The 109,607-nt window shown below is 68.5% G+C and carries 120 protein-coding genes, 4 tRNA genes and 4 pseudogenes; 101 read left to right on the forward strand and 27 right to left on the reverse strand.

The window, feature by feature from the left end; all coding sequences use genetic code 11:
- The 4 genes and pseudogenes from ACH492_RS30260 to ACH492_RS30275 form a co-directional block, all read right to left on the reverse strand.
- Positions 1 to 398 (reverse strand): annotated as a pseudogene (locus ACH492_RS30260) (2-oxoglutarate ferredoxin oxidoreductase subunit alpha); the annotation flags it as partial.
- Positions 399 to 647: 249 nt separating this feature from the next.
- Positions 648 to 1,307 carry a LuxR C-terminal-related transcriptional regulator gene (locus ACH492_RS30265; protein ID WP_398991367.1) on the reverse strand — a complete coding sequence of 220 codons (660 nt, stop codon included), beginning with the start codon at positions 1,305 to 1,307 and terminating at the stop codon, positions 648 to 650.
- 260 nt (positions 1,308 to 1,567) lie between these two features.
- A complete protein-coding gene (locus ACH492_RS30270) occupies positions 1,568 to 2,959 on the reverse strand; it encodes a sensor histidine kinase (RefSeq protein WP_398991369.1) in 1,392 nt (463 codons plus the stop codon).
- 335 nt (positions 2,960 to 3,294) lie between these two features.
- Positions 3,295 to 4,491: a sensor histidine kinase gene (locus ACH492_RS30275; RefSeq protein ID WP_398991103.1), complete on the reverse strand. Its 1,197-nt coding sequence runs from the start codon at positions 4,489 to 4,491 to the stop codon at positions 3,295 to 3,297.
- A 261-nt stretch (positions 4,492 to 4,752) separates the two neighbouring features.
- On the opposite strand from ACH492_RS30275, the gene ACH492_RS30280 reads away from it, so the two are divergent.
- The 12 genes from ACH492_RS30280 (at position 4,753) to ACH492_RS30335 (ending at position 16,154) form a co-directional block, all read left to right on the forward strand.
- Positions 4,753 to 5,151, forward strand: a complete 399-nt coding sequence (locus tag ACH492_RS30280; protein WP_398991371.1) for an NADH-quinone oxidoreductase subunit A — start codon at positions 4,753 to 4,755, stop codon at positions 5,149 to 5,151.
- A complete protein-coding gene (locus ACH492_RS30285; protein WP_398991105.1) occupies positions 5,142 to 5,768 on the forward strand; it encodes an NADH-quinone oxidoreductase subunit B in 627 nt (208 codons plus the stop codon). The genes ACH492_RS30280 and ACH492_RS30285 overlap by 10 nt, the downstream gene beginning before the upstream one ends.
- The gene (locus ACH492_RS30290; RefSeq protein ID WP_398991107.1) at positions 5,765 to 7,012 is read left to right on the forward strand and encodes an NADH-quinone oxidoreductase subunit C; all 1,248 of its coding nucleotides are present in this window, start codon (positions 5,765 to 5,767) and stop codon (positions 7,010 to 7,012) included. The genes ACH492_RS30285 and ACH492_RS30290 overlap by 4 nt, the downstream gene beginning before the upstream one ends.
- Entirely contained in the window at positions 7,009 to 7,977 is a 969-nt protein-coding gene (locus tag ACH492_RS30295; RefSeq protein ID WP_307661721.1) for a complex I subunit 1 family protein, read from the forward strand. Before ACH492_RS30290 ends, ACH492_RS30295 begins: the two co-directional genes overlap by 4 nt.
- The gene (locus tag ACH492_RS30300) at positions 7,977 to 8,666 is read left to right on the forward strand and encodes a NuoI/complex I 23 kDa subunit family protein (protein WP_398991109.1); all 690 of its coding nucleotides are present in this window, start codon (positions 7,977 to 7,979) and stop codon (positions 8,664 to 8,666) included. Before ACH492_RS30295 ends, ACH492_RS30300 begins: the two co-directional genes overlap by 1 nt.
- Positions 8,663 to 9,265, forward strand: coding sequence for an NADH-quinone oxidoreductase subunit J (locus ACH492_RS30305; RefSeq protein ID WP_398991111.1), 603 nt, complete (start codon positions 8,663 to 8,665; stop codon positions 9,263 to 9,265). The genes ACH492_RS30300 and ACH492_RS30305 overlap by 4 nt, the downstream gene beginning before the upstream one ends.
- The gene (gene nuoK / locus ACH492_RS30310; protein ID WP_307661718.1) at positions 9,265 to 9,636 is read left to right on the forward strand and encodes an NADH-quinone oxidoreductase subunit NuoK; all 372 of its coding nucleotides are present in this window, start codon (positions 9,265 to 9,267) and stop codon (positions 9,634 to 9,636) included. The genes ACH492_RS30305 and nuoK overlap by 1 nt, the downstream gene beginning before the upstream one ends.
- Positions 9,633 to 11,639 (forward strand): NADH-quinone oxidoreductase subunit L, encoded by a 2,007-nt coding sequence (locus ACH492_RS30315; RefSeq protein WP_398991114.1) that lies wholly within the window; start codon positions 9,633 to 9,635, stop codon positions 11,637 to 11,639. The genes nuoK and ACH492_RS30315 overlap by 4 nt, the downstream gene beginning before the upstream one ends.
- Positions 11,640 to 11,666: 27 nt before the next feature.
- Complete coding sequence (locus ACH492_RS30320; RefSeq protein ID WP_398991372.1) at positions 11,667 to 13,229, forward strand: NADH-quinone oxidoreductase subunit M; 1,563 nt, start codon at positions 11,667 to 11,669, stop codon at positions 13,227 to 13,229.
- Positions 13,226 to 14,755 carry an NADH-quinone oxidoreductase subunit N gene (locus tag ACH492_RS30325; protein ID WP_398991116.1) on the forward strand — a complete coding sequence of 510 codons (1,530 nt, stop codon included), beginning with the start codon at positions 13,226 to 13,228 and terminating at the stop codon, positions 14,753 to 14,755. Before ACH492_RS30320 ends, ACH492_RS30325 begins: the two co-directional genes overlap by 4 nt.
- A gap of 146 nt (positions 14,756 to 14,901) precedes the next feature.
- Positions 14,902 to 15,765, forward strand: a complete 864-nt coding sequence (gene htpX / locus ACH492_RS30330) for a zinc metalloprotease HtpX (protein WP_398991118.1) — start codon at positions 14,902 to 14,904, stop codon at positions 15,763 to 15,765.
- Positions 15,762 to 16,154 carry a YccF domain-containing protein gene (locus tag ACH492_RS30335; RefSeq protein WP_398991120.1) on the forward strand — a complete coding sequence of 131 codons (393 nt, stop codon included), beginning with the start codon at positions 15,762 to 15,764 and terminating at the stop codon, positions 16,152 to 16,154. Before htpX ends, ACH492_RS30335 begins: the two co-directional genes overlap by 4 nt.
- 146 nt (positions 16,155 to 16,300) lie before the next feature.
- Here ACH492_RS30335 and ACH492_RS30340 read toward each other — a convergent pair whose 3' ends face one another.
- Entirely contained in the window at positions 16,301 to 17,569 is a 1,269-nt protein-coding gene (locus tag ACH492_RS30340) for an APC family permease (RefSeq protein WP_398991122.1), read from the reverse strand.
- An 86-nt stretch (positions 17,570 to 17,655) separates the two neighbouring features.
- Here ACH492_RS30340 and ACH492_RS30345 point away from each other — a divergent pair, with 86 nt between their 5' ends.
- On the forward strand, positions 17,656 to 17,925 hold the full coding sequence (locus tag ACH492_RS30345) for a GlsB/YeaQ/YmgE family stress response membrane protein (RefSeq protein ID WP_398991124.1): 270 nt from the start codon (positions 17,656 to 17,658) through the stop codon (positions 17,923 to 17,925).
- Here the strand turns inward: ACH492_RS30345 and ACH492_RS30350 are convergent.
- The 3 genes and pseudogenes from ACH492_RS30350 to ACH492_RS30360 form a co-directional block, all read right to left on the reverse strand.
- Positions 17,922 to 18,630: pseudogene (locus ACH492_RS30350) on the reverse strand (alpha-ketoglutarate-dependent dioxygenase AlkB family protein). The gene ACH492_RS30345 and the pseudogene ACH492_RS30350 overlap by 4 nt on opposite strands.
- A complete protein-coding gene (locus tag ACH492_RS30355) occupies positions 18,627 to 19,130 on the reverse strand; it encodes a methylated-DNA--[protein]-cysteine S-methyltransferase (protein ID WP_398991126.1) in 504 nt (167 codons plus the stop codon). Before ACH492_RS30355 ends, ACH492_RS30350 begins: the two are co-directional and overlap by 4 nt.
- 215 nt (positions 19,131 to 19,345) lie before the next feature.
- Entirely contained in the window at positions 19,346 to 19,834 is a 489-nt protein-coding gene (locus tag ACH492_RS30360; protein WP_398991128.1) for a YajQ family cyclic di-GMP-binding protein, read from the reverse strand.
- A gap of 195 nt (positions 19,835 to 20,029) precedes the next feature.
- Here ACH492_RS30360 and ACH492_RS30365 point away from each other — a divergent pair.
- The 3 genes from ACH492_RS30365 to ACH492_RS30375 all read left to right on the forward strand — a co-directional run bounded on the left by ACH492_RS30365 (position 20,030) and on the right by ACH492_RS30375 (position 21,692).
- Positions 20,030 to 20,111, forward strand: a tRNA-Tyr gene (locus tag ACH492_RS30365).
- A 650-nt stretch (positions 20,112 to 20,761) separates the two neighbouring features.
- A complete protein-coding gene (locus tag ACH492_RS30370; RefSeq protein ID WP_398991130.1) occupies positions 20,762 to 21,262 on the forward strand; it encodes a hypothetical protein in 501 nt (166 codons plus the stop codon).
- A 13-nt stretch (positions 21,263 to 21,275) separates the two neighbouring features.
- Positions 21,276 to 21,692: a hypothetical protein gene (locus tag ACH492_RS30375; RefSeq protein ID WP_398991132.1), complete on the forward strand. Its 417-nt coding sequence runs from the start codon at positions 21,276 to 21,278 to the stop codon at positions 21,690 to 21,692.
- A 167-nt stretch (positions 21,693 to 21,859) separates the two neighbouring features.
- Here the strand turns inward: ACH492_RS30375 and ACH492_RS30380 are convergent.
- Positions 21,860 to 22,066 (reverse strand): annotated as a pseudogene (locus ACH492_RS30380) (integrase core domain-containing protein); the annotation flags it as partial.
- Between ACH492_RS30380 and ACH492_RS30385 the strand changes: the two are divergent.
- Positions 22,054 to 22,314 (forward strand): annotated as a pseudogene (locus tag ACH492_RS30385) (4a-hydroxytetrahydrobiopterin dehydratase); the annotation flags it as partial. The pseudogenes ACH492_RS30380 and ACH492_RS30385 overlap by 13 nt on opposite strands.
- A gap of 399 nt (positions 22,315 to 22,713) precedes the next feature.
- Here the strand turns inward: ACH492_RS30385 and ACH492_RS30390 are convergent.
- The 3 genes from ACH492_RS30390 to ACH492_RS30400 form a co-directional block, all read right to left on the reverse strand.
- Positions 22,714 to 23,211, reverse strand: a complete 498-nt coding sequence (locus tag ACH492_RS30390; protein ID WP_398991134.1) for a GyrI-like domain-containing protein — start codon at positions 23,209 to 23,211, stop codon at positions 22,714 to 22,716.
- A 72-nt stretch (positions 23,212 to 23,283) separates the two neighbouring features.
- A complete protein-coding gene (locus tag ACH492_RS30395; RefSeq protein WP_398991136.1) occupies positions 23,284 to 23,940 on the reverse strand; it encodes an SDR family oxidoreductase in 657 nt (218 codons plus the stop codon).
- Positions 23,941 to 24,086: 146 nt separating this feature from the next.
- Positions 24,087 to 25,319, reverse strand: a complete 1,233-nt coding sequence (locus tag ACH492_RS30400; RefSeq protein WP_398991138.1) for an amidohydrolase family protein — start codon at positions 25,317 to 25,319, stop codon at positions 24,087 to 24,089.
- Positions 25,320 to 25,544: 225 nt separating this feature from the next.
- Between ACH492_RS30400 and ACH492_RS30405 the strand changes: the two genes are divergently transcribed.
- The 10 genes from ACH492_RS30405 (at position 25,545) to ACH492_RS30450 (ending at position 31,932) form a co-directional block, all read left to right on the forward strand.
- A tRNA-Thr gene (locus tag ACH492_RS30405) sits at positions 25,545 to 25,617 on the forward strand.
- 46 nt (positions 25,618 to 25,663) lie between these two features.
- Positions 25,664 to 25,736 (forward strand) — tRNA-Met (locus tag ACH492_RS30410).
- 85 nt (positions 25,737 to 25,821) lie between these two features.
- Positions 25,822 to 25,986 carry a 50S ribosomal protein L33 gene (gene rpmG, locus ACH492_RS30415; RefSeq protein ID WP_003956487.1) on the forward strand — a complete coding sequence of 55 codons (165 nt, stop codon included), beginning with the start codon at positions 25,822 to 25,824 and terminating at the stop codon, positions 25,984 to 25,986.
- Positions 25,987 to 26,089: 103 nt separating this feature from the next.
- Entirely contained in the window at positions 26,090 to 26,545 is a 456-nt protein-coding gene (locus tag ACH492_RS30420; protein WP_398991140.1) for a MaoC family dehydratase N-terminal domain-containing protein, read from the forward strand.
- On the forward strand, positions 26,542 to 26,970 hold the full coding sequence (locus ACH492_RS30425; RefSeq protein ID WP_398991142.1) for a MaoC family dehydratase: 429 nt from the start codon (positions 26,542 to 26,544) through the stop codon (positions 26,968 to 26,970). The genes ACH492_RS30420 and ACH492_RS30425 overlap by 4 nt, the downstream gene beginning before the upstream one ends.
- A gap of 104 nt (positions 26,971 to 27,074) precedes the next feature.
- A complete protein-coding gene (locus ACH492_RS30430) occupies positions 27,075 to 27,686 on the forward strand; it encodes a TetR/AcrR family transcriptional regulator (protein ID WP_398991144.1) in 612 nt (203 codons plus the stop codon).
- A gap of 78 nt (positions 27,687 to 27,764) precedes the next feature.
- On the forward strand, positions 27,765 to 29,207 hold the full coding sequence (locus tag ACH492_RS30435; protein WP_398991146.1) for a DHA2 family efflux MFS transporter permease subunit: 1,443 nt from the start codon (positions 27,765 to 27,767) through the stop codon (positions 29,205 to 29,207).
- A gap of 127 nt (positions 29,208 to 29,334) precedes the next feature.
- Positions 29,335 to 30,390, forward strand: coding sequence for a UDP-N-acetylmuramate dehydrogenase (locus ACH492_RS30440; protein WP_398991148.1), 1,056 nt, complete (start codon positions 29,335 to 29,337; stop codon positions 30,388 to 30,390).
- An 85-nt stretch (positions 30,391 to 30,475) separates the two neighbouring features.
- Entirely contained in the window at positions 30,476 to 31,000 is a 525-nt protein-coding gene (locus ACH492_RS30445) for a SigE family RNA polymerase sigma factor (protein WP_398991150.1), read from the forward strand.
- Positions 30,997 to 31,932: a hypothetical protein gene (locus ACH492_RS30450; protein ID WP_398991152.1), complete on the forward strand. Its 936-nt coding sequence runs from the start codon at positions 30,997 to 30,999 to the stop codon at positions 31,930 to 31,932. Before ACH492_RS30445 ends, ACH492_RS30450 begins: the two co-directional genes overlap by 4 nt.
- On the opposite strand, the gene ACH492_RS30455 is transcribed toward ACH492_RS30450, so the two are convergent.
- Entirely contained in the window at positions 31,929 to 32,564 is a 636-nt protein-coding gene (locus ACH492_RS30455; protein ID WP_398991154.1) for an NAD(P)-dependent oxidoreductase, read from the reverse strand. The two genes, ACH492_RS30450 and ACH492_RS30455, sit on opposite strands and share 4 nt — an antisense overlap.
- A gap of 109 nt (positions 32,565 to 32,673) precedes the next feature.
- On the opposite strand from ACH492_RS30455, the gene ACH492_RS30460 reads away from it, so the two are divergent.
- Positions 32,674 to 33,267, forward strand: coding sequence for a TetR/AcrR family transcriptional regulator (locus tag ACH492_RS30460; protein ID WP_398991156.1), 594 nt, complete (start codon positions 32,674 to 32,676; stop codon positions 33,265 to 33,267).
- A 6-nt stretch (positions 33,268 to 33,273) separates the two neighbouring features.
- On the opposite strand, the gene ACH492_RS30465 is transcribed toward ACH492_RS30460, so the two are convergent.
- Both ACH492_RS30465 and ACH492_RS30470 read right to left on the reverse strand, forming a co-directional pair.
- On the reverse strand, positions 33,274 to 34,293 hold the full coding sequence (locus ACH492_RS30465; protein ID WP_398991158.1) for an adenosine deaminase: 1,020 nt from the start codon (positions 34,291 to 34,293) through the stop codon (positions 33,274 to 33,276).
- A gap of 187 nt (positions 34,294 to 34,480) precedes the next feature.
- Positions 34,481 to 35,707 (reverse strand): pyridoxal phosphate-dependent aminotransferase, encoded by a 1,227-nt coding sequence (locus tag ACH492_RS30470; protein WP_398991159.1) that lies wholly within the window; start codon positions 35,705 to 35,707, stop codon positions 34,481 to 34,483.
- Positions 35,708 to 35,877: 170 nt separating this feature from the next.
- Between ACH492_RS30470 and ACH492_RS30475 the strand changes: the two genes are divergently transcribed.
- The 14 genes from ACH492_RS30475 (at position 35,878) to tuf (ending at position 53,833) form a co-directional block, all read left to right on the forward strand.
- Positions 35,878 to 35,950 (forward strand) — tRNA-Trp (locus ACH492_RS30475).
- 111 nt (positions 35,951 to 36,061) lie between these two features.
- Entirely contained in the window at positions 36,062 to 36,349 is a 288-nt protein-coding gene (gene secE, locus ACH492_RS30480) for a preprotein translocase subunit SecE (protein WP_307661695.1), read from the forward strand.
- Between the two features lie 74 nt (positions 36,350 to 36,423).
- Positions 36,424 to 37,347, forward strand: a complete 924-nt coding sequence (nusG, locus tag ACH492_RS30485) for a transcription termination/antitermination protein NusG (protein WP_398991162.1) — start codon at positions 36,424 to 36,426, stop codon at positions 37,345 to 37,347.
- A gap of 167 nt (positions 37,348 to 37,514) precedes the next feature.
- Positions 37,515 to 37,949, forward strand: coding sequence for a 50S ribosomal protein L11 (rplK, locus tag ACH492_RS30490; protein WP_307661693.1), 435 nt, complete (start codon positions 37,515 to 37,517; stop codon positions 37,947 to 37,949).
- Positions 37,950 to 38,031: 82 nt separating this feature from the next.
- Positions 38,032 to 38,754, forward strand: a complete 723-nt coding sequence (rplA, locus tag ACH492_RS30495; RefSeq protein ID WP_307661692.1) for a 50S ribosomal protein L1 — start codon at positions 38,032 to 38,034, stop codon at positions 38,752 to 38,754.
- 138 nt (positions 38,755 to 38,892) lie between these two features.
- Entirely contained in the window at positions 38,893 to 39,828 is a 936-nt protein-coding gene (locus ACH492_RS30500; RefSeq protein ID WP_398991165.1) for a hypothetical protein, read from the forward strand.
- A 257-nt stretch (positions 39,829 to 40,085) separates the two neighbouring features.
- Entirely contained in the window at positions 40,086 to 40,616 is a 531-nt protein-coding gene (rplJ, locus tag ACH492_RS30505) for a 50S ribosomal protein L10 (RefSeq protein ID WP_307661690.1), read from the forward strand.
- 112 nt (positions 40,617 to 40,728) lie between these two features.
- Positions 40,729 to 41,112 (forward strand): 50S ribosomal protein L7/L12, encoded by a 384-nt coding sequence (rplL, locus tag ACH492_RS30510; protein WP_142214215.1) that lies wholly within the window; start codon positions 40,729 to 40,731, stop codon positions 41,110 to 41,112.
- A gap of 540 nt (positions 41,113 to 41,652) precedes the next feature.
- Positions 41,653 to 45,138 carry a DNA-directed RNA polymerase subunit beta gene (rpoB, locus tag ACH492_RS30515; protein ID WP_356224962.1) on the forward strand — a complete coding sequence of 1,162 codons (3,486 nt, stop codon included), beginning with the start codon at positions 41,653 to 41,655 and terminating at the stop codon, positions 45,136 to 45,138.
- A 98-nt stretch (positions 45,139 to 45,236) separates the two neighbouring features.
- Positions 45,237 to 49,157, forward strand: coding sequence for a DNA-directed RNA polymerase subunit beta' (locus tag ACH492_RS30520; protein WP_398991168.1), 3,921 nt, complete (start codon positions 45,237 to 45,239; stop codon positions 49,155 to 49,157).
- Between the two features lie 319 nt (positions 49,158 to 49,476).
- Positions 49,477 to 49,848: a 30S ribosomal protein S12 gene (gene rpsL / locus ACH492_RS30525; RefSeq protein ID WP_003948652.1), complete on the forward strand. Its 372-nt coding sequence runs from the start codon at positions 49,477 to 49,479 to the stop codon at positions 49,846 to 49,848.
- Positions 49,849 to 49,850: 2 nt separating this feature from the next.
- Positions 49,851 to 50,321, forward strand: coding sequence for a 30S ribosomal protein S7 (rpsG, locus tag ACH492_RS30530; protein ID WP_262006819.1), 471 nt, complete (start codon positions 49,851 to 49,853; stop codon positions 50,319 to 50,321).
- A gap of 38 nt (positions 50,322 to 50,359) precedes the next feature.
- Positions 50,360 to 52,486, forward strand: a complete 2,127-nt coding sequence (fusA, locus tag ACH492_RS30535; RefSeq protein ID WP_307661686.1) for an elongation factor G — start codon at positions 50,360 to 50,362, stop codon at positions 52,484 to 52,486.
- 153 nt (positions 52,487 to 52,639) lie between these two features.
- Entirely contained in the window at positions 52,640 to 53,833 is a 1,194-nt protein-coding gene (gene tuf / locus ACH492_RS30540) for an elongation factor Tu (protein WP_307661685.1), read from the forward strand.
- Positions 53,834 to 53,941: 108 nt separating this feature from the next.
- Here the strand turns inward: tuf and ACH492_RS30545 are convergent, their stop codons facing one another.
- A complete protein-coding gene (locus ACH492_RS30545; protein WP_398991171.1) occupies positions 53,942 to 56,038 on the reverse strand; it encodes a PIG-L family deacetylase in 2,097 nt (698 codons plus the stop codon).
- A gap of 564 nt (positions 56,039 to 56,602) precedes the next feature.
- On the opposite strand from ACH492_RS30545, the gene rpsJ reads away from it, so the two are divergent.
- The 31 genes from rpsJ to truA all read left to right on the forward strand — a co-directional run bounded on the left by rpsJ (position 56,603) and on the right by truA (position 73,769).
- Complete coding sequence (rpsJ, locus tag ACH492_RS30550) at positions 56,603 to 56,911, forward strand: 30S ribosomal protein S10 (protein ID WP_003948644.1); 309 nt, start codon at positions 56,603 to 56,605, stop codon at positions 56,909 to 56,911.
- Between the two features lie 14 nt (positions 56,912 to 56,925).
- The gene (gene rplC, locus ACH492_RS30555) at positions 56,926 to 57,570 is read left to right on the forward strand and encodes a 50S ribosomal protein L3 (protein WP_307661683.1); all 645 of its coding nucleotides are present in this window, start codon (positions 56,926 to 56,928) and stop codon (positions 57,568 to 57,570) included.
- 5 nt (positions 57,571 to 57,575) lie between these two features.
- Positions 57,576 to 58,226 (forward strand): 50S ribosomal protein L4, encoded by a 651-nt coding sequence (gene rplD, locus ACH492_RS30560; protein WP_398991174.1) that lies wholly within the window; start codon positions 57,576 to 57,578, stop codon positions 58,224 to 58,226.
- On the forward strand, positions 58,226 to 58,549 hold the full coding sequence (gene rplW / locus ACH492_RS30565) for a 50S ribosomal protein L23 (RefSeq protein WP_398991176.1): 324 nt from the start codon (positions 58,226 to 58,228) through the stop codon (positions 58,547 to 58,549). Before rplD ends, rplW begins: the two co-directional genes overlap by 1 nt.
- Before the next feature lie 39 nt (positions 58,550 to 58,588).
- Positions 58,589 to 59,425: a 50S ribosomal protein L2 gene (gene rplB, locus ACH492_RS30570; RefSeq protein ID WP_398991178.1), complete on the forward strand. Its 837-nt coding sequence runs from the start codon at positions 58,589 to 58,591 to the stop codon at positions 59,423 to 59,425.
- Positions 59,426 to 59,437: 12 nt separating this feature from the next.
- Positions 59,438 to 59,719: a 30S ribosomal protein S19 gene (gene rpsS / locus ACH492_RS30575; RefSeq protein WP_127356386.1), complete on the forward strand. Its 282-nt coding sequence runs from the start codon at positions 59,438 to 59,440 to the stop codon at positions 59,717 to 59,719.
- Between the two features lie 40 nt (positions 59,720 to 59,759).
- The gene (gene rplV, locus ACH492_RS30580) at positions 59,760 to 60,107 is read left to right on the forward strand and encodes a 50S ribosomal protein L22 (protein ID WP_004571827.1); all 348 of its coding nucleotides are present in this window, start codon (positions 59,760 to 59,762) and stop codon (positions 60,105 to 60,107) included.
- Positions 60,107 to 60,958 carry a 30S ribosomal protein S3 gene (rpsC, locus tag ACH492_RS30585; protein WP_398991180.1) on the forward strand — a complete coding sequence of 284 codons (852 nt, stop codon included), beginning with the start codon at positions 60,107 to 60,109 and terminating at the stop codon, positions 60,956 to 60,958. Before rplV ends, rpsC begins: the two co-directional genes overlap by 1 nt.
- A gap of 5 nt (positions 60,959 to 60,963) precedes the next feature.
- Entirely contained in the window at positions 60,964 to 61,383 is a 420-nt protein-coding gene (gene rplP / locus ACH492_RS30590; RefSeq protein ID WP_014047785.1) for a 50S ribosomal protein L16, read from the forward strand.
- Positions 61,383 to 61,607 carry a 50S ribosomal protein L29 gene (gene rpmC, locus ACH492_RS30595; RefSeq protein WP_017949657.1) on the forward strand — a complete coding sequence of 75 codons (225 nt, stop codon included), beginning with the start codon at positions 61,383 to 61,385 and terminating at the stop codon, positions 61,605 to 61,607. The genes rplP and rpmC overlap by 1 nt, the downstream gene beginning before the upstream one ends.
- Positions 61,607 to 61,891: a 30S ribosomal protein S17 gene (rpsQ, locus tag ACH492_RS30600; protein ID WP_307661677.1), complete on the forward strand. Its 285-nt coding sequence runs from the start codon at positions 61,607 to 61,609 to the stop codon at positions 61,889 to 61,891. Before rpmC ends, rpsQ begins: the two co-directional genes overlap by 1 nt.
- Positions 61,892 to 61,985: 94 nt before the next feature.
- Positions 61,986 to 62,354, forward strand: coding sequence for a 50S ribosomal protein L14 (gene rplN / locus ACH492_RS30605; RefSeq protein WP_008739701.1), 369 nt, complete (start codon positions 61,986 to 61,988; stop codon positions 62,352 to 62,354).
- Positions 62,355 to 62,356: 2 nt separating this feature from the next.
- Positions 62,357 to 62,680, forward strand: coding sequence for a 50S ribosomal protein L24 (gene rplX, locus ACH492_RS30610; protein ID WP_142214201.1), 324 nt, complete (start codon positions 62,357 to 62,359; stop codon positions 62,678 to 62,680).
- A complete protein-coding gene (rplE, locus tag ACH492_RS30615) occupies positions 62,680 to 63,237 on the forward strand; it encodes a 50S ribosomal protein L5 (protein ID WP_307661676.1) in 558 nt (185 codons plus the stop codon). Before rplX ends, rplE begins: the two co-directional genes overlap by 1 nt.
- Before the next feature lie 5 nt (positions 63,238 to 63,242).
- Positions 63,243 to 63,428: a type Z 30S ribosomal protein S14 gene (locus tag ACH492_RS30620; protein WP_099500629.1), complete on the forward strand. Its 186-nt coding sequence runs from the start codon at positions 63,243 to 63,245 to the stop codon at positions 63,426 to 63,428.
- Between the two features lie 210 nt (positions 63,429 to 63,638).
- Complete coding sequence (gene rpsH / locus ACH492_RS30625) at positions 63,639 to 64,037, forward strand: 30S ribosomal protein S8 (protein WP_307661675.1); 399 nt, start codon at positions 63,639 to 63,641, stop codon at positions 64,035 to 64,037.
- A gap of 21 nt (positions 64,038 to 64,058) precedes the next feature.
- Complete coding sequence (rplF, locus tag ACH492_RS30630; RefSeq protein WP_307661674.1) at positions 64,059 to 64,598, forward strand: 50S ribosomal protein L6; 540 nt, start codon at positions 64,059 to 64,061, stop codon at positions 64,596 to 64,598.
- A gap of 3 nt (positions 64,599 to 64,601) precedes the next feature.
- Complete coding sequence (rplR, locus tag ACH492_RS30635; protein WP_093799540.1) at positions 64,602 to 64,985, forward strand: 50S ribosomal protein L18; 384 nt, start codon at positions 64,602 to 64,604, stop codon at positions 64,983 to 64,985.
- Positions 64,986 to 65,031: 46 nt separating this feature from the next.
- Complete coding sequence (gene rpsE, locus ACH492_RS30640; RefSeq protein WP_160506669.1) at positions 65,032 to 65,634, forward strand: 30S ribosomal protein S5; 603 nt, start codon at positions 65,032 to 65,034, stop codon at positions 65,632 to 65,634.
- Complete coding sequence (rpmD, locus tag ACH492_RS30645) at positions 65,634 to 65,816, forward strand: 50S ribosomal protein L30 (RefSeq protein WP_307661673.1); 183 nt, start codon at positions 65,634 to 65,636, stop codon at positions 65,814 to 65,816. The genes rpsE and rpmD overlap by 1 nt, the downstream gene beginning before the upstream one ends.
- A 1-nt stretch (position 65,817) precedes the next feature.
- Positions 65,818 to 66,273, forward strand: coding sequence for a 50S ribosomal protein L15 (gene rplO, locus ACH492_RS30650; protein ID WP_142214197.1), 456 nt, complete (start codon positions 65,818 to 65,820; stop codon positions 66,271 to 66,273).
- A gap of 249 nt (positions 66,274 to 66,522) precedes the next feature.
- Positions 66,523 to 67,842: a preprotein translocase subunit SecY gene (gene secY / locus ACH492_RS30655; RefSeq protein ID WP_307661672.1), complete on the forward strand. Its 1,320-nt coding sequence runs from the start codon at positions 66,523 to 66,525 to the stop codon at positions 67,840 to 67,842.
- A complete protein-coding gene (locus ACH492_RS30660) occupies positions 67,842 to 68,501 on the forward strand; it encodes an adenylate kinase (protein WP_398991186.1) in 660 nt (219 codons plus the stop codon). The genes secY and ACH492_RS30660 overlap by 1 nt, the downstream gene beginning before the upstream one ends.
- A 109-nt stretch (positions 68,502 to 68,610) precedes the next feature.
- The gene (gene map, locus ACH492_RS30665) at positions 68,611 to 69,447 is read left to right on the forward strand and encodes a type I methionyl aminopeptidase (RefSeq protein ID WP_398991188.1); all 837 of its coding nucleotides are present in this window, start codon (positions 68,611 to 68,613) and stop codon (positions 69,445 to 69,447) included.
- 159 nt (positions 69,448 to 69,606) lie between these two features.
- On the forward strand, positions 69,607 to 69,828 hold the full coding sequence (infA, locus tag ACH492_RS30670; protein WP_003956442.1) for a translation initiation factor IF-1: 222 nt from the start codon (positions 69,607 to 69,609) through the stop codon (positions 69,826 to 69,828).
- A gap of 59 nt (positions 69,829 to 69,887) precedes the next feature.
- Positions 69,888 to 70,001 (forward strand): 50S ribosomal protein L36, encoded by a 114-nt coding sequence (rpmJ, locus tag ACH492_RS30675; RefSeq protein WP_003956441.1) that lies wholly within the window; start codon positions 69,888 to 69,890, stop codon positions 69,999 to 70,001.
- A gap of 196 nt (positions 70,002 to 70,197) precedes the next feature.
- Positions 70,198 to 70,578, forward strand: a complete 381-nt coding sequence (gene rpsM, locus ACH492_RS30680) for a 30S ribosomal protein S13 (protein ID WP_307661669.1) — start codon at positions 70,198 to 70,200, stop codon at positions 70,576 to 70,578.
- Between the two features lie 65 nt (positions 70,579 to 70,643).
- The gene (gene rpsK, locus ACH492_RS30685; RefSeq protein ID WP_003956432.1) at positions 70,644 to 71,048 is read left to right on the forward strand and encodes a 30S ribosomal protein S11; all 405 of its coding nucleotides are present in this window, start codon (positions 70,644 to 70,646) and stop codon (positions 71,046 to 71,048) included.
- A gap of 117 nt (positions 71,049 to 71,165) precedes the next feature.
- Entirely contained in the window at positions 71,166 to 72,188 is a 1,023-nt protein-coding gene (locus tag ACH492_RS30690) for a DNA-directed RNA polymerase subunit alpha (RefSeq protein WP_398991190.1), read from the forward strand.
- Between the two features lie 132 nt (positions 72,189 to 72,320).
- Positions 72,321 to 72,821 (forward strand): 50S ribosomal protein L17, encoded by a 501-nt coding sequence (gene rplQ, locus ACH492_RS30695; RefSeq protein ID WP_307661668.1) that lies wholly within the window; start codon positions 72,321 to 72,323, stop codon positions 72,819 to 72,821.
- A 75-nt stretch (positions 72,822 to 72,896) separates the two neighbouring features.
- Entirely contained in the window at positions 72,897 to 73,769 is an 873-nt protein-coding gene (gene truA, locus ACH492_RS30700; RefSeq protein WP_398991193.1) for a tRNA pseudouridine(38-40) synthase TruA, read from the forward strand.
- Here truA and ACH492_RS30705 read toward each other — a convergent pair.
- Entirely contained in the window at positions 73,737 to 74,681 is a 945-nt protein-coding gene (locus ACH492_RS30705) for a hypothetical protein (RefSeq protein ID WP_398991195.1), read from the reverse strand. The genes truA and ACH492_RS30705 overlap by 33 nt on opposite strands.
- Before the next feature lie 55 nt (positions 74,682 to 74,736).
- Between ACH492_RS30705 and ACH492_RS30710 the strand changes: the two genes are divergently transcribed.
- The 5 genes from ACH492_RS30710 (at position 74,737) to glmM (ending at position 79,685) form a co-directional block, all read left to right on the forward strand.
- On the forward strand, positions 74,737 to 76,356 hold the full coding sequence (locus tag ACH492_RS30710; protein ID WP_398991197.1) for an ABC-F family ATP-binding cassette domain-containing protein: 1,620 nt from the start codon (positions 74,737 to 74,739) through the stop codon (positions 76,354 to 76,356).
- Positions 76,323 to 76,730 (forward strand): hypothetical protein, encoded by a 408-nt coding sequence (locus ACH492_RS30715; protein ID WP_398991199.1) that lies wholly within the window; start codon positions 76,323 to 76,325, stop codon positions 76,728 to 76,730. The genes ACH492_RS30710 and ACH492_RS30715 overlap by 34 nt, the downstream gene beginning before the upstream one ends.
- A gap of 439 nt (positions 76,731 to 77,169) precedes the next feature.
- Complete coding sequence (rplM, locus tag ACH492_RS30720) at positions 77,170 to 77,613, forward strand: 50S ribosomal protein L13 (protein ID WP_307661663.1); 444 nt, start codon at positions 77,170 to 77,172, stop codon at positions 77,611 to 77,613.
- Positions 77,614 to 77,657: 44 nt separating this feature from the next.
- Positions 77,658 to 78,185: a 30S ribosomal protein S9 gene (gene rpsI, locus ACH492_RS30725; protein WP_327325497.1), complete on the forward strand. Its 528-nt coding sequence runs from the start codon at positions 77,658 to 77,660 to the stop codon at positions 78,183 to 78,185.
- Positions 78,186 to 78,326: 141 nt separating this feature from the next.
- Entirely contained in the window at positions 78,327 to 79,685 is a 1,359-nt protein-coding gene (glmM, locus tag ACH492_RS30730; RefSeq protein WP_398991201.1) for a phosphoglucosamine mutase, read from the forward strand.
- Between the two features lie 80 nt (positions 79,686 to 79,765).
- On the opposite strand, the gene ACH492_RS30735 is transcribed toward glmM, so the two are convergent.
- Both ACH492_RS30735 and coaA read right to left on the reverse strand, forming a co-directional pair.
- Positions 79,766 to 80,713: a DUF389 domain-containing protein gene (locus ACH492_RS30735; protein ID WP_398991203.1), complete on the reverse strand. Its 948-nt coding sequence runs from the start codon at positions 80,711 to 80,713 to the stop codon at positions 79,766 to 79,768.
- A gap of 47 nt (positions 80,714 to 80,760) precedes the next feature.
- Positions 80,761 to 81,756 (reverse strand): type I pantothenate kinase, encoded by a 996-nt coding sequence (coaA, locus tag ACH492_RS30740; RefSeq protein WP_398991205.1) that lies wholly within the window; start codon positions 81,754 to 81,756, stop codon positions 80,761 to 80,763.
- A 161-nt stretch (positions 81,757 to 81,917) separates the two neighbouring features.
- On the opposite strand from coaA, the gene ACH492_RS30745 reads away from it, so the two are divergent.
- From ACH492_RS30745 to ACH492_RS30785, 9 genes are all read left to right on the forward strand, one after another.
- Positions 81,918 to 82,922, forward strand: coding sequence for an ATP-binding cassette domain-containing protein (locus ACH492_RS30745; protein ID WP_398991374.1), 1,005 nt, complete (start codon positions 81,918 to 81,920; stop codon positions 82,920 to 82,922).
- Positions 82,919 to 83,728 carry an ABC transporter permease gene (locus tag ACH492_RS30750; RefSeq protein ID WP_398991207.1) on the forward strand — a complete coding sequence of 270 codons (810 nt, stop codon included), beginning with the start codon at positions 82,919 to 82,921 and terminating at the stop codon, positions 83,726 to 83,728. The genes ACH492_RS30745 and ACH492_RS30750 overlap by 4 nt, the downstream gene beginning before the upstream one ends.
- A gap of 21 nt (positions 83,729 to 83,749) precedes the next feature.
- Positions 83,750 to 85,597 (forward strand): glutamine--fructose-6-phosphate transaminase (isomerizing), encoded by a 1,848-nt coding sequence (gene glmS / locus ACH492_RS30755; protein ID WP_398991209.1) that lies wholly within the window; start codon positions 83,750 to 83,752, stop codon positions 85,595 to 85,597.
- Positions 85,594 to 85,962, forward strand: coding sequence for a holo-ACP synthase (locus ACH492_RS30760; RefSeq protein ID WP_307661658.1), 369 nt, complete (start codon positions 85,594 to 85,596; stop codon positions 85,960 to 85,962). Before glmS ends, ACH492_RS30760 begins: the two co-directional genes overlap by 4 nt.
- Positions 85,963 to 85,966: 4 nt before the next feature.
- Positions 85,967 to 87,409, forward strand: a complete 1,443-nt coding sequence (locus ACH492_RS30765; protein WP_398991211.1) for an NAD(P)H-hydrate dehydratase — start codon at positions 85,967 to 85,969, stop codon at positions 87,407 to 87,409.
- Between the two features lie 149 nt (positions 87,410 to 87,558).
- On the forward strand, positions 87,559 to 88,710 hold the full coding sequence (alr, locus tag ACH492_RS30770; RefSeq protein ID WP_398991213.1) for an alanine racemase: 1,152 nt from the start codon (positions 87,559 to 87,561) through the stop codon (positions 88,708 to 88,710).
- Between the two features lie 10 nt (positions 88,711 to 88,720).
- Positions 88,721 to 89,947, forward strand: a complete 1,227-nt coding sequence (locus tag ACH492_RS30775) for an alpha/beta fold hydrolase (RefSeq protein WP_398991215.1) — start codon at positions 88,721 to 88,723, stop codon at positions 89,945 to 89,947.
- The gene (tsaE, locus tag ACH492_RS30780) at positions 89,919 to 90,467 is read left to right on the forward strand and encodes a tRNA (adenosine(37)-N6)-threonylcarbamoyltransferase complex ATPase subunit type 1 TsaE (protein WP_398991217.1); all 549 of its coding nucleotides are present in this window, start codon (positions 89,919 to 89,921) and stop codon (positions 90,465 to 90,467) included. The genes ACH492_RS30775 and tsaE overlap by 29 nt, the downstream gene beginning before the upstream one ends.
- Before the next feature lie 184 nt (positions 90,468 to 90,651).
- A complete protein-coding gene (locus ACH492_RS30785) occupies positions 90,652 to 90,834 on the forward strand; it encodes a hypothetical protein (protein WP_398991219.1) in 183 nt (60 codons plus the stop codon).
- 45 nt (positions 90,835 to 90,879) lie between these two features.
- Here ACH492_RS30785 and ACH492_RS30790 read toward each other — a convergent pair whose 3' ends face one another.
- On the reverse strand, positions 90,880 to 91,434 hold the full coding sequence (locus ACH492_RS30790; protein ID WP_398991221.1) for a L,D-transpeptidase: 555 nt from the start codon (positions 91,432 to 91,434) through the stop codon (positions 90,880 to 90,882).
- A 101-nt stretch (positions 91,435 to 91,535) separates the two neighbouring features.
- Between ACH492_RS30790 and tsaB the strand changes: the two genes are divergently transcribed.
- The 7 genes from tsaB (at position 91,536) to ACH492_RS30825 (ending at position 96,592) form a co-directional block, all read left to right on the forward strand.
- Complete coding sequence (gene tsaB / locus ACH492_RS30795) at positions 91,536 to 92,189, forward strand: tRNA (adenosine(37)-N6)-threonylcarbamoyltransferase complex dimerization subunit type 1 TsaB (protein WP_398991223.1); 654 nt, start codon at positions 91,536 to 91,538, stop codon at positions 92,187 to 92,189.
- A 41-nt stretch (positions 92,190 to 92,230) separates the two neighbouring features.
- A complete protein-coding gene (rimI, locus tag ACH492_RS30800) occupies positions 92,231 to 92,683 on the forward strand; it encodes a ribosomal protein S18-alanine N-acetyltransferase (RefSeq protein ID WP_398991376.1) in 453 nt (150 codons plus the stop codon).
- A gap of 3 nt (positions 92,684 to 92,686) precedes the next feature.
- Complete coding sequence (tsaD, locus tag ACH492_RS30805; protein ID WP_398991225.1) at positions 92,687 to 93,784, forward strand: tRNA (adenosine(37)-N6)-threonylcarbamoyltransferase complex transferase subunit TsaD; 1,098 nt, start codon at positions 92,687 to 92,689, stop codon at positions 93,782 to 93,784.
- The gene (locus tag ACH492_RS30810) at positions 93,781 to 94,047 is read left to right on the forward strand and encodes a hypothetical protein (protein ID WP_398991227.1); all 267 of its coding nucleotides are present in this window, start codon (positions 93,781 to 93,783) and stop codon (positions 94,045 to 94,047) included. Before tsaD ends, ACH492_RS30810 begins: the two co-directional genes overlap by 4 nt.
- A gap of 150 nt (positions 94,048 to 94,197) precedes the next feature.
- Positions 94,198 to 94,554, forward strand: coding sequence for a YciI family protein (locus tag ACH492_RS30815; protein ID WP_398991229.1), 357 nt, complete (start codon positions 94,198 to 94,200; stop codon positions 94,552 to 94,554).
- 66 nt (positions 94,555 to 94,620) lie between these two features.
- Complete coding sequence (locus ACH492_RS30820; RefSeq protein ID WP_398991378.1) at positions 94,621 to 95,850, forward strand: RNA polymerase sigma factor; 1,230 nt, start codon at positions 94,621 to 94,623, stop codon at positions 95,848 to 95,850.
- A 67-nt stretch (positions 95,851 to 95,917) separates the two neighbouring features.
- Positions 95,918 to 96,592 (forward strand): hypothetical protein, encoded by a 675-nt coding sequence (locus ACH492_RS30825; RefSeq protein WP_398991231.1) that lies wholly within the window; start codon positions 95,918 to 95,920, stop codon positions 96,590 to 96,592.
- Between the two features lie 199 nt (positions 96,593 to 96,791).
- On the opposite strand, the gene ACH492_RS30830 is transcribed toward ACH492_RS30825, so the two are convergent.
- Positions 96,792 to 97,979 (reverse strand): methyltransferase domain-containing protein, encoded by a 1,188-nt coding sequence (locus ACH492_RS30830; RefSeq protein ID WP_398991380.1) that lies wholly within the window; start codon positions 97,977 to 97,979, stop codon positions 96,792 to 96,794.
- 82 nt (positions 97,980 to 98,061) lie between these two features.
- Between ACH492_RS30830 and ACH492_RS30835 the strand changes: the two genes are divergently transcribed.
- From ACH492_RS30835 to groL, 4 genes are all read left to right on the forward strand, one after another.
- Positions 98,062 to 98,982, forward strand: a complete 921-nt coding sequence (locus tag ACH492_RS30835; RefSeq protein ID WP_398991233.1) for a polysaccharide deacetylase family protein — start codon at positions 98,062 to 98,064, stop codon at positions 98,980 to 98,982.
- Complete coding sequence (locus tag ACH492_RS30840; RefSeq protein ID WP_398991235.1) at positions 98,979 to 99,620, forward strand: polysaccharide deacetylase family protein; 642 nt, start codon at positions 98,979 to 98,981, stop codon at positions 99,618 to 99,620. The genes ACH492_RS30835 and ACH492_RS30840 overlap by 4 nt, the downstream gene beginning before the upstream one ends.
- Positions 99,621 to 99,883: 263 nt before the next feature.
- Positions 99,884 to 100,192 carry a co-chaperone GroES gene (gene groES, locus ACH492_RS30845; protein WP_003948573.1) on the forward strand — a complete coding sequence of 103 codons (309 nt, stop codon included), beginning with the start codon at positions 99,884 to 99,886 and terminating at the stop codon, positions 100,190 to 100,192.
- Between the two features lie 130 nt (positions 100,193 to 100,322).
- Complete coding sequence (gene groL / locus ACH492_RS30850; protein WP_398991237.1) at positions 100,323 to 101,945, forward strand: chaperonin GroEL; 1,623 nt, start codon at positions 100,323 to 100,325, stop codon at positions 101,943 to 101,945.
- Between the two features lie 78 nt (positions 101,946 to 102,023).
- Here groL and ACH492_RS30855 read toward each other — a convergent pair whose 3' ends face one another.
- The 5 genes from ACH492_RS30855 to ACH492_RS30875 form a co-directional block, all read right to left on the reverse strand.
- Complete coding sequence (locus ACH492_RS30855; protein WP_398991239.1) at positions 102,024 to 102,716, reverse strand: ester cyclase; 693 nt, start codon at positions 102,714 to 102,716, stop codon at positions 102,024 to 102,026.
- Between the two features lie 75 nt (positions 102,717 to 102,791).
- Positions 102,792 to 103,886, reverse strand: coding sequence for a hydroxyacid dehydrogenase (locus ACH492_RS30860; protein ID WP_398991241.1), 1,095 nt, complete (start codon positions 103,884 to 103,886; stop codon positions 102,792 to 102,794).
- Between the two features lie 46 nt (positions 103,887 to 103,932).
- A complete protein-coding gene (locus ACH492_RS30865) occupies positions 103,933 to 104,706 on the reverse strand; it encodes an SDR family NAD(P)-dependent oxidoreductase (protein WP_398991243.1) in 774 nt (257 codons plus the stop codon).
- A 10-nt stretch (positions 104,707 to 104,716) separates the two neighbouring features.
- Positions 104,717 to 105,325: a multicopper oxidase domain-containing protein gene (locus ACH492_RS30870; protein WP_398991245.1), complete on the reverse strand. Its 609-nt coding sequence runs from the start codon at positions 105,323 to 105,325 to the stop codon at positions 104,717 to 104,719.
- Between the two features lie 232 nt (positions 105,326 to 105,557).
- Positions 105,558 to 106,229 carry an MOSC domain-containing protein gene (locus tag ACH492_RS30875; protein WP_398991247.1) on the reverse strand — a complete coding sequence of 224 codons (672 nt, stop codon included), beginning with the start codon at positions 106,227 to 106,229 and terminating at the stop codon, positions 105,558 to 105,560.
- 82 nt (positions 106,230 to 106,311) lie between these two features.
- Here ACH492_RS30875 and ACH492_RS30880 point away from each other — a divergent pair, with 82 nt between their 5' ends.
- Positions 106,312 to 107,202 carry a LysR family transcriptional regulator gene (locus ACH492_RS30880; protein ID WP_398991249.1) on the forward strand — a complete coding sequence of 297 codons (891 nt, stop codon included), beginning with the start codon at positions 106,312 to 106,314 and terminating at the stop codon, positions 107,200 to 107,202.
- Positions 107,203 to 107,278: 76 nt separating this feature from the next.
- On the opposite strand, the gene ACH492_RS30885 is transcribed toward ACH492_RS30880, so the two are convergent.
- A complete protein-coding gene (locus tag ACH492_RS30885) occupies positions 107,279 to 107,602 on the reverse strand; it encodes a WhiB family transcriptional regulator (protein WP_307661638.1) in 324 nt (107 codons plus the stop codon).
- A 431-nt stretch (positions 107,603 to 108,033) separates the two neighbouring features.
- Between ACH492_RS30885 and ACH492_RS30890 the strand changes: the two genes are divergently transcribed.
- On the forward strand, positions 108,034 to 108,645 hold the full coding sequence (locus tag ACH492_RS30890; protein ID WP_003948568.1) for a response regulator transcription factor: 612 nt from the start codon (positions 108,034 to 108,036) through the stop codon (positions 108,643 to 108,645).
- A gap of 254 nt (positions 108,646 to 108,899) precedes the next feature.
- Positions 108,900 to 109,487: a sigma-70 family RNA polymerase sigma factor gene (locus ACH492_RS30895; RefSeq protein WP_307661637.1), complete on the forward strand. Its 588-nt coding sequence runs from the start codon at positions 108,900 to 108,902 to the stop codon at positions 109,485 to 109,487.
- The last annotated feature ends 120 nt before the right edge of the window (positions 109,488 to 109,607 follow it).

Below are 109,607 nucleotides of genomic sequence, written 5' to 3' on the forward strand. Positions count from 1 at the left end.
ATGATCTCGCCGCCCCGCGGCACATCGGCAATGTTCGCCCTCAGAGCGGCGGGATTCATCGCCACCAGCACGTTCGGCGCATCACCCGGAGTGAGGATGTCGTGATCGGCGAAGTGCAGCTGGAAGCTGGAAACGCCCGGAAGGGTACCGGCAGGCGCCCGGATCTCGGCAGGAAAGTTCGGCAGAGTGGAGAGGTCATTTCCGAACGACGCAGTCTCAGAAGTGAACCTGTCACCCGTGAGCTGCATACCGTCACCCGAGTCACCCGCAAAACGGATAATCACCCGGTCCAGACGGCGGATCTCTTTCTCTCCGGCGGGTCTGCGCTGTCCGCCGACGACGGCCTCGTTATTGGCCTCGTCGGCCTGCTCGGCTGGGCTACTGACCTGGCTGGTCACTGGACTGGACCTCCCTCGAGGCGGCTGCTCGGGCCCGGCCGGCCCACCGGCCGTCCCATTAGCCACCCTACGTCGGTAAGGGTGGCCTTCCCTGGACCGCTCATATTTCGGACATCCTTTTGGGACACCCTCACGCCCTGGTTTGCCATGCTTTGCTCGCCCCCTGGGTCCTTCTGGTAAGACGCTCCCCGCTCATTCTTCGGTTCTCGGGCCGCCGGTCGACTGGACATCTGACAGAGTGTCAGTCAATTACGAGTTGAGGTAGGTCAACACTGCCAGGACACGCCGGTGATCCCCGTCACTGGGGGACAGTCCGAGCTTGAGAAAGATGTTGCTGACATGCTTTTCCACCGCGCCGTCGCTCACCACCAGCTGTTTGGCGATCGCTGAATTCGTCCGCCCTTCGGCCATCAGACCCAGGACCTCCCGTTCGCGCGGGGTGAGACCGGCCAGCACATCCTGCTTACGGCTGCGACCGAGCAGCTGCGCGACGACCTCGGGGTCCAGCGCGGTGCCGCCCTGGGCAACGCGTACCACGGCGTCCACGAACTCGCGCACTTCGGCTACCCGGTCCTTCAGCAGATATCCCACGCCGCGGCTGCTGCCCGCGAGCAGCTCGGTGGCGTACTGCTCCTCCACGTACTGCGAAAGGACCAGCACACCGATCCCGGGGTGCTCCCGGCGCAGCCGCACCGCCGCCCGTACGCCCTCGTCCGTATGAGTGGGCGGCATCCGCACGTCGGCGACCACGACATCGGGCAGCGCCTCCTGGGCGGCCAGATCACCGACCGTCTTGATCAGCGCTTCCGCGTCTCCCACGCCGGCTACGACATCGTGCCCGCGGTCGGTCAGCAGCCGGGTCAGGCCCTCCCGAAGCAGCACTGAGTCCTCGGCGATGACCACCCGCACCCTGTCCTTCACAACCCTGCAGCCCCCATGTCGATCTGCTTCCCACCCCTGCGTCTTCCAGCATCCCAGTATTCGGACCGGACCGCGCCCAGGCTTAGGGAATCGCCGGGATTGGGGGTCTGGGGGGTTGACGGGATGGAGGTCTGGGGGGATTCAGGGGTCCGGCGGGTGGTGACCGGTGTGGTGACGGGCGCGGTGATCGGTGCGGTGAAGGGTGTGGTGAGGGGTGTGGTGATGGGTGTGGTGATCAAGAGATGGGGTCAGCCGCGCCAGGGGAGCTCGGCGGTCACCGTCGTAGGGCCGCCGGGCGGCGAGTCCACGGCCAGGATCCCGTCCACGGCGTCCAGCCGCTCGGCCAGGCCCGCGAGACCACTGCCCGCCGAGTCCGCGGCGGAGCCGCTGACGGGCAACGCCGCGCCGCCCCGGCCGTCGTCGGTGACCTGCAGCATCAGCCGGTCCTGGGAGCGCCAGACGTCCACCGATGCGCGGCCTGCCCGGGCGTGCTTGCTGACGTTCTGCAGCAGCTCGGAGACGGTGAAGTAGGCGATGCCCTCGATGGCGGGCGCGGGCCTGGAAGGCAGGTCCACCTCAACCGTCACCGGGACCGTGCAGCGGGAGGCGACGGAGGAGAGGGCCGCGTCCAGGCCACGGTCGGTCAGTACGGCGGGGTGGATGCCGCGGGCCAGATCGCGCAGCTCCTGCAGCGCCACCTTCACCTCGCCGTGCGCCTCGCCCACCATCCGGGCGGCCGCGTCCGGGTCCTCGAGCAGCTTCTCCTTGGCGAGACCCAGGTCCATGGCGAGGGCGACCAGGCGGGCCTGAGCGCCGTCGTGCAGATCGCGCTCGATGCGGCGCAGGTCGGCGGCAGCCGTGTCGACGACCACACCGCGGTCCGACTCCAGCTCGACGACCCGGGTGGCGAGCATGGAGGGCCCGAGGAGCCCGGTGACCATGAGCCGGTCGACGGAGGCCAGACCACGGATCAGCCAGGGGGTCGCGAGTACCAGCACCAGGCCGACAGCTGCGGTCGCGCCGATCTCGAAGGGGGTGTCGAGGAAGAACTCGTTCCCGCCGGTGTCGCCGTAGAGCGCGATGCCGGGCTCGCCGAGATAACGGGGGAAGGTCCACCGCCACAGCGGGTAGAGCAGCAGGCTCCAGCTGGTGACCCAGAACGTGACCGAGACGGTGAACGCGAAGATCGCCCACGGGAAGTGCAGTATCGCGTAGAGCAGATGCCGCCAGGAGGCGCCGCTCTTGAGGACGGCGCCGACCCAGGGCATCAGCCCGCTCTTGCCGGCGCGTACGGGAGTGGGGTCGCCGACGGACAGCCGCAGCAGCCCCCGGGCGCGGGCCCGCTCCAGCGCGCCGAGGCCACGGCAGCCGGCCAGCCCGGCGGCGAGTACCGGGATGCCGAGGAAGGTGATGAGCAGACCCGAGCCGAGGGAGATGGTCACGACGGCGAAGGTGAAGAACACGATGCTGATCGGCAGGCTCAGCAGCAGATAGCCGAACTCTCGCCAGGTCCGGCCCTCGAGCGGCGCGCGCAGAGCCGGGGGGAGGAGATGGCCCCGGGGCTCCGGCCGCTCGTGGTTCTCCTGGTGCTCCTGCCACTGCGGTCGCGGCGCCTGCTCCGGTCGGTAATCCGTGGCCATCGAAGTCGTCCGTTCTGCGATGCGGGCTGTCATGCCTCAAGACTGCGGCGTCACGGGGGTCCGCACCATGAGGGCGGTTACCGTGTTGGAGCGGGGGTTTTCCCCACCATGGCCGGGCGCCCGGGCTCGTGGATCCCGTCGGGCAGCCGAACGGGACATGCGGACGCCGAAAGGGACGGGCGGGCCCTGAAGGGGAGGGGCGGGCCTTCCCTGAACGGGACAGGCGGGCCTTCCCCGAATAGGGAGAGACGGGCCTTTCCTGAACGGGACAGGCCCCGACGGGAAAGGCCCGCAAGGGAGAGGCGCGAAAGGAAGAGGCGCGCTGCCGCAGGGGGTCAGCGATTGGCGCGCTCACGCCAGGGCAGCTCCGCCGTGACCGTCGTCGGACCGCCCTCCGGCGAGTCCAGGACGAACAGGCCGTCCACCGCGCCCAGCCGCTCCGCGAGGCCGGCCATGCCGGTGCCGCCGTCCAGTCGCGCGCCGCCGCGCCCGTCGTCCTTGACCTGGATCAGCAGCCGGTCGTTCGCCCGCCACACATCCACGGTCACGCTCTTCGCCTGCGCGTGCTTGCTGACGTTCTGCAGCAGCTCGGAGACCGTGAAGTACGCGATGCCCTCGATAGCTTCGGCCGGTCGCTGGGCCAAGTCGACGGTCACCTTCACCGGCGCCGTACAGCGGGAGGCGACCGAGGAGAGGGCCGCGTCCAGGCCGCGGTCGGTCAGTACTGCGGGGTGGATCCCACGGGCGAGGTCGCGCAGTTCCTGCAGCGCGAGCTTCACCTCGCCGTGCGCCTCGTCGACCATCGCCGCGGCCGTGTCGGGATCTTCGAGCAGCTTCTCCTTGGCGAGACCGAGCCCCATGGCGAGCGCCACGAGCCGGGCCTGCGCGCCGTCGTGCAGATCGCGCTCGATGCGGCGCAGGTCGGCGGCAGCCGTGTCGACGACCACGCCCCGGTCCGACTCCAGCTCGGCGATGCGCCGCTCCAGTTCGTCGGAGGGCGAGAGCAGCCCGCGAACCATCGCCCGGTCTGCGTTGGTCAGCCCGCGCGCGATGAAGGGAAGCACGGGCCAGAGCACGAACAGGCTCACCATCATCACGCTGAAGGTCAGCACGCCCCACGGCAGCCGGATGAAGGAGTACAGGACCGACCGCCACGCCACGGGGTCCTTCAGGCTCGTCCACAGCCGGGGGACGAGCCCTTCGCCGCGGTGCGGCCGGAACAGCGGGCTCGGCTCGTCGATCCGTACGCCGAGCAGCGCCCGGGCCCGGGCCCGCTCCGCCCGGCCGAGAAGGCGCGCGCCCGCGAGCCCGAGGGCGAGGAGCGGCAGACCGATCACCGTCACCGACAGCCCCACGCCGGTGAAAATCGCGAACGCCACGTAGACAAAGCCGATCAGCGCGACCGGCAGATTGCCGAGGAGATACGCGATCTCCTTCCAGGCGTGGCGGTCGAAGGCGAAGCGCGCGGGCGGCGGCCGGTCGTCGCGGTCGTTGTCGCGGCCATTGTCGGGGGCGGTGATGCTCTCGGTCATGCGGCACAGCCTGCCGGGCCCGATCGCCGCACGCCATGGGGTCCATGGGTGGGGCGAAGTAGGGATAACCCCACCTGATCCATGACGCGACTGCTTACCGTCCCTTTAGCAGGGCCTAGACTCCGGTTCGTAGAGATAGATCGTCGAACAGGTCGAACATCACGATCACTGCGATCAGGAACGATCACGGTGATCAGGGCGATCAAGGCGATCCATCTGGTCGAACGTATCGACAACGAGGTCAGGGAGCGAGGGGCGGACGTGCCGGAACCGACCGTGGCCGTGCTCGCGGCGGACTATTTCGAGGGTTATTCGGTCGTCGGACTGCTCGCGATGATCGGCGTGCTGTTCGTCGCCGTCGCCTTCGGGGCAGGCCGGCTGCTGCGGCCTGTGGTGCCCACGCCGGAGAAACTGCTGACGTACGAATGCGGAGTGGACCCCGTCGGCGAGGGCTGGGCGCACACCCAGGTCCGCTACTACGTCTACGCGTTCCTGTACGTGATTTTCGCCGTCGACTCGATCTTCCTCTTCCCATGGGCGACGGTCTTCGCCGCCGCGGGATACGGAGCGACGACGCTCGTGGAGATGTTCATCTTCCTCGGCTTCCTGGCCGTGGGACTCCTCTACGCATACAAGAAGGGCGTCCTGACATGGACGTGACCCAGCCCGAGGCCCAGCCCCACGCCCAGTCCGGGGCGCAGCCCGAGCTGCTGCCGGAGCCGAAGCGCCTGGGCGTTCTGTCGCGCCTGGCTCCGGAACCAATGAAGGTGATCCTCAACTGGGGCCGCCGCTACAGCCTCTGGGTCTTCAACTTCGGGCTCGCCTGCTGCGCGATCGAGTTCATCGCGGCGTCGATGGCACGCCACGACTTCATCCGCCTCGGTGTGATCCCCTTCGCGCCCGGCCCGCGCCAGGCGGACCTGATGGTCGTCTCGGGCACGGTGACGGACAAGATGGCCCCGGCGGTGAAGCGCCTGTACGAGCAGATGCCCGAGCCCAAGTACGTCATCTCCTTCGGAGCCTGCTCCAACTGCGGCGGCCCGTACTGGGACTCGTACTCCGTGACCAAGGGCGTCGACCAGATCATCCCCGTCGATGTGTATGTGCCGGGCTGCCCGCCGCGGCCCGAGGCGCTGCTCCAGGGCATTCTGAAGCTCCAGGAGAAGATCGCGCGGGAGTCGCTCGGCGAGCGGTACTCGAACTCCGCACGACCCTCCGCCGCCGCCCTGCAGAGCGGCCTGGTGCTGCCGCCGACCCCGGGGGAGGGTGGCGCATGAACGGGTACGACCGTCTTCCGGACGCCGCGGCCGAGATCTTCGGCGAGGAGGCCACGGCCGAGCGGACGTACGACCTGCTCACGGTCGACGTCCCCGTCGGCTCCTGGATCGCCGCCCTCGAGACCGCCCGCGACAGGCTGGGCTGCACCTACTTCGACTGGCTGAGCGCGGTCGACGAACCGGGCACCGGCTTCCGAGTCTGCGCCCACGTGGTCGCCCTGGAGCAGGGGCGGGTGCGACGGCTGCTCGTGCGTACGACAGTCCCGCACGAGGCTCCCGTACTCCCCTCCGCCGTCGGGATCTACGCGGGCGCGGGCTGGCACGAGCGCGAGACCTACGAGATGTTCGGCGTCACCTTCACCGATCATCCGCACCTCGTCCCACTGCTCCTCCCGGAGGGCTTCGAGGGCCACCCGCTGCGCAAGGACTTCGTGCTGGCGGCCCGGGTCGCCAAGGCCTGGCCGGGCGCGAAGGAGCCGGGGGAATCGGAGCACGGCGGCCCGAAGCGCCGCCAGATGCTCCCGCCGGGCGTCCCCGACCCCAACGAATGGGGCCCGCTCAAGGGCCAGCTCCCCCCGGCTCCCGCCCGCCCGGCAAGGGCGGCCCGCGGCGCGGCCGGCGCGACGGGCGACCGACCGCCGCGCCGTACGCGGAGTGTGTCGGAGGGCTCGGCGTCGCAGGCGACGGAGGCACCGGGTGCGGTAGCGGGGACGGCGACGCCCGAGGCACCCGAGGCACCCGAGGCACCGAAGGCTTCCGAGGCGCGGCCGCGCCGGGCGCGCAGCGCGACCGAGGGTTCGGCGACACAGCGCGAGGAGACCCCCGCCACGCCGGATGCATCGGCCCCGGCCCAGGACGCTTCGGCCCCGGAGGGATCCGGGCCGACCGGGCCGCGGCGCTCCCGCAGCGCGGGCGCGGGCTCGGCGAGCCAACGGCAGGAGGCCGACGCCGCCCCGGCTGAGCCTCACGCGCAGGAGCCCGCGCAGACCGGGGAAGCCCCGGAACCCTCGGAACCCCCGGCTTCGCCGCCGCGAACCCGCAGCGCCGACGCCCCGTGGCACCACGCACGCCCGGCGTTCGACGACACCGACACGACGAGCACCGACACGAGCACCGACACGAGCACCGACGTCGATACACCCACGGGCACGCCCACGGACATACCACCCACCCCTCGGCCGAAGACCGGGTCCGCCGAAGGACCCGACGACGAGCCGACCGAATCCGCCGGAGGAGACGCGTGAACGACGCTCTCGACGTCGCCTTGCGGCTGGTCGTCGTCTTCGCCGTGTTCCTTGTACTTCCGCTCGTCATCGGGCAGACCGAGCACAAGGTGATGGCCCATATGCAGGGCCGCCTCGGCCCGATGTACGCGGGCGGCTTCCACGGTTGGGCCCAGCTCGTCGCGGACGGCGTGAAGTTCGCGCAGAAGGAGGACGTGGTCCCGGCGGGCGCCGACCGCCGTATCTTCCAGCTCGCCCCGGCTGTCGCCCTCCTCCCGTACCTCCTCGTATTGGTCGCGATCCCGATCGGCCCGAGCGAGAGCGCGGTCGGCCAGGTCGTCGACGCGGGCATCTTCTTCGTGCTCGCCGTTATGGGCGTCGGGGTGCTCGGCTCGCTCATGGCGGGCTGGGCTTCGGCCAATAAGTTCTCCCTCCTCGGCGGTCTGCGCACCGCCGCGCAGCTGCTCGCGTACGAGCTGCCGATGCTGCTCGCCGCCGCCTCCGTCGCCATGGCGGCTGGCACGGTTTCGCTGCCCGGCATCCTGAACGCCTTCGAGTGGTGGTGGCTGCCCTGGCAGATCGTGGGCGCCCTGGTCTTCTTCGTGGCTGGCCTCGCCGAACTCCAGCGCCCGCCTTTCGACATGCCGGTCGCCGACTCCGAGATCATCTTCGGCGCGTACACCGAGTACACCGGCCTGCGTTTCGCTCTGTTCCTGCTCGCCGAGTACGCGGGCATCGTCGTCCTGTGCGGTCTGACCACCGTCCTCTTCCTGGGGGGCTGGCACGGCCCGTTCGGAGCCGAGGGCCTCGGCTGGGTCTGGACCCTGCTCAAGACGGCCGTGCTCGCCTTCATCGTCATCTGGCTGCGCGTGACGTATCCGCGGATGCGCGAGGACCAACTGCAGAAGCTCGCCTGGACCACTCTCGTCCCGCTCGCCCTCGCCCAGATCGCGCTCACCGGCATCGTGAAGGTGGTGATCCAGTAATGCCTCCGATCCCCGGCTCCGGGCTCGCGAAGGGCCTCGCCGTCACCCTGCGGACGATGACGAAGAAGACGGTCACTCAGCAGTACCCGGACGCCCAGCCCGAACTCCCGCCCCGCACCCGTGGCGTGATCGGCCTGTTCGAGGAGAACTGCACGGTCTGCATGCTCTGCGCCCGTGAGTGCCCCGACTGGTGCATCTACATCGACTCCCACAAGGAGACGGTCCCGGCCGCGGCCCCCAGCGGCCGCGAGCGCAGCCGCAACGTCCTCGACCGGTTCGCCATCGACTTCGCGCTCTGCATGTACTGCGGTATCTGCATCGAGGTCTGTCCTTTCGACGCGCTGTTCTGGTCGCCGGAGTTCGAGTACGCGGAGACGGACATTCGCGAGCTCACCCATGAGCGCGACAAGCTCCGCGAGTGGATGTGGACGGTGCCCGCACCGCCCGCGCTCGACCCGGGCGCCGAGGAGCCGAAGGAACTCGCCGCTGCCCGCAAAGCGGCCGAAAAGCTCGCGACCGCGCAGGCGGACACAACGACGGAGCCCGCTACGGGCCCGGCAGGCCCGGGTGACACCGCAGCGCCGCCCGCAAGCCCCGCCGGCCCGGGTGACACCGCCGCGCCGCCCGCCGGCCCCGACGGTCCGGATGATGCCGCCGCGCCCCGCTCCGGCGAGGGAGGACCGGCATGACGCTCGCCGCAACCACGCACGGCTTCCTCTCCCCGACCGGTGTCGAGATCGCCTTCCTCCTCGTCGGCATCGCCACCCTCGGCGCGGCCGCCATAACCGTCAAGACCAAGCAGCTGGTGCACGCCGCCCTCTGGCTGGTCGTGGCGCTCGGCGGCCTCGCCGTCGAATATCTCCTGCTGACGGCCGAGTTCATTGCCTGGGTGCAGGTCCTCATCTACGTCGGTTCCGTGGTCGTCCTCCTTCTCTTCGGGCTGATGCTCACCAAGGCCCCCATCGGCCGCTCCCCGGACGCCGACTCGGGCAACCGCTGGGTCGCCCTAGCCGTGGCCGTCGCCGCCGCGGCCGCCCTGGTCTGGGTGGTCGTCGACGCGTTCCGTACGACCTGGATCGACCTCGACGGACCCGCCCAGGGCTCCACACAGGTGTCCGGCGAGATCCTCTTCCGGCACTGGGTGCTGCCTTTCGAGGCGCTGTCCGTACTGCTGCTCGCCGCGCTGGTCGGGGCAATCGTCCTGTCCCGCAAGGACGCCAAGGACGCCAAGGGCGCCAACGCTGCCAAGGGCGCCAACGCTGCCAAGGATCCGGAGGGGAAGAGCTGATGCACCTCGCCTATCCCGCCGTGCTCGCCGTCCTCCTTTTCTGCGTCGGGCTGTACGGAGTGCTCGCGCGCCGCAACGCGATCCTGGTCCTGATGTCCGTCGAGCTGATGCTCAACGCGGTCAACCTCAACCTCGTAGCCTTCGACGTCTGGATGCGCGACACCCTGCATGCCGGCCAGGCGCTCACCCTCTTCACCATCGCCATCGCCGCAGCGGAGATCGGCATCGGCCTGGCGATCGTCCTGATGGTCTACCGCAACCGCGGAACCTCGGACGTCGACAGACTCCGCGACACCGCCGAGGGCCCCGACGGCATCCCCGACGCCCCTGACGCGACCGCCCCGGCGCAGAAGGCTGAGGCCACCGCGTGACCACCACCACCCTCGCCGTCCTCGTCCCCCTCCTTCCGTTTCTGGGCGCCGCGGCCGGACTGCTGCTCGGCCGCACCGCCCCCGGTTTCGTACGGCCCCTGGCCGTCCTGCCGACTCTCGCCGCGGCCGCCATCGCCGTGCTCGTCGCCGTACGCCAGGGCGGCGGGAAGGCGATCGACGCCTCGACCGAGCTGACCCCCACCGGGTCGGTCCCCATCGAACTCGCCCTGCACCTCGACGGCTTCGCGGTCCTCGTCGCCGTCCTGGTCGGCCTGGTCGCGTCCTGCGTGCAGATCTACTCGACCGGCTATCTGCGCGACGACCCGCGCTACCCCTCGTACGCGGCTCTCGTCTCCCTCTTCACCTCCGCGATGCTGCTCGTCGTCTACTCCGGTGACCTGATGGTGCTGCTGGTCGGCTGGGAGATCATGGGCATCTGCTCGTACTTCCTCGTCGGCCACTACTGGGAGACGCCCGAGGCGCGCGCCGCCTCTCTCAAGGCCTTCCTGGTCACCAAGCTCGGCGATGTCCCCTTTCTGATCGGTCTGTTCGCACTCGCCGCCGACGCCGGCACGTTCCGGATCACCGGGATCCTCGGCTCCGTCGCGGCCGGCGGGATCGAGAACCCCACGCTGATCGCACTGCTCCTCCTCGCGGGCGTGGCGGGCAAGTCGGCGCAGTTCCCGCTGCACACCTGGCTGCCCGACGCGATGGCGGGCCCCACCCCCGTCTCCGCGCTGATCCACGCCGCGACGATGGTCGCGGCAGGCATCTACTTCGTGGCCCGGCTCCTTCCCGTCTTCGCCGCCTCCGCGGCAGCGCTCACCGTCCTCGCCGTGATGGCCGCCGTCACCCTGGTCGGCTCGGGGCTCGCCGCCCTCGCCCAGGACGACATCAAGCGCGTCCTCGCCTACTCGACCATCGGCCAACTCGGCTATATGGCGGGCGCCCTGGCCGTCGGGGACCGTGGCGCGGCCGTTTTCCACCTCCTGTCGCACGGTGCGTTCAAGGCGCTGCTCTTCCTCGCTGCCGGCGTGATCATCCACGCCGCCGGCACCAACTCGCTCGCCGCCATGTCCCGGATGAGCGGCCTCGCCAAGCGCGTCCCCGACGCGTACTGGACGATGACGGTCGCCCTGCTCGCGCTCGCCGCCATTCCTCCCTTCGCCGGCTTCTTCTCCAAGGAAGCCGTCCTCGTGGCCGCCGAGCACGCGGCGCTCGGCGAATCCGACATCGCACCGGGCGCCGCGGGCTGGACGGTGCTGGTCTCCGGTCTGATCACCGCCCTGCTCACCGCCGCGTACGCAACCCGTCTGTGGCTGCTCACCTTCCGCGGCCGCGGAGCCGAAGCCCCCGACCACGGCCGCCAGCCGATCGTCATGAATGCCGTGCTCTGGGCGCTTGCCATCCCCTCTCTGGCCTTTGGCCTGACCGTCGGCTACCTCGACGACTGGTTCGACGGCCACAGCCTCACCCCGACCGTCACGACTGCCGTCCTCGGTACCGGTGTCGCACTCGTCGGCGGACTGATCACCTACGGCACCTGGCGCGCGATCCAGTACCGTGCGGACGCCGCCCGCATCCCCCTGGGTGCCGTCGCCGCACATCCGGAAGCCGCGCCGTCAGTAGTCGAGGCCGAGGCCATCGCCGCCCACGTCTCCGCATACGGCGACATCGCGGCAGCCCCCGACCCGGCGGATCCCGGCCGACTGCTGCTCGGCCCGCTCCACCGCCACGCCGCGGCCGGCTTCCACATCGACGCCGTCTACTCCGCCCTGTTCGTACGGCCCGTCCGGGCCGCCGCCCAGCTGGTCAGCTTCCTTGACCGGGAGGTCGTGGAAACGTACGTACGCGGATCGGGCACCGGAACCCGCTGGCTCGGCACGGCCGTCCGCCGCGCCCAGACCGGCAATGTGCAGACCTACCTCAGTGCGCTGCTCGCCGGCTCCGTCGTCCTGGCGATCGCCGCCGTCGTCCTTTCCAACGTCAACGCCGGATCGTGAGCCGTGATCGATATCAGCGAGTCCGTGATGCAGTTCCTTCTCGCGTTCATCGTCGTAGGCCCGCTCGTCGGGGCCGGGGCGGCGCTGCTGCCCGCCCCGCCCGGGCTGCGCGGCAGGAGCCCGGACCAGGCCGTCCTGCGGCACGGCGTGACCGTCACCGGCGCCATCCTCGCCGCGGCGATCGTGCTGGCCCTCGGCTTCGACCACGACCACCCGTCGAAGATGCAGGCCACGACGGACATCAGCTGGATCGCGGCACTCGATGTGCGGATCCACTTCGGCATCGACGGCATTTCCCTCCCCCTCTTGGTCCTTACGGCGCTGCTGACCTTCCTGTGCGCGTTGTACAGCTACTTCAAGATGCCCGCGGGCCCGTCCCCAAAGGCCTTCGTCGCACTGCTGCTTGTCCTCGAATCCGGGACCCTCGCGACCTTCGCCGTCCTCGACCTGCTGCTCTTCTTCCTGGCCTTCGAGATCGTGCTCATCCCGATGTACTTCCTCATCGCCCGCTGGGGCGGTGAGGCGCGGCAGCCCGCCGCCTGGAAGTTCATCCTCTACACGCTGCTCGGCTCGGTCGTCATGCTGCTCGGCCTGCTGCTGATCGGGCTGAAGACCGGCACATTCGACATGGTGGCACTCGCCACTGACAACGGCCGTGGGCTGACCGCATCCACGCAGGTCATCGCCGTTTTGGCGATCGGTCTCGGGCTGGCCGTCAAGACTCCGATGTGGCCGCTGCACAGCTGGCTCCCGGACGCGCACACCGCCGCTCCGACCGTTGGCTCCGTCCTCCTCGCCGGCGTACTGCTGAAGATGGGTACGTACGGATTTGTCCGCATCGTGCTGCCCATCACGCCGGACGGCATGCAGACCTTCGCGCCGTACCTCGCCGCCTTCGCCGTCGTTGGCATCATCTACGGATCCCTCGCCTGCCTCGCCCTCGCCAAGCAGGGCGCGGGCGGCGACCTCAAGCGCCTGATCGCGTACTCCTCCGTCGGCCACATGGGCTTCGTACTCCTCGGCATCGCGACGATGACTCCCACCGGCGTGAACGGCGCGCTCTTCGCCAACATCGCCCACGGCCTCATCACCGGCCTGCTCTTCTTCCTGGTCGGAGCGCTCAAGGACCGTTACGGCACCGCCGACCTCGACACCCTCGCCGGCGCCACCGGAGCGGCCCTCTACGGCCGCGCCCCCCGCCTCGGCGGCCTCCTCGCTTTCGCCGCCGTAGCCTCCCTCGGCCTCCCCGGCCTCGCCGGATTCTGGGGCGAGATGCTCGCGCTGTTCGGCGCGTTCGACCCCGCCGAGGGCCTGAGCCGCCCCGCCTTCCTCACCTTCATGGCGATCGCCGGCTTCGGCACTCTGCTCACCGCCGCGTACCTGCTCATCGTCGTGCGCCGCGTCTGCATGGGGGCGCTGCGGCACGAGGGGGAGCGGGACGCGAAACCGCTCGCCGACGTCCAGACGTACGAATTCGCCGCCTGGACCCCGCTCGTCGCCCTCACCGTCCTCGCCGGACTGTGGCCCGCGGTCCTCCTCGGCCTCACCGACCCGGCCGTGCAGAAGCTCCTCGCAGGAGGCAAGTCGTGACCGTGGCAGCCGACAGCGTCACCAGCCTCGTCCAGTCCGTCGACTGGCTCACCATCGCGCCGCCCACCATTACCGCGGTGGTCGCCCTGATCGTGCTGGTCGCCGATCTGTTCGTACCTGAGCAGCGCAAGCGGCTGCTGGGTGCCGTCGCGATCGCCGGTCTCGTGGCCGCGCTCATCACTCTGGTGCCGCTGCGCAAGGGCAACCGCGCGACGTTCTGCCTCACGACGGACGCCGACGCCTGCAGCTACACCGCCGATCACTTCACCCTGGTGATCCAGCTGCTGGTGCTCGGGGGCGCGCTGCTGACTGCCCTGCTCTCGCTCCACGACACCCGCAACAAGCTCCCGGCAGGGGAATTCTGGTTCCTGCTGCTCTCTTCCGCGGCCGGCGCGGCCCTGCTGCCCGCCTCGCGCGACCTGGCCACCCTCGTCGTCGCCCTCGAAGTCGCATCGCTGCCCGCGTTCGCGCTCGTCGGCCTGAGGCGTGGCGACCGGCTCTCCAGCGAAGCAGCCCTGAAGTTCTTCCTCTCCTCGGTCGCCGCGACCGCCGTGATGCTGCTCGGTGTCAGCTTCGTGTACGCCACGACGGGCACCCTGCACCTCACTCAGATCGCCGCCGACCTCGACAAGGTCCCTGGCCAGCTCGACACCCTCGCCAAGGTGGGCGTGGCGCTGACACTCGTCGGCTTCGCGTTCAAGACTGCCGCGGTCCCCTTCCACTTCTGGGTCCCCGACACCTATGTGGGCGCACCGCTGCCCATCGCCGCGTACCTCTCCGTCGTCGGAAAGGCGGTCGGCTTCTCCGGCCTCATCCTGGTGACCGTCATCGCCTTCCCCGGATACGCGAACGTCTGGGGACCGGCGATCGCCGTTCTCGCCGGTCTCACCATGACCGCGGGCAATGTCGCGGCGCTGCGCCAGTCGGCCACGCGCGCGTGGAGCGCGGTACGCCTCCTTGCATGGTCGTCCGTGGCGCAGGCCGGCTACCTCCTGGTGCCGATCGCGGCCGCCGCATACTCCAGCGACGACCAGATCGGCGCCACCGTCGCGTACGCCCTCATGTACGCGGTCGTGAACCTGGGTGCCTTCGCGGTGGCGGCGCTCGTCGCCCGTACGCACCCGCTCAACCGGATCTCCGACTACCGCGGCCTCTACACCACCCGCCCGCTCACCGCCCTCGCGATGGGCTTCTTCCTGCTCTGCCTCGCCGGTCTGCCGCCCGGCATCATCGGCCTGTTCGCCAAGGTGACCGTCTTCTCGTCGGCCATCGACGCGGGCCTGGGCTGGCTGGCGGTCGTCATGGGCCTCAATGTCGTGATCGCTCTGTACTACTACCTGCAGTGGACAGCGATCCTCTTCCGCGCTCCGGCGGGCGCCGAGGAGACTGCCGATGAGGCCCAGCCGGTCAGAAAGCGCGCCCCCGCTGCGGTCACCGTGGCCATCGTCCTGACCGCCGCCGTCGGCGTCGTACTCTCCGGCTACCCCCAGTTGGTGCTCCGCGTCGCGGCGAGCAGCCTGTTCTGAGTACCACCCGAACGGCCCACTCCAAGGCCGACGGCACAAGGGAACTAGCGACCTTCGCCTGGCGTTGACCAGTACAGAAGGGTCCACTGGAGAGTGGAGACAACCACGCAAAGGGTTCCCCTGCCGCACGACTTGGAGGGCGTACCGTGCACCGCCGGCACAACAGGCTGAAGACCGCCGTACTCCTCGGGGGACTGTCCGCCCTCATCCTTGTCATCGGCAGCTTCTTCGGTCGCACGGGCTTGCTGGTAGCGCTCGTCGTGGCGCTCGGCACCAATGCGTACGCCTACTGGAACAGCGACAAGCTGGCGCTGCGGGCCATGCGCGCCCGCCCTGTCAGCGAATTCGAGGCCCCCGCGCTCTACCGCATCGTCCGTGAGCTCTCCACCGCCGCCCGTCAGCCCATGCCCCGCCTCTACATCTCGCCGACCCAGGCCCCCAATGCCTTCGCGACCGGCCGCAACCCGCGCAACGCCGCAGTGTGCTGTACCGAAGGGATCCTGCAGATCCTCAACGAGCGCGAGCTGCGCGGCGTCCTCGGGCACGAGCTGAGCCATGTCTACAACCGCGACATCCTGATCTCCTCGGTCGCGGGCGCCCTCGCCTCCGTGGTGATGTTTCTGGTGAACTTCGCCTGGCTGATCCCCATAGGCCGCTCCGACGACGATGAGGGCCCGGGTCTCCTCGGCATGCTGCTGATCATGATTCTGGGCCCGCTGGCCGCCTCCGTGATCCAGCTCGCCGTCAGCCGTTCGCGGGAGTACGAGGCCGACGCCTCGGGCGCCCGGCTCACCGGCGACCCGCTGGCCCTCGCCAGCGCCCTGAGCAAGCTCGACGCCGGTACGAAGCAGTTGCCACTGCCTCCCGAGCCGCGCCTGGAGACCGCAAGCCATATGATGATCGCGAACCCTTTCCGGCCAGGCCCGGGCCTCTCCAAGATGTTCTCGACACACCCGCCCATGGCGGAACGCATCGCCCGACTCGAGCAGATGGCAGGTCGCCGCCCATGAAGACAATCCTGAATGTCATATGGCTCATCCTGTGCGGCTTCTGGATGTTCCTCGGCTACATCTTCGCGGGGCTGCTGCTTTGCATCACGATCATCGGCATCCCGTTCGGTCTGGCCGCGTTCCGCATCGGCGTCTACGCCCTCTGGCCCTTCGGCTACACCGTGGTCGACCGCCGCGACGCGGGCGCGCCGTCCTGCGTCGGCAATGTGCTGTGGCTGGTCCTCGCCGGCTGGTGGCTGGCGCTCGGCCACATCTTCACCGGCATCGCCCTCTGCATCACGATCATCGGCATCCCGCTGGGCATCGCCAACTTCAAGCTGATCCCGGTCTCGCTGCTGCCCTTCGGCAAGGAGATCGTCCCCACCGACCAGCCCTTCGCCTCGCGGTAGGCGTTCGCGGATCCGCCGTTGCCGGTCCGCGGAACGGTACGAACTGCTCGGCTGCGCCCCTGAGGGGGACCTGCCGAACGCCGTCTTGCAGGCCAGGTCCGAAGGGCCCGCGCCGCTGGGCTTCCTGGCCTGATTGCGCGGCTGGCCTAGCGCCGCCGCCGTACCGCGTACACCACCACTCCCACGGCCAGCACGGCCGCACCCGCGGCCACCGACAGCGCCGGCAGCGCGAATGCCAGCACCAGACAACCCACCAGCCCGCATCCCGCCGTGACCCGGACCATCATCGCTCGAGACTCCGCCACTCGAACGGGTGTATCCCGATCCGAATCGGAACTCAGCGTCCACGCCGAGGCGTTGGCAATTGCGTAGTACACCAGCACTCCGAACGACGAGAAGCCGATCGCCCCGCGCACATCCGCCGTTGCGGCCACCACTGCGACGACCGCCCCCACAGCCAGCTCCGCGCGGTGCGGCACCTGGAAACGAGGGTGCACGGCGGCGAGTGCACCCGGCAGATGGCCGTCCCGGGCCATCGCCAGCGTCGTCCGGGAGACCCCGAGGATGAGCGCGAGCAACGACCCGAGCGCCGCCACTGCGGCGCCCACCCGCACCACAGGCGCCAGCCACTGCGCGCCCGCCGCCCGTACGGCATCGGCGAGCGGAGCCGTCGCCTTGCCCAACTCCCCTGCTCCCAGCACAGAAAGGACCGAGACCGCGACACAGACATAGACCACCAGCGCGATGCCCAGCGCCAGCGGGACGGCGCGCGGGATCGTACGTGCCGGGTCCCGAACCTCCTCGCCCAGCGTGGCGATCCGCGCGTACCCCGCGAACGCGAAGAACAGCAGTCCCGCCGCCTGAAGAACCCCGTCCACGGTGGCGTCCGCGCCGACATCCAGCCGCCCGAAGTCCGCCGAGTTCGATCCGAGGGAGACCACCACGATCGCAGCGAGGACCGCCAGCACGACTGCCACGATCGCCCGCGTCAGCCACGCCGACTTCTGAACGCCCCCGTAGTTCACGGCAGTCAGCGCCACCACCGCGGCGACCGCCACCGCGTGCGCCTGCTCCGGCCACGCATACGCCCCGACCGTCAGCGCCATCGCCGCGCACGACGCGGTCTTCCCCACGACGAACGCCCAGCCCGCCAGATACCCCCAGAACTCGCCGAGCCGCTCCCGGCCGTACACATAGGTCCCGCCGGACGCCGGATAGCGGGCTGCGAGCCGCGCCGACGACATGGCGTTGCAGTACGCCACGACCGCGGCCAGTGCCAGTCCCAGCAGCAGCCCCGATCCGGCGGCCCGGGCCGCCGGGCCCAGTGCCACAAAGATGCCCGCCCCGACCATCGACCCGAGCCCGATCACGACGGCGTCGAACAGTCCCAGGGACCGCCGCAGTTCCTGTGTCATGCGCCGAACCCTACTGATCTCCGCAACCGCGCCCCGTTCCACCGTCGTCCTTCAGTTCAACACCGTACGAAAGGCAGGTTCACGGCATGGGCATCATCAGCTGGATCATTCTCGGGCTGCTCGCCGGGGCCATAGCCAAGATTCTGCTCCCGGGCCGCGACCCGGGCGGCCTGATCGGCACGACGCTCATAGGCGTCGCCGGCGCGTTCATCGGTGGCTGGATATCGGCACGCTACCTGGACCGGCCGATCACCAACGAGTTCTACGACGGGGCCACCTGGGCAGCGGCCATCGGCGGCTCGCTCGTGCTGCTGATCGTCTACCGGATCCTGTTCGGCCACTCGCGTTCGCGTTAGCCGCCCAGCCCTGTCTCCCGCAGGGTGATGTTCAGTCGCCCGCTGCTCATCCCCGTCGCCGGGTCGGCCGTGCCGGGGTACACCTTCGGCGTGGTAGGCGAAGCGCGAGGGGCCTCCGAAGACGAACAGGTCCCCGGACGCCAGCTCCACATCGGTGTACGGCCGCCCCCGCGTCTCGGTGTTCCCGAACCGGAAGACACAGGTGTCACCGATACTCAGCGACACCACCGGCGCACCGGACCGCTCCTCCTTGTCCTGGTGCATCCCCATCCGCGCGGTGCCGTCGTAGAAGTTGATCAGTGCGGTGTCGGGGGTGTACCCCTGATCGGCCCCGGCCCCGGCCCCGACCGCACCCGCTACGCCCTCCGCCCCGTCCGTGCCGCCCACCTCGTACGCCGCGGCCAGCGCCGCACGCCCCAACTCCACCAGCCAGTCCGGGAATTCGGCGACCCGGGCGCCGTTCACATCGTCCGCGGTGCGGCTGTACCGGTACGGCTGCCAGTGCCAGCCCACGCACACCGTCTGCACGGACATCACGCCACCGCCCGGCAGCACGGTGTGGCGGATCGGCACGGGACCGCGAGCCCAGCCGCGGCAGGCTTCGACCAGTTCCCGCTGACGCTCGACCGGCAGCCACCCGGGCACATGCACCGCTCCCGGGGCGACCACCGCCCGCTCTCTCGGGAACAGTGCCTCGCCGCTCACGACGCCAGCGCTCCCTCGAGTCCGAGGAGCCGCTCCTTGCGCTCCAGGCCGCCCGCGTACCCCCGAAGGGCGCCGTCCGACCCGATCACCCGGTGGCAGGGCCGGACGACGAGCAGCGGATTGCGCCCGATCGCAGTGCCCACGGCCCGTACTCCCACGGCCGAGGTGCCGACCCGCTCGGCAATCTCTCCATACGTCGCCGTCGCCCCGTACGGAATCTCCTCCAACGCCCGCCACACCCGCCGCTGGAACTCGGTGCCGCCGAAGACGTACTCGATCTCGAAGCGCGTCAGCCGGCCGTCGAAGTACGAGGTCAGCTGACCGCCGATCTCCTCAAAGGCCGCCGGGTCGCACCGCCAGCCGTCCCGGACGACGGCCGCGCCCTTCTGGCCCGGCAACGACAGCGAGGCGAGCGCAGTGCCGCCCTTTGCGGTGGCGGACTCCTCGCCGACCAGCAGCAGTTCGCCCAGCGGGCTGTCGATGGTCGTGTAGACCGTCATGGCTCGTTCCCTTCCTCGCGGCGTGTCCCGCGCCGTACTCCCGCCCGGGCACTTCCTGCGCCGTACTTCTTGCGCCGTACGCCTACGAGTCTGCGACCCCCACTCCGGCGAAGCTGGCGGATATCGGACGTCGTATCGATGGCCCGCTGACACGGGGCGGGGGCGGGGCGGCCGAGCCGCTCCCGCCCCCGGTCCGCCCGGAGCGCCCGCCGGAATCAGCGGTAGTTCACGAACTGCAGCGCGAAGTCGAAGTCCTGCCCCTTCAGCAGCGCCTGCACGGCCTGCAGGTCGTCCCGGCTCTTCGAGCTGACCCGCAGCTCGTCGCCCTGGACCTGCGCCTTGACGCCCTTCGGGCCCTCGTCGCGGATGATCTTCGCGACCTTCTTGGCGTTCTCCTGGGAGATGCCCTCCTCGATCGAGGCGAAGATCTTGTACTCCTTGCCGGACAGCTGCGGCTCCCCCGCGTCCAGCGCCTTCAGCGAGATCCCGCGCTTGACCAGCTTGGACTGGAAGACGTCGAGGATGGCGGCGACCCGCTCCTCGGCGTTCGCCTGCATAAGGATCTTCTCGCCGGACCAGGCGATCGAAGCCCCGACGTTCTTGAAGTCGTAGCGCTGAGAGATCTCCTTCGCGGCCTGGTTGAGGGCGTTGTCGACCTCCTGCCGCTCGACCTTCGAGACGATGTCGAAACTGGAGTCGGCCATGTCCTGTGGCTCCTTGTATCGGGTGCGTGGAGACGCGGCCGGAAGTCCCCCGACCGCTCCCGCAAGCCTAGCCACCCACACCCGCCCCGAGGGCTGATCAATCCAGTGGCAGAGCACCCCTGGGCATCAGGTATCGTTTACGTCGTTGCCACGGAGCACCGCCCCACAGCGGTCACTCTCGCGGCGACATCCCATGGCGGTGTGCCCGAGTGGCCAATGGGAACGGACTGTAAATCCGTCGGCTCTGCCTACCCAGGTTCGAATCCTGGCGCCGCCACGTGATGAAGATGGCCCCTGATCTGCGGAAACGCAGATCAGGGGCCATCGTCGTATGCGCGGCAGGACGGGCTCACTGTCCCGCTCTGTCCCGCTCGGGCACGCTCTCTACCAGTAGTTGTGGACGGCATTCCGGCTGGGCGCACGGCCTTCGCCCGCGAGCCAGGGACAGCAGAGGAGCTCCTTGGAGGGGATGCCTATCGCTCGCCACTCGCTGAGAGCCGGCCTGCGTTGTGCATCGGCGTCGCAGGTGTCGCCGGCGTTGCGCTGGGTTCTGGGTCGGTAGACACGGCTCCGTCAGAAGCGACAGGCGATAGCCTCCGAGTGGTACGGAGGTGCCAGAGCTCGATCGCAAGCCGATTGGGCGGGGCGTGACGCGTGAGGGGGAATTTCGTGGAATTGGCGCGTACAGCGATCGGCTTCATTGCAGCAATAACCGTCCCGGCGGGTTTGCATTGGTACAAGAAAAGGCCCTGGGTTGCAGTAGGGTTCGCTTCGGGGTATGCGGCGGCAGTGGTTCTGCCTGTAAGCCGCAGTCTCGGCGCCTGGCTCACGTTACTCGGAGTCGGGCTCCTGGCCATCTGTATGGCAATTCTCAACAGGCCGTGGCCTCCATTTCCCGCGTCCTTCGGCAGGCTCCGGCGACCCACGATGACGTCATCGCGCTATTCCGCAGCTGCTGGCATCGTCGCTGCCGTCATCATTCTTGCATTCGTGGGATGGAAGGCGGTTCTGGAGTATGTGGACAGCCTGGTTGTCGCCAGCGATCGGTTTTTGATCACTCTGTCAGGTCTGCTTGTGGCCGTATTCGGCTGCCAGCTCATTATTGCCCGCGCTGTGCGGCCGCTGTTGAGCGAGATCGAGGCGAGGATCACAGCCGGCGAGCTCCCGGATAGTACGCGAGACTTCATCAAAGTGGGACCGCACGTCGGATGGATCGAGAGGTTCATCCTGTTCGTGTTCCTGGTCGCTGGCAGTCCCCCAGCGGCCGCACTTGTGGTGACGGCCAAGACTCTCGCCCGGGCGCCGGAAGCGAAGGAAGGTGGGAAGCTGGTCGGTGACTACTATCTGATCGGAACGCTAGTCAGTGTGGCGGCAGCTCTCGTGGCAGCCTGTCTCACCAGACTTATCCTTGGGCTACCGCCCCTTTAGGAGACCGGATGCCATGCTGCGCGATCACCGATTCTTCCGAAAACTACTATCCTTGGGTTTTCCACCCGAGGACTATGTGATTGCCGGGAGTGGCCCACTATTGGCGCACGGCATCCGGCGAGATATTGGGGATATTGATGTTGTGGCGCGTGGCGTTGCCTGGGAGCTTGCTGCAAAATGGGGCGCGCCTCAGCAAGCTCCCTTTGGTTGGGCTCAGCATGTGGTTCTTTTTGATGGATCGATCGAAGTTCTAAATGGCTGGTTCGACTATTCCGTTGATTCGCTGATCATGGAGGCTGAAATCTTTGAAGGTATGAGATTCATGCCTTTGGAGAGGGTGGCTGAGTGGAAGGTCAGATTGTTGGATGGCGGGGCGGGTCGTGACAGCGATCTTCGGGATATTGCATTGATCAAGAATTACCTGAAATGACCCCTACCAGCCGCTGGTTGCTGGAATTCTGTATCTCCGTCTTCGTGAGCACATCGACGACCTTCTCGCCCACCTGATCCGGCTGGACTGGCATGCCTTGGTCGAGCCGGCATGCTGTTCGGCTCGACCAAGGGTGGGTTGGATCCGGTCGATTGAGAGCGCTCGGTGTATTGACCTGGAGCGTTGTTCACGCGGGTGATCGGTGGCTGGCCTGCGAGTGCGGTGTGGCAGCGGTGGTGGTTGTAGGTGTGCAGGAAGTCTGCCAGGGCTTCGGTGCGTTCGGCGTTGGTGGTGTAGGGCCGGACGTAGGCCCATTCGTCGAGCAGGGTGCGGTTGAAGCGTTCGACCTTGCCGTTCGTTTGTGGCGGCCTTGTCCCCGTGGAGCTTGGCCGGCTTGCGTCGGCGGGGACCACGGCGCGACCGCATCGCCCGGGGGTACCGCCTCCCCAGCCACTTCGCGGTGACCGCGCTGGTCGTGCACATCGCGCGAATCCAGGACGAACTGAACCACCACTCGGACCTGACGCTGGGCTACAACACCGTCGCTCCGTCGGTGAACACCCACGACGCCGGGGGCGCGGTCACGGAGAAGGACTTCACGCTCGCGACCCGAGTGGAAGGAAAATCGCGGACTGCCACGGCGCGGCGCCGAATGGGGTGGGCGTCTGCTTGGGTGAGCGGCGCCCAGGACCCGTGCAGCCAGTAACCCGCACGGCGTAGCACTCAGCTTGTCCAAGACTTGCACGTTGACCTGGACACTCCAGTTGGACAGCGCCACGAAGGCGTGCAGGATACCTACCTTGCTGGCGCGCGAGGTTACAGGGCCGAAACGCGCCCATTGGGTGGTGTCGCCGGGCCAAGGCCGGGCCTGCGAACAGCCGACCGGTTGATGACCTGCGCACCTCAGTCCGCCGCGTCCAGCTGGAGCACTGCCCGCACGTAGTTCCGGCCGCGCCTGCCCCCGCCGCGACTCCCGCCGCTTCCGAATTCCCCCTCCACCGCGCCCCCCACTCGGCCGGTCTCAGTCAGCCAGCCGGAAAGCCAGCTCGACCTCCCACTTGGACATGTCCGGTTCCACCCGCGGGTCGGTCAGATATGACTCCAGTCGGCACGCCCAGCGCTCAACGCCGTCGACCACCGTCATGTCCCACTCCAGCCCCTTCCGCTCGGCCCACTCCCGAACAGCCGTGATCACCCCGAACAGCTGGTCGGGATGGCCGACATGAGTGACCGTCACATAGCGCCCCGCGGGCAGCACGGCGATCCCGATGTCCCCTTCGGGCTCCGGCATGGACACGACGGGCATGCCCGCCTCGACCTCCGACTCCGCGTCCATGTCGATGCTGTTGAAGCGGAAGAAGGGGGCGCCGGCGAACTCCGCCCCGCGGCCGGTCAGCCAGCCGACCAGTTCCGGCAACCGGTCCGCGATCTGGGCGAAGTCGTCCATCCGAACGGACCCGCGGATGAAGGCGTACAGCTGCTCCCCGCGTTCCACGATCGCGGGCTGAATCTCAGGCATGTGTTCCCTCATGACATCAAGGACCATACGGAGACGGGAAATTCATCGGCGACCAATCCGCGAATAAGCCGGTCAGTTTCCGGCGACGTCCTTCACCGCAACGGTCACCGGCACCGAGCCGCTGATCAGTTCCAGCGTCAGCCCCGCCGTGGCCGGCGTCTCCACCAACTCAGCGAGCACCGCCGCCACATCGTCGCGCGGCACCATCCCGCGACCCGTCGAAGCCTTCAGTTGTACGAGACCTGTGCCCGCGTCGTTCGTCAGCGTGCCCGGCCGCAGAATCGTCCAGTCGAGGCCCGACCTGGACCGTACGTCGTCGTCCGCGGCGCCCTTCGCCCGCAGATAGGCGTCGAACTCCCCGTCGCCAGGGTGCTTCGCGCCGGCGCCCATCGACGACACCACGATGTACCGCCGTACGCCTGCCCGTTCCGCCGCGTCCGCGAAGAGCACTGCGGCGCCGCGGTCCACTGTCTCCTTGCGGGCGCTGCCGCTGCCAGGGCCCGCGCCCGCCGCGAAGACCGCCGCCCCGGCGCCCTGCAGCACCGCGGCGACCTCCTCGACCGAGGCCGACTCCAGGTCGAGTACGACTGGTTCGGCTCCGGCTTCGCGCAGGTCGGCGGCCTGTTCAGGTTTGCGGATGATGCCTACGACCTCGTGCCCGCCCGCCGCGAGCAGCCGCTCCAGACGGAGTGCGATCTGACCGTGTCCTCCAGCGATGACAATGCGCATGACTACGACGTTACGTCCGAAGCGCGGAGCCCGCTCAGGGACTGACGCGTTCCCTGCTCAAGGCCCCCGGCTCAAGGCCCCAGACCGCAGGCTCAAGGCCCGGGCTCACGGCTCAAAGGCCGGGCCTTGAGCTCAAGAAGCAAGGCTCAGGGCCCCGGATCCGGGCGTCCCTGACGCGGCAGTTCCAGCGCCACCGCGACCGCCGAGTCGCAGTACTCGCGTACCGCGCTCGTACGCGCCACTACCCGCCCGCGATGGATCACGATCCTGCTGTAGGCCAGCGACAGCACCCCCGAGATCCGCTCGCCACGCACCGCCAGCAGCTCCGCGGGGAAACCGGCCTCCACCCGCACCTCGGGCAGTCCCATCGCCTCCCGCGCCGCCCCGGCCACCGACCCGTACGCGTCCTTCGCCCGCATCCCGCCCTGCGAGGCCAGCAGATACGCCGCTTCCAGCGGATCGCCGCGCCCCACCGGATTCGATACGTCCCGCAGAGCCCCGCTGCCCGCCGCGACCCGCACCCCGGCCGCGCGCAGCAGACGCACCGGCGCGTTGCCCCGGAGTTCCACGGCCGCGCAGCCGCCCTGTGGCACGCAGACCACCGTCACGCCGGCCGCCGCGAGCTGGTCCGCGGCCCTTGAGGCCACTTCACGCGGCAGTCGGGCGAGCCCCGCGCACGGCCCGATCACCACCCCGGACCGCAGCCCGCCCGCCATCGCCGCCAGCCGTGCGAGCCGCGCCGGGTCGTCACCGTGCGTGTGCAGATCGACCGGGCAGCCGTGCTCCGCCGCGACCTCCAGCACCGCCTCCGCGTACCCGGTCGGATCCGGGTCGGCGTCCGGGCATCCGCCCACCACCCCCGCGCCCATCTTCACCGCGTCCCGCAGCATCGCCAGACCGTCCGCGCCCGCGACGCCCGTCAGCAGCCGGGGCACGGCCACAGCCGTCAGATCGGCGAGCCCGCGCAGCGAGCGCCGCGCCTGCAGGACCGCCTCCAGCGGGCCGAGCCCCTGCACATCCCCGATCCGTACGTGCGAGCGCAGCGCAGTCGCTCCGTGGCCGAGCTGCAGCAGCGCGGCCTCTGTGGTGCGCCGCTGGACGTCCTCAGTGTCGTACGAGACGGGCCCGGGGGAGTCGGCGGTGAGTGCGGTGTCGCCGTGGGCGTGCGGCTCGGCGGGGGCAGGGAGCAGCAGATAGCCGCTCAGATCCACTCGGGTGGAGCGCGGGGTGAGGCTGCCCGCGGTGCCGACAGCCTCGATGCGGCCGCCGCTGAGCCGTACGTCGACGGTGCGGCCGTCCGTGAGCCGGGCACCGCAGAGCAGCAGCGCAGTGGTGTCCGCGGTGGTGCCGTCGGGTGGCTGCGGCTGGCTGTCGGGCATCGCGCTCCTGGGTGGGGCGGTGGGGCTCGGGCGGCGCGACGAGGGGCAAGATCACGCGGCGTGGGTCGAGCCTAGGGGCGCACCGAGCGCGCTTCGAGGAGGAGCGCAATAGTCGTACCGGTGTGGCCACGAGTGGCGTACGGGACGGGCGAGGTGGAGGCCATGAGGGGAGCGGGAAACGGATTTGGGCGATCGGCGACCGACCGTGTAATGTCTTCATCGCTCGCCCCAATAGCTCAGTCGGTAGAGCGTCTCCATGGTAAGGAGAAGGTCTACGGTTCGATTCCGTATTGGGGCTCTGATGTCGGAGATCCTCACCTCCGGGTGAGGGGATCCGGTATCGCAGCGGTGTAGCTCAGTCGGTAGAGCAAGCGGCTCATAATCGCTGTGTCACCGGTTCAAGTCCGGTCACCGCTACACACAGTAGCCGATTGTGGGGTCGGTCCTCCGGTCGGCTACTCTCTTATGCGTTCATCCGTCCATCCGTCCAAGGAGCACTCACGTGGCTGCCACCGACGTCCGCCCGAAGATCACGCTGGCCTGCGTGGAGTGCAAGGAGCGGAACTACATCACCAAGAAGAACCGGCGCAACAACCCGGACCGTCTTGAGATGAAGAAGCACTGCCCGCGCTGCAACTCGCACACGGCGCACCGCGAAACGCGCTGAATCAGGCTCGTATACGAGGCCGTCCCCACTGGGGGCGGCCTCGTGTCGTTTGTAGTGGTCAATCCATCAGCTTGTGGTCAATCCATCAGGAGGGAGCCAGTCCATGGCGCTCGACCAGTCCTTCGTCGGGCGGACCTATCCGCCCACCCCGCCCTATGAGGTCGGCCGGGAGAAGATCCGTGAGTTTGCCGAGGCGGTGGGTGACGCCAATGCCGCGTACACCGACCCGGAAGCCGCCAAGGCTCTCGGCCACTCCGATGTGATCGCTCCGCCGACTTTCGCCTTTGCGATCACTTTCAAGGCAGCGGAACAGGTCATTCAGGATCCACAGTTGGGGCTGGACTACGACCGGGTGGTGCACCGCGACCAGAAGTTCGCGTACACGCGGCCGGTGCGGGCAGGGGACCGGCTGACGGTCACCTCGACCATCGAGACCATCAAGTCCCTTGCGGGCAACGACGTCGTGGACATCCGCGGCGAGGTGCACGACGAGGCCGGCGAGCATGTCGTGACCGCGTGGACCAAGCTGGTGGCGCGCGCCGCCGAGGAGGCGTCATGACGGCGAAGATCTCTTACGCGGACGTCGAGGTCGGCACCGAGCTGCCGGCGCAGAGCTTCCCCGTCAGCCGGGCCGCACTGGTGCAGTACGCGGGCGCCTCGGGCGACTTCAATCCGATTCACTGGAACGAGAAGTTCGCCACGGAGGTCGGACTTCCCGACGTGATCGCACACGGCATGTTCACCATGGCCGAGGCGGTCCGCGTGGTGACCGACTGGGCCGGCGACCCGGGTGCGGTCATCGAGTACGGAGTGCGCTTCACCAAGCCCGTCGTCGTGCCGAACGACGAGAAGGGCGCGCTGATCGAGGTCAGCGGCAAGGTCGCGGTGAAGCTGGACGACAACCTGGTGCGGGTCGACCTGACGGCTACGAGCGCCGGGGAGAAGGTGCTCGGGATGTCCCGGGCCGTCGTGCGGCTCGCCTGAGCGATACTGGCGACGAGGTAAGGGGCACCCCGCAATGGGGGGTGCCCCTTACTCGGTCCCGCCTCTCCTTGACTTCGTTAGTGATTGGACACTAACTTAGCCTCATGGCCAGGATGAGTGCAGAGGAGCGACGCGAGAGCGTCATCCGCGCCGCGATCACCGAATTCGCGCACGGCGGCTACAACGGCACCTCCACCGAGGTGATCGCCAAGCGGGTCGGGGTATCGCAGCCGTATCTCTTCCGCCTCTTCAAGAACAAGCGGGAGCTGTTCCTGGCCGCGGCACTCCGCTGCCTGGAGGAGACCCCCAAGGCATTTGCCGACGCGCTGGAGCGGCGTCCCGACAGTTCGCCGATGGAGGCGATGGCTGCCGCGTACATGCGGCTCATCGATGACAGCGACAAGCTTCTGATGCAGATGCAGACGTATGTCGCGGTGGCCTCCGCCGACGCGGCCGGGGACCACGAGTTCGGTGAACGGATCAGGGCCGGCTGGGCCGAGGTCTGGGACCAGGCTCAGGTCGCCTTCGCCGGGGACTCGAAGCAGACGACCGACTTCCTCGGCTGCGGCATGCTGATCAACGTTCTGGTGGCGCTGGGCTTCCCGGAGGAACACCGGGTGTGGTCCGGACTGGACATGTCGGACATCAAGGTCGCGTCGGACATTAAGGTCGCGTCGGACGTCAAGGCTGCGTCGGACGTCAAGGGTCCGCGTTAGTTGCAGCAGCCGCCCCTTTCTCGGGGTGAGTTGCGCCTGTGAAAGTTAGTCATTAATAACTAACCCTCTGGGGGAGCAATGAACCAGCAAGCAGGCCGCCGCCCCAGCGCCGCCTGGGCCCTCGTCATCACCAGCGTCGCCGGCTTCATGGCGGCCCTCGACAATCTCGTCGTCACCACCGCTCTTCCCTCCATTCGCAAGGACCTTGGGGGCGCGCTGGAGGACCTCGAGTGGACGGTGAGCGCGTACACCCTCACCTTCGCCGTCCTGCTGATGCTCGGCGCCGCCCTCGGTGATCGCTTCGGCCGCCGCAGGCTCTTCATAGCGGGCCTGGCGATCTTCACCGGAGCATCCGCAGCGGCCGCCCTCGCGCCCGGTATCGATGCCCTCATCGCGGCCCGCGCCGTCCAGGGCGTCGGCGCCGCGGTCATGATGCCGCTCACCCTGACCCTGCTCACCGCGGCTGTCCCCGTCGCCCGTCGTGGTGCGGCCCTCGGCATCTTCAGCGCCGTCACCGGCCTCGCCGTCGCCAGTGGACCCCTCATCGGCGGCAGTCTCACCGAGCACATCTCCTGGCAGTGGATCTTCTGGCTGAACGTTCCGATCGGCCTTGTCCTGCTGCCGTTGGCCCTGCTGCGCCTGGACGAGTCGTACGCCCCCAACGCCCGGCTCGACGTCCCCGGCACCCTGCTCGTCAGTGGTGGCCTCTTCGGCATCGTCTACGCCCTGGTCAACGGCCAGGCCGACGGCTGGACCAGCACCCCGATCCTGGCCGGTCTGATCGTGGGCACGGCGCTCATCCTCGCTTTCGTCCGCTACGGGATCACCAGCAAGAACCCCATGCTCCCCATGCGGCTCTTCCGCGACCGCGCCTTCTTCGGGATCAATGTCGCGAGCCTGCTGATGTTCCTTGGGATGTTCGGCTCGATCTTCCTGCTCAGCCAGTTCCTGCAGGGCGTCGCCGGCTATTCGCCCACCGAGGCGGGCCTGCGGATGCTCCCCTGGACGGGCATGCCGCTGATCGTCGCGCCCATCGCCGGCTACCTCTCCGACAAGATCGGCGGCCGTCCGGTCGTCGCCACCGGCCTCGCCCTCCAGGCGGTCGGCCTCGGGCTCTTCGCCATCGTCCTGGAGCCGGGTGTCTCGTACGCGGCTCAGCTCCCCGGCCTGATCCTCGGTGGCGTCGGTATGGCGCTGTACTTCGCCCCCGCGGCCAGCGTGGTCATGTCCAGCGTCCGCCCCGCCGAGCAGGGCATTGCCTCCGGCGCCAACAACGCCCTGCGCGAGGTCGGCGGAGCCCTCGGCATCGCGGTCCTGGGCGCGGTCTTCGCCGCCCAGGGCGGCTACGAGACCCCCGACGCCTTCACCGACGGCACCGTCCCGGCGCTCTGGATCGGCGCGGGAGCAGTGGCACTCGCGGCACTGGTCGCGCTGCTGATCCCGGGCCGCCGCCGCGCCGCCCTGGCGGGGACGGAGGAGGCGGCCGCGACCGCCGATGAGCGCGCGCCCGTCGCTGTGTGACAGCCGCCTCACGGCAGCCGTATCGCAGCCCGATGGCAGCCCTGTAGCAGCTGTACGACAGCGTGTGTACGCATGCGGTCCGTGGCCCCGCCCGAGCGGCGGGGCCACGGACCGTACCCTTGTCCCCGTGCAGGAACTCCACGACGCCCCCCTCGCCCCCCTGACCACCTTCCGGCTCGGCGGCCCCGCGACCCGCCTCGTCACGGCGACCACCGACGACGAGGTGATCGCCGCCGTACGTGAGGCGGACGCCGCCGGCACCCCGCTGCTGATCATCGGCGGCGGCAGCAATCTGGTCATCGGCGACAAGGGTTTCGACGGCACCGCGCTCCGCATCGCCACCCGCGGCTTCGAACTGTTCGGCACGAAGCTCGAGTTGGCGGCCGGCGAGGTGTGGACGGACGCCGTCGCCCGCACCGTCGAGGCGGGCCTCGCGGGCATCGAGTGCCTGGCCGGCATCCCCGGCTCGGCCGGTGCGACCCCGATCCAGAACGTCGGCGCTTACGGCCAGGAAGTCTCCAGCACCATCACCGAAGTCGTCGCCTACGACCGCCGCACCGGCGAGACGGTCACCGTCCCGAACGCCGAGTGCGCCTTCTCGTACCGCCACAGCCGCTTCAAGCAGCACCCGGAGCGCTATGTCGTCCTGCGCGTGCGCTTCGATCTTGAGGACGCGGACGGCCTCTCCGCCCCCCTCAAGTACGCCGAGACGGCGCGCGCCCTCGGCGTCGAGGCGGGCGACCGCGTTCCGGCCGCCGCGGCGCGCGAGAGCGTACTGAAGCTGCGCGCCGGCAAAGGCATGGTGCTGGACCCCGAGGACCACGACACCTGGTCCGCGGGGTCCTTCTTCACCAACCCGATCCTGACGGCCGGGGAGTACGAGTCCTTCCTCACCCGGGTCCGTGACCGGCTCGGCGAGGACGTCGCGCCGCCCGCCTTCCCGGCGGGGGACGGCCTCACCAAGACGTCGGCGGCCTGGCTGATCGACAAGGCGGGCTTCACCAAGGGGTACGGCACGGGCCCGGCCCGTATCTCCACCAAGCACACCCTCGCCCTGACCAATCGTGGCGAAGCCACCACCGAGGACCTGCTGGCCCTGGCCCGCGAGGTCGTGGCGGGCGTGCGCGAGGCGTTCGGCGTCACGCTGGTCAATGAGCCTGTGACGGTCGGCGTCAGCCTCTAGAACCCTGATGGAACCTGCAGGGCTCCCCAGGTTGTCGAGTGGGTGACAGGGTCTTCGGACCACACACTGCTCGGGGGGAGCGCCAGTGCGTCAGGGCGGCTCGGCTCGCGATTCGGAATTCGCGGATTTTGTGACAGCGTCACATGTGTCCCTGCTGCGGACCGCCCGTCTGCTGACAGGTGATCCGCACACGGCCGAGGATCTTGTGCAGGCCGCGCTGATACGGGTCTATACGCACTGGGGCCGCTCGGCAGGCTGGGAATCGCCTCAGGCGTACACACGCAAGGTCGTAGTCAATCTCTACGCGACCTGGCGTCGCCGCCGCTGGCACACGGAGGTGGTCCGCCCGGAAGGGGATATCGCCCCGGACAGCCACGACATGGCGGGGAGCGCGGAGGCCAGGCTCGAACTGGGCCGTGCGCTCGCATGCCTGCCCCGTGCTCAGCGTGCTGCGGTAGTGCTCCGCTTCTACGAGGACCTGTCGGTGGAACAGACGGCCGAGCTGCTCGGCTGTTCGCCCGGGACGGTCAAGAGCCGTACCAACAGGGCATTGGAGAGGCTGCGCGCTGCGGGCGCGCTCGCCGGTTATGCGGGAAGGGGCACGCGGTGAGCGACGACGAAGAGGTGCTGAGGCGGGGCCTGCGGGACCTGGCCGAGCTGGACGGCCCGCCTGGGGGCCTGACCGCGGTGGAGACGTTCCTGGCGAAGGGCCGCCGCGCTCGCCACCGCCGCCGGTCCCTGGCGGTGTGCGGTGCGGTGGTGCTGGTCGCGGGCGGATCGATGCTGGGCGTGCGGTGGGCGGATACGGATACGGGACCTGCTCCCAATCCGCCGCCGCTCGCCTCGAAGGGGCCACACCCGAACCGCGGGACGTACGAGCCACAGCTACCGTCGGAGGCGGGTGGGCCCCTGGACACCGGACCCCTGAAGCCGGAAACGGGGGTGCGCTACCGGTACGACCTGTCGGCCGCCTGCGACCTGAAATACGCCGTCTTCGGCGGCCGCGTGTGGGAACGCCGCGAGGGCGGGACCCAGTTCACGTTCAGCTGGGTGTCGGATCGCCTCCACGGGTACATGCGTTGGTCGGACGGACAGCGGACCCGGGCAGAGGCGGACACGGCCACCTTCGAGACCGACTCGCCCGCGACGCCCGTTCTGACCTACCACCCCGTGACCGGCGAAGCGCCGCCCTGCCTCGCCGAGGAGCCGGAGCGGAGGTTCTCCGATGCTCCGGCGGCCACGCTCGGCCCGAAGGACCCGCACATCGGCACCAAGTACGTGTACGACATGACCACGGAGTGCGACATGCGCTACGCCGAGTTCGACGGCCGGCTCTGGAGGGCCGAAGGCCCGAGCGCGCCGGGCAGCCTCGTCGACTCGAACGGCTTGCCCATCCCTGCCCACATGACCCTGGTGTCCGAGGACACGGCCGTTCTTGAGTTGTCGGGCCCGCCGAAGACAAGGAAGATCACATACCGCCTCGTGGAACGTCGTGCCGACGACTGCCCCAAGCCAGCCGCCGACCCGTACGCCACCAACTAGTACGCCACCCCCACCGCCTGCTTCAGCGTCGCCGCGTCATCCACCATCGCCAGCATCGCGTGCGCCACATCCGCCCGCCCGATCTTCGCCCCGCCTCGCAGGTTCGCCCCCACGGCCGTCCGGTACACCCCGGTCACCGGCACATCCACCAGCTTCGGCGGCCGCACCGACGTCCAGTCGGTCGCACTGTTGCGGAGCTCCGCCTCCATCGTCCGCAGGTCGTCGTAGTGCTTGCGCAGGATCCGCGAGATCAACGGCGTCCCGATATAGCGCAGGAAGAACGTCTCGTTCTCCGGTACGGGCCCGAGCGGCGCGGCGCTCACCACCAGGAAGCGGCGCACCCCCTCCGCGTCCAGCGCCCGAAGGATCATGCGCGTCAGGCCCGACGCGATGCCCACCTGCTTCATCGTGCGCGGACCGAGCCCCGAGAACACCGCGTCCCGGCCCGCCACGGCCGGCCTCAGCGCCTCCGGGTCGTCGAGGCCGGCCGTGACCGTCTCCAGACCCTCGCCCGTCACCGTCAGCCGTGCCGGGTCCCGCACCACCGCCGTCACCTCGTGCCCCGCCGCCAGGGCCTGGCGGACGATCTCCTGGCCGATCCCGCCGGTCGCACCGAAAACTGTGAGCTTCATGGCGCACCCTCCTCAGGTGGGTAAGTATTCACTCACCCCTAGAGTGGGTAAGCACTCACCCACCAGTCAAGCCCCGACAAGGCCTCACGAGCCCCGATGCGAGGATCCCTTGCAGAAACCCGCCCGCGTCCGCATCCTCGACGCCGCACACGAGCTCATGCTCACCATCGGCCTTGCCCGCGCCACCACCAAGGAGATCGCCAAGGCGGCCGGCTGCTCGGAGGCGGCGCTCTACAAGTACTTCGCGAACAAGGAAGAGCTGTTCGTGACCGTGCTCAAGGAGCGGCTGCCTAAGCTCAACCCGCTGCTGGAGCGGCTCGTCGAGCACCCGGGGGAGCGGACCGTCGAAGAGAACCTCACCGAGATCGCCCGCGAGGCTGCGCACTTCTACGCCGAGAGCTTCCCGATCGCCGCCTCGCTCTATGCCGAGCCCAAGCTCAAGCAGCGCCACGACGCGGCCATGCGCGAGCTGGGCCGGGGCCCGCACTTGCCCATCCGGAGGCTCGACGCCTACCTCCGCGCCGAGCAGGCCGCCGGCCGTATCGGGCCCGACGCCGATACCTATGCCGCCGCATCCCTGCTGCTCGGTGCCTGCGCCCAGCGGGCCTTCGCGTACGACATGACCGAGGACGGAAAGCCACCGCAGCCGGTCGACGAGTTCGCCGCAGGCCTCGTCCGCACCCTGCTGCGCGGAATCGGCTAGCGCCCGCTAGCCGGCCAGCCAGTCGTCGATCCCCGCCAGCAGCTTGCTCCGGACATCCTCCGGCGCCGCCGAGCCCCGCACCGACTGCCGCGCCAGCTCCGCCAGTTCCGCGTCCGTGAAGCCGTGGTGCTTCCGCGCCAGTTCGTACTGTGCCGCCAGCCGCGAGCCGAACAGCAGCGGGTCGTCCGCCCCCAGCGCCATCGGCACCCCCGCGTCGTACAGCGTCCGCAGCGGCACGTCCGCCGGTTTCTCATAGACGCCCAGTGCCACATTCGACGACGGGCACACCTCGCACGTCACCCCACGCTCGGCCAGCTTCCGCAGCAGCCGGGGGTCCTCCGCCGCCCGCACCCCGTGCCCGATCCGGGACGCGTCCAGATCGTCCAGACAGTCCCGTACGGACGCCGGTCCCGTCAGCTCGCCGCCGTGCGGCGCCGCCAGCAGTCCGCCGTCCCGGGCGATCGCGAAGGCGCGGTCGAAGTCCCGTGCCATGCCGCGGCGTTCGTCGTTGGAGAGGCCGAAGCCGACGATCCCCCGGTCCCGGTACCGGACCGCGAGCCGCGCCAGTGTGCGGGCGTCCAGCGGGTGCTTCATACGGTTCGCGGCGACCAGCACCCGCAGTCCGAGACCGGTCTCCCGCCCGGCACGCTCCACGGCGTCCAGGATGATCTCCAGCGCTGGGATAAGGCCGCCCAGCATGGGGGCGTACGAGGTCGGGTCGACCTGGATTTCGAGCCAGCCCGAGCCGTCCCGCACATCCTCCTCGGCCGCCTCGCGCACCAGCCGCTGGATGTCCTCGGGGGAGCGCAGACAGGACCGCGCGATGTCGTAGAGCCGCTGGAAACGGAACCAGCCGCGCTCGTCGGTCGCCCGCAGTTTGGGCGGTTCACCGCTGGTCAGCGCATCGGGCAGATGGACGCCGTACTTGTCGGCGAGCTCGAGCAGGGTGGTGGGCCGCATCGATCCGGTGAAGTGCAGATGCAGATGGGCCTTCGGCAGCAGCCTGAGGTCTCGTACGTGCTCCATTGCAGGATCTTGCCGCACGCGCGCGCAGACCGGCAGCCCCTTTCCCCGATCGGGCGCTTGCCCGAACGAAGAAACGGCCCTCAAGCGGGGCTCCCGCCGCCGAGCCTGGCAAAAACGCCGGACGGGCTGGATGTCCAGCCCGTCCGGCGTTCGAGTACAGAAAGGGACGTAAGGGGATGGAGCGGAATCAGTCGCGGGCCTCCGCCAGCAGCTTCTGCATCCGCGACACACCCTCGACCAGGTCCTCGTCGCCCAGCGCGTACGACAGCCGCAGATAGCCCGGCGTACCGAACGCCTCGCCCGGTACGACCGCCACCTCGGCCTCGTCGAGGATCAGCGCCGCCAGCTCCACCGAGGTCTGCGGGCGCTTGCCGCGGATCTCCTTGCCGAGAAGCGCCTTCACCGAGGGGTACGCGTAGAACGCGCCCTCCGGCACCGGGCACAGCACGCCGTCGATCTCGTTGAGCATCCGCACGATCGTCTGGCGGCGGCGGTCGAAGGCGGTACGCATCTCGGCGACCGCGTCCAGCGAACCGGAGACGGCGGCCAGCGCGGCCACCTGCGCCACGTTCGACACATTGGACGTGGCGTGCGACTGAAGGTTGGTCGCGGCCTTCACCACATCCTTCGGGCCGACGATCCATCCCACACGCCAACCGGTCATCGCATAGGTCTTGGCCACACCGTTGACCACGATGCACTTGTCGCGCAGCTCGGGCACGAGCGCCGGCAGCGAGGTGAAGGTGGCGTCGCCGTACACAAGGTGCTCGTAGATCTCATCCGTCAGGACCCACAGACCGTGCTCGAGGGCCCAGCGTCCGATCGCCTCCGCGTCGGCCCGGTTGTAGACCGCGCCGGTCGGGTTTGACGGCGAGACGAAGAGCACGACCTTCGTACGCTCCGTGCGCGCCGCCTCCAGCTGCTCCACGGAGACCTGGTAGCCGGTGGTCTCATCGGCCACGACCTCGACCGGGACACCGCCCGCGAGGCGGATCGACTCGGGGTACGTCGTCCAGTACGGCGCCGGGACGATGACCTCGTCGCCCGGGTCGAGGATCGCCGCGAACGCTTCGTAGATGGCCTGCTTGCCGCCGTTGGTGACCAGGATCTGGGCGGCCTCGACCTCGTAGCCGGAGTCGCGCAGCGTCTTCGCGGCGATGGCGGCCTTGAGCTCGGGGAGCCCGCCGGCCGGGGTGTAGCGGTGGTACTTCGGGTTGCGGCAGGCCTCGATCGCGGCCTCGACGATGTAGTCGGGTGTCGGGAAGTCCGGCTCACCCGCGCCGAAGCCGATCACCGGACGCCCGGCGGCCTTGAGAGCCTTTGCCTTGGCGTCGACGGCGAGGGTTGCGGACTCGGAGATCGCGCCGATGCGGGCGGAGACCCGGCGCTCGGTGGGAGGGGTTGCAGCGCTCATACGGCCATCGTCCCAGACGGCAAACGCACCCGGCACACAGGTTTCGAGTAGCGGACAGGAACCGTCCGGGAGCTATCTGTTCGACGCCGGGCCTGCGACCACGTACACTCACTCGTCGTTGGCCCCTCACCAACCACATCTGCGGATGCGGTAGGTTGGGGAAACCACAAAGGGTCGTAGCTCAATTGGTAGAGCACTGGTCTCCAAAACCAGCGGTTGGGGGTTCAAGTCCCTCCGGCCCTGCTACACACACCTTCGCCAGGATGTGTGCGCATGTATGCACGTAATTCATTGCACAGCCGTGCGGCTCAACCGGGCGCGGCACGGCCACGACCCGGAATCAGGTGAGAGATCGTGACGGACGCCGTGGGCTCCATCGACATGCCTGATGCCGATGACGAGGCGCCGGAGTCGAAGAAGAAGACTCGTAAGGGCGGCAAGCGCGGAAAGAAGGGCCCTCTGGGTCGTCTCGCGCTCTTCTACCGCCAGATCATCGCCGAGCTGCGCAAGGTCGTCTGGCCGACTCGCAGCCAGCTGACGACCTACACGACAGTGGTGATTGTCTTTGTAGTCGTCATGATTGGTCTTGTGACCGTGATTGACTATGGGTTCCAGGAAGCCGTCAAGTACGTCTTCGGCTGATCCCGCGGAGGGCGCCGGCAGCGGCGCCCCTTTCGCATGTTCCACCCATCTGTATCCAGGAAGAAGCAGCCACCGTGTCTGACCCGAACCTGAACGACGCCGTCGAGCCCGTGGAGGGCGAAGAGGCTGCGGCGACGGCCGAGGCGGCCGAGGCTGCGCCGGACACGGTCGACACCGACGCGCTCGACATCATCGAAGGGGCCGACGAGGTCGACCTCGTCGAGGCTGCCGACGCCGCGGCGGGCGAGCCGGCCGAGCAGGCCGCGATGCACGTCGAGGACGAGGCCACCGCCGTCGCCGAGGTGGCAGAGGACGAGACCGTCGCGGCCGACGCCGGCGATGTCGAAGAGGCCGCCGAGCCGACCGAGCCCGAGGCCCCGGCCGACCCGATCGCCGCCCTCCGCGAGGAGCTGCGCGGCCTGCCCGGCGAGTGGTACGTCATCCACACGTACGCCGGATACGAGAAGCGCGTGAAGGCCAACCTTGAGCAGCGCGCCGTCTCGCTGAACGTCGAGGACTTCATCTACCAGGCCGAAGTGCCCGAGGAAGAGATCGTCCAGATCAAGAACGGCGAGCGTAAGAACGTCCGCCAGAACAAGCTTCCCGGGTACGTCCTGGTCCGTATGGACCTGACGAACGAGTCCTGGGGTGTCGTCCGCAACACCCCCGGCGTCACCGGCTTCGTGGGCAACGCCTACGATCCGTACCCGCTGACCCTGGACGAGATCGTCAAGATGCTCGCCCCGGAGGCCGAGGAGAAGGCCGCGCGCGAGGCCGCCGAGGCCGAGGGCAAGCCGGCTCCGTCGCGCAAGGTCGAGGTCCAGGTGCTGGACTTCGAGGTCGGTGACTCCGTCACCGTCACCGACGGCCCGTTCGCGACGCTGCAGGCGACGATCAACGAGATCAACGCCGACTCGAAGAAGGTCAAGGGCCTCGTCGAGATCTTCGGCCGCGAGACCCCGGTCGAGCTGAGCTTCGACCAGATCCAGAAGAACTGAAACCTTCTGGAACATACGCCTCCGAACAGGTCAGACCGGCTCTCGCGGCCGCTCTGACCTGCTCGGTTTTTGGCCGCGCAGCTATACCCGTTATCGTTGTGCGGTATGCCTCCATCCGGATGATCGGGTGGAGCGCTGAAAACTCTCACTAGGACCCGGAGAGAGCAATGCCTCCCAAGAAGAAGAAGGTCACGGGGCTTATCAAGCTCCAGATCCAGGCCGGCGCGGCCAACCCGGCTCCGCCGGTAGGCCCCGCGCTCGGTCAGCACGGCGTCAACATCATGGAGTTCTGCAAGGCCTACAACGCCGCGACCGAGTCGCAGCGTGGCATGGTCGTGCCGGTGGAGATCACGGTCTACGAGGACCGTTCCTTCACCTTCATCACCAAGACTCCGCCGGCCGCCAAGCTGATCCTCAAGGCCGCGGGTGTGGACAAGGGCTCCGGCGAGCCTCACAAGACCAAGGTTGCCAAGCTCACCGGCGCCCAGGTCCGCGAGATCGCCACGGTCAAGATGCCCGACCTGAACGCCAACGACCTGGACGCCGCGTCGAAGATCATCGCCGGCACCGCCCGTTCGATGGGCATCACGGTCGAGGGCTGATCAGCCCCCGCGTGACCTCAGTGGTAGGACCAAGCGCTGGTCCGCACCACGACTCCATACCTGAAACGACACAGGAGCAGAAGTGAAGCGCAGCAAGACTCTCCGCGCTGCGGACGCCAAGATCGACCGGGAGCGCAACTACGCCCCCCTCGAGGCCGTCCGTCTCGCCAAGGACACCGCCGCCACCAAGTTCGACGGCACCGTCGAGGTCGCCATGCGTCTGGGTGTTGACCCGCGCAAGGCCGACCAGATGGTCCGTGGCACCGTGAACCTTCCGCACGGCACCGGCAAGACCGCCCGGGTCCTGGTCTTCGCGACCGGTGACCGTGCCGAGGCCGCGCGTGCCGCGGGCGCCGACATCGTCGGCGCCGACGAGCTCATCGACGAGGTTGCGAAGGGCCGTCTGGACTTCGACGCCGTCGTCGCCACCCCGGACCTCATGGGCAAGGTCGGCCGCCTCGGCCGCGTGCTCGGTCCGCGTGGTCTGATGCCGAACCCGAAGACCGGCACCGTCACCCCCGATGTCACCAAGGCTGTGAACGACATCAAGGGCGGCAAGATCGAGTTCCGCGTCGACAAGCACTCGAACCTGCACTTCATCATCGGCAAGGTCTCCTTCGACGAGACGAAGCTGGTCGAGAACTACGCCGCGGCGCTGGAGGAGATCCTCCGTCTGAAGCCGTCCGCCGCGAAGGGCCGCTACATCAAGAAGGCGACCCTCACGACGACGATGGGCCCCGGCATTCCGCTGGACGCCAACCGCACCCGCAACCTCCTCGTCGAGGAGGACCCGGCCGCCGCCTGAATCTGACGGCAGCCGCGGGTCTCGCGTGCTTGAGCCGGCCCCCGCACCTCTTCGGAGATGCGGGGGCCGGTTTTCGTTGTCCCCGTGTCGTAGGCGTGCGTTACCGTTCAAGCGTTCGCAAACAACAAGGGGTGGGGCATGACCATGTCCGCATGGACGCGCGCGGGCGTCTCTTTGACGGCTGTGGCCGTCGTAGTCGGCGTAGCAGGCTGTCAGGGTGGCGACGGGGAGAAGAAGGCCGCCGAGGCGCCCAGGAAGACCGAGACGCAGTCCCGCGCGGCGGTGACGCAGGTCCTCACGGCGGCGTACAAGAAGACCTCGGCCGCGAAGTCGGCGAAGGTCCGTATGACGATGACGATGCCGGCGGCCATGGGGGGCGGCGGCACCATGGAGATGTCCGGAGTCATGGGGTGGGACCCCACGCTGATGGACATGACCATGAAGGGTTCCATGTTCAAGGCTGACCCGGCCGCCCCGGAGCAGATCCGCATGGTGTGGCTGAACAACGCCATGTACATGGACATGGGCGCCAAGGCCGCCAAGGACATGGACGGCAAGCGCTGGATGAAGCTCGACCTCGGGGCCGCCGCCAAGGCGTCGGGGGACAAGGCGCTGCAGAAGCAGATGACCGGCAGCCTGGAGAGCATGAACCAGGACCCGGCCCAGCAGCTCGCGATGCTGCTCGAGTCGCCGAACCTCAAGCACATCGGCGCGGAGAAGATCGACGGGGTCGAGGCCCAGCACTACAAGGGCACGCTGACGCTCGACGAGATGGTGGCGTCGAACAAGTCGCTCAAGACGCTCAGCGAGCAGGAGCGCAAGGACCTCCTCGCCAATATGAAGAAGTCCGGCATCAAGGGGTACGACACCGAGGTCTGGGTCAACCAGGACAACTACCCGGTGAAGATGGACATCGGCATGGACAGCCCCGAGGGCAAGGTGAAGATCGTCGCCAACTACTCGGACTACGGCGCCAAGGCCACCGTGCAGGCGCCGCCGGCCGGGGACACCTTCGACCTCATGGAGATGCTGAAGAAGGCCGGCGAGGGCATGGAGTCCGCGGGGCAGAGCTGACGCCCGCCCGATTTGCCTGACCGGGATCTCTCCCGTACTCTTCCACAGAAGCCAAAGACCGCTGGTCGTTGCCGTGTTCTCGCAAGAGGGTGCGGCGGCCGAAGGATCCGCTAGCTGCGGACGTCCTGCGCAGGTGACTGTGGAAAGCTCCCGGACTCGTTCCGGTCGAGCTACGCCCCGTGCGCCTGCGCCGGGGCGTTTTGTTTGCCCAGCCCCTTCTGAGCGGTCCTCATCACCCGGAAGGAGGCCGACGCTCTATGGCAAGGCCCGACAAGGCTGCCGCGGTAGCCGAGCTCGCGGACCAGTTCCGCAGCTCGAACGCCGCCGTGCTGACCGAGTACCGGGGTCTCACCGTGGCTCAGCTCAAGGAGCTGCGCCGTTCGCTCGGTGAGAACGCCCAGTACGCCGTGGTGAAGAACACGCTGACCAAGATTGCGGCCAACGAGGCCGGGATCAACGCGCTCGACGACCTGTTCGCGGGTCCGACGGCGGTTGCCTTCGTCACCGGTGACCCGGTGGAGTCGGCGAAGGGTCTTCGTGACTTCGCCAAGGACAACCCCAACCTCATCATCAAGGGCGGTGTCCTTGATGGTAAGGCGCTCACCGCTGATGAGATCAAGAAGCTTGCGGACCTCGAGTCCCGCGAGGTTCTGCTCGCCAAGCTGGCGGGCGCCATGAAGGGCAAGCAGTCTCAGGCTGCCGCGCTCTTCCAGGCGCTTCCCTCGAAGTTCGTCCGCACCGCGGAGGCGCTTCGTGCCAAGAAGGCCGAGCAGGGCGGTGCCGAGTAATTCGGCTCGCGCATTGACCGTAGCCGCGTAGTGCGGCCGGTCGCAGCGGGCCGATGTACGCCCGCCGACACAGACAACCGGCACCAGCCGAATTAGTGGAAGGACCGCCATCATGGCGAAGCTCAGCCAGGACGACCTGCTTGCGCAGTTCGAGGAGATGACCCTCATCGAGCTCTCCGAGTTCGTGAAGGCCTTCGAGGAGAAGTTCGACGTCACCGCCGCCGCCCCGGTCGCCGTTGCCGCTGGTGGCGCCGCTGCCGCCCCGGCCGAGGCCGAGGCCGAGCAGGACGAGTTCGACGTCATCCTCACCGGCGCCGGCGAGAAGAAGATCCAGGTCATCAAGGTCGTGCGCGAGCTGACCTCCCTGGGTCTGAAGGAGGCCAAGGACCTCGTCGACGGCACCCCGAAGCCGGTCCTCGAGAAGGTCGCCAAGGAGGCCGCTGAGAAGGCCGCCGAGTCCCTCAAGGCCGCTGGCGCGTCCGTCGAGGTCAAGTGACTTTCTGAGTCTCTGACTCATGGTTCCGCAAGGGACCGCTGAAGGCACTGCAGAAGGGCGATCACCCATACGGGTGGTCGCCCTTCGGCGTTGCCGTGGCGGCTGCCTTGCTCTTCGGCCCGCGGCGAGTATCGTGATCTTCGTCGTACGCCTCGCTCTGTCCCAGCAGCCCCGTTTGGGCTGGGGGGCCTTGACGAACCGCACGCAGCGCGCAATTCTCAGGACGCGTCGTCACAACGATCCGTATCCGAGGCATGGATCGACGACCGAACGGGCAGTATCGATGTGCGCCACACGGCGCGAGGGTGTCGCGGAGTTGAGAACAACGAGGGTCTCGAAAACCCGCACTGGACATCAGTGTGCCAAGTGGCTACACTGACCCTTTGCGCTGCCTGTTAGCTGCCCCCTGCCCGTCACCAGGGGCATCCCCACGTATGAGCACCGTAGATTGAATCATCCCTGACCTGGGACTTCTATCTCCGTGCCCAGCATGGGACCGGTACGCGCGTAGTGAGTCCGAGCCCTCGGAAGGACCCCCTCTTGGCCGCCTCGCGCAACGCCTCGACCGCGAATACGAACAACGGCGCCAGCACCGCCCCGCTGCGCATCTCCTTTGCAAAAATCAAGGAGCCCCTCGAGGTTCCGAACCTCCTCGCGCTGCAGACCGAGAGCTTTGACTGGCTGCTCGGCAATGCCGCCTGGAAGGCTCGTGTCGAGGCGGCTCTGGACAGCGGACAGGACGTCCCCACCAAGTCCGGCCTGGAGGAGATCTTCGAGGAGATCTCTCCGATCGAGGACTTCTCCGGGTCGATGTCGCTGACCTTCCGCGACCACCGCTTCGAGCCTCCGAAGAACTCCATCGACGAGTGCAAGGAGCGCGACTTCACGTACGCTGCCCCGCTCTTCGTCACGGCCGAGTTCACCAACAACGAGACCGGCGAGATCAAGTCCCAGACGGTCTTCATGGGCGACTTCCCGCTCATGACCAACAAGGGCACCTTCGTCATCAACGGCACCGAGCGTGTCGTTGTGTCGCAGCTGGTCCGCTCGCCGGGTGTCTACTTCGACTCCTCCATCGACAAGACGTCCGACAAGGACATCTTCACGGCCAAGATCATCCCGTCCCGGGGTGCCTGGCTCGAGATGGAGATCGACAAGCGCGACATGGTCGGTGTCCGCATCGACCGCAAGCGCAAGCAGTCCGTCACCGTCCTGCTCAAGGCTCTCGGTTGGACCACCGAGCAGATCCTCGAGGAGTTCGGCGAGTACGAGTCGATGCGCGCCACCCTGGAGAAGGACCACACCCAGGGCCAGGACGACGCGCTGCTCGACATCTACCGCAAGCTGCGCCCGGGCGAGCCCCCGACGCGCGAGGCCGCTCAGACGCTGCTCGAGAACCTCTACTTCAACCCGAAGCGCTACGACCTCGCCAAGGTCGGCCGCTACAAGGTGAACAAGAAGCTCGGCGCGGATGAGCCGCTGGACGCCGGCGTGCTCACCACCGACGACGTCATCGCGACCATCAAGTACCTGGTCAAGCTGCACGCCGGTGAGACCGAGACGGTCGGCGAGAGCGGCACCCAGATCGTCGTCGAGACCGACGACATCGACCACTTCGGCAACCGTCGTCTGCGTAACGTCGGCGAGCTCATCCAGAACCAGGTCCGCACGGGTCTGGCTCGTATGGAGCGCGTCGTGCGTGAGCGCATGACGACCCAGGACGTCGAGGCGATCACGCCGCAGACCCTGATCAACATCCGGCCGGTCGTCGCCTCCATCAAGGAGTTCTTCGGCACCAGCCAGCTGTCGCAGTTCATGGACCAGAACAACCCGCTGTCGGGTCTCACCCACAAGCGCCGTCTGTCGGCGCTTGGCCCGGGTGGTCTCTCCCGTGAGCGGGCCGGCTTCGAGGTCCGTGACGTGCACCCGTCCCACTACGGCCGCATGTGCCCGATCGAGACCCCTGAAGGCCCGAACATCGGTCTGATCGGCTCGCTCGCCTCGTACGGCCGGGTCAACGCGTTCGGCTTCGTCGAGACGCCGTACCGCAAGGTCGTCGATGGCGTCGTCACCGACGAGGTCGACTACCTGACCGCTGACGAGGAAGACCGCTTCGTTATCGCCCAGGCGAACGCGACGCTCTCCGAGGACCTGCGGTTCACCGAGCCGCGCGTCCTGGTGCGCCGCCGTGGCGGCGAGGTCGACTACATCCCGGGCGACGACGTCGACTACATGGATGTCTCGCCGCGCCAGATGGTGTCGGTCGCGACCGCCATGATCCCGTTCCTCGAGCACGACGACGCCAACCGTGCCCTCATGGGCGCGAACATGATGCGCCAGGCAGTTCCGCTGATCACGGCGGAGGCGCCGCTGGTCGGCACCGGCATGGAGTACCGCTGCGCGGTCGACGCCGGTGACGTCATCAAGGCGGAGAAGGAAGGTGTTGTCCAGGAGGTCTCCGCGGACTACATCACCGTCGCCAACGACGACGGCACGTACACCACGTACCGCATCGCCAAGTTCTCCCGGTCGAACCAGGGCACCTCGGTCAACCAGAAGGTTGTCGTGGACGAGGGCTCCCGGGTCGTCGAGGGCCAGGTCCTCGCCGACGGTCCGGCCACCGAGCAGGGCGAGATGGCGCTCGGCAAGAACCTGCTGGTCGCGTTCATGCCGTGGGAGGGTCACAACTACGAGGACGCGATCATCCTGTCGCAGCGCCTCGTGCAGGACGACGTCCTCTCCTCGATCCACATCGAGGAGCACGAGGTCGACGCCCGTGACACCAAGCTCGGCCCGGAGGAGATCACCCGGGACATCCCGAACGTCTCCGAGGAGGTCCTCGCGGACCTCGACGAGCGCGGCATCATCCGTATCGGTGCCGAGGTCGTCGCCGGTGACATCCTGGTCGGCAAGGTCACGCCCAAGGGTGAGACCGAGCTGACCCCGGAGGAGCGGCTGCTCCGCGCGATCTTCGGTGAGAAGGCGCGTGAGGTCCGTGACACCTCGCTGAAGGTGCCGCACGGCGAGACCGGCAAGGTCATCGGCGTACGCGTCTTCGACCGCGAGGAGGGCGACGAGCTGCCGCCGGGCGTGAACCAGCTGGTTCGCGTGTACGTCGCGCAGAAGCGCAAGATCACCGATGGTGACAAGCTCGCCGGCCGTCACGGCAACAAGGGCGTCATCTCGAAGATCCTGCCGATCGAGGACATGCCGTTCCTGGAGGACGGCACCCCGGTCGACATCATCCTCAACCCGCTGGGTGTCCCGTCCCGAATGAACCCGGGACAGGTCCTCGAGATCCACCTCGGCTGGCTCGCCAGCCGAGGCTGGGACGTCTCCGGTCTCGCCGACGACTGGGCGCAGCGCCTGCAGGCCATCGGCGCCGACCAGGTCGCCCCCGGCACCAACGTCGCGACCCCGGTCTTCGACGGTGCGCGCGAGGACGAGATCGCCGGTCTCTTCGAGGCCACGATCCCGAACCGTGACGGTGACCGGCTGGTCCAGGCGTCCGGCAAGGCCAACCTGTTCGACGGCCGCTCCGGTGAGCCGTTCCCGGACCCGATCTCGATCGGGTACATGTACATCCTCAAGCTCCACCACCTGGTCGACGACAAGCTGCACGCTCGTTCGACCGGTCCGTACTCGATGATCACCCAGCAGCCGCTGGGTGGTAAGGCCCAGTTCGGTGGCCAGCGGTTCGGCGAGATGGAGGTGTGGGCCCTCGAGGCCTACGGCGCCGCCTACGCCCTTCAGGAGCTGCTGACCATCAAGTCCGACGACGTCACTGGCCGCGTGAAGGTCTACGAGGCCATCGTCAAGGGCGAGAACATCCCCGAGCCCGGCATTCCCGAGTCCTTCAAGGTGCTCATCAAGGAAATGCAGTCGCTCTGCCTCAACGTGGAGGTGCTGTCCTCGGACGGCATGTCCATCGAGATGCGTGACACGGACGAGGACGTCTTCCGCGCTGCGGAGGAGCTCGGTATCGACCTGTCCCGGCGCGAGCCGAGCAGCGTCGAAGAGGTCTGACGGGTCTGGCCGGGGCTCTCGCAAAGAGCCCCGGCCCTGCCCCGGACCCGTACAGACCATGATTGAGACTCGACCCCGAAAGAGGGATTGACGACAAAGTGCTCGACGTCAACTTCTTCGACGAGCTGCGGATCGGCCTTGCCACCGCGGACGACATCCGACAGTGGTCCCACGGCGAGGTCAAGAAGCCGGAGACCATCAACTACCGCACGCTCAAGCCCGAAAAGGACGGACTCTTCTGCGAGAAGATCTTCGGTCCGACCCGGGACTGGGAGTGCTACTGCGGTAAGTACAAGCGTGTCCGCTTCAAGGGCATCATCTGTGAGCGCTGTGGCGTCGAAGTCACCCGCGCCAAGGTGCGCCGTGAGCGGATGGGCCACATTGAGCTGGCCGCGCCTGTTACGCACATCTGGTACTTCAAGGGCGTCCCGTCGCGCCTTGGCTACCTGCTCGACCTCGCGCCGAAGGACCTCGAGAAGGTCATCTACTTCGCCGCTTACATGATCACGTTCGTGGACGAGGAGCGCCGTACGCGCGACCTGCCCTCGCTGGAGGCGCATGTCTCCGTCGAGCGCCAGCAGGTCGAGAACCGCCGCGACGCCGACCTCGAGGCCCGCGCCAAGAAGCTCGAGACCGACCTGGCCGAGCTCGAGGCCGAGGGCGCCAAGGCCGACGTGCGCCGCAAGGTGCGCGAAGGCGCCGAGCGTGAGATGAAGCAGCTGCGTGACCGTGCGCAGCGCGAGATCGACCGTCTCGACGAGGTGTGGAACCGCTTCAAGAACCTCAAGGTCCAGGACCTGGAGGGCGACGAGCTGCTCTACCGCGAGCTGCGTGACCGCTTCGGCACGTACTTCGACGGCTCGATGGGTGCCGCGGCGCTGCAGAAGCGCCTGGAGTCCTTCGACCTCGAGGAGGAGGCCGAGCGTCTCCGCGAGATCATCCGTACCGGCAAGGGCCAGAAGAAGACCCGTGCGCTCAAGCGCCTCAAGGTCGTCTCCGCGTTCCTGCAGACCAGCAACAGCCCCAAGGGCATGGTGCTCGACTGCGTGCCGGTCATCCCGCCGGACCTGCGTCCGATGGTGCAGCTGGACGGTGGCCGCTTCGCGACCTCCGACCTGAACGACCTGTACCGCCGTGTGATCAACCGCAACAACCGCCTCAAGCGTCTCCTTGACCTCGGTGCCCCCGAGATCATCGTGAACAACGAGAAGCGGATGCTGCAGGAGGCCGTCGACGCGCTGTTCGACAACGGCCGCCGTGGTCGCCCGGTGACCGGTCCCGGTAACCGCCCGCTGAAGTCCCTGAGCGACATGCTCAAGGGCAAGCAGGGTCGTTTCCGTCAGAACCTGCTCGGTAAGCGAGTCGACTACTCGGCCCGTTCCGTCATCGTCGTCGGCCCGCAGCTCAAGCTGCACCAGTGCGGTCTGCCGAAGGCCATGGCGCTGGAGCTCTTCAAGCCGTTCGTGATGAAGCGTCTGGTCGACCTGAACCACGCGCAGAACATCAAGTCGGCCAAGCGCATGGTCGAGCGCGGCCGCACGGTCGTGTACGACGTGCTGGAAGAGGTCATCGCCGAGCACCCGGTTCTGCTGAACCGTGCGCCGACGCTGCACCGCCTCGGCATCCAGGCCTTCGAGCCGCAGCTGGTCGAGGGCAAGGCCATCCAGATCCACCCGCTCGTCTGCACCGCGTTCAACGCGGACTTCGACGGTGACCAGATGGCCGTCCACCTGCCGCTCTCCGCGGAGGCGCAGGCCGAGGCCCGCATCCTGATGCTGTCCTCGAACAACATCCTGAAGCCGGCTGACGGCCGTCCGGTCACCATGCCGACCCAGGACATGGTGCTGGGCCTGTTCTTCCTCACGACCGACGAGGAAGAGCGCAAGGTCATCGGCGAGGGCCGGTCCTTCGGCTCCACGGCCGAGGCGATCATGGCGTTCGACGCCCGCGAGCTCTCGCTCCAGGCGAAGGTCGACATCCGCTTCCCCGTCGGCACCATTCCGCCGCGCGGCTGGGTTCCCCCGGTCGCCGAGCAGGGTGCCGCGGACATCAGCGGCTCCGCGGGTGAGTGGCAGCAGGGTGACAGCTTCCGGCTGCGTACGACTCTGGGCCGCGCGCTCTTCAACGAGCTGCTGCCCGAGGACTACCCCTTCGTCGACTACTCGGTGGGCAAGAAGCAGCTCTCCGAGATCGTCAACGATCTGGCCGAGCGCTACCCCAAGGTCATCGTGGCGGCGACGCTCGACAACCTGAAGGCGGCCGGCTTCTACTGGGCGACCCGTTCCGGTGTCACCGTGGCCATCTCCGACGTCGTGGTCCCCGAGGCCAAGAAGGCGATCGTCGCGGGCTACGAGGCGCAGGACGAGAAGGTCCAGAAGCAGTACGAGCGCGGTCTGATCACCAAGGACGAGCGCACCCAGGAGCTCATCGCGATCTGGACCAAGGCGACCAACGAGGTTGCCGAGGCCATGAACGAGAACTTCCCGAAGACCAACCCCATCTTCATGATGGTCAACTCGGGTGCTCGTGGAAACATGATGCAGATGCGTCAGATCGCCGGTATGCGTGGTCTGGTGTCCAACGCCAAGAACGAGACCATCCCGCGGCCGATCAAGGCGTCGTTCCGTGAGGGTCTGTCCGTGCTGGAGTACTTCATCTCCACGCACGGTGCCCGTAAGGGTCTGGCCGACACCGCCCTGCGTACCGCCGACTCGGGTTACCTGACCCGTCGTCTGGTGGACGTCTCGCAGGACGTCATCATCCGCGAAGAGGACTGTGGCACCGACCGCGGCCTCAAGCTGCGGATCGCCGAGCGCGGCGCCGACGGTGTGCTGCGCAAGGCGGAGGACGTCGAGACGTCCGTGTACGCGCGGATGCTCGCCGAGGACGTCGTCGTCGACGGCAAGGTCATCGCGCCGGCCAATGTCGACCTGGGCGATGTGCTCATCGACGCGGTCGTCGCCGCGGGCGTCGAGGAGGTCAAGACCCGTTCGGTCCTGACCTGCGAGTCCGCGGTCGGCACGTGTGCGTACTGCTACGGCCGTTCGCTCGCCACCGGCAAGCTGGTGGACATCGGTGAGGCGGTCGGCATCATCGCCGCCCAGTCCATCGGTGAGCCCGGTACCCAGCTGACGATGCGTACCTTCCACACCGGTGGTGTGGCCGGTGACGACATCACCCAGGGTCTGCCCCGTGTCGTCGAGCTCTTCGAGGCTCGTACGCCCAAGGGTGTCGCCCCGATCTCGGAGGCGGCAGGCCGCGTCCGTATCGAGGAGACCGAGAAGACCAAGAAGCTCGTTGTCACCCCCGACGACGGCGCCGAGGAGACGGCCTTCCCGATCTCGAAGCGTGCCCGTCTGCTGGTGGGCGACGGCGACCATGTCGAGGTGGGCCAGAAGCTCACCGTGGGTGCCACCAACCCGCACGACGTGCTGCGGATCCTCGGTCAGCGCGCGGTCCAGGTCCACCTGGTCGGCGAGGTCCAGAAGGTCTACAACTCGCAGGGTGTGTCGATCCACGACAAGCACATCGAGATCATCATCCGGCAGATGCTGCGCCGCGTGACGATCATCGAGTCCGGCGACGCGGAGCTGCTGCCGGGCGAGCTTGTCGAGCGCTCGAAGTTCGAGACCGAGAACCGTCGTGTGGTCACCGAGGGCGGTCACCCCGCCTCCGGCCGTCCGCAGCTGATGGGTATCACCAAGGCCTCGCTCGCCACCGAGTCGTGGCTGTCGGCGGCGTCCTTCCAGGAGACGACCAGGGTTCTGACCGACGCGGCGATCAACGCCAAGTCGGACTCCCTGATCGGCCTCAAGGAGAACGTCATCATCGGTAAGCTCATCCCGGCCGGTACGGGCCTGTCCCGCTACCGCAACATCCGGGTGGAGCCCACCGAGGAGGCCAAGGCCGCGATGTACTCGGCCGTCGGCTACGACGACATCGACTACTCGCCGTTCGGCACCGGCTCCGGCCAGGCCGTTCCGCTGGAGGACTACGACTACGGTCCGTACAACCAGTAGGCGATAGCAACGACCACAGGGCGGTCATCCCACGCGGGATGGCCGCCCTGTGCCGTATGTTGCAGCCTGGTGTGTCCTGCGCGTGTGCATTTGTTTTGACCGCAGCCGATGCGGTAGGTACGCTCTGTCCTTGTGCCTGGGGTGTGCCTGGGCTCGTGTGCGTGTCCTCAACCGCATGGCGAGTCTGAAAAATCGGCCACCGTAATCTGCGCTCTCTCTGCCTAGCGGCGGGGGCCTGCAGTATTCGACACACCCGACCGCGTGGGTCGGCGACGTTCCAGGTTAGCTTCACGAACGGCACACAGAAACCGGAGAAGTAGTGCCTACGATCCAGCAGCTGGTCCGGAAGGGCCGGCAGGACAAGGTCGAGAAGAACAAGACGCCCGCGCTCGAGGGTTCCCCTCAGCGTCGTGGTGTCTGCACGCGTGTGTTCACGACCACCCCGAAGAAGCCGAACTCGGCCCTGCGGAAGGTCGCGCGTGTGCGTCTGACCTCCGGCATCGAGGTCACGGCCTACATTCCGGGTGAGGGACACAACCTGCAGGAGCACTCCATCGTGCTCGTGCGTGGTGGCCGTGTGAAGGACCTGCCGGGTGTTCGTTACAAGATCATCCGCGGTTCCCTCGACACCCAGGGTGTCAAGAACCGCAAGCAGGCCCGCAGCCGCTACGGCGCCAAGAAGGAGAAGTAAGAATGCCTCGTAAGGGCCCCGCCCCGAAGCGCCCGGTCATCATCGACCCGGTCTACGGTTCTCCTCTTGTCACGTCGCTGATCAACAAGATCCTGCTCAACGGCAAGCGTTCCACTGCCGAGCGGATCGTCTACGGCGCCATGGAAGGCCTCCGCGAGAAGACCGGCGCTGACCCGGTCATCACGCTGAAGCGCGCTCTCGAGAACGTCAAGCCGTCTCTCGAGGTCAAGTCCCGCCGTGTCGGTGGCGCCACCTACCAGGTGCCGATCGAGGTCAAGCCCGGTCGCGCCTCCACCCTCGCGCTCCGCTGGGTCGTGGGTTACTCCCGCGCCCGTCGCGAGAAGACCATGACCGAACGCCTCATGAACGAGCTGCTCGACGCCTCCAACGGCCTCGGCGCTGCGGTCAAGAAGCGTGAGGACACGCACAAGATGGCCGAGTCCAACAAGGCCTTCGCGCACTACCGCTGGTAGTCGCTACCCACATCGAGACCGAGAGAAGATTGAGCCTTATGGCCACCACTTCGCTTGACCTGGCCAAGGTCCGCAACATTGGGATCATGGCCCACATCGACGCGGGCAAGACGACGACCACCGAGCGCATCCTGTTTTACACCGGTGTGAGCTACAAGATCGGTGAGGTCCACGACGGCGCTGCCACGATGGACTGGATGGAGCAGGAGCAGGAGCGCGGCATCACGATCACGTCCGCCGCGACGACCTGTCACTGGCCGCTCGAGGACGTCGATCACACCATCAACATCATCGACACCCCGGGTCACGTCGACTTCACGGTCGAGGTGGAGCGTTCGCTCCGCGTGCTCGACGGTGCCGTCACGGTGTTCGACGGTGTCGCCGGCGTTGAGCCCCAGTCCGAGACTGTGTGGCGCCAGGCGGACCGCTACGGCGTTCCGCGTATCTGCTTCGTCAACAAGCTCGACCGCACCGGCGCGGAGTTCCACCGCTGCGTCGACATGATCGTGGACCGCCTCGGCGCAACCCCGATCGTGATGCAGCTGCCGATCGGTGCCGAGGCGGACTTCAAGGGCGTCGTCGACCTCGTTCGTATGAAGGCTCTTGTCTGGTCCGCCGAGGCCACCAAGGGCGAGATGTACGACGTCGTCGACATCCCGGCCACGCACACCGAGGCTGCCGAGGAGTGGCGCGGCAAGCTGGTCGAGACCGTGGCGGAGAACGACGAAGAGGTCATGGAGCTGTACCTGGAGGGCGTCGAGCCCACCGAGGAGCAGCTGTACGCCGCGATCCGTCGTATCACCATCGCGTCCGGCAAGGGCGGCGGCACCACCGTCACCCCCGTCTTCTGCGGTACCGCGTTCAAGAACAAGGGTGTGCAGCCCCTGCTCGACGCGGTTGTGCGTTACCTCCCCTCCCCCCTGGACGTCGAAGGCATTGATGGCCACGACGTCAAGGACGCGGAGAAGGTCATCACGCGCAAGCCGTCCGAGGACGAGCCGCTGGCCGCCCTGGCCTTCAAGATCGCGAGCGACCCGCACCTGGGTAAGCTCACCTTCATCCGGGTCTACTCGGGTCGCCTGGAGTCCGGCACCGCTGTGCTGAACCCCACCAAGGGCAAGAAGGAGCGCATCGGCAAGATCTACCGTATGCACGCGAACAAGCGTGAGGAGATCGAGTCGGTGGGCGCCGGCGACATCGTCGCCGTCATGGGCCTGAAGCAGACCACCACCGGTGAGACGCTGTGCGACGACAAGAACCCGGTGATCCTGGAGTCCATGGACTTCCCGGCGCCGGTCATCCAGGTCGCGATCGAGCCCAAGTCCAAGGGTGACCAGGAGAAGCTGGGTGTCGCCATCCAGCGTCTCGCGGAGGAGGACCCCTCCTTCCAGGTCCACTCCGACGAGGAGACCGGCCAGACCATCATCGGTGGTATGGGCGAGCTTCACCTCGAGGTGCTCGTCGACCGTATGCGGCGCGAGTTCCGCGTCGAGGCGAACGTCGGCAAGCCGCAGGTCGCGTACCGCGAGACGATCCGCAAGACCGTCGAGCGTATTGACTACACGCACAAGAAGCAGACCGGTGGTACCGGTCAGTTCGCGAAGGTGCAGATCGCGCTGGAGCCCATCGAGGGCGGCGACGCGACCTACGAGTTCGTGAACAAGGTCACCGGTGGCCGCATCCCCCGTGAGTACATCCCCTCGGTGGACGCGGGCGCGCAGGAAGCCATGCAGTTCGGCATCCTGGCCGGGTACGAGATGGTGGGCGTTCGCGTCACCCTTCTCGACGGTGGCTACCACGAGGTCGACTCCTCCGAACTCGCGTTCAAGATCGCCGGTTCGCAGGCGTTCAAGGAGGGTGCTCGCAAGGCGTCCCCCGTGCTCCTCGAGCCGATGATGGCCGTTGAGGTCACCACGCCCGAGGACTACATGGGCGATGTCATCGGCGACCTCAACTCCCGCCGTGGCCAGATTCAGGCCATGGAGGAGCGCAGCGGTGCCCGGGTCGTCAAGGGCCTGGTTCCGCTGTCGGAGATGTTCGGCTACGTCGGAGACCTCCGCAGCAAGACCTCGGGTCGCGCAAGCTACTCGATGCAGTTCGACTCCTACGCCGAGGTTCCGCGGAACGTCGCCGAGGAGATCATCGCGAAGGCCAAGGGCGAGTAACTCTCCCGAGTACACGCTTTAGGCTTGTCACCGGAGCCTGCTGGGGCATTCCATCCGAATCCCGGATGGAATGCCCCGGGCCCCGGCATCCCAGCAAAGATCACCTGGCGCCGATGAGTAAGGCGTACAGAACCACTCCACAGGAGGACCCCAGTGGCGAAGGCGAAGTTCGAGCGGACTAAGCCGCACGTCAACATCGGCACCATCGGTCACATCGACCACGGTAAGACGACCCTCACGGCCGCCATTACCAAGGTGCTGCATGACGCGTACCCGGACCTGAACGAGGCCTCGGCCTTCGACCAGATCGACAAGGCTCCTGAGGAGCGCCAGCGCGGTATCACCATCTCCATCGCGCACGTCGAGTACCAGACGGAGTCGCGTCACTACGCGCACGTCGACTGCCCGGGTCACGCGGACTACATCAAGAACATGATCACGGGTGCGGCGCAGATGGACGGCGCCATCCTCGTGGTCGCCGCCACCGACGGCCCGATGCCGCAGACCAAGGAGCACGTGCTCCTGGCCCGCCAGGTCGGCGTTCCGTACATCGTTGTCGCCCTGAACAAGGCCGACATGGTGGATGACGAGGAGATCATGGAGCTCGTCGAGCTCGAGGTTCGTGAGCTCCTCTCCGAGTACGAGTTCCCGGGCGACGACCTCCCGGTCGTGCGCGTCTCGGCGCTCAAGGCTCTCGAGGGCGACAAGGAGTGGGGCCAGTCGGTCCTGAACCTGATGGCCGCCGTCGACGAGGCGATCCCGCAGCCCGAGCGTGACGTCGACAAGCCGTTCCTGATGCCGATCGAGGACGTCTTCACGATCACCGGTCGTGGCACCGTCGTCACCGGCCGTATCGAGCGTGGTGTCCTCAAGGTCAACGAGACCGTCGACATCGTCGGTATCAAGACCGAGAAGACCACCACCACGGTCACCGGCATCGAGATGTTCCGCAAGCTGCTCGACGAGGGCCAGGCCGGTGAGAACGTCGGTCTGCTCCTCCGTGGCATCAAGCGCGAGGACGTCGAGCGCGGCCAGGTCATCATCAAGCCCGGTTCGGTCACGCCGCACACCGAGTTCGAGGCCCAGGCCTACATCCTGTCGAAGGACGAGGGTGGTCGTCACACCCCCTTCTTCAACAACTACCGCCCGCAGTTCTACTTCCGTACCACGGACGTGACCGGCGTTGTGACCCTCCCCGAGGGCACCGAGATGGTCATGCCGGGCGACAACACCACCATGACGGTCTCGCTGATTCAGCCGGTCGCCATGGAGGAGGGCCTGAAGTTCGCCATCCGTGAGGGTGGCCGGACCGTCGGCGCCGGCCAGGTCATCAAGATCAACAAGTAATTGCTGATCTGATCTGGTTGCTCCCTGGAGCATCAGCAAGGGCCTCGCACCATCGGTGCGGGGCCCTTGTTCGCGTCTGGTTCGCGTCTGGTTCGCGTCTTGCCGGTCTCAGCCGGCCGTTCCCGCCTCGGGCAACCAGGTCCAGGGGTGCGCGTCGGCCCCCAGGCCCACGACGGTGGCGCCCGAGTGGCCTACGTGGAGGGCGGGCGCGTCCAGCGCCGCGATGCCATGAGTGCGCGTCAGAAGCCCTCTGCGGGTGCGGAGTTGGATCCGGCCGCGGGTGTCCTTGCCGAGCAGTACGAGGCCGCCGGGGGCCGCGGACGCGCTGAGTGGGCCGTAGCCGTCGAAGCCTTCCTTGCGGGGCCGGGCGGGCGCGCCGCCGGTGCGTACGGCCATCACCACCGAGTCCGTCGGCTTGCGGTAGTACAGCTCGATTCCACCGTCGTCGGTCAGCACCGGGGCGAGCGGCCCCCCGGGGACCGGCAGCCGGCTGTCCGGGCGGAAGGTGAGCGGCAGGCCCATGGTGTCCTGCGTCCAGTGGTGCACGCTCTCGCGGCCGGAGCCGAAGACATGGACCCGGCCGGCGCTGTCCACGACCGTGGACAGACCGTCCTGGATCTCCGCTCCACCGAGGTCGCGCCAGCGGTCCCAGCGCCCGGCCCTGTCGCGGACCCGGGTGCTGATGCCCTTGTCGGCATTGCGGACGAAGACGTGGACCCGGCCGTCGGGTGCCGCCACCGCCACCGGGACGCCGATGCGGCGGCCGCGGTCGTCGTCCCGCTCGGGGTTGCCCAGACCGTTCCAGGCGAGGAACTCGCCGCCGGGGGAGCCCTGCTCCAGCAGGACGACCTCGCGCTGGTTGGGGCCGCCGTGGCCGTCGAGGGCGGCGAAGCGCAGCGCGAACAGCAGCTGACGGCCGTCCTTGAGGGTGGCCGCGCCGAGGGCGGGCGCGAGCGGGCCGCCGCCGAGGTCGTCCGGGGCGCCCCACTGGCCGCTTCCGGGCCGGGTCTCCCGCCAGCGGACCGCACGCAGCCCGAGCACGCCGTAGGCGACCAGCCGGCCGGATGCCTCGGTGGCGACGGTGGTGCGGGGGCCGGGGTAGCGGTGGTGAGTGGCGCGGACCCAGCCCTTCTTGTTCTTGAGCGGGCGGACGCCGCCGACGTTGTAGTCGCCGCAGCCGGCCGTGTTGCCGCAATCCCAGTCCGGGCTGCCGCCGTACGGGACGAGGGCCGCGGCCTTCTCCCGGAGCACCGCGGCCGGGAGGTTCTTCGGCCAGTGGCGGTTGTAGTAGCCGCGGAAGGCAGTGGCGACGAAGCCGGGCACCTCACCGCTGTCCTTCGTCGCACGGGCGACCCAGCGGACCATTGCGGCCCAGCTGAACAAGGCGACGGCGGTGTGGTCGGCGTGATCCGAGTAGCCGCGCTGTTCGCTGTCCTTCTTACGGGTCGTCTCGTCGCTGTGCTGGATGTCGGGATCGGGGTCCAGGGTCTGGATCACGGTCGGCCGGTACTGCTCCATGAGCCCGACGAGTACGTCGATGAGCTCGTCGTAGTCGTACGAAACGGTCCCGCGCAGCGGAGAGCCCGCGGCGACGACGGTGTTGAGGCCGAGCGAGCGGTCCCGCCACAGGCTGGGGAGGGCCATGTAGCGGCGAGTGGTGTGCATGGGGAGGTTGAGGAAGATCAGTTCGACCGAGGCCCGGCCGTTGGTGAGGGTGTTGATCTCGGCCCGGTGGCCGCCGTGCAGCGAGGCGACATCCTTGGTCCAGTCGGCGAACCTGTCGAGCCCGAGCAGGGCCGCGTAGGCCTGGCGCAGGCCCTGGTGGCGGGCGGAGGAGTAGGCGGGCCGGTCCGCGGGGACGTCCCAGTCCCCGGGTATGTGGTTCTTGCCGTCGTGCTCACCCGCGGTGACATATATGCAGACCAGCGGAACCCCGGCGTCCAGCATCCGCTGGGTGTCGGGGTTCATGAAGTACAGATCGTCATCCGGATGGGCCAGTATCTGCATCGCCTGCGCCCGCCGCGAGCTGGCGATCGGCATGCCGGGCGCGGGGTCCGCGGCGGGGGTGGAGCGCCGCGGGGCGGGTACGGAGCAGGAGCTGAGGGCCACGGCGGCGGCGAGGACGGTTGTGGCGGTGACCACATGGCGTCTGCTCGGGCCGCCGGGGCGCGCCGCAGCCGTCCCCTGGGCAGGCGCGTTGTTCATCTGTCGTGCTCCGTCCGCTCCCCCGCAGCGGGCAGAAAGGCCCCCCGTGCTGCGTACTGCCGATCTCAGACAATGGCGGACGGGCTGCTGGTCAGAGCCGTTCCGCGGTCAACAAGACGGCTGAGTGACACGCGAGGTTGCTTCACCATCGGAAGCTTGTGCGTGAGGCGGAGCGGTGCGGTACTCTCTCCGGCCGCGATTGGCGCGGGGTGCGCCCCATATGGCACACTGACCAGGTTGCTCGGTTGAGTTGCCGATGCTGCGCGCCTCCCGCCGGGAGGACCGGAAGCGAGTCCCACAGTACTCGTCGCCCCATCTGCCATTAAGGCAGCGCTGGAGCGGACGTACGGGAATCTTCCGGGAAGTGTCAGCGGGGTACCAGCCAGGCACTCGGTGGGTGTTCTTCCCCCGACGCGTGGTCTTCGGCCCGCACCCCCTTGGTTGGGAAATCCTTCGGGAGATCTTCGTAGAGGGAGTGCGACACGCCCGACCGCGGGGGTCGGAGAAGATCGCAGGACCGACCGAGTTCCAGAGCGTTTCTAGAGACAGGACTACTGAGTAGCCATGGCGGGACAGAAGATCCGCATCCGGCTCAAGGCCTACGACCACGAGGTCATCGACTCATCGGCGAAGAAGATCGTCGAGACGGTGACCCGCACTGGTGCGTCGGTCGCGGGCCCGGTGCCGCTGCCCACTGAGAAGAACGTGTACTGCGTCATCAAGTCGCCGCACAAGTACAAGGACTCGCGCGAGCACTTCGAGATGCGCACGCACAAGCGCCTGATCGACATCCTCGACCCGACGCCCAAGACCGTTGACTCGCTGATGCGCCTGGACCTTCCGGCCGGCGTTGACATCGAGATCAAGCTCTGAGAGGCGCGGAAGAGATGGCTAAGCAGATCAAGGGCATCCTGGGCGAGAAGCTCGGCATGACCCAGGTCTGGGACGAGAACAACCGTGTCGTCCCGGTCACCGTGGTCAAGGCCGGTCCGAACGTTGTGACCCAGGTCCGTACGAATGACTCCGACGGCTACGAGTCGGTCCAGATCGCCTTCGGCGAGATCGACCCGCGCAAGGTGAACAAGCCCCTCAAGGGTCACTTCGCCAAGGCCGACGTAACCCCGCGCCGCCACCTGGTGGAGCTCCGTACCTCCGACGCCAGCGAGTACACGCTCGGCCAGGAGATCACTGCCGAGGTGTTCGAGTCCGGCGTCAAGGTCGACGTCACGGGCAAGAGCAAGGGCAAGGGCTTCGCCGGTGTCATGAAGCGTCACAACTTCAAGGGCCTCGGCGCCGGTCACGGTACCCAGCGCAAGCACCGCTCGCCCGGTTCCATCGGTGGCTGCGCCACCCCTGGGCGTGTCTTCAAGGGCATGCGTATGGCGGGCCGCATGGGTAACGAGCGGGTCACCACCCAGAACCTGACCATCCACGCGGTTGACGCGGAGAAGGGCCTGCTGCTCATCAAGGGCGCAGTTCCTGGTCCGAACGGCGGCCTCGTCCTGGTCCGCACTGCGGCCAAGGGGGTCTGAGGACTATGAGCACCATTGACATTCTGTCGCCCTCCGGCGACAAGTCCGGGACCGTCGAGCTCCCGGCCGAGATCTTCGACGCCAAGGTCAGCATCCCGCTGATCCACCAGGTGGTCGTCGCGCAGCTGGCCGCCGCCCGTCAGGGCACGCACAAGGTCAAGCGTCGTGGCGAGGTCCGTGGTGGTGGCAAGAAGCCTTACCGCCAGAAGGGCACCGGCCGCGCGCGCCAGGGTTCGACCCGTGCGCCGCAGTTCGCCGGCGGTGGCGTTGTCCACGGCCCCACGCCGCGTGACTACTCGCAGCGGACCCCGAAGAAGATGAAGGCCGCCGCCCTGCGCGGTGCCCTCACCGACCGGGCCCGCAACTCCCGTATCCACGTCGTCACCGGCGTGATCGAGGGCGAGGTCTCCACCAAGGCCGCGAAGACCCTGCTGGGCAAGATCAGTGAGCGCAAGCACGTGCTCCTGATCGTCGAGCGGGCCGACGAGGCCGCGTGGCTCTCCGCCCGCAACCTGCCCCAGGTGCACCTCCTGGAGCCGGGCCAGCTGAACACGTACGACGTGCTCGTCTCGGACGACGTGGTCTTCACCAAGGCCGCCTTCGAGTCCTTCGTGTCTGGTCCCAAGGCCGATGAGACCGAAGGGAGCGACGCCTGATGTCTGAGGCGACCGTAACCAGCAAGACCTTCTCGGACCCGCGCGACGTTCTCGTCAAGCCGGTTGTCTCCGAGAAGAGCTACGCCCTGCTCGACGAGAACAAGTACACGTTCATCGTCGCGCCCGGCTCCAACAAGACCCAGATCAAGCAGGCCGTCGAGGCGGTCTTCTCGGTCAAGGTCACCGGGGTCAACACGATCAACCGTCAGGGCAAGCGCAAGCGCACCCGCACCGGTTTCGGCAAGCGCGCCAACACCAAGCGCGCCATCGTGACCCTTGCCGAGGGCGACCGTATCGACATCTTCGGCGGCCCGACCTCCTGACGGAGGTCGAGTCGTCCGGAATCGGACGAGGACTGAGAAATGGGTATCCGCAAGTACAAGCCGACGACCCCGGGCCGTCGTGGCTCCAGCGTCGCCGACTTTGTCGAGATCACGCGGTCCACGCCGGAGAAGTCGCTGGTCCGCCCCCTGCACAGCAAGGGCGGCCGTAACAACACCGGTCGTGTGACCGTCCGTCACCAGGGCGGTGGCCACAAGCGCGCCTACCGCGTGATCGACTTCCGTCGTCACGACAAGGACGGCGTTCCGGCCAAGGTCGCTCACATCGAGTACGACCCGAACCGCACCGCGCGCATCGCGCTCCTGCACTACGCAGACGGCGAGAAGCGCTACATCATCGCGCCGCGTGGCCTGTCGCAGGGCGACCGTGTCGAGAACGGCCCGGCCGCCGACATCAAGCCCGGCAACAACCTGGCGCTGCGCAACATCCCGGTCGGTACGACCATCCACGCCATCGAGCTGCGGCCCGGCGGCGGCGCGAAGTTCGCCCGCTCCGCGGGTGCCTCCGTGCAGCTGCTGGCGAAGGAGGGCTCCATGGCCCACCTTCGTATGCCGTCGGGTGAGATCCGCCTGGTCGACGCCCGCTGCCGCGCCACCATCGGCGAGGTCGGCAACGCCGAGCAGTCGAACATCAACTGGGGCAAGGCAGGCCGTCTGCGGTGGAAGGGCGTTCGCCCGACCGTCCGCGGTGTCGCCATGAACCCGGTCGACCACCCGCACGGTGGTGGTGAGGGCAAGACCTCCGGTGGTCGCCACCCGGTCAGCCCGTGGGGTCAGAAGGAGGGTCGTACTCGCTCGCCGAAGAAGGCGTCCAGCAAGTACATCGTCCGCCGCCGCAAGACGAACAAGAAGCGCTAGGAGCGGGTTTAGATGCCGCGCAGTCTCAAGAAGGGGCCCTTCGTCGACGACCACCTCATCAAGAAGGTGGATGTCCAGAACGAAGCCGGCACCAAGAACGTCATCAAGACCTGGTCCCGTCGCTCGATGATCATCCCGGCCATGCTCGGCCACACGATCGCGGTGCACAACGGCAAGATCCACGTCCCGGTGTTCGTCACCGAGTCGATGGTCGGCCACAAGCTCGGCGAGTTCTCGCCGACTCGCACCTTCCGCGGCCACGTCAAGGACGACCGGAAGTCGAAGCGCCGCTAACGCGGGGTGACTGACTATGACTTACACCGAAGGGACAACCATGGAAGCCAGGGCCCAGGCGCGGTACATCCGCGTCACGCCCATGAAGGCCCGCCGAGTGGTGGACCTCATCCGTGGCATGGATGCCACGGAGGCTCAGGCGGTCCTGCGTTTCGCCCCGCAGGCCGCGAGCGTGCCGGTTGGCAAGGTGCTTGACAGCGCCATTGCCAACGCTGCACACAACTACGACCACACCGACGCCTCTTCGCTGGTCATCAGCGAGGCGTACGTGGACGAGGGCCCGACCCTGAAGCGGTTCCGTCCGCGTGCTCAGGGCCGTGCCTACCGGATCCGTAAGCGGACCAGCCACATCACCGTGGTCGTCAGCAGCAAGGAAGGAACCCGGTAATGGGCCAGAAGGTTAACCCGCATGGGTTCCGGCTCGGCATCACCACGGACTTCAAGTCCCGTTGGTACGCCGACAAGCTGTACAAGGACTACGTCAAGGAAGACGTCGCCATTCGTCGCATGATGACGAAGGGCATGGAGCGGGCCGGTATCTCGAAGGTTGAGATCGAGCGCACCCGCGACCGCGTCCGCGTTGACATCCACACCGCCCGCCCGGGCATCGTCATCGGTCGCCGTGGCGCCGAGGCCGACCGCATCCGCGGCGAGCTCGAGAAGCTGACCGGCAAGCAGGTTCAGCTGAACATCCTCGAGGTCAAGAACCCCGAGGTGGACGCTCAGCTGGTGGCCCAGGCCGTCGCCGAGCAGCTCTCCTCCCGCGTCTCCTTCCGTCGCGCCATGCGTAAGAGCATGCAAGGCACGATGAAGGCCGGCGCCAAGGGCATCAAGATCCAGTGCGGTGGCCGTCTCGGCGGCGCCGAGATGTCCCGCTCGGAGTTCTACCGCGAGGGCCGTGTGCCCCTGCACACGCTCCGCGCGAACGTCGACTACGGCTTCTTCGAGGCCAAGACGACCTTCGGCCGTATCGGTGTGAAGGTCTGGATCTACAAGGGCGACGTCAAGAACATCGCCGAGGTCCGCGCCGAGAACGCTGCGGCCCGTGCGGGTAACCGCCCGGCTCGTGGTGGCGCCGGCGACCGTCCGGCCGGTGGCCGTGGCGGTCGTGGTGGCGAGCGGGGCGGCCGCGGTGGTCGCAAGCCGCAGCAGTCTGCGCCGGCAGTCGAGGCCTCCAAGGCCGAGGCTCCCGCCGCTGCCGCTGCTCCGGCTGCTGAGAGCACCGGAACGGAGGCCTGACCGAAATGCTGATCCCCCGTAGGGTCAAGCACCGCAAGCAGCACCACCCGAAGCGCAGCGGTATGTCCAAGGGTGGTACGCAGGTTGCGTTCGGCGAGTACGGCATTCAGGCCCTCACTCCGGCGTACGTGACCAACCGCCAGATCGAGGCGGCTCGTATCGCGATGACCCGCCACATCAAGCGTGGCGGCAAGGTCTGGATCAACATCTACCCGGACCGCCCGCTGACGAAGAAGCCTGCCGAGACCCGCATGGGTTCAGGTAAGGGCTCCCCCGAGTGGTGGATCGCGAACGTCAAGCCTGGTCGGGTGATGTTCGAGCTGTCCTACCCGAACGAGAAGATTGCGCGTGAGGCGCTTACCCGCGCTGCTCACAAGCTTCCGATGAAGTGCCGGATCGTTCGGCGCGAGGCAGGTGAGTCGTGATGTCGGCCGGTACCAAGGCGTCCGAGCTGCGCGAGCTGGGCAACGAGGAGCTTGTTGCCAAGCTTCGCGAGGCCAAGGAAGAGCTGTTCAACCTCCGCTTCCAGGCGGCGACCGGTCAGCTCGAGAACCACGGCCGGCTCAAGGCCGTCCGCAAGGACATCGCGCGGATCTACACCCTCATGCGTGAGCGCGAGCTGGGCATCGAGACGGTGGAGAGCGCCTGATGAGCGAGAGCAATGTGACTGAGACCAACACTGACCGCGGTTTCCGCAAGACCCGTGAGGGTCTGGTCGTCAGCGACAAGATGGACAAGACCGTCGTCGTCGCTGTCGAGGACCGTGTGAAGCACGCGCTGTACGGCAAGGTCATCCGCCGTACCAACAAGCTCAAGGCGCACGACGAGCAGAACGCTGCCGGCGTCGGCGACCGCGTCCTCATCATGGAGACGCGTCCGCTGTCGGCGACCAAGCGCTGGCGCATCGTCGAGATCCTCGAGAAGGCCAAGTAATCCCTGAGGGGTTTCCCTCAGGACAGTTCCGCCAGGCTCGGCAGGGGCACCCAGGTGCCCCTGCCGGGAACCGGCAGACGATCAGGAGATAGACGTGATCCAGCAGGAGTCGCGACTGCGTATCGCCGACAACACTGGTGCCAAGGAGATCCTTTGCATCCGTGTTCTCGGTGGTTCCGGTCGCCGCTACGCGGGCATCGGTGACGTCATCGTCGCCACCGTCAAGGACGCGATCCCCGGTGGCAACGTGAAGAAGGGTGACGTCGTCAAGGCGGTCATCGTTCGCACCGTCAAGGAGCGCCGCCGCCAGGACGGCTCGTACATCCGCTTCGACGAGAACGCCGCCGTCATTCTGAAGAACGACGGCGACCCTCGCGGCACCCGCATCTTCGGCCCGGTTGGCCGTGAGCTGCGCGAGAAGAAGTTCATGAAGATCATCTCGCTCGCGCCGGAGGTGCTGTAAGCATGAAGATCAAGAAGGGCGACCTGGTTCAGGTCATCACCGGCAAGGACAAGGGCAAGCAGGGCAAGGTCATCGCGGCCTTCCCCCGCGAGGACCGCGTCCTGGTCGAGGGTGTCAACCGGGTCAAGAAGCACACCAAGGCCGGTCAGACCGCTCGCGGTTCGCAGACCGGTGGCATCGTCACGACTGAGGCCCCTGTTCACGTGAGCAACGTTCAGCTCGTCGTGGAGAAGGACGGCAACAAGGTCGTCACGCGCGTCGGTTACCGCTTCGACGACGAAGGCAACAAGATCCGCGTTGCCAAGCGGACGGGTGAGGACATCTGATGGCTACCACCACCACTCCGCGTCTGAAGACGAAGTACCGCGAGGAGATCGCGGGCAAACTGCGTGAGGAGTTCTCGTACGAGAACGTCATGCAGATTCCCGGCCTCGTCAAGATCGTGGTCAACATGGGTGTGGGCGACGCCGCCCGCGACTCCAAGCTGATCGATGGCGCGATTCGCGACCTCACCACGATCACCGGCCAGAAGCCGGCCGTCACCAAGGCCCGTAAGTCCATCGCGCAGTTCAAGCTGCGTGAGGGCCAGCCGATCGGTGCCCACGTCACGCTCCGTGGCGACCGCATGTGGGAGTTCCTCGACCGCACCCTGTCGCTCGCGCTTCCGCGCATCCGCGACTTCCGTGGTCTGTCCCCCAAGCAGTTCGACGGCCGTGGCAACTACACCTTCGGTCTCACGGAGCAGGTCATGTTCCACGAGATCGACCAGGACAAGATCGACCGCGTCCGGGGTATGGACATCACCGTGGTCACCACGGCGACCAACGACGCTGAGGGCCGCGCGCTCCTTCGTCACCTCGGCTTCCCGTTCAAGGAGGCGTAAGCGAGATGGCGAAGAAGGCTCTTGTTGCCAAAGCTGCTCGTAAGCCCAAGTTCGGTGTGCGCGCCTACACCCGCTGCCAGCGCTGTGGCCGTCCGCACTCCGTCTACCGCAAGTTCGGCCTGTGCCGCGTGTGCCTTCGTGAGATGGCTCACCGTGGCGAGCTGCCGGGCGTGACCAAGAGCTCCTGGTAATTCCCTTCTTGGGAATTACCGGAGGCTCTCGGTAAGTATCTGGTCGGCGGGAGCCCTCCCTCGCATGCCGTAGGCTTGTGGGGTTGGGCGCCCGTCGCCCTGACCGACTTACTACGCCGTAGGTCCCCGCACCGCACCCGTCCCGCCACTGAGTGGGGAGAGGGATGGCGCATACAGGAAACCCCGGCGAGAGAGGCCGAAGGCCAATTCATGACCATGACTGATCCCATCGCAGACATGCTCACGCGTCTGCGTAACGCGAACTCGGCATACCACGACTCCGTCGTGATGCCGCACAGCAAGATCAAGTCGCACATCGCGGAGATCCTCCAGCAGGAGGGCTTCATCACCGGCTGGAAGGTCGAGGACGCCGAAGTCGGCAAGAACCTCGTCCTGGAGCTGAAGTTCGGCCCGAACCGCGAGCGTTCGATCGCCGGCATCAAGCGCATTTCCAAGCCGGGTCTGCGCGTGTACGCGAAGTCCACCAGTCTGCCGAAGGTTCTCGGCGGCCTGGGCGTGGCGATCATCTCCACGTCCCACGGTCTCCTGACCGGCCAGCAGGCGCAGAAGAAGGGCGTGGGTGGGGAAGTCCTCGCCTACGTCTGGTAGTCGGGAACGGAGGAAAAGCTAATGTCGCGAATCGGCAAGCTCCCCATCCAGGTTCCCGCCGGTGTGGACGTCACCATCGATGGCCGCACGGTCGCGGTGAAGGGCCCCAAGGGTTCCCTCTCGCACACCGTCGCCGCGCCGATCGAGGTCACCAAGGGCGAGGACGGCACCCTGAAGGTGCTGCGCCCGAACGACGAGCGTCAGAACAAGGCCCTCCACGGCCTGTCCCGCACGCTGGTGGCGAACATGATCACCGGCGTGACCCAGGGGTACGTCAAGGCGCTCGAGATCAGCGGTGTCGGTTACCGCGTTGCCGCGAAGGGCTCCAACCTGGAGTTCCAGCTCGGCTACAGCCACTCGATCCTGGTGGAGGCGCCCGAGGGCATCTCCTTCAAGGTCGAGTCGCCGACCAAGTTCTCGGTCGAGGGCATCGACAAGCAGAAGGTCGGCGAGGTCGCCGCGAACATCCGCAAGCTGCGGAAGCCCGACCCGTACAAGGCCAAGGGTGTCAAGTACGCCGGCGAGGTCATCCGCCGCAAGGTCGGAAAGGCGGGTAAGTAAGCCATGGCATACGGTGTAAAGATTGCCAAGGGCGACGCGTACAAGCGCGCTGCCATCAAGCGCCGCCACATCCGCGTCCGCAAGCATGTCTCCGGTACGCCGGAGCGTCCGCGCCTGGTCGTGACGCGCTCCAACCGCAACATCGTTGCGCAGGTCATCGACGACATCGCGGGCCACACGCTCGCGTCGGCGTCGACCCTGGACACCTCGATCCGTGGTGGCGAGGGCGACAAGAGCGCCCAGGCCCAGCAGGTCGGCGCGCTTGTCGCCGAGCGTGCGAAGGCTGCCGGTGTCGAGGCCGTCGTGTTCGACCGCGGTGGCAACAGGTACGCCGGGCGCATTGCCGCTCTGGCTGACGCCGCCCGCGAAGCCGGGCTGAAGTTCTGAGCCCCGGTTCCGGGACTAACGGACGTAACAGAGAGAGGTAAATCCAATGGCTGGACCCCAGCGCCGCGGAAGCGGTGCCGGTGGCGGCGAGCGGCGGGACCGGAAGGGTCGCGACGGTGGCGCTGCCGCCGAGAAGACCGCTTATGTTGAGCGCGTTGTCGCGATCAACCGCGTTGCCAAGGTTGTCAAGGGTGGTCGCCGCTTCAGCTTCACCGCGCTGGTCGTGGTGGGCGACGGTGACGGCACCGTAGGTGTCGGATACGGCAAGGCCAAGGAAGTTCCCGCGGCCATCGCCAAGGGCGTTGAAGAGGCCAAGAAGAACTTCTTCAAGGTTCCGCGTATCCAGGGCACCATCCCGCACCCGATCACGGGCGAGAAGGCCGCGGGCGTCGTCCTGCTCAAGCCTGCTTCCCCCGGTACGGGCGTTATCGCCGGTGGCCCGGTGCGTGCGGTGCTCGAGTGCGCCGGCGTTCACGACATCCTGTCGAAGTCGCTCGGCTCGTCCAACGCGATCAACATCGTGCACGCGACCGTGGCGGCCCTCAAGGGCCTGCAGCGTCCCGAGGAGATCGCGGCTCGCCGTGGTCTGCCCCTCGAGGACGTCGCCCCCGCGGCTCTGCTTCGTGCACGTGCGGGAGCGGGTGCGTAATGGCCCGTCTCAAGATCACGCAGACGAAGTCGTACATCGGTACTAAGCAGAACCACCGCGACACCCTGCGTTCGCTCGGGCTCAAGCGCCTGAACGACGTGGTTGTCAAGGAGGACCGTCCCGAGTTCCGCGGCATGGTGCACACCGTCCGCCACCTCGTCACGGTTGAGGAGGTCGACTGACATGGCGGAGAACAACCCGCTGAAGGTCCACAACCTCCGGCCCGCCCCGGGCGCCAAGACCGCCAAGACCCGTGTGGGTCGTGGCGAGGCGTCCAAGGGTAAGACCGCCGGTCGTGGCACCAAGGGCACCAAGGCCCGCTACCAGGTTCCGGAGCGCTTCGAGGGTGGGCAGATGCCCCTCCACATGCGTCTCCCGAAGCTCAAGGGCTTCAAGAACCCGTTCCGTACCGAGTACCAGGTTGTGAACCTGGACAAGCTCGGCGCTCTCTACCCCGAGGGTGGAGAGGTCACGGTGGCCGACCTGGTCGCCAAGGGCGCGGTGCGCAAGAACAGCCTCGTCAAGGTCCTGGGCCAGGGCGAGATCTCCGTGGCGCTGCAGGTGACGGTTGACGCCGTCTCCGGCTCCGCCAAGGAGAAGATTGCCGCTGCCGGCGGCACCGTCACCGAGCTCGTCTGAGACGAGTTCAGTGGCTGAAAGCTGAAAATCGACCGGGGATGCCTCTCAAAAGGGGCATCCCCGGTTGGTCGTTCCTAGGGGGGCACTTCCGCCGGTAAGGTGGCGTGCACTGTTGCTGTAAACAAAGGGGGTTCTGCCCCCGGCCGCGCGGTCTGTCCGACTAAGATCGTGCGGATTGCCTGTTACGTATTCGTCGATCCTCAATACCGTCACCTCTGACGCAGTAGCGCGGGGGTCGCAGGAGGCACCGTGCTCACCGCGTTCGCCCGGGCGTTCAAGACGCCCGACCTGCGCAAGAAGCTGCTCTTCACACTCGCCATCATCGTGCTGTACCGGCTGGGGTCCCATATTCCGGTCCCAGGCGTCAGCTACCAGAACGTACAGATCTGTGTGGACGCGGCCCAGAAGGGCAACAACAGCCTGTTCGGCCTGGTGAACATGTTCAGTGGCGGGGCGCTGCTGCAGATCACCATCTTTGCGCTGGGCATCATGCCGTACATCACGGCGAGCATCATCCTGCAGCTGCTGACCGTGGTCATTCCGCGGCTGGAGGCCCTCAAGAAGGAGGGTTCGGCCGGCACCGCGAAGATCACGCAGTACACGCGATACCTGACTGTCGCCCTCGCCGTGCTGCAGGGCACCGGCCTGGTGGCAACGGCCCGCAGCGGCGCGCTCTTCAGCGGCTGCACAGTCGCCGACCAGATCGTTCCCGACCGCTCGATCTACACGACCATCGTCATGGTCGTCACCATGACCGCGGGCACCGCGGCCGTCATGTGGCTCGGTGAGCTCATCACCGACCGCGGTATCGGCAACGGCATGTCGATCCTTATGTTCATCTCGATCGCCGCCGGCTTCCCGGGCGCCCTGTGGGCCATCAAGGAGAGCGGCAAGCTCGCCAAGGGCTGGATCGAGTTCAGCACGGTCATCCTGATCGGCTTTGTAATGGTCGCCCTGGTCGTCTTCGTCGAGCAGGCTCAGCGCCGTATCCCGGTGCAGTACGCGAAGCGCATGATCGGGCGGCGGTCGTACGGCGGTACGTCCACATACATCCCGCTCAAGGTGAACCAGGCGGGTGTGATTCCCGTCATCTTCGCCTCGTCGCTGCTCTACATCCCGGCGCTGGTCGCGCAGTTCAGCAGTGGCACTTCGGGCTGGAAGACATGGATTGAGCAGCACTTCGTCAAGGGTGACCACCCGTACTACATCGCCACGTACTTCCTGTTGATCGTGTTCTTCGCCTTCTTCTATGTGGCGATCTCGTTCAACCCCGAGGAAGTCGCGGACAACATGAAGAAGTATGGTGGCTTCATCCCGGGTATCCGGGCAGGTCGACCTACTGCCGAGTATCTGAGCTACGTGCTCAACAGGATCACTTGGCCGGGCTCGCTGTACCTGGGTCTGATTGCTCTTGTCCCGACGATGGCGTTGGCAGGCTTCGGCGGCGCGAACCAGAACTTCCCGTTCGGCGGGACGAGCATCCTCATCATCGTGGGTGTGGGTCTGGAGACCGTGAAGCAGATCGAGAGCCAGCTCCAGCAGCGCAATTACGAAGGGTTCCTCCGCTGATGCGAATCGTCCTCGTCGGACCGCCCGGTGCCGGCAAGGGAACGCAGGCTGCGTACCTTGCCAAGAACCTGTCGATCCCGCACATCTCCACGGGCGACCTCTTCCGAGCCAACATCAGCCAGGGCACGGAGCTCGGCGTACAGGCCAAGGCCTACATGGACGCTGGAGAGCTGGTGCCCGACGAGGTCACCATCGCGATGGCCAAGGACCGGATGGAACAGCCGGACGCCGCGAACGGCTTCCTGCTCGACGGCTTCCCGCGCAACGTCTCGCAGGCCGAGGCGCTCGACGCGATGCTGAAGGCCGAAGCCATGACGCTGGACGCGGTGCTCGACCTGGAGGTCCCCGAGGACGAGGTCGTGAAGCGGATCGCGGGCCGCCGCATCTGCCGCAACGACTCGAGCCACGTCTTCCATGTGACGTACTCCCCGCCGAAGACCGAGGGTGTCTGCGACATCTGCGGCGGCGAGCTGTACCAGCGTGACGACGACTCCGAGGAGACGGTGCGCAGGCGGCTCGAGGTCTACCACACGCAGACCGAGCCGATCATCGACTACTACAAGGCCCAGGGCCTGGTCGTCACGATCTCCGCGCTGGGCAAGGTCAATGACGTGACCCAGCGGGCGATGGACGCGCTCAAGAAGTCCCGCGAGGACTGACGCAGTACTCCGTAGTACCCCAGCAGTACCTTCAGCACGGCCGCGGTGTCCGATGGGCGCCGCGGCCGTACTGTTGAGCAGAGACACGTCAGAGGTGGAAGGCAAGGCAATGGTGCAGATCAAGACCCCGGAGCAGATCGCGAAGATGCGAGAGGCGGGGCTGGTCGTCGCCGCGATCCACGCGGCGACCCGCGAGGCGGCGGTGCCCGGCGCCACCACGAAGGATCTGGACGAGGTCGCCCGCAAGGTGATCGACGACCACGGTGCGAAGTCGAACTTCCTGGGGTACGGCGGGTTCCCCGCGACCATCTGCACGTCGGTGAACGAGGTCGTCGTGCACGGCATCCCGGACGAGAAGACCGTCCTCAAGGACGGCGACATCATCTCGGTCGACGCCGGCGCGATCATCGACGGCTGGCACGGGGACGCGGCCTTCACCGCGTTCGTGGGCACGGGTCACGCTCCGGAGCTGATCGAGCTCTCCCGGGTCACCGAGGAGTCGATGTGGGCCGGCGTCGCCGCGATGAAGAACGGCAACCGGCTGGTGGACGTCTCACGTGCGATCGAGACGTACATCCGCCGCCAGCCGAAGCCGGGTGGTGGCCGGTACGGGATCATCGAGGAGTACGGCGGCCACGGCATCGGCACCGAGATGCACATGGACCCGCACCTGCTGAACTACGTCACGCGCAAGCGCGGCAAGGGTCCGAAGCTGGTCCCGGGCTTCTGCCTGGCGATCGAGCCGATGGTCTCGCTCGGCACCGCGCACACCGAGGTCCTCCAGGACGACTGGACGGTCATCACGACGGATGGGACCTGGTCCTCGCACTGGGAGCACTCGGTGGCGCTGACGGAGGAGGGCCCGCTGGTCCTCACGTCTCCCGATGGCGGCAGGGCGAAGCTGGCGGAACTGGGCATCACCGCGGCCCCGGATCCGCTGGCCTGACCCCCTCGCCGCCGCTTAAGGATCTCCGTCGGTGGGCAAACTTGCCGGATTCGTCTTTTCGAGTGGCCTGTCGTAGACTGATGCGTCGGCTCTTGTGTACCCGTGTGTCTCCATGCGGTCACGCGAGTCGATCAAGGTAGCCGATTCGAAGGGCGAAGCGTGGCCAAGAAGCAAGGTGCCATCGAAATTGAGGGCACCGTGATCGAGTCCCTCCCGAACGCGATGTTCAAGGTGGAACTCCAGAACGGTCACAAAGTCCTCGCGCACATCTCCGGCAAGATGCGGATGCACTACATCCGTATCCTCCCGGACGACCGGGTCGTCGTGGAGCTCTCTCCGTACGACCTGACGCGTGGCCGGATCGTCTACCGGTACAAGTAGATCTTGTCGTCACCCCATTCCGTGGGGTGCCGGCACTGACCCGGAGAACCTCACATCCCATGAAGGTCAAGCCGAGCGTCAAGAAGATCTGCGACAAGTGCAAGGTGATCCGCCGTCACGGCCGGGTCATGGTCATCTGCGACAACCTGCGCCACAAGCAGCGCCAGGGCTGACGCACGACCTTTTGCACTCGCAGTTCTTCGGGCGACGCACGTAAGCAAGTACATACGCAGATCCCGCCTGGCTTCGGCTGGCGATACCCCCGGTGGAGGCCGGGGACCTGGTCCGTACCACCCTCCTTTTTCACAAAGGGTCGGCGGCCACGGAATGGCTCTGCGGAAGACCTCCGAAATTAAACAGGAGCCATGAATGGCACGCCTTTCCGGCGTTGACCTCCCGCGCGAGAAGCGCGTCGAGATCGCCCTCACCTACGTCTTCGGCATCGGGCGTACCCGGTCCAAGGAAGCCCTTGCGGCCACCGGTGTCGACCCCAACACCCGCGTTCGTGATCTGCCCGAAGAGGACCTGGTCAAGCTCCGCGAGTACGTGGACGCCAACCTCAAGACCGAGGGTGACCTCCGTCGCGAGGTCCAGGCCGACATTCGCCGCAAGATCGAGATCGGCTGCTACCAGGGCCTGCGGCACCGCCGTGGCCTGCCGGTCCACGGTCAGCGCACCAGCACGAACGCTCGTACCCGCAAGGGCCCGCGTCGCGCCATCGCCGGTAAGAAGAAGCCGGGCAAGAAGTAGTCCTCAGCCGGACGCTCATCAGCGGTCTTCGCTGTAGGACCGACCACCTCCCGTAGGAGTAATAGATGCCCCCCAAGGGTCGTCAGGGCGCTGCCAAGAAGGTGCGCCGCAAGGAAAAGAAGAACGTCGCTCACGGGCACGCCCACATCAAGAGCACGTTCAACAACACGATCGTCTCGATCACGGACCCCTCGGGCAACGTGATCTCCTGGGCCTCCGCCGGCCACGTCGGCTTCAAGGGCTCGCGCAAGTCCACCCCCTTCGCCGCGCAGATGGCCGCCGAGTCGGCCGCCCGCCGCGCGCAGGAGCACGGCATGCGCAAGGTCGACGTCTTCGTCAAGGGTCCCGGCTCCGGCCGTGAGACCGCGATCCGCTCCCTCCAGGCCACGGGCCTCGAGGTCGGTTCGATCCAGGACGTCACCCCCACCCCGCACAACGGCTGCCGCCCCCCGAAGCGCAGGCGCGTCTGACCTCAGGTGCGTGACGCATCTGTGGTTTCGGGCGGTACGTTCCTTCCCGGGGCGTGCCGCCCGTACCCTTGTTCCGTTGGCATCAAATAGTGGGTGCCAAGACTGGAGGCATTTCTCATGCTTATCGCTCAGCGTCCGTCGCTGACCGAAGAGGTCGTCGACGAGTACCGCTCCCGGTTCGTGATCGAGCCGCTGGAGCCGGGCTTCGGCTACACCCTCGGAAACTCGCTTCGCCGTACGCTCCTCTCCTCGATCCCCGGCGCTGCTGTCACCAGCATCCGGATCGACGGTGTCCTGCACGAGTTCACCACCGTGCCGGGCGTCAAGGAGGACGTCACCGACCTCATCCTGAACATCAAGCAGCTGGTCGTCTCCTCGGAGCACGACGAGCCGGTCGTGATGTACCTGCGCAAGCAGGGTCCCGGCCTGGTCACCGCTGCTGACATCGCCCCGCCGGCCGGCGTCGAGGTCCACAACCCGGACCTCGTTCTCGCGGCGCTGAACGGCAAGGGCAAGCTGGAGATGGAGCTGACCGTCGAGCGCGGTCGCGGCTACGTCTCCGCCGTGCAGAACAAGCAGGTGGGCCAGGAGATCGGCCGTATCCCGGTCGACTCCATCTACTCGCCGGTGCTCAAGGTCACGTACAAGGTCGAGGCGACCCGTGTCGAGCAGCGCACCGACTTCGACAAGCTGATCGTCGATGTCGAGACCAAGCAGGCCATGCGTCCGCGTGACGCCATGGCTTCGGCCGGTAAGACCCTGGTCGAGCTGTTCGGTCTGGCGCGCGAACTCAACATCGACGCCGAGGGCATCGACATGGGTCCGTCCCCGACGGACGCCGCGCTCGCTGCCGACCTGGCGCTGCCGATCGAGGAGCTCGAGCTCACCGTTCGTTCGTACAACTGCCTCAAGCGCGAGGGCATCCACTCCGTGGGTGAGCTCGTGGCGCGTTCCGAGGCCGACCTGCTCGACATCCGCAACTTCGGTGCGAAGTCGATCGACGAGGTCAAGGCGAAGCTGGCCGGCATGGGCCTGGCCCTGAAGGACAGCCCGCCCGGATTCGACCCGACCGCCGCTGCCGACGCCTTTGGCGCCGACGACGACGCGGACGCCGGTTTCGTCGAGACCGAGCAGTACTGATCGGGACCCGTCCGGCGGTTGAGTCCTCAATCGCCGGACGGGCTTGATCCACACACTTCCGGTGGGCGGCCGCCTGCCGGTAACTGACACCGGTACCTGGTACGGCCGGTGCAGATCACAAGGAGAAACACCATGCCGCGTCCCACCAAGGGAGCCCGTTTCGGCGGCAGCGCCGCGCACGAGCGTCTGCTTCTCGCGAACCTCGCGAAGTCGCTGTTCGAGCACGGCCGCATCACCACGACCGAGGCCAAGGCCCGCCGCCTGCGTCCGGTCGCCGAGCGCCTGATCACCAAGGCGAAGAAGGGCGACATCCACAACCGTCGCCTGGTGCTGCAGTCGATCACGGACAAGGGCGTCGTCCACACGCTCTTCACCGAGATCGCTCCGCGTTACGCCGAGCGCCCGGGCGGCTACACCCGCATCACCAAGATCGGCAACCGTCGTGGCGACAACGCCCCGATGGCTGTGATCGAGCTGGTCGAGGGTGAGATCGCGAAGAAGGCGACCGTTGCCGAGGCCGAGGCCGCTGCCAAGCGCGCGGTCAAGGAAGACGCCCTCAAGAAGGACGAGGTCGTCGAGGACGCCAAGCCCGAGGGCGACGCCGCTGCGGCGGACGAGTCCAAGGACGCCTGAGCGTTCTGAAGGCTGACGGACGGGCCCGTATCCCTTCGGGGGTGCGGGCCCGTTCCGCTTCGAGAGGATCTTTCTGTGAGCGATGAGGTGGAGCCGGGGTACGTCCGGGTGCGGCTGGATCTGTCGTACGACGGCAAGGCCTTCTCAGGGTGGGCCAAGCAGGCCGCTGGGCAGCGGACCGTCCAGGGGGAGATCGAGGACGCGCTGCGTACGGTGACGCGGTCCTCGCAGACGTACGAACTGACCGTCGCCGGGCGCACCGATGCCGGGGTGCACGCGCGCGGGCAGGTCGCGCACGTCGATCTGCCGGAGAGTGTCTGGGCCGAGCACCAGGACAAGCTGCTGCGGCGGCTGGCCGGGCGGCTCTCGCACGATGTGCGCGTCTGGAAGGTCGAGGTGGCCCCCACCGGGTTCAACGCGCGCTTCTCGGCGATCTGGCGGCGGTACGCGTACCGGGTGACCGACAACCCCGGTGGCGTCGACCCGCTGCTGCGCGGTCATGTGCTGTGGCACGACTGGCCGTTGGACGTCGAGGCCATGAACGCGGCCGCGGCCGGGCTGGTCGGGGAGCACGACTTCGCGGCGTACTGCAAGAAGCGCGAGGGCGCCACCACCATTCGTACGCTCCAGCAGCTCGAGTGGGAGCGGGACGAGGCGGGGATCGTCACCGCGACCGTGAAGGCCGATGCCTTCTGCCACAACATGGTGCGTTCGCTGGTCGGCGCGCTGCTGTTCGTGGGGGACGGGCACCGGCCGGTGGAGTGGCCGGCGAAGGTGCTGGCCGCGGGGGTGCGGGACTCGGCCGTCCATGTGGTGCGGCCGCACGGCCTCACGCTGGAGGAAGTCGGTTACCCCGCCGACGAGTTGCTGGCCGCCCGGAACCGGGAGGCCCGCAACAAGCGGTCGCTGCCGGGGTCACTGTCCGGCGGGAGCGGTGGCTGCTGCTGAGGCCTGGGCCTCGCCGCGGCGCACGATCTGACGGAACGTGAACTCCGCGAGGTCGTCGCCCGTCTGGAAGGCCTTGGTGTCGCCCTTGGTGACGGACTTGGCCTTGGTGTAGCCGGTGGCGGTGAAGTAGGCGTAGCGGCCGTAGGAGTTGGCGGTGAACCGGCAGACCGGGCCGCCCTTGCAGAAGGCCCCGACGCCGGCGCCGGGGAGCGGGGCGACATTGCCCTGCGCCTGCTGTGCGGCCTTCTTGGCCTCAGCCTCGGTGCCGAAGACCGCGACGCCGACGGTGACGGCGATGCCGTCCTTGCTGTATGTGGCGCGGAAGACCTGGTCGCAGCCGTTCTTCTCGAGGACCGAGCCGAGCGCGCCCTGGGTCGCGGAGGGGCAGGTGCCGGTGCGGGCGGTGGCGCCCTTGGCGTACACCCGGTCGCCCATCGTCAGCTTCTTGCCCGGGAAGAGGATCTCCGCGCTCAGCGGCGCGGTGTCCTTCTTCTCGTCGGAGATGAAGTCCTTCGGGTTCGGCGGGGGCAGCGGCGCGACCGAGGAGAAGGACGGTTCGGGCTGCGTGGTGTCGCTGGGCAGGTCGGGGGCTGCGGGCAGCTCGCTCGCGTTCTTGTCCCCTGCCTGGTTGCCCCCGTCGCTGTTTGAGGAGACGATCCCGGTCGCCACGACGCCGGCTATCAGGGCGGTCGCGAGGGCGCCGCCGCCGATCAGCAGCCACCGCTTGCGGCGGGCGCGGGCGGCGGACGCGTCGGCCAGCGCTGCCCAGTCCGGGGTGTCCCTCTGCGCGCTCGAGCGCAGGCCGAAGGGGTCGGGTGCGCCCGGCCCGGAGGTGTAAGGGTCTTGCCCCCCGTACGGGTTCTGATTCTGTCCACCGGGGCCCCACTGAGGTCCCCCTTGCCCAAAGCTCATGCCGCGCATCCTAAACCTGTTGGGCGAGGGGGACGGCGGCGGCGAGAATCGGCGCATGGGACATCTCGAGGCGGCGCATCTGGAGTACTACCTACCGGACGGACGGGTGCTGCTCGGCGACGCCTCGTTCCGGGTGGGTGAGGGCGCGGTGGTCGCCCTGGTCGGCGCGAACGGTGCGGGCAAGACGACGCTGCTGCGGCTGATGGCGGGGGAGCTGCAGCCGCACGGCGGCACGGTGTCGGTCAGCGGCGGGCTCGGCGTGATGCGGCAGTTCGTCGGGTCGGTACGGGACGAGCGGACCGTACGGGATCTGCTGGTGTCGGTGGGGCAGCCGCGGATCCGCGAGGCGGCGCGGGCGGTGGACGCCGCGGAGCACCTGATCATGACGGTGGACGACGAGGCCGCGCAGATGAAGTACGCGCAGGCGCTGAGCGACTGGGCGGAGGCGCGGGGGTACGAGGCCGAGACCGTCTGGGACATGTGCACGATGGCCGCGCTGGGCGTCTCGTACGAAAAGGCGCAGTGGCGGCACGTACGGACTCTGAGCGGCGGTGAGCAGAAGCGACTGGTGCTCGAGGCGCTGCTGCGGGGACCGGACGAAGTGCTGCTGCTGGACGAGCCGGACAACTATCTGGACGTGCCCGGCAAGCGGTGGCTGGAGGAGCGGCTGAAGGAGACCCGTAAGACGGTCCTCTTCGTCTCCCACGACCGGGAACTGCTGTCGCGGGCGGCGGAGCGGATCGTGAGCGTGGAGCCGAGTCCCGCGGGGTCGGACGTGTGGGTGCACGGCGGCGGCTTCGGTACGTACCACGAGGCGCGCAAGGAGCGTTTCGCGCGCTTCGAGGAGCTGAAGCGGCGCTGGGACGAGGAGCATGCGCGGCTGAAGGCGCTGGTGCTGCGGTTGCGGCAGCAGGCGGCGATCAGCCCGGACATGGCGTCGCGGTACCGGGCGATGCAGACGCGCTTCAAGAAGTTCGAGGAGGCGGGGCCGCCGCCGGAGCCGCCGCGCGAGCAGGAGATCCGGATGCGGCTGCGGGGCGGCCGGACCGGGGTGCGGGCGCTGACGTGTGCCGGTCTTGAGCTGACCGGCCTGATGAAACCGTTCGACCTGGAGGTCTTCTACGGGGAGCGGGTCGCCGTGCTCGGCTCGAACGGGTCCGGGAAGTCGCACTTCCTGCGGCTGCTGGCGGGGGATGCGGTCTCCCACACGGGGGAGTGGAAGCTGGGGGCGCGGGTGGTGCCCGGGCACTTCGCGCAGACGCATGCGCATCCGGAGCTGCTGGGGCGGACGCTGGTCGACATCCTGTGGACGGAGCATGCGAAGGACCGGGGCGGCGCGATGAGCGTGCTGCGCCGGTACGAGCTGGAGCGCCAGGGCGACCAGCCCTTCGAGAAGCTGTCGGGCGGACAGCAGGCGCGGTTCCAGATCCTGCTGCTGGAGCTGGAGGGGACGACGGCGCTGCTGCTGGACGAGCCGACGGACAACCTGGACCTGGAGTCGGCTCAGGCGCTGCAGGAGGGGCTCGAGGCGTACGACGGGACGGTGCTGGCGGTGACGCACGACCGGTGGTTCGCGCGGGCGTTTGACCGGTATCTGGTGTTCGGGTCGGACGGGGTCGTGCGGGAGATGGGGGAGCCGGTGTGGGACGAACGGAGGGTGGATCGGGTGCGGTGACCTCGGGCCGGGCGTACTGCGGGTCCCGGCTCGGGGAGCGGCCGGACGCCCGCAGTGGCGAGGACTGGCTGAATCCGGCGTGGACCGAGGCCATCGAGCGGCACCGGGAGCGGCGGACCCGCGCGGTGGAGGGCGCCCGGCGGCGGGTGCAGCCGGACGCGGTGACGGACGCGGTACCGGCGCCTCGGCCGACCTCGCGGATGGCCACGGCGGGGCGGTCGGCGCCGGGGCCGGCCCGGGGCGGTCGGCTCTGGTGGGCTGCCGGGGCGGCGGTGCTCGCCGTAGGGCTCGCCGTGGCCCTGGTGGTGCGCCCGTGGGAGGGCGGCGGGATCGAAGCTAGGAATGCCACGGACAAACCCGTGCGCATCAGCTGACCGGGCAGGTCGCGGGCCGGCCCAGGCCGAAGGACCAGCTCGCGTTCGTCCAGGGCGACAATCGGCTGCTGGCAAGCCCGGCGATCATTGAGCGGCTGCCCGGCGGGAACGCGATCATCGCCGTGCGACTCGGGGCCAACGAGGCCGAGTTTCTGGCCAAGGCGCTGGGCGCGCCCTGACCGGTACCCATCACCTGTTTTGACCCGCCCGGGGGAGCGCGGGTATTCTTCTGGTTCGTTATGCGTATTGGCTTGCTCTATCTCACGTGAGGGGCCCTTACGCCGGTCCACCGGGCCGATGACCAGCGGCAGGCACTCGGGTTGCGTCCCCGTAGCGCCGCCAAGGCTGTCGTGATCGTCCGGGTGGCCCAGTCAGGACCCTTCCCCTAAGCCCTGGGGCTTGGGGAGGCCCCATCACTGAAGAAGCGAAGGCTACGACCGTGCGTACGTACAGCCCCAAGCCCGGCGATGTCACGCGCCAGTGGCACATCATCGACGCGCAGGACATTGTCCTGGGCCGTCTGGCGACTACGGCAGCGAACCTCCTCCGGGGCAAGCACAAGCCGATTTACGCCCCCCACATGGACATGGGCGACTTCGTCATCATCATCAACGCCGAGAAGGTTCACCTCTCCGGCAACAAGAAGACCCAGAAGATGGCGTACCGCCACTCCGGGTACCCGGGTGGTCTGCGCTCCGTCCGCTACGACGAGCTGCTTGCCAAGAGCCCGGAGAAGGCTGTGGAGAAGGCCATCAAGGGCATGATCCCCAAGAACACCCTGGGTCGTCAGATGCTCTCGAAGCTGAAGATTTACGCGGGCGCCGAGCACCCGCACGCTGCTCAGCAGCCGGTCCCGTTCGAGATCACCCAGGTCGCGCAGTAGTTCCGGCCACCCCCTAAGACGTACAGAAAGATCTGAGGAGAATCGTGGCCGAGACCACTGCAGAGACCCCCGTCGAGGGCACCGAGGCCGAAGAGACCTTCGCCGAGGTGACCACCTTCGAGTCGGAGGTTCCCGTCGAGGGCGAGTACACCAGCGAGTCGCTGGCGTCCCGCTTCGGCGACCCCCAGCCGGCCGCCGGCCTGGGCCGTCGCAAGAACGCCATCGCCCGCGTCCGGATCGTTCCGGGCACCGGCAAGTGGAAGATCAACGGTCGCACCCTTGAGGACTACTTCCCCAACAAGGTGCACCAGCAGGAAGTCAACGAGCCCTTCAAGGTGCTCGAGCTCGACAACCGCTACGACGTCATCGCCCGTATCTCGGGTGGCGGCGTCTCCGGCCAGGCCGGCGCCCTGCGCCTCGGCGTGGCCCGCGCCCTGAACGAGGCGGACGTGGACAACAACCGCGCCCCGCTGAAGAAGGCCGGCTTCCTCTCCCGCGACGACCGTGCGGTCGAGCGCAAGAAGGCCGGTCTCAAGAAGGCTCGCAAGGCCCCGCAGTACAGCAAGCGCTAAATCGCACGCTGGCCTGTACGGCTTTCGTTCGCCCCGGCGGCACTCCGTGCTGTCGGGGCGTTCGTTTATCGACAACCTCGGGCGTATAACGGGCTATGGCGCTCAGAGGCTTGCATTTTCGGAGCATTTCGGAGGACAGCTGTGGGACGACTCTTCGGCACGGACGGCGTGCGCGGTGTCGCCAATGCGGATCTGACGGCGGAGCTCGCGCTCGGCCTGTCGGTCGCTGCGGCGCATGTGCTCGCCGAGGCGGGGACCTTTGAGGGACATCGGCCGACCGCCGTGGTCGGACGTGATCCGCGTGCGTCGGGAGAGTTTCTGGAGGCCGCCGTCGTGGCGGGTCTCGCAAGCGCGGGCGTGGACGTCCTGCGCGTCGGTGTGCTGCCCACCCCCGCAGTGGCGTACCTCACCGGTGCGCTGGGCGCCGACCTCGGTGTGATGCTCTCCGCGAGCCACAACGCCATGCCGGACAACGGCATCAAGTTCTTCGCGCGCGGCGGGCACAAGCTCGCCGACGAGCTCGAGGACCGTATCGAGACGGTGTACGAGCAGCACCGGACCGGTGCGCCGTGGGAGCGGCCGACCGGCGCCGGCGTCGGACGCGTGACGGACTACGACGAGGGCCTCGAGAAGTACGTCGCCCACCTCATCTCCGTACTGCCGAACCGGCTTGACGGGCTGAAGGTCGTCCTCGACGAGGCGCACGGCGCGGCCTCCCGAGTCTCGCCCGAGGCCTTCGCGCGGGCCGGGGCCGAGGTCGTCACCATCGGCGCCGACCCGGACGGGCTCAACATCAACGACGGCTGCGGGTCGACCCACTTGGGTCTGCTGAAGGCCGCAGTCGTCGAGCACGGCGCGGACTTGGGTATCGCGCACGACGGCGACGCCGACCGCTGCCTGGCCGTCGACGGTGCGGGCGAGGAAGTCGACGGGGACCAGATCCTGGCTGTGCTCGCCCTCGCGATGCGCGAGGCCGGGGCGCTGCGCAAGGACACCGTCGTCGCCACCGTCATGTCCAACCTCGGCTTCAAGCTGGCGATGGAGCGCGAGGGCGTACAACTGGTGCAGACCGCGGTCGGCGACCGGTATGTGCTTGAGTCGATGAAGGCCGAGGGGTACGCGCTGGGCGGCGAGCAGTCCGGGCACGTCATCGTGCTCGACCACGCGACGACCGGCGACGGCACGCTCACCGGCCTGATGCTGGCGGCGCGCGTCGCCGTTACGGGCCGCTCGCTGGCCGACCTGGCGGGGGTCATGGACCGGTTGCCGCAGGTGCTCATCAATGTGCCGGACGTGGACAAGTCGCGGGTCAACACCTCGGCGGAGCTGGCGGGCGCCGTCTCCGAGGCGGAGCGCGAACTGGGCGCCACCGGTCGCGTACTGCTGCGCCCGTCGGGTACTGAGCCGCTCGTACGGGTAATGGTGGAGGCCGCCGACATCGAGCAGGCCCGCTCGGTGGCCGGACGACTGGCTGACGCGGTGAAGTCCGCGCTCGGCTGACCTGATCACGCAAAGTGATACGCCGCCCGGCCCCGTGGAGGGGACGGGCGGCGTATCGCGTATCGCGCGTAGACCGCGTATCAGTGCAGCGACTTGGCCGCCGTACGCTCCCGCTGCTTCGCCCAGAGGAACTTCTGGGCGAGCAGCGTCAGCGTGCCCGCCAGCACAATGCCCAGCAGATTGAGCAGCAGTTGCTCCGTCGAGCCCCACGCCTGCTTGTACTCCTGGAAGCTGAAAGCCACCGCCGCGTTCGCCGCCGCCGGGACGGTGGTGACCGAGATCGCAACGCCCACCAGCGCACCCGACTTCGCCGAGGTCAGCGAGAGCATGCCGGCAGCGCCCGCCAGGACCGCGACCACGAACGAGAACCAGTCAGGGCGGTAGATGAAGTTGGTGTTGGGACGTTCCGCCGCCAGCATCTCCGGCTCGAAGAGGTCCACCCAGTCCATGAAGTAGCTGAAGACCACCGTCGCGAGCATCGCCGCTGCGAAGCCCACGATCAGCGCCAGGAACGAGCGCCACGCCAGGCGCGGGGCGCGCTGCACCAGCGCCGTGCAGAGGCCCGCCAGCGGGCCGAACTCCGGGCCCACCGCCATCGCGCCCACGATCAGGATCGCGTTGTCGAGCACCACGCCGCACGCCGCGATCATCGTCGCCAGCGTCAGGAACGCGATGTAGGTGACCGAGAGTGTCGACTCCTCGTGCGTCGCGTCCGTCAGGTGCTCCCACAGGACCGCGTCCACGCCCTCGCCCGGAGCCTCTTCCTCCGCCTTGTCGGCACGCCTGGACAGCGACAGATCGATGTTCTCGACGGCGATCGAGCCGAACTCGTCGATGCCGAGCGCGCGCAGGCCGCCGATCAGTTCGTCGCCGGCCTCGCGCGCGGCATCGCACATCACCAGGTCGCCCGGGGGATTGCGGGCGGCGCCGGGCACGACGGCGAGGTGTGTCGTGCCGACGGTCTTCTCGATCAGCCGGACCACTTCGGTGGTGCGGTCGGCCGGGGTGATCAGGCGAAGGTGCAGCACGCAGGCGGCTCCTCGGAGTTGGCGCCGGAGTTGCGTCGGAGCACGCGTCAGAGCTTGCGCAGGGACAGGCGCTGGACCTTGTGGTCCGGGCCCTTGCGCAGCACCAGCGTGGCACGGCCGCGCGTCGGAGCCACGTTCTCCAGCAGATTGGGTTTGTTGATGGTGCGCCACATCGTACGGGCGTAGTCCAGCGCCTCCTCCTCGGAGACCTGCGTGTACTTCCGGAAGTACGAGAACGGGTTCTGGAACGCCGTCTCGCGCAGCTTGCGGAAGCGGTTGAGGTACCAGGTCTCGATGTCCTCGGGGCGGGCGTCGACGTACACACTGAAGTCGAAGTAGTCGGCGAGGCCGACTCGCGTGCGGCCGTCCTTGCCGGGCAGGGCCGGCTGGAGGACGTTGAGGCCCTCGACGATCAGGATGTCGGGGCGGCGGACGGTGAGGCGCTCGCCCGGCACGATGTCGTAGATCAGGTGGGAGTAGACCGGGGCGGTGACCTCGTCCTTGCCCGCCTTGATGTCGGCGACGAAACGGGTCAGGGCGCGCCGGTCGTACGACTCGGGGAACCCCTTGCGCGACGTCAGGCCGCGGTCCTGGAGCTCCTTCATGGGCAGCAGGAAGCCGTCGGTGGTGACCAGCTCGACACGCGGGTGCTCGGGCCAGCGGGCCAGCAGAGCCTGGAGCAGACGGGCGACGGTGGACTTGCCGACCGCGACCGAGCCGGCGACTCCTATGACGAAGGGGGTGCCGCGCTGCTCGCCGTGGCCATTGCCGGCTTCGCCCAGGAAGGTGTTGAGCGCGCCGCGCAGACCGGCGGTGGCCTGTACGTACAGATTGAGCAGGCGGGACAGCGGGAGGTAGACGTCCCGCACCTCGTCCAGGTCGATGACGTCACCGAGACCGCGCAGCCGCTCGACCTCCTCGGCGGTGAGGGGGAGCGGAGTTTTCTCGCGCAGGGCGCTCCACTCCGCACGGGTCAGGTCGACGTACGGCGTCGACGCGTGCTCGGCCCGGCGGTGGGCGCTTCGTGGCGGCGAAGAGATCACACGGTCATTGTCGCGGTTTCATGGGCGCCGTGGCGGGTGGGATCGGTCACGCGCGCGGGGCGCCTGGCGCAGACGACGAGGGTGGAATGTCAGTGGCGTACGTCACAGTTGTGGAAGGAGTGGGCGCCGACCCGGCCCCCGCCGACCCCGAGGGGAATCCCATGACGTACGCGATCCAGGCGGAGGGCCTGGCCAAGCGGTTCAAGGAGACCCGGGCGCTGGCCGGAGTGGATCTGGCGGCCCGTACCGGCACGGTCCTCGGGCTGCTCGGGCCCAACGGGGCGGGGAAGACGACGGCGGTGCGGATCTTCGCCACACTGCTCCGGCCCGACAGCGGCAGAGCGTTCGTGGCCGGTCATGACGTGGTGAAGGAGGCCGGCGTGGTGCGCTCGCTCGTCGGCCTGACCGGGCAGTACGCCGCGGTGGACGAGAATCTGACCGGCACCGAGAATCTGCTGCTCATCGGTCGGCTGCTCGGCCTGCCGAGGTACGAGGCGAGGGCGCGGGCCGCCGAGTTGCTGGACCGCTTTCAGCTCAGTGATGCGGCCGGGCGCGCGGTGAAGACTTTCTCGGGTGGGATGCGGCGGCGCCTCGACCTGGCGGCCAGCCTGGTCGGCCGGCCCAGGATTCTCTTCCTCGACGAGCCGACCACCGGTCTCGATCCGCACAGCAGAGGCGAGCTGTGGGACATGCTGCGCGGCCTGGTCGCCGACGGGGTGACGGCGCTGCTGACCACCCAGTATCTGAACGAGGCGGACCAGCTCGCCGACGACATCGTGGTGATCGACAAGGGCAGGGTCATCGCCGAAGGCACCCCCGACCAGTTGAAGTCCCAGGTGGGCGGACAGGTGCTGCAGGTAAGGCCGGTGCGAGCGGTGGACCTGGCAAGGGCGCATCTGCTGGTGGCCGAGGCGGCGGGCCCGCAGACCCAGATAGAGGGCGAACTGATCACCGCTCCGGTGAAGGACCCCGAGTTGATGCCCGCGGTCGTCCGGCGGCTCGACCGCGAGGGAATCGCGGTGGGTGAGCTGACGTTGCGGCGCTCCTCGCTGGACGAGGTGTTCCTGGCCCTGACCGGACACCGGGCGGAGCCCGAGCGACCCGACGACGCCGACGACGCAGGGCCGGACGAGAGCGAGCTGGCGAAGGCGGTGAGCTCGGCATGACCGCGACGACGATCACTGCCCCGCTGACCAAGTCGGGCCGGGTGCGGCCGCTGGCGGCGCTCCAGCAGACACTCACGATGGCCTGGCGGAGTCTGGTTGCGGTCAAGCACAACCCGCTGGAGCTGGTGGACTACAGCATCACTCCGATCATGTTCGTGTTCCTCTTTACCTATGTGCTCGGCGGGCAGATGGCCGGCTCGCCCCAGGAGTATCTGAAGTACGCGCTGCCCGGGATCATCGTCCAGAACACGCTGTTCATGACGATGTACACGGCGATGGCGCTCAACACCGACCTGACCAAGGGAGTCTTCGACCGGCTGCGCAGTCTGCCGATAGCCCGGTCCGCGCCGCTCGTCGGACGGATCACGGCGGACCTCGCCAAGCATGTGTGGGCGATGCTGCTGATGATCGGGCTCGGCCTGGCGCTGGGGTTCAGGATCACCGGCGGCCTCGACGGATTCCTGCTGGGCGCGCTGCTGTTGGTCGTCTTCGCGGCGGCGGTGTCGTGGAGCGCGGTGCTCATCGGGATGCTGGCGGGCGACGCGGAGAAGGTGCAGGCGTTCGCCTTCACACTGATCTTCCCGATCACCTTCACCAGCAGCGCGTTCGTCCGCGTCGACACGATGCCGGGCTGGCTCCAGGCGTGGAGCGACGTCAATCCGGTCACTCATCTGTCGGACGCGTACCGAGGTCTGCTGCTGGGCGGCGAGGTGGCCGAGCCGGTGCTGTGGTCGCTGCTGTGGGCCGCCGGGATAGCCGCGGTGTTCTACCCGCTGGCGATGCGGGCGTACCGGGCGAAGGCCTGACGGGGGTCGTAGGCTGCGGACATGTGCGGAATCGTGGGTTACGTCGGCGGACAGTCGGCGCTTGATGTGGTCGTCGCGGGCCTCAAACGGCTCGAGTACCGGGGCTACGACTCGGCCGGTGTGGCGGTACTCGCCGACGGCGGGCTGGCCGCGGCGAAGAAGGCGGGCAAGCTCGTCAACCTGGAGAAGGAGTTGGTGGACCGGCCGCTGCCGACCGGGTCCACCGGCATCGGGCACACCCGGTGGGCCACGCACGGCGGGCCGACCGACGCCAACGCCCATCCCCATCTGGACAACGCGGGGCGCGTCGCCGTCGTACACAACGGGATCATCGAGAACTTCGCGGCGCTGCGGGCCGAGTTGGAGACACGCGGGCACGAACTGGCGTCGGAGACCGACACCGAGGTCGTGGCGCATCTGCTTGCGGAGTCCTTCTCGTCGTGCGGGGGCCTGGCCGAGTCGATGCGGCAGGTGTGCCTGCAGCTCCAGGGCGCCTTCACGCTGGTCGCCGTGCACGCGGACGAGCCGGATGTGGTGGTCGGTGCGCGGCGGAACTCCCCGCTGGTGGTGGGCGTTGGGGAAGGTGAGGCCTTCCTCGCGTCGGACGTGGCCGCGTTCATCGCCCACACGCGATCCGCGATCGAGCTGGGGCAGGATCAGGTGGTGGAGCTCCGCCGGGACGGCGTGACGGTCACCGACTTCGACGGTGCGCCCGCTCAGGTGCGGACGTACCACGTGGACTGGGATGCTTCCGCGGCCGAAAAGGGGGGCTATGACTACTTCATGCTCAAGGAGATCGCCGAGCAGCCCAAGGCTGTCGCCGATACGTTGCTCGGGCGGATCGACGCCGGCGGGTCGCTGACGCTCGACGAGATCCGGATCCCGGTGTCCGTGCTGCGGGAGGCCGACAAGGTCGTCATCGTCGCGTGCGGCACCGCCTTCCACGCCGGACTGATCGCCAAGTACGCCATCGAGCACTGGACCCGCATCCCGTGCGAGGTGGAGCTGGCGAGCGAGTTCCGCTACCGGGACCCGATCCTCGACCAGCGGACGCTGGTGATCGCGATCTCCCAGTCCGGCGAGACCATGGACACCCTGATGGCTCTGCGGCACGCGCGCGAGCAGGGCGCGAAGGTGCTGGCCATCTGCAATACGAACGGCTCGACGATTCCACGCGAGTCCGACGCTGTGCTGTACACGCACGCGGGTCCCGAGGTCGCGGTCGCGTCGACCAAGGCGTTTCTGACGCAGCTGGTGGCCTGTTATCTGGTGGCGCTGTATCTGGGGCAGGTGCGCGGCACCAAATGGGGCGACGAAATCCAGGCCGTCATCCGGGACTTGGCGCAGATCTCGGGAGCGGTCGAGCGGGTCCTGGAGACGATGGAGCCGGTACGGGAACTGGCGCGCTCGCTCGCCGGCAAGAACACGGTGCTGTTCCTGGGGCGGCATGTGGGCTATCCGGTGGCACTGGAGGGCGCGCTGAAGCTCAAGGAACTGGCGTACATGCACGCGGAGGGCTTCGCGGCGGGCGAGCTCAAGCACGGGCCCATTGCGCTGATCGAGGAGGATCTGCCGGTGGTGGTAGTGGTGCCGTCACCGCGTGGGCGTTCGGTGCTGCACGACAAGATCGTCTCCAATATCCAGGAGATCAGGGCGCGCGGGGCGCGGACGATCGTGATCGCGGAGGAGGGGGACGACACGGTCGTGCCGTACGCGGATCACCTGATCCGGATCCCGGCCACGCCGACGCTGCTGCAACCGCTGGTGTCGACCGTGCCGTTGCAGGTCTTCGCGTGCGAGCTGGCGACGGCGCGCGGCAATGAGGTCGACCAGCCGCGGAACCTCGCGAAGTCTGTCACCGTCGAATGATCATCGGGGTGGGGATCGACGTCGCCGAGATCGACCGGTTCGCCGCGACGATGCGGCGCACGCCAAACATGGCCGGACGGCTGTTCCTGGAGCGGGAGTTACTGCTGCCCAGCGGTGAGCAGCGGGGATACGCCTCGTTGGCGGCGCGGTTCGCCGCCAAGGAGGCGGTCGCCAAGGCGCTCGGCGCGCCCGGCGGGCTGTACTGGACCGACGCCGAGGTGTACGTCGAGGACAGCGGGCAGCCGCGGCTGCGGGTTCACGGGACGGTGGCGGCGCGGGCGGCCGAGCTCGGTGTGCGGTCCTGGCATGTGTCGCTCAGTCACGACGCGGGGGTGGCGTCGGCGGTGGTGATCGCGGAGGGTTGACCTTATGCGTACCGCTTACAGCGTGGAGACCGTACGGGCCGCCGAGACCGAACTGATGGCGAGCCTGCCACAGGGCGCCCTCATGCAACGGGCCGCTGCCGGGCTCGCCGCGGCCTGTGCGGATCTGCTGGGCCGGGTGTACGGCGCGCGGGTGGTGCTGCTCGTCGGAAGCGGGGACAACGGCGGCGACACGCTGTACGCGGGGGCGCGGCTGGCGCGGCGGGGAGCCGGGGTGTCGGCGGTCCCGCTGGGGGCGCGCATCCATGAGGGCGGCCTCGCTGCCCTGCGCGGCGCGGGTGGTCGGGTCGCGGACGACCCCTTCGAGGTGCTGGCCGCGGCGGACCTGGTGCTGGACGGCATCACCGGGATCGGCGGGCACGGCGGGCTGCGTCCTGACGCCCTGCCGGTGGCGCGCGCCGCGCGCGGGTCCAACGCGGTCGTCGTCGCGGTGGATCTGCCGAGCGGGGTGGAGGCGGACACCGGGGAGGTGCGGGGCGAGGCGCTGCGCGCGGATGCGACGGTGACCTTCGGTACGTACAAGCCGGGGCTGCTGATCGACCCGGCGAAGGAGTACGCGGGGACGGTGCGGCTCGTCGGCATCGGCCTGGAGCCGCATCTGCCGTCCGTGCCGGACCTCGAGGCGCTCCAACACGCGGATGTGGCTCGGCTGTTGCCGGTGCCGGCCGCGGAGAGCGACAAGTACCGGCGGGGTGTCGTGGGCGTCGTCGCCGGGTCCGCGCGCTACCCGGGCGCGGCGGTGCTCGCGGTCGCGGGCGCGCTGCGCGGCGGCGCGGGGGCTGTGCGGTACGTCGGGCCCGCGGCAGAGGCCGTGATCGCCCGGTTCCCGGAGGCCCTGGTCCACAGCGGACCCCCGTCGAAGGCGGGCCGGGTGCAGGCGTGGGTCGTCGGCCCGGGGCTCGGCGACGGTCTGGATGTCGTACAGGACGTACTGGACTCCGACGTGCCGGTCCTGGTCGACGCTGACGGCCTGCGGCCGCTCGACGCGTCGGCCCTGCGGGACCGAGGCGCGCCCACGCTGTTGACCCCGCACGCGGGGGAGGCGGCCGCGCTGCTGGGCGTTCCGCGCGAGGAGGTGGAGTCCGCGCGGCTCGCGTCCGTGCGGGAACTGGCCTCGCGCTTTGGAGCGACGGTGCTGCTCAAGGGCTCGACGACACTGGTCGCTGACCCGGACGGCGGCCGTTCCCCGGTCCGGGTGAACCCCATGGGCTCGCCCTGGCTGGCGACGGCCGGCAGCGGCGACGTCCTGTCGGGCCTGACGGGCGCGCTGCTCTCGGCGGGCCTCGACGCGCGCGACGCGGGCTCGGCGGCGGCGTATCTGCACGGCCTGGCGGCCCGCCACGCGATCACGGAGGGCGCGCCGATCACGGCGTACGAGGTGGCGCGGGCGCTGCGGTCGGCGTGGCGCGACGTGCAGGAGACGGGCTGACGGTGCAGGAATGACGGGCGGAGCGGCCGCGACCTCGGCGAAACCGCCCTCCGTTCCCCGAAACCGTGATCAACCGCACAGGTGCAGACTTGTTGAACTCCGCACCGGTTGTACGACCGCTGTCGTACCCCTCTGAGACACTGGGCCCGATGAGCCAGACACTGCCCCTGAGAGCCCGCGCCGAGATCGACCTCGCGGCCCTGCGCGCCAATGTGCGTGCGCTGCGTGCCCGCGCTCCCCGTGCTGCCCTCATGGCCGTGGTGAAGTCGGACGCGTACGGACACGGCATGGTGCCCTGCGCCAAGGCCGCGCTCGCGGCCGGGGCGACCTGGCTCGGGACCGCCACGCCGCATGAGGCCCTGGCCCTGCGCGCGGCCGGCATCCGGAGCAGGGTCATGTGTTGGCTGTGGACGCCGGGCGGGCCCTGGCGGGAAGGCATCGAGGCCGATCTCGACATGGCCGTGAGCGGCCTGTGGGCTCTCAGGGAGGTCACCGCCGCCGCCCGCGAGGCCGGGCGACCGGCGCGGATCCAGCTCAAGGCCGATACCGGGCTCGGGCGCAACGGCTGTCAGCCCGCCGACTGGCCCGAGCTCGTCGCCGCCGCACTCGCCGCCGAGGCCGAGGGCACCGTAGAGGTCACCGGGCTCTGGTCGCACTTCGCCTGCGCCGACGAGCCCGGGCACCCCTCCATCGCCGCCCAGATGGACGTGTTCCGCCAGATGGTGGCGTACGCCGAGAAGGCGGGAATCGAGCCCGAGGTCCGGCACATCGCGAACTCCCCGGCGACGCTGACCCTCCCGGAGACGCACTTCGATCTCGTACGGACGGGCATCGCGATGTACGGCGTCTCGCCCAGCCCCGAGCTCGGCACGCCCGCGGACTTCGGGCTGCGGCCCGTGATGACGCTCGTCGCCTCCGTGGCGCTGGTCAAGCAGGTCCCGGCGGGCCACGGCGTCAGCTATGGCCATCACTACGTCACCACGGACGAGACGACGCTCGGCCTCATCCCCCTCGGCTACGCGGACGGCATCCCGCGCCATGCCTCCGGCCGTGGGCCGGTCCTGGTCGGCGGCGAGTGGCGACGGGTGGCCGGCCGGGTAGCCATGGACCAGTTCGTAGTCGATCTTGGCGGGAAGAAGATCCCGGAAGGCACCGAAGCGCTGCTGTTCGGACCGGGCGACCGGGGCGAGCCGAGCGCCGAGGACTGGGCGCAGGCGGCGGACACCATCGCGTACGAGATCGTCACCCGCATCGGAACGAGAGTTCCGCGCGTCTTCCTGAACGAGGACCCCGACGAGTAGGAGCGGCACGGTGAGCGAGACCAGCACGGGGCCCGTAGTGGCCGCCGCGGCGACGGCTGCCACGACGGGCAACTGGCGCCGGGCGGGCATCGCAGGCGCCGCGATAGGCGTGATCGCCGCCGGCGCGGCGGCGGGCGTCGCGCTCGAACGCCTCACGGTCGGCCGAGGCATGCGCAAGAAGGCGCGGCTCGCGCTGGACGCGTCGGGGCCGTACGGCTCGCTGCGCGGCCTGCCGGGCAAGGCGATCGCCGACGACGGCACCGAGCTCTACTACGAGGCCGACGAGGTGGACCCGGAAGCGGGCGCCCCGCGCCGCCGCAGGCTCTTCGGCCGCAAGGCGCCCGCCCCGGTCACCGTCGTCTTCAGCCATGGCTACTGCCTGAGCCAGGACTCCTGGCACTTCCAGCGCGCGGCTCTGCGCGGCCTGGTGCGCACCGTGTACTGGGACCAGCGCAGCCACGGCCGGTCGGCCAGGGGAGCGGCCCAGTCCGGCGAGGACGGCGTGCCGGTCGCCATCGACCAGCTGGGCCGCGACCTCAAGGCGGTGATCGACGCGGCCGCGCCCGAGGGCCCGCTGGTGCTGGTCGGGCACTCCATGGGCGGGATGACGGTGATGGCGCTCGCCGACCATTTCCCCGAGCTGGTACGGGAGCGGGTTTCCGGAGTCGCCTTCATCGGCACCTCCGCCGGCAAGCTCGGCGAGGTCAACTACGGACTGCCGGTCGCGGGCGTGAACGCGGTGCGCCGGGTGCTCCCGGGCGTGCTCAAGGCGCTCGGCTCGCAGGCCGAACTGGTCGAGCGGGGCCGCCGCGCCACCGCCGACCTCTTCGCAGGCCTTATCAAGCGGTACTCGTTCTCGTCCAGGGACGTGGACCCGGCGGTGGCCCGGTTCGCGGAGCGGATGATCGAGGGCACGCCGATCGATGTGGTCGCGGAGTTCTACCCGGCGTTCGTGGAGCACGACAAGGCCGAGTCGCTCGAGATCTTCCGCGAGGTGCCGGTGCTCGTCCTGGCGGGTGACAAGGATCTGGTGACGCCGAGCTCGCACAGCGAGGCGATCGCGGACCTGCTGCCGGACTCGGAGCTGGTGATCGTGCCGGACGGCGGGCATCTGGTGATGCTGGAGCACCCGGAGGTGGTCACGGACCGGCTGGCCGACCTGCTGGCCCGGGTCGGCGCGGTACCGGCACCGGCTAACGTTGGCCCGTATGGAAGCACCGCACAGCCCGGCGGCTGAGAGCGCCACCAACTCCACCAGCGCCCCCCGCCCCACCAGCGCCGCCCGTCTCCCCGTCGAGTCCCCCGAGCAGATGCAGGAGTTGGGTCGCCGGCTCGCGAAGCTGCTGCGCGCCGGCGACCTGGTGATGCTCACCGGCGAGCTCGGCGCGGGAAAGACGACGCTGACCCGCGGCCTGGGCGAGGGCCTCGGAGTCCGCGGCGCCGTCACCTCCCCGACCTTCGTCATCGCCCGCGTCCACCCCTCGCTGACCGGCGGCCCTGCCCTGGTGCATGTGGACGCGTACCGGCTGGGCGGCGGCCTCGACGAGATGGAGGACCTCGATCTCGATGTCTCGCTGCCGGAATCGGTGGTGGTCGTGGAGTGGGGCGTCGGCAAGGTCGAGGACCTCTCGGACGACCGGCTGCAGGTGCTGATCCACCGGAAGGTCGGCGACACGGACGACGACCGACGCGAGGTCACCCTGACGGGCTTCGGCGCGCGATGGGCAATGGTCGACCTGGCCGCCCTGGGGGCCTGAGCCGTACTGCACCGGCGTATGCATGACTCCACCGGCGTATGCATGCCGTTGTATGCCGTCAGTGTGTACGTTCCGACAAGACGTCGGCAAAGTGTTGCGCAGGCCGTGCCGGGCGTGGTCACATGGTATCGAGCAGGTTAGGTCTGCCTAACCACGACTGCCCCCGGAGCCCCAGGAGGCGTCCATGTCGGCATCCGAGCGCGAATCCCAGTCACGGCAGCAGCCGGTGCGGCCGCAGGCACTGACGCCGTCGGCCCTGTCGATGCGCGATCTTCTGGCGTCGTGCGCGGCGGCCAGCGCGGTCTCCACTCCGCCCCGTGAGGAACGGCTCCCCGAGGAGCGTGAAACTCGGCGCGACGCCGCGTAGTCCGTACGAGCTACTGGCTACGAGCTACGAGCTACGAGCCACGGGCTAGGGGACGACGACGACCTTCGAGCCGATCGACGCGAACTCCCACATGGCGTCGCCGTCCGCCCGCTTCATCCGTACGCCGCCGGTCTTCTTGTCCGGGTCCGGGCTTGCCATCGACCCGTTCACAGCCGCGCTGAAGCCGATCGCAACATCGTCGACGCTCGCGAACCGCACCACATGCTCGATCGGCACCCCGTCCGACCCGGGGACGGTGCCGGACCGCGAGGTCACCGCGTACACACCGGGCGGCGGGCTGACCGTCGACGGCATGACCTCGAAGGTCCGCGTCAGCTTCCCGTTCTCGCCCACCAGCCACACGCGCCGCTCGAACAGCGAGTACACGACGCGCACGCCGACGCCCGACTTCGCGGGCAGCTCGAGCGGGTTCTTGGACTTGTGCTTGGGGCTGCCGGAGGCATGCGCGGACGGCACCGGGGTCTTGGGCTTGCCGAGCTGGTCGGGGGCGCTCGCCGACGCCTGGTAGGCGAGGAATCCGACGACGGCCAGAGCGGCCGCCGTGAGCCCGGCCACGAGTCCCGAGCTGCTCCGTGCCACCGTGCCCACCTTTCGAAAGTACGTATCCGTGGTGACGGTAGCAGCAGCCGCTTCCCTGGACGCGGCACCGTGCCCGGGCGCCGGAGCCGTAGGCTGTTTGCGTGCTCTTGCTCGCCGTTGATACCGCCACGCCCGCCGTCACCGCCGCCCTCCACGACGGCAATTCCGTCGTCGCCGAGTCCAGCCGCGTCGACGCCCGCCGGCACGGGGAACTGCTGCTGCCCGCCGTCGACCGCGTCCTGGCCGAGGCCGGGGTGAAGCTCGACGCCGTCACCGCCGTGGTGGCCGGCGTCGGCCCCGGTCCGTACACCGGGCTGCGCGTCGGACTGGTCACGGCCTCGACCTTCGGCTCGGCGCTGGGCGTTCCGGTGTACGGGCTGTGCACGCTGGACGGGCTGGCGTACGCCTCCGGTCTGGAGGAGCCGTTCGTGGTGGCGACGGACGCGCGCCGCAAAGAGGTTTACTGGGCGCGGTACGAATCCGCCCGCGGTCGCATGAGCGAGCCCGCCGTCGACCGGCCCGCCGACATCGCCGAGCACGTCGCGGGTCTGCCCGCGGTCGGCGCCGGTGCGCTGCTCTACCCCGAGACGTTCCCGGACGCCCGCGGGCCCGAGTATGTCTCGGCCGGTGCGCTGGCAGCGCTGGCCGCCGAGAAGCTGGCCGCCGGGGATGACTTCCTGCCGCCGCTGCCGCTGTATCTGCGCCGGCCGGACGCCCAGGTGCCGAAGAACTACAAGGTGGTCACGCCGAAGTGACCGACCCACCCACCGACCGACCCACCGCCGTGCTGCGTGAGATGCGCTGGTGGGACCTGGAGCATGTGCTTGCGCTCGAGCACGCGCTGTTCCCGGAGGACGCCTGGTCGGCCGGGATGTTCTGGTCCGAGCTCGCCCATGCGCGCGGCCCGCGGGCCACCCGCCGCTATGTGGTGGCCGAGGCGGAAGGGAAGATCGTCGGATACGCGGGCCTCGCGGCGGCCGGCGGCCTCGGAGACGTACAGACGATCGCCGTCGCCCGCGACCAGTGGGGCACGGGACTCGGCTCCCGGCTCCTGACCGAACTGCTGCAGCACGCCACCGCCTTCGAGTGCGACGAGGTGCTCCTCGAAGTGCGCGTGGACAACACCAGGGCCCAGAGGCTGTACGAGCGCTTCGGCTTCGAGCCCATCGGATTCCGCCGCGGCTACTACCAGCCGGGCAATGTCGACGCCCTCGTCATGCGGCTCCACGTACAAGGAACAGAGACTTAACTGATGGCTGACGAACCGCTCGTACTGGGCATCGAGACCTCCTGCGACGAGACCGGCGTCGGCGTCGTCCGCGGTACGACCCTGCTCGCGGACGCCGTCGCGTCCAGCGTGGACACGCACGCCCGGTTTGGCGGCGTGGTGCCCGAGATCGCGTCACGCGCGCATCTGGAGGCGATGGTTCCGACCATCGAGCGCGCCCTGAAGGACGCGGGCGTCTCGGCGAGCGACCTGGACGGCATCGCGGTGACGGCGGGGCCGGGCCTCGCGGGGGCGCTGCTGGTCGGGGTCTCGGCGGCGAAGGCGTACGCGTACGCACTGGGCAAGCCGCTGTACGGGGTGAACCATCTGGCCTCGCACATCTGCGTCGACCAGCTGGAGCACGGACCGCTGCCCGAGCCGACGATGGCGCTGCTGGTGAGCGGTGGCCACTCGTCCCTGCTGCTCGCGCCCGACATCACATCTGACGTACGGCCGATGGGCGCGACGATCGACGACGCGGCGGGCGAGGCCTTCGACAAGATCGCGCGGGTCCTTGACCTGGGCTTCCCGGGCGGTCCGGTGATCGACCGGCTGGCGAAGGAGGGCGACCCGGCGGCGATCGCGTTCCCGCGCGGCCTCACCGGCTCGCGCGACCCGGTGTACGACTTCTCCTTCTCGGGGCTCAAGACCTCGGTGGCCCGCTGGATCGAGGCCAAGCGGGCGGCGGGCGAGGAGGTGCCCGTACGGGATGTGGCGGCGTCGTTCCAGGAGGCGGTCGTCGATGTGCTGACCCGCAAGGCGGTGCGCGCCTGCCAGGACCAGGGCGTCGACCACCTGATGATCGGCGGCGGCGTTGCCGCCAACTCGCGGCTGCGGGCGCTGGCCCAGGAGCGCTGCGAGCGGGCGGGGATCCGGCTGCGGGTGCCGCGGCCGGGGCTGTGCACGGACAACGGCGCGATGGTGGCGGCGCTGGGGGCGGAGATGGTGGTGCGCAACCGGCCCGCCTCCGACTGGGAGCTGTCCGCGGACTCGTCGCTTCCGGTGACGGATCCGCATGTCCCGGGACACGCCCACGACCACGATCATGTGCACGAGACCAGCAAGGACAACCTCTACTCATGACGGTCGCGCTGATGTGGGAGGCCCGGGCCGTGCAGGGGCGGGGCGCGGAGCTGCTCGAATGGGCGCGGGCCCAGGAGCTGGCGCGTGAGCCGGTGCGCCGCGAGACGTTCCGGGCGCCTGGGGACCGGGTGCTGGTGATCACCTGGTGGGAGGGCACCGACGTGGGCGCGGAGCTGCCCGAAATCCCGGAGCCGGACGCCGAGTTGATCACACGGGCGGTGCACCGCTGGCGCTTCGAGTCGCTGGAGACCCTGCCGTCCTGAGCCGTCCTGAGCCGTCCGGTGGCCGCTCCGGCAATCTCTGAGAAGAATTCTCCGAAGAATCTGCCGACGGATGTCGATCCGGCCGTCTCCCGTTCGACGCATGGGTGAGAGGCGGGGAACGGCCCCGCCCTCAAGACCCGAGGAGTCCCCATGCCGCGCTACCTGTCGTTGATCCGTATCGACGAGCAGAACACCCCCGCCGAGGGCCCAAGCCCCGAGCTCATGGAGCGCATGGGCGCGCTGCTCGAGGAGGTCACCAAGGCCGGGGTCATGCTGGACACCGCCGGGCTCACCCCGACCTCCGAGGGCACCCGGGTCACCTGGTCCGGCGGGAAGCTGAGCTACACGGACGGGCCCTTCACCGAGAGCAAGGAAGTCATCGGCGGCTACGCCATCATGCAGTGCAAGGACAAGGCCGAGGCCCTGGAGTGGACCAAGCGCTTCCTGCAGATCCACGAGGATTTCTGGACCGTCACCGCCGAGGTCCGCGAGATCGCCGAGGGTTGATCAGGCCGCGCTTGCCCCGTCTCCGTGCGGCTGCTCTGATGGGTGGCTGTGACGGCAGCAAGCGCGATGGAAACGGTCGAAGCGGTATTCAGGATCGAGTCCGCGCGGATCATCGCCGGCGTCACCCGCATCGTTCGGGACGTGGGCATCGCCGAGGAGATCGCGCAGGACGCTCTGGTCGCCGCGCTGGAGCAGTGGCCGGAGTCGGGTGTCCCGGACAAGCCGGGCGCTTGGCTCATGGCCACCGCCAAGCACCGCGCGATCGATCTCGTACGCCGCAAGGAGACCTACGCCCGCAAGCTGGCGGAGGTCGGGCGAACCCTGGAGGACGTGCCGCCGCCCGAGCCGGCCGACGCCGAGGACATCGATGACGACCTGCTGCGACTGATCTTCACCGCCTGCCATCCGGTGCTCTCCACCGAGGCGCGGATCGCGCTCACACTGCGCCTGCTCGGCGGTCTGACGACCGAGGAGATCGCCCGCGCCTTCCTGGCCACGGAGCCGACCGTCGCCCAGCGCATCGTCCGCGCCAAACGCGCCCTCGCCAAGGCGGGCGTCCCCTTCGAAGTGCCGTACGGCTCCGAGCGCGCCGCGCGCCTGGACTCCGTACTGGAGGTCATCTACCTCGTCTTCAACGAGGGCTACTCCGCGACCGCAGGCGACGACTGGCAGCGCCCGGCCCTCTGCGAGGACGCCCTACGGCTCGCCCGGGTGCTGGTCGGCCTTATGCCCAAGGAGCCCGAAGTTCACGGCCTGGTCGCACTGTTGGAGATCCAGGCATCCCGCACGGCCGCGCGCACCGGCCCGGGTGGCGAGCCCGTGCTGCTCGCCGACCAGAACCGCTCCCGCTGGAACCAACTGCTGATCCGCCGCGGATTCACCGCGCTCGGCCGCGCGAACGCGGTGGCGGCCGGGGCCCCCGGGCCGTACGCACTCCAGGCCGCGATCGCCGCCTGCCACGCCAAAGCGTTGCGCTATGAGGAGACGGACTGGTCCGCGATCGCCGCCCTGTACGGGCAACTCGCGGCCCTCACCCCGTCCCCCGTCGTGGAGTTGAACCGCGCGGTCGCGGTCTCGATGGCCGAAGGCCCGGCGGCGGGCCTGGAGTTGGTGGACGCGCTGGCGGAGGAGCCCGCGCTGAAGGAGTACCACTTGCTGCCGAGCGTGCGCGGGGATCTGCTGGCGCGGCTGGGCCGACGGGCCGAAGCGCGGGCGGAGTTCGAACGGGCGGCGTCCCTGACCCGTAACGCACGGGAGAGGGAGTTGCTGCTGGCGCGGGCGGAGGAGCGCGGCTGACCGCGGCCGATCATCCCTCCGGTACGGTCGGGGCGTCCCCGGTCCGCCGCGCCCGAGAAGGAACCGCATGCCCAGCCGTACGTTGCCGCCGCCTCCGCCGCCAGTCGAGATGCGGGCCTGGCCCGACCGTGAGGCTTTGCTCGCCGACCGGGCGCGGGCGATGGGCGAGTTGATCCGGCTGAGCATCGGGGTGCCACGACTGCTGCTGCTGTGGCTGACCGTGGCGGGCTTCGCGGTGGGGTGGAGCCTGATCGGTGCCGCGCTGGCGGCGTTCGAGGAGAGCATCGACCCGCTCAGCTACCTCTTCGGCGGGATCTTCGCATGTACCGGTGCCGCGTGCGTGATCCCGACCGGGGTCGTGATCGGGTTCGGCATCCGTCGCGACAAGCTGGTGCGTGAACGGCTCGGCCAGTGGTCGTCGTTGGAGCGTGACCCCCTGCGCGACGCCCACCTGCGGTCGCCGGCGCAGAGCCTGTTCTGGTTCATTCCGTCGTTTCTGCTGGGCGCGCTGGGGCTGTGGATGTGCTTCGCGATTCCGGCGACGGCGAAGCCCGGGCGGGAGACGTATGCAGAGGTCGCTCTGATGATGGGGCTGGGGTTCATCCTCTGGCTGACGGGCCTGATCGGTGTCGCGAAGGCGGTGAGCCACTACCGGTGGGCGGTGCGGCTGCTGAGCGCCGCGGGCTCGCCGGCTGGGGCGCGTCAGGCGCACGCCGGGAGCCGGGGCAGGGCACACCGCTGACTCCGGTGCTGTCAGTGCAGGGACCGGACTTCATCGCCCGGAATGTCCAAGGTCAGGCACGTAGCGGGCGAGGGACGGTCGTCGCAGGGCGTGAATGCCGCTGCGCGGCGTGGCCGGGGCGGTGCCCTCGAAGAGCTCGCGTGCCACGGCTGCCCGACTCCCGGCCTGCCGCATCCGCCGCAGCGCGCGGTACCTCGGCTTACGCAGGCCGCCCGATCAGCATCGTCGGCGCCCCCGCCACCCTCGTCAGAAACACCGTCGCCGCGTTCGGCCCCTGCGGCTTCACCCTGCGGCGCAGCTCTTCCGGCTCCACCGCCGAGCCGCGCTTCTTCACCGTCAGTACGCCGACCCCGCGCTCCCGCAGCAGCGCCTTCAGCCTCTTCAGACTGAAGGGGAGTTCATCGGTGATCTCATACGCCGTCGCGTACTGCGTCGCCCGCTGCTCGTCCGCCGTGATGTACGCGATCGTCTCGTCGATCAGCCCGCCGCCCAGTTGCTCGGCGACCTCGGCGACCAGATGCGCGCGGATGACCGCGCCGTCGGGCTCGTAAAGGAAGCGGCCCACCTTGCGCACCGCCGGGTCGGGCAGGCCAGTGCCGGTGAGCGAGCGCGGGCCCGGCAGCAGCGTGGCGCCGACCGTGCCCGGCCGCGTACCGAACCAGAGCACGGCCTCCTTCACGTCGCCGCCGTCCGAGATCCACTCCGCCTCGGCGTCCTCGGGGACGGCCTCGTGCGGGATGCCGGGTGCGATCTTGAGCGCGGCGTGCGGGCGGGTGCGGGCCGCGCCGATCGCCCAGGACAGGGGTGGGGAGTACGCCTCCGGGTCGAAAATGCGGCCCCGGCCGCCTCGCCGGGCCGGGTCCACGAACACCGCGTCGTACCCGGCCGTGTCGACCTCCGTGACATCCGCGCAGCGGACCTCGATCAGCTCCGCCAGTCCCAGCGCGTCGGCGTTCGCACGTGCTACTTCGGCCGTCAGCGGGTCCCGGTCCACCGCAAGCACCTGGATCCCGGCCCGGGCGAGTGCGATCGCGTCGCCGCCGATCCCGCTGCACAGGTCCGCCACGCTGCGTACGCCAAGTCCCGCGAAGCGCTCGGCGCGGTACGAGGCGACGGAGCGGCGGGTCGCCTGCTCGACGCCGTTCGGCGTGAAGAACATCCGCCGCGCGTCCTCGGCGCCGAACTTCGCGACCGCCCGCTGCCTCAGCCGCGCCTGCCCCAGCGCCGCCGACACCAGTGCGGTCGGGTGCTCGCGGCGCAGCCGGGTGGCCGTGGCCAGCTCCTGCGCCGGGTCGTAGGCGTCCAGGGAGTCCAGCAGCGCCCGCCCCTCATCGGTGAGCAGTGCGGCGAAGGAGGCGAGGGGATCCAGGTCGTTCACCCGGCCCATTGTGGGCCAGGCGGGGGATGGTGTGCCCGCGGTGGCGGTGTCGGCCGGGCCGTACGGATTCGTGCTGACAGGATCCGGCGACATGCAGCTAGTAAGACAAAATGAGAAAAATCGTGCGCGGCGGAGCCGTGCAGTCCTGGCCGTGCTCCTCGTCGCCGCCCTCGGCTCCGCCTGTGCGGCCGAGTCCCCGAAACCTGCCGCCGGCGCGAACGCCGCCCGGGGCAAGGCGAAGCGGACCGGCCCGGCCGGTGCGCTCTCCGCGTACGTGGAGAAGGTCAAGCGCACCCAGGCCGAACGGGCCGCCGCCGCCAAGAAGTGGGGCCTGGCCAACATCCCGCTCGCCGCGCCCCAGCCCCCCGCCACCAAACCGGAGATCACCACCCGCAAGGGCTTCGAGGTCGAGGACGGCGAGTCCTTGCCACCCGTCTTCACGACCGTGCCGGTCAAGGAGAAGATCGTCTTCCTGACGATCGACGACGGTGCGGAGAAGGACCCCGCCCTGCTCCAGATGATGAGCGAGCTCCAGATCCCGTACAGCGCCTTCCTCAGCGACTACGTGATCAACGACAACTACGGCTACTTCGAGCAGATGCAGGACCGCGGCGTCTCGCTGCACAACCACACCCTCAACCACCGCTATATGCCCGGCCTTTCGTACGACGAGCAGGAGCACGAGATCTGCGACCAGCAGGCCAAGCTCGAGAAGCGGTACGGCAAACGGCCCTCGCTCTTCCGCCCGCCTTACGGCAACTACAACAAGAACACCCTGCGCGCCGCCCAGTCGTGCGGGGTGAAAGCCGTGCCCCTGTGGGCCGCCGAGGCGTTTCCCGATCACATGGAGTGGCGGGAGTGGGACCAGGATCTGCACCCCGGCGACATCATCCTCACCCACTTCCGCGGCAGCGAGGACTGGGAGGGCACCATGCCCGACATGATCCGGCGGGTCATGAAGACGGTCACCGACAGGGGCTACGCCGTGGCAAAGCTGGAGGACTACGTATGACGCAGGCGCACCGGCTGCTGGCCGGACTGCTGGCGGCCGGTGCGCTTCTCGCCGCGGGGTGCGCACAGTCGGTGGACCCGATCGAGCGGCTCGGGCGCAAGGCCGCGAAGCAGGTCACGCCGGGCGCGGGCGCGCCGGGGGCCGCCCACCGGCGGTGGGGGCTGGCCCGGCCGCTGGCCGCCGCGCCGAAGCCGCCCGCACGCCGGCTCTCGGCGCCGCCCGTGGTCGACCGGGTGCCCACCCGCGACAAGGTCGTCTTCCTCACCTTCGACGAGCGCGCGGCGCGCGATCCGCGGTTCGTACGGATGGCGGGCGAGCTGAAGTTGCCGGTCAGCGTGTTCCGCACGGCCCGGCATCCGGATCTGCGCACGCTCTCGTACGAGGGACAGCGCGCCGAGATCTGCGGACACCATGAGGTCCGCCTCTTCCGCCCGCCACGCGGCGCGTACAACGAGGACACGCTGCGGGCGGCGGCTGACTGCGGGGTCCGCGCGGTGGTCCTGGGGCGGGAGTACGCGGAAGGCGAACGGTTGCGGCCCGGTGAGATCGTGAGGGCGGATGCCCGGACCGCGGCACGGCTGCTGCGCCGTATCGAGGAGCAGGGATACGCCGTGGCGCGCCTGGAGGACTACGTCTGAGCCCTCGTGCCGCGGGGGCGCGGGCCTGCGGAACCAATGGGCCGGGGGCGACGTTCTCCGTACCGGGATCAGCGCGGCGCGCGCCGTTGATTGGCACTCCGCTTGACCGAGTGCTAATCGCAGTCATAGTCTCGGGTCTGGCACTCCCCACTGGAGAGTGCCAACACAGCGACGGGCAGGTCCGGCACCCGCGACGACGGATCCACCTGGTCGCCACCTCAGACAGTTAGCCCCGTGAGATCTCCGAAGGGGGAGGTCGGATCGTGACGACCGCCAGCTCCAAGGTTGCCATCAAGCCGCTCGAGGACCGCATTGTGGTCCAGCCGCTCGACGCCGAGCAGACCACGGCCTCTGGCCTGGTCATCCCGGACACCGCGAAGGAGAAGCCCCAGGAGGGCGTCGTCCTCGCTGTGGGCCCGGGTCGCTTCGAGAACGGCGAGCGTCTGCCGCTCGACGTCAAGACCGGCGACGTCGTGCTGTACAGCAAGTACGGCGGCACCGAAGTCAAGTACAACGGCGAGGAGTACCTCGTCCTCTCGGCTCGCGACGTACTCGCGATCATCGAGAAGTAGGTCGGGGGTCTGGGGGTCGCCCCCCAGAGGACTCCGCACCCGAAGTTGTTTGATCTGCGCCCCTGGCCCCCGCACTGATGTAGCCGGGAGGTCAGGGGCGCAGTTCGTTTGAGAGGACAGAGAAGCTCCCATGGCGAAGATCCTGAAGTTCGACGAGGACGCCCGTCGCGCCCTCGAGCGCGGCGTCAACAAGCTTGCCGACACGGTCAAGGTGACGATCGGCCCCCGCGGCCGCAACGTCGTCATCGACAAGAAGTTCGGCGCCCCCACCATCACCAACGACGGTGTCACGATCGCCCGTGAGGTCGAGCTCGACGACCCGTACGAGAACCTCGGCGCCCAGCTGGTGAAGGAGGTGGCGACCAAGACCAACGACATCGCGGGTGACGGCACCACCACCGCCACCGTGCTGGCCCAGGCGCTGGTCCGCGAGGGCCTGCGCAACGTCGCAGCCGGCGCGTCCCCGGCCGCCCTGAAGAAGGGCATCGACGCCGCGGTCAGGGCCGTTTCCGAGGAACTCCTCGCGACCGCCCGCCCGATCGAGGACAAGGCCGACATCGCCGCCGTCGCCGCGCTCTCCGCGCAGGACCAGCAGGTCGGCCAGCTCATCGCCGAGGCGATGGACAAGGTCGGCAAGGACGGTGTCATCACTGTCGAGGAGTCCAACGCCTTCGGCCTGGAGCTCGACTTCACCGAGGGCATGGCCTTCGACAAGGGCTACCTGTCGCCGTACATGGTGAGCGACCAGGAGCGTATGGAGGCCGTCCTCGACGACCCGTACATCCTGATCCACCAGGGCAAGATCGCCTCCATCCAGGACCTGCTGCCGCTGCTGGAGAAGGTCATCCAGGCGGGTGGCTCCAAGCCGCTGCTGATCATCGCCGAGGACGTCGAGGGCGAGGCCCTGTCGACCCTGGTCGTGAACAAGATCCGCGGCACCTTCAACGCGGTGGCCGTCAAGGCCCCCGGCTTCGGCGACCGCCGCAAGGCGATGCTCGGCGACATGGCCGCCCTCACGGGTGCCACCGTCATCGCCGAGGAGGTCGGCCTCAAGCTCGACCAGGCCGGTCTGGACGTGCTGGGCACCGCCCGCCGCGTGACCGTCTCCAAGGACGACACCGTCATCGTCGACGGTGGCGGCAACCACGAGGACGTCGTCGGCCGTATCAACCAGATCAAGGCCGAGATCGAGTCCACGGACTCCGACTGGGACCGCGAGAAGCTCCAGGAGCGCCTCGCGAAGCTGGCCGGCGGCGTGTGCGTGATCAAGGTCGGCGCCGCCACCGAGGTGGAGCTGAAGGAGAAGAAGCACCGTCTGGAGGACGCCATCTCCGCGACCCGCGCCGCGGTCGAGGAGGGCATCGTCTCCGGTGGTGGCTCCGCGCTCGTCCACGCCGCCAAGGTGCTCGAGGGCAACCTCGGCAAGGAGGGCGACGAGGCCACCGGTGTCGCGGTCGTCCGCCGCGCCGTCGTCGAGCCGCTGCGCTGGATCGCCGAGAACGCCGGCCTCGAGGGCTACGTCATCACCTCCAAGGTGGCGGAGCTGGACGCGGGCCAGGGCTTCAACGCCGCGACCGGCGAGTACGGCGACCTGGTGAAGGCCGGCGTCATCGACCCGGTCAAGGTCACGCGCTCCGCGCTGGAGAACGCCGCGTCCATCGCCTCGCTGCTGCTCACGACCGAGACCCTGGTCGTCGAGAAGCCGGCCGAGGAGGAGGCCGACGCGGGCCACGGCCACGGGCACAGCCACTGACGTCGCACGACGTGTGAAGGCCCCCGTTCCCGCCGCTCGGCGGGAACGGGGGCCTTCGGCATCCGGCCGGGCGCGCTGTTACTGAGCGCCGAGCTGCCGCATCAGGCGCAGGATGTCGAAGTGCCACCAGCCTTCCTGGATCTTGCCGTCCTTGAACCGGAAGATCGTGGTGCCCGTCATGGTGCACTGCTTGCCCGTGGGCGCGATCCCCATGAACTCGCCCTGGTGGGTGCCGGTCCAGGTCCACAGCGTCACTACGTCGTCGCCCTCGCAGATCTGCCTGTCCAGGCTGAAGGTGAAGTCGAAGGCCGCGCGCCATGCGCTGACATCGCCGCGGATGACGTCGGACCCGACCGTGGTGTCTTCTTCCTTCATGATGTCGTGGTCGGCGTAGTCGGCCGCGAACACTTCGTCGATGGCGTCGAGGTTGCCCCCGGTGGCGATCTCGTGGAAGAACCGGCGAGAGGTTGCCTGGTTCAACTGTTCGTCGCGGACCACGTCGAGGTCCGTGAAGGTGGGCATCCCGTCGCAGAGCGCCACCATCTCCTGGAAGATCCGGTCCGTCTCCGGCAGGTGGGAGTTCTTCATGGCCTCTTCGTACGACGGAAATTCGACGATCTCGACGAAGTGTGACCCGTCGGCGCGGTCCTTGCCGATGAGGCTGTGGGTTGCGGTCCGCTTGCCTTGGGTCTGCTCGACCCACTGGTCCATGAGTCGGTCCATGTCGTCGAACCGCTCGGTCTTGCAGTCGATTATCTGTACGAATTTCATGGTGTCTCCCGGACTGGGTGGGGTACATCCATTTTAGTGACATATGGGGCTTTTGAGCGTTCGAGGCGAGTTGGCTCAGGCCGAGTGATTCAGGGCCCCGGGATGGACCGGGTCCGCGAAGGGCAGCCCCAGGGTGTAGCGCTCCAGTTCGTCGAGGGCATGGTCGGCCATCCGGTGGAGCTCATTGCCCAGCGAACCGGCGATATGCGGGGTCAGCAGGACGTTCGGCAGGGAGTACAACGGAGAGTCGGCGGCCGGTACTTCGGGGTCGGTGACATCGAGTACGGCGTGCAGCCGGCCCGAAACCAGCTCCGGCAGCAGCGCGTTCTCGTCGATCAGCGAGCCGCGCGAGGTATTGATCAGTGTCGCGCCGTCCGGCAGCAGCGCGAGCCGGCGTGCATCGATCATGTGGCGAGTGGACGCCAGCTGCGGAGCGTGGACCGTGACGATGCTGCTGAGGTGGCAGAGCTCGTCCAGCTCGGTGCGTACGACGCCCAGTTCCGCCGCTTCGGCGTCGGTGACGTACGGGTCGTACAACAGCACCTGTACGTCGAAGGGGCGCAGCAGTTCGATCACGCGGCGGCCGATCCGGGACGCGCCGACGATCCCCACCGTCCGGCGGTAGTTGCCGACGCCGTCGAATTCGCACAAGTCGTGGTCGGTGCGCAGCCGCCCGTAGCGCTGGGCCGAGCGCAGGACGTGCTTGCCGGCGAAGAGGATCGCGGCCAGCGTGTACTCGGCAACGGGCAGGGCGTTGACCGCGGCGGCCGAGGACACCGTGATGCCGCGGGCCCAGCAGGCGTCGGTGATGTGGTGCTTGACGGATCCCGCGGCGTGGACGACGGCGCGCAGCCGGGGAGCCCCGGCGAGGACTTCGGCGGTGAGCGGGGGCGCGCCCCAGCAGGTCAGCAGGACTTCGGCGGTGGCGAGCGCGGCGGCGACCGGGGGCGCCGGGGCCGCCAGGTCGTGGGCGATCAGGTGCGGGTCGGTGCGGGCGAGGGCGCTGAGGCGGTCTCGGTGACGGTCGGCCAACAGCCGCTCCGCGATGCCCGGGCCCATGGCGAGCAACAGCTCGGGGCGCCCGGCGGCCGACTGGGCGGGGCGCTCGCCGGGGCCGTCCGCCGGGCGACTGTCAGTGGCGTGGTCCATGGTGGAACTCGAGCTCCTCATATGTCGCTTGAGGTCGCTTGACGCTGCCGGGGTCAGGCCCGTGCCCTTACTGCGGACCGTACTTGCGGCCCGTCTTGGACGTGATCCCGCCGAGCAGCCTGCGCGGTGCCAGCTTCACCACACCCATCAGCGCCTTGTACCGCGGGTCCGGGATCGACAGCGACTTCCCACGGGCCAGGTCCGCCAGCGCCGCCGACACCAGCTTGTCCGCGTCCAGCCACATCCACCCCGGGATGTTGTCCGTCCCCATCCCGGCCCGCTGGTGGAACTCCGTGCGTACGAAACCGGGGCACAGCGCCATCAGCCGCACCCCCGACCCCGCCAGATCGCGGGCCGCTCCCTGTGTGAACTGCACGACCCACGCCTTCGAGGCGCCGTACGTCCCGCGCGGCACGAACGCGGCCACCGACGCCACATTCACCACCCCGCCCCGCCCGCGTTCGCGCATCGACTCCGCAGCCGCCGAAGTGAGCCGCAGCACCGCCTCGCAGTGCACCTTCAGCATCGTCAGCTCGTCGGCCATGGACACGTCGAGATAGCGCCCCTTGTTCCCGAACCCGGCGTTGTTGACCAGCAGGTCCACCGGGCTCTTCGGGTCGGACAGCCGCTTCTCGACCGCCTCGATCCCGTCGTCCTGCGACAGATCGGCGGTCAGCACTTCCGCCTCGATGCCGTGCCGGTCGTGCAGCTCGGTGGCCTGCTCCTGCAGCCGCTTGGTGTCGCGGGCCACCAGCACCAGGTTGTGTCCCTCGGCGGCGAGCCGCCGCGCGAACGCGGCGCCGATCCCCGCGGTCGCTCCCGTAATCAGTGCAGTCGTCATAGGCGGCACGTTAGTGCCCCGTGTGTGAGTGCGGTGCATGCACCGTGCCCGCACGCTGTCCCTTCTCGACGACCACGAACTGACCCATCATCCCCAGGTCCTCGTGGTACAGCAGATGGCAGTGGTACATATACGGAGTGTCCGGGTCCGCGGGCCCGTCGAAGCGCATCGCGAGCTTGACCGTTTTGTGCGGCGGTACGAAAACCGTGTCCTTCGCGCCGCGCAGCTCCGGCGGCGGCTGCTTGCCGTCCACCTCCAGCACCCGGAACTGCACATCGTGCACATGGAAGTTGTGCGGGGTGCCGTGATCATTGCGTACGGTCCAGGTTTCGGCGGTGCTCCGGGTGACCGTCTCGTCGATCCGGTCCATCTTCATGCCTTTGCCGTTGATACCGGTGGTCACAAGACCGAAGAACCGCCCGCGCACCGAGTCCGACCCGTCGGGGACCTCCAGCTTGCCCAGTTCGCCGGGGATGCCGGGCGAGGGCCGCAGCGCATTGGCCGCACGCAACTCCAGTACGTCGAAGCTGTCGTCGCCACCGGCGAGCCGCCCCTGCCAGCCGCCTCCGTAACTGTCGTGCGGGAAACTGCGCAGCACGGTCTTCTCGCCCGGCTTCATCCGTCCTCCCGGCCGTGGACACCCTGGCGTTCGAGTAGACGTAGAGGGCACCGCCGCCAAGTGCGAGGCCCATGACGACGGCGAGCGTCGTGAGAATGACGAAAACGCGCTTCAGCCGAGACATACGACGAGCGTCCTGTGGGCCGCTCGTTGCGACATCGGGGACGGCCCCCAGCCGTCCCCGAACCAAATCCCTTACTGTCTAAGGGATTTCCCCTCCAGGGGATTTTCCCTACGCGCCGTACTTCGCCACGTACTCCCGGGCGTCCTTGAGCTGCTCGGGGTGGAGCGCGTCGCCCGCCGCGAGCACTTGAGGCAGCAGCGTCCGCTCGGTGGTGTCCGCCCGGAACGACAGATCGACCGTCACCTCGTGGTCCGGCCGGTGCACGATCTCGATCGCGTCGCCCGCGCGGATCTCGCCGGGCTCGATGACGCGCAGATACGCGCCGGGCGCGCCCTGCTGCGTAAAGCGCTTGACCCACCCTTTCTCCCCCAGCCAACTCGCGAACGTACGACACGGAACGCGGCCGCTCGTCACCTCCAGCACCAGCTCGCCGCCGATCCGCCAGCGCTCGCCGATCCTCGCCCCGCTCACATCGAGCCCGCTCGTCGTGAGGTTCTCCCCGAACGCGCCATTGGCGAGGGGCCGGCCCAACTCCCGCTCCCAGAAGTCGAGATCCTCGCGGGCGAATGCGTACACCGCCTGGTCGGTGCCGCCGTGGTGGCGCAGATCGCAGACCGCGTCCCCGGCCACCCCGCTGGCCCCTTCACCCTTGGGGCCGGGGTCCATCACCCGTACGGCCCCGTCGGCCGGCCTTTTGTCGATGCCGGTCGCGCCGCCTGGTGCGTCGATGTACTCGACGGTCGTCTTGGGCCGGCCCACATTCACGGTCAGAAGCTTCATGGACAGCACGCTAACCCTCCCGATCTCAAAGGATCCACCCAATAATTAGGGTTCCCCCCAAGGGTCCCTTATATTCGGGAGGGTGATCGAAGCCCGTCATCTCCGAGTTCTGCGCGCCGTGGCCGCCACCGGCTCGTTCTCGGCCGCCGCGCGCAGGCTGGGCTGCACCCAGCCCGCCGTCAGCCAGCAGATGAAGGCACTGGAGATCACCGCGGGCACCCCGCTGCTGATCCGTACGGGCCGCGAAATGCGCCTGACCCAGGCGGGCGAAGCACTTGTACGTCACGCGTCGGGCATCCTCGCCGGGCTGACCGCGGCCGAGGAGGAGATCGCCGCCATCGCCGGTCTGCGGGCCGGCCGGGTTCGGCTCGTGTCGTTTCCCAGCGGCAGCTCCACGCTCGTGCCGACTGCTCTCGCTGCCCTGCGCGCGGCGCATCCGGGCACCCGGGTCTCCCTCGTCGAGGCCGAGCCGCCGCGCTCGGTGGAGATGCTGCGCGAGGGCGACTGCGATGTGGCACTGGCCTTTCGGTACGGCGCGACGGCCGCGGAGTGGGACGACCTGATCGTCCGCCCCTTGCTCGCCGACCGCCTCGTCGGGCTGGTCCCCGAGGGCCACCGGCTCGCCGATTCGGGCACAGTGACCATCGGCGATCTGGCCGACGAGCCCTGGATCGCGGGCTGCCCCCGCTGCCGACGCCAGCTGGTCGAGGTCTGCGAAGAGGCCGGGTTCACGCCCCGCATCGACTTCGCCACCGACGACTATCCGGCCGTGATCGGCCTGGTGGGAGCGGGTCTTGGCGTGGCGGTGCTGCCTGAGCTCGCGATGGAGTCGGTGCGGCCCAAGGGTGCGCGCACCGTGACCGTCGAGCCGTCCGTCCACCGCGAGATTGTGGCGCTCACGCTCCCGGACCTGGCCCAGGTCCCCGCGGTCGCGGCCACGCTCGACCAGCTGACACTGGCCGCGCGCCGCTAGGAACCGCACCACCCCCGTCCGAGGCGGGCGGGGATGGTGCAGGAACGTTTCTTCGAAACCTTTCGAACCTCGCGGGTCAGCTCCGCGCCGGGCCCCCCGCGCTGGACGCCGGAATCAGTCGGTGCCGCGCGCGCCCCATCAGCTCCTCGCGCTCGTCCTCCGTCAGTCCGCCCCACACGCCGTACGGCTCCCGCACCGCCAGCGCATGCGCCGCGCACTCCGCGCGGACCGGGCACCTCATACAGACCTCTTTCGCCGAGTTCTCACGCGCACTTCGTGCTGCGCCCCGCTCGCCCTCGGGGTGGAAGAAGAGAGAGCTGTCCACCCCACGGCAGGCTGCGAGGAGCTGCCAGTCCCACAAATCGGCGTTGGGTCCGGGAAGGCGGGAGAAATCTGCCATAGCGCATGTCCCCTTGAAACCGTGCTGAGTGGATACAGGTCAGGTCGAACACGAGCGGGGTACGAGCCGATCCGGCACCCGCACGTACCTCACCGACCGTACATCTACTGTCTTAGTAGATGTAAATATGACTCATTGCGAATCTAGCCACATACGCCACAAAAAGGGAAGAAAAGGCGCTAAATGGGGCATAGCTTCCGGGTGAAGGACTCGTGACCTGCAGTGCTCTCCTCCGCGCACGGCCCCTCACATAGAGTGCTGAAGGCGGCTGTCCGACCCGTAACTCTTTCGAGTGACCGTCGTTGAGAGTGCGGAAGCGGTTGAAAGAAGAAGCGCTCGGGCACATGTCCGACAGCGTTCAACCGCACAGGTGACGAAACGTACCCAGCCTGGAGGCTCAAGGTGACGCGCATCAGCTGCGGAGGGCGGCCATGACATCCGTCCTCGTCTGCGACGACTCCCCGCTTGCCCGAGAGGCGCTCCGCCGGGCGGTTGCGACCGTGCCCGGCGTCGAGCGCGTGACGACCGCGGCCAACGGCGAGGAAGTCCTCCGCCGCTGGGGCGCCGACCGCTCGGACCTGATTCTGATGGATGTACGCATGCCCGGTCTGGGCGGCGTCGAGACGGTCCGCCGACTGCTGTCCGCGGACCCCGGCGCCCGGATCATCATGCTCACCGTCGCCGAGGATCTGGACGGCGTCGCGCTGGCGGTCGCCGCCGGCGCCCGCGGCTATCTGCACAAGGACGCCTCGCGCGCCGAACTGCGCGCGACCGTCACCCAGGCGCTCGCCGATCCGACCTGGCGGCTCGCCCCGCGGCGGCTGCGTTCGGCCGAAATGGGTGCGGCGCCCACGCTCACCGCGCGTGAGATCCAGGTGCTCGAAGGTATGAGCCACGGACGGTCGAACGCCGAGATCGGCCGTGAGCTCTTCCTCTCCGAGGACACGGTGAAGACGCACGCCAGGCGGCTTTTCAAGAAATTGGGCGCCTCGGACCGGGCGCACGCCGTGGCGCTCGGATTCCGCTGGGGCCTGGTCCGCTAGGTTCCGCGAGTGCATTGCCGCGGGGGTACGACGAACCCCGCCCGCCGTCGGGTGGGCGGGGTGACGGAAGCCAGTGGGCAACCGTTTCTCTCGCGATGCCGCATCCTTGAGGGGTGGAGGACCTCGGGGACGAGTCGGTCGAGCGGAAGGGGAGGGCGCAGGAGATGAGTTCCGGCGCACCTACTCATAACGCTTCGGTGCACAACATTGGACGCGGTGCCACGGAATCTGAGCCGTCAAGGCACCATGGACCGATGCGCGAGGACGAGGCTGCGAATGCCCAAGGGGCCATCGGTGCGCTCGTTCACCTTGCCGTCGATGGCGACGAGCAGGCTACGCACGATCTCCTCGCGCATGTCCATCCGCTCGCGCTGCGCTACTGCCGCACTCGGCTCAGCCGACTGCCGGGCGACGCGCGCCACTTCGTGGAGGACCTCGCGCAGGAGGTCTGTGTCGCCGTGCTGATGGCGCTGCCTCGGTACAAGGACACCGGCAGGCCCTTCGAGGCCTTCGTCTTCGCCATCGCTTCGCACAAGGTCGCCGATCTGCAGCGGGCCGCCATGCGGCACCCGGGATCGACCGCCGTGCCGTCCGACGAGATGCCGGAGCGCCCTGACGACTCCCTCGGTCCCGAGGAGCGCGCGCTGCTCAGCTCGGATGCCGAGTGGGCCAAGAAGCTTCTCGCCAACCTCCCGGAGAACCAGCGCGAGCTGCTGGTGCTGCGGGTCGCGGTGGGGCTGACCGCCGAGGAAACCGGGCAGATGCTGGGCATGTCCCCCGGGGCGGTACGGGTCGCGCAGCACCGGGCGCTCAGCCGTCTGCGGGCGCTTGCCGAGCAGTGATTCGCGCGGCGCGCCGCGTACGTACGAACACACAAAGCTGCCCAGTGATCTTGATCGTGGAATGAGACGGGTGTGAAGCCCGTTAGCATGGACATCCGCACCGATCAAGGCCATTTGAGG

Source organism: Streptomyces sp. NPDC019443 (genome assembly GCF_044389785.1).
Taxonomy (GTDB): Bacteria; Actinomycetota; Actinomycetes; order Streptomycetales; family Streptomycetaceae; genus Streptomyces.

What these genes read in the sequence shown, in the direction of transcription:
- ACH492_RS30270 (WP_398991369.1), bottom strand. Translation starts at nt 2,959, where the DNA reads ATGGCCACGGATTACCGACCGGAGCAGGCGCCGCGACCGCAGTGGCAG.
- ACH492_RS30275 (WP_398991103.1), bottom strand. Translation starts at nt 4,491, where the DNA reads ATGACCGAGAGCATCACCGCCCCCGACAATGGCCGCGACAACGACCGC.
- ACH492_RS30285 (WP_398991105.1), top strand. Translation starts at nt 5,142, where the DNA reads ATGGACGTGACCCAGCCCGAGGCCCAGCCCCACGCCCAGTCCGGGGCG.
- ACH492_RS30290 (WP_398991107.1), top strand. Translation starts at nt 5,765, where the DNA reads ATGAACGGGTACGACCGTCTTCCGGACGCCGCGGCCGAGATCTTCGGC.
- ACH492_RS30300 (WP_398991109.1), top strand. Translation starts at nt 7,977, where the DNA reads ATGCCTCCGATCCCCGGCTCCGGGCTCGCGAAGGGCCTCGCCGTCACC.
- ACH492_RS30305 (WP_398991111.1), top strand. Translation starts at nt 8,663, where the DNA reads ATGACGCTCGCCGCAACCACGCACGGCTTCCTCTCCCCGACCGGTGTC.
- nuoK (WP_307661718.1), top strand. Translation starts at nt 9,265, where the DNA reads ATGCACCTCGCCTATCCCGCCGTGCTCGCCGTCCTCCTTTTCTGCGTC.
- ACH492_RS30320 (WP_398991372.1), top strand. Translation starts at nt 11,667, where the DNA reads ATGCAGTTCCTTCTCGCGTTCATCGTCGTAGGCCCGCTCGTCGGGGCC.
- ACH492_RS30335 (WP_398991120.1), top strand. Translation starts at nt 15,762, where the DNA reads ATGAAGACAATCCTGAATGTCATATGGCTCATCCTGTGCGGCTTCTGG.
- ACH492_RS30340 (WP_398991122.1), bottom strand. Translation starts at nt 17,569, where the DNA reads ATGACACAGGAACTGCGGCGGTCCCTGGGACTGTTCGACGCCGTCGTG.
- ACH492_RS30345 (WP_398991124.1), top strand. Translation starts at nt 17,656, where the DNA reads ATGGGCATCATCAGCTGGATCATTCTCGGGCTGCTCGCCGGGGCCATA.
- ACH492_RS30355 (WP_398991126.1), bottom strand. Translation starts at nt 19,130, where the DNA reads ATGACGGTCTACACGACCATCGACAGCCCGCTGGGCGAACTGCTGCTG.
- ACH492_RS30360 (WP_398991128.1), bottom strand. Translation starts at nt 19,834, where the DNA reads ATGGCCGACTCCAGTTTCGACATCGTCTCGAAGGTCGAGCGGCAGGAG.
- ACH492_RS30370 (WP_398991130.1), top strand. Translation starts at nt 20,762, where the DNA reads ATGACGTCATCGCGCTATTCCGCAGCTGCTGGCATCGTCGCTGCCGTC.
- ACH492_RS30375 (WP_398991132.1), top strand. Translation starts at nt 21,276, where the DNA reads ATGCTGCGCGATCACCGATTCTTCCGAAAACTACTATCCTTGGGTTTT.
- ACH492_RS30390 (WP_398991134.1), bottom strand. Translation starts at nt 23,211, where the DNA reads ATGCCTGAGATTCAGCCCGCGATCGTGGAACGCGGGGAGCAGCTGTAC.
- ACH492_RS30395 (WP_398991136.1), bottom strand. Translation starts at nt 23,940, where the DNA reads ATGCGCATTGTCATCGCTGGAGGACACGGTCAGATCGCACTCCGTCTG.
- ACH492_RS30400 (WP_398991138.1), bottom strand. Translation starts at nt 25,319, where the DNA reads ATGCCCGACAGCCAGCCGCAGCCACCCGACGGCACCACCGCGGACACC.
- ACH492_RS30420 (WP_398991140.1), top strand. Translation starts at nt 26,090, where the DNA reads ATGGCGCTCGACCAGTCCTTCGTCGGGCGGACCTATCCGCCCACCCCG.
- ACH492_RS30425 (WP_398991142.1), top strand. Translation starts at nt 26,542, where the DNA reads ATGACGGCGAAGATCTCTTACGCGGACGTCGAGGTCGGCACCGAGCTG.
- ACH492_RS30430 (WP_398991144.1), top strand. Translation starts at nt 27,075, where the DNA reads ATGGCCAGGATGAGTGCAGAGGAGCGACGCGAGAGCGTCATCCGCGCC.
- ACH492_RS30435 (WP_398991146.1), top strand. Translation starts at nt 27,765, where the DNA reads ATGAACCAGCAAGCAGGCCGCCGCCCCAGCGCCGCCTGGGCCCTCGTC.
- ACH492_RS30455 (WP_398991154.1), bottom strand. Translation starts at nt 32,564, where the DNA reads ATGAAGCTCACAGTTTTCGGTGCGACCGGCGGGATCGGCCAGGAGATC.
- ACH492_RS30465 (WP_398991158.1), bottom strand. Translation starts at nt 34,293, where the DNA reads ATGGAGCACGTACGAGACCTCAGGCTGCTGCCGAAGGCCCATCTGCAT.
- ACH492_RS30470 (WP_398991159.1), bottom strand. Translation starts at nt 35,707, where the DNA reads ATGAGCGCTGCAACCCCTCCCACCGAGCGCCGGGTCTCCGCCCGCATC.
- rplK (WP_307661693.1), top strand. Translation starts at nt 37,515, where the DNA reads ATGCCTCCCAAGAAGAAGAAGGTCACGGGGCTTATCAAGCTCCAGATC.
- ACH492_RS30500 (WP_398991165.1), top strand. Translation starts at nt 38,893, where the DNA reads ATGACCATGTCCGCATGGACGCGCGCGGGCGTCTCTTTGACGGCTGTG.
- rplJ (WP_307661690.1), top strand. Translation starts at nt 40,086, where the DNA reads ATGGCAAGGCCCGACAAGGCTGCCGCGGTAGCCGAGCTCGCGGACCAG.
- rplL (WP_142214215.1), top strand. Translation starts at nt 40,729, where the DNA reads ATGGCGAAGCTCAGCCAGGACGACCTGCTTGCGCAGTTCGAGGAGATG.
- rpsG (WP_262006819.1), top strand. Translation starts at nt 49,851, where the DNA reads ATGCCTCGTAAGGGCCCCGCCCCGAAGCGCCCGGTCATCATCGACCCG.
- fusA (WP_307661686.1), top strand. Translation starts at nt 50,360, where the DNA reads ATGGCCACCACTTCGCTTGACCTGGCCAAGGTCCGCAACATTGGGATC.
- ACH492_RS30545 (WP_398991171.1), bottom strand. Translation starts at nt 56,038, where the DNA reads ATGAACAACGCGCCTGCCCAGGGGACGGCTGCGGCGCGCCCCGGCGGC.
- rpsJ (WP_003948644.1), top strand. Translation starts at nt 56,603, where the DNA reads ATGGCGGGACAGAAGATCCGCATCCGGCTCAAGGCCTACGACCACGAG.
- rplC (WP_307661683.1), top strand. Translation starts at nt 56,926, where the DNA reads ATGGCTAAGCAGATCAAGGGCATCCTGGGCGAGAAGCTCGGCATGACC.
- rplD (WP_398991174.1), top strand. Translation starts at nt 57,576, where the DNA reads ATGAGCACCATTGACATTCTGTCGCCCTCCGGCGACAAGTCCGGGACC.
- rplW (WP_398991176.1), top strand. Translation starts at nt 58,226, where the DNA reads ATGTCTGAGGCGACCGTAACCAGCAAGACCTTCTCGGACCCGCGCGAC.
- rplB (WP_398991178.1), top strand. Translation starts at nt 58,589, where the DNA reads ATGGGTATCCGCAAGTACAAGCCGACGACCCCGGGCCGTCGTGGCTCC.
- rpsS (WP_127356386.1), top strand. Translation starts at nt 59,438, where the DNA reads ATGCCGCGCAGTCTCAAGAAGGGGCCCTTCGTCGACGACCACCTCATC.
- rplV (WP_004571827.1), top strand. Translation starts at nt 59,760, where the DNA reads ATGGAAGCCAGGGCCCAGGCGCGGTACATCCGCGTCACGCCCATGAAG.
- rpsC (WP_398991180.1), top strand. Translation starts at nt 60,107, where the DNA reads ATGGGCCAGAAGGTTAACCCGCATGGGTTCCGGCTCGGCATCACCACG.
- rplP (WP_014047785.1), top strand. Translation starts at nt 60,964, where the DNA reads ATGCTGATCCCCCGTAGGGTCAAGCACCGCAAGCAGCACCACCCGAAG.
- rpmC (WP_017949657.1), top strand. Translation starts at nt 61,383, where the DNA reads ATGTCGGCCGGTACCAAGGCGTCCGAGCTGCGCGAGCTGGGCAACGAG.
- rpsQ (WP_307661677.1), top strand. Translation starts at nt 61,607, where the DNA reads ATGAGCGAGAGCAATGTGACTGAGACCAACACTGACCGCGGTTTCCGC.
- rplX (WP_142214201.1), top strand. Translation starts at nt 62,357, where the DNA reads ATGAAGATCAAGAAGGGCGACCTGGTTCAGGTCATCACCGGCAAGGAC.
- rplE (WP_307661676.1), top strand. Translation starts at nt 62,680, where the DNA reads ATGGCTACCACCACCACTCCGCGTCTGAAGACGAAGTACCGCGAGGAG.
- ACH492_RS30620 (WP_099500629.1), top strand. Translation starts at nt 63,243, where the DNA reads ATGGCGAAGAAGGCTCTTGTTGCCAAAGCTGCTCGTAAGCCCAAGTTC.
- rpsH (WP_307661675.1), top strand. Translation starts at nt 63,639, where the DNA reads ATGACCATGACTGATCCCATCGCAGACATGCTCACGCGTCTGCGTAAC.
- rplF (WP_307661674.1), top strand. Translation starts at nt 64,059, where the DNA reads ATGTCGCGAATCGGCAAGCTCCCCATCCAGGTTCCCGCCGGTGTGGAC.
- rplR (WP_093799540.1), top strand. Translation starts at nt 64,602, where the DNA reads ATGGCATACGGTGTAAAGATTGCCAAGGGCGACGCGTACAAGCGCGCT.
- rpsE (WP_160506669.1), top strand. Translation starts at nt 65,032, where the DNA reads ATGGCTGGACCCCAGCGCCGCGGAAGCGGTGCCGGTGGCGGCGAGCGG.
- rpmD (WP_307661673.1), top strand. Translation starts at nt 65,634, where the DNA reads ATGGCCCGTCTCAAGATCACGCAGACGAAGTCGTACATCGGTACTAAG.
- rplO (WP_142214197.1), top strand. Translation starts at nt 65,818, where the DNA reads ATGGCGGAGAACAACCCGCTGAAGGTCCACAACCTCCGGCCCGCCCCG.
- ACH492_RS30660 (WP_398991186.1), top strand. Translation starts at nt 67,842, where the DNA reads ATGCGAATCGTCCTCGTCGGACCGCCCGGTGCCGGCAAGGGAACGCAG.
- map (WP_398991188.1), top strand. Translation starts at nt 68,611, where the DNA reads ATGGTGCAGATCAAGACCCCGGAGCAGATCGCGAAGATGCGAGAGGCG.
- rpmJ (WP_003956441.1), top strand. Translation starts at nt 69,888, where the DNA reads ATGAAGGTCAAGCCGAGCGTCAAGAAGATCTGCGACAAGTGCAAGGTG.
- rpsM (WP_307661669.1), top strand. Translation starts at nt 70,198, where the DNA reads ATGGCACGCCTTTCCGGCGTTGACCTCCCGCGCGAGAAGCGCGTCGAG.
- rpsK (WP_003956432.1), top strand. Translation starts at nt 70,644, where the DNA reads ATGCCCCCCAAGGGTCGTCAGGGCGCTGCCAAGAAGGTGCGCCGCAAG.
- ACH492_RS30690 (WP_398991190.1), top strand. Translation starts at nt 71,166, where the DNA reads ATGCTTATCGCTCAGCGTCCGTCGCTGACCGAAGAGGTCGTCGACGAG.
- rplQ (WP_307661668.1), top strand. Translation starts at nt 72,321, where the DNA reads ATGCCGCGTCCCACCAAGGGAGCCCGTTTCGGCGGCAGCGCCGCGCAC.
- ACH492_RS30705 (WP_398991195.1), bottom strand. Translation starts at nt 74,681, where the DNA reads ATGAGCTTTGGGCAAGGGGGACCTCAGTGGGGCCCCGGTGGACAGAAT.
- ACH492_RS30710 (WP_398991197.1), top strand. Translation starts at nt 74,737, where the DNA reads ATGGGACATCTCGAGGCGGCGCATCTGGAGTACTACCTACCGGACGGA.
- ACH492_RS30745 (WP_398991374.1), top strand. Translation starts at nt 81,918, where the DNA reads ATGACGTACGCGATCCAGGCGGAGGGCCTGGCCAAGCGGTTCAAGGAG.
- ACH492_RS30750 (WP_398991207.1), top strand. Translation starts at nt 82,919, where the DNA reads ATGACCGCGACGACGATCACTGCCCCGCTGACCAAGTCGGGCCGGGTG.
- glmS (WP_398991209.1), top strand. Translation starts at nt 83,750, where the DNA reads ATGTGCGGAATCGTGGGTTACGTCGGCGGACAGTCGGCGCTTGATGTG.
- ACH492_RS30760 (WP_307661658.1), top strand. Translation starts at nt 85,594, where the DNA reads ATGATCATCGGGGTGGGGATCGACGTCGCCGAGATCGACCGGTTCGCC.
- ACH492_RS30765 (WP_398991211.1), top strand. Translation starts at nt 85,967, where the DNA reads ATGCGTACCGCTTACAGCGTGGAGACCGTACGGGCCGCCGAGACCGAA.
- alr (WP_398991213.1), top strand. Translation starts at nt 87,559, where the DNA reads ATGAGCCAGACACTGCCCCTGAGAGCCCGCGCCGAGATCGACCTCGCG.
- tsaE (WP_398991217.1), top strand. Translation starts at nt 89,919, where the DNA reads ATGGAAGCACCGCACAGCCCGGCGGCTGAGAGCGCCACCAACTCCACC.
- ACH492_RS30785 (WP_398991219.1), top strand. Translation starts at nt 90,652, where the DNA reads ATGTCGGCATCCGAGCGCGAATCCCAGTCACGGCAGCAGCCGGTGCGG.
- rimI (WP_398991376.1), top strand. Translation starts at nt 92,231, where the DNA reads ATGCGCTGGTGGGACCTGGAGCATGTGCTTGCGCTCGAGCACGCGCTG.
- tsaD (WP_398991225.1), top strand. Translation starts at nt 92,687, where the DNA reads ATGGCTGACGAACCGCTCGTACTGGGCATCGAGACCTCCTGCGACGAG.
- ACH492_RS30810 (WP_398991227.1), top strand. Translation starts at nt 93,781, where the DNA reads ATGACGGTCGCGCTGATGTGGGAGGCCCGGGCCGTGCAGGGGCGGGGC.
- ACH492_RS30815 (WP_398991229.1), top strand. Translation starts at nt 94,198, where the DNA reads ATGCCGCGCTACCTGTCGTTGATCCGTATCGACGAGCAGAACACCCCC.
- ACH492_RS30820 (WP_398991378.1), top strand. Translation starts at nt 94,621, where the DNA reads ATGGAAACGGTCGAAGCGGTATTCAGGATCGAGTCCGCGCGGATCATC.
- ACH492_RS30825 (WP_398991231.1), top strand. Translation starts at nt 95,918, where the DNA reads ATGCCCAGCCGTACGTTGCCGCCGCCTCCGCCGCCAGTCGAGATGCGG.
- ACH492_RS30830 (WP_398991380.1), bottom strand. Translation starts at nt 97,979, where the DNA reads ATGGGCCGGGTGAACGACCTGGATCCCCTCGCCTCCTTCGCCGCACTG.
- ACH492_RS30835 (WP_398991233.1), top strand. Translation starts at nt 98,062, where the DNA reads ATGCAGCTAGTAAGACAAAATGAGAAAAATCGTGCGCGGCGGAGCCGT.
- ACH492_RS30840 (WP_398991235.1), top strand. Translation starts at nt 98,979, where the DNA reads ATGACGCAGGCGCACCGGCTGCTGGCCGGACTGCTGGCGGCCGGTGCG.
- groL (WP_398991237.1), top strand. Translation starts at nt 100,323, where the DNA reads ATGGCGAAGATCCTGAAGTTCGACGAGGACGCCCGTCGCGCCCTCGAG.
- ACH492_RS30855 (WP_398991239.1), bottom strand. Translation starts at nt 102,716, where the DNA reads ATGAAATTCGTACAGATAATCGACTGCAAGACCGAGCGGTTCGACGAC.
- ACH492_RS30860 (WP_398991241.1), bottom strand. Translation starts at nt 103,886, where the DNA reads ATGAGGAGCTCGAGTTCCACCATGGACCACGCCACTGACAGTCGCCCG.
- ACH492_RS30865 (WP_398991243.1), bottom strand. Translation starts at nt 104,706, where the DNA reads ATGACGACTGCACTGATTACGGGAGCGACCGCGGGGATCGGCGCCGCG.
- ACH492_RS30870 (WP_398991245.1), bottom strand. Translation starts at nt 105,325, where the DNA reads ATGAAGCCGGGCGAGAAGACCGTGCTGCGCAGTTTCCCGCACGACAGT.
- ACH492_RS30875 (WP_398991247.1), bottom strand. Translation starts at nt 106,229, where the DNA reads ATGAAGCTTCTGACCGTGAATGTGGGCCGGCCCAAGACGACCGTCGAG.
- ACH492_RS30885 (WP_307661638.1), bottom strand. Translation starts at nt 107,602, where the DNA reads ATGGCAGATTTCTCCCGCCTTCCCGGACCCAACGCCGATTTGTGGGAC.
- ACH492_RS30890 (WP_003948568.1), top strand. Translation starts at nt 108,034, where the DNA reads ATGACATCCGTCCTCGTCTGCGACGACTCCCCGCTTGCCCGAGAGGCG.
- ACH492_RS30895 (WP_307661637.1), top strand. Translation starts at nt 108,900, where the DNA reads ATGCGCGAGGACGAGGCTGCGAATGCCCAAGGGGCCATCGGTGCGCTC.